This window comes from Serratia sp. TSO36, assembly GCF_057808395.1.
Genome location: NZ_JBJZOU010000023.1, coordinates 114821 through 207502, shown reverse-complemented (window position 1 = coordinate 207502; position 92682 = coordinate 114821). Strand labels below are relative to the sequence as shown.

Annotated in this window: 86 protein-coding genes, 1 tRNA gene and 1 pseudogene (1 of these 88 running past the window's edge); 67 read left to right on the top strand and 21 right to left on the bottom strand. The window is 59.0% G+C overall.

The window, feature by feature from the left end; all coding sequences use genetic code 11:
- The 7 genes from ACK3CV_RS20765 to ACK3CV_RS20735 all read left to right on the top strand — a co-directional run.
- Nucleotides 1–578: M24 family metallopeptidase (locus ACK3CV_RS20765; RefSeq protein ID WP_489009898.1), on the top strand; the 578-nt coding region annotated here is incomplete at its 5' end.
- Between the two features lies 1 nt (nt 579).
- Nucleotides 580–1758, top strand: a complete 1179-nt coding sequence (gene ubiH / locus ACK3CV_RS20760; protein WP_033635859.1) for a 2-octaprenyl-6-methoxyphenyl hydroxylase — start codon at nt 580–582, stop codon at nt 1756–1758.
- Between the two features lie 80 nt (nt 1759–1838).
- On the top strand, nt 1839–3041 hold the full coding sequence (ubiI, locus tag ACK3CV_RS20755; RefSeq protein ID WP_164039795.1) for an FAD-dependent 2-octaprenylphenol hydroxylase: 1203 nt from the start codon (nt 1839–1841) through the stop codon (nt 3039–3041).
- Between the two features lie 507 nt (nt 3042–3548).
- Complete coding sequence (gene gcvT / locus ACK3CV_RS20750; protein ID WP_164039798.1) at nt 3549–4646, top strand: glycine cleavage system aminomethyltransferase GcvT; 1098 nt, start codon at nt 3549–3551, stop codon at nt 4644–4646.
- Nucleotides 4647–4692: 46 nt separating this feature from the next.
- The gene (gene gcvH / locus ACK3CV_RS20745) at nt 4693–5079 is read left to right on the top strand and encodes a glycine cleavage system protein GcvH (RefSeq protein WP_033635856.1); all 387 of its coding nucleotides are present in this window, start codon (nt 4693–4695) and stop codon (nt 5077–5079) included.
- Between the two features lie 92 nt (nt 5080–5171).
- Complete coding sequence (gene gcvP / locus ACK3CV_RS20740; protein ID WP_164039801.1) at nt 5172–8051, top strand: aminomethyl-transferring glycine dehydrogenase; 2880 nt, start codon at nt 5172–5174, stop codon at nt 8049–8051.
- 108 nt (nt 8052–8159) lie between these two features.
- Nucleotides 8160–9125, top strand: coding sequence for a quinone oxidoreductase family protein (locus ACK3CV_RS20735; RefSeq protein WP_047570626.1), 966 nt, complete (start codon nt 8160–8162; stop codon nt 9123–9125).
- 10 nt (nt 9126–9135) lie between these two features.
- Here the strand turns inward: ACK3CV_RS20735 and ACK3CV_RS20730 are convergent, their stop codons facing one another.
- From ACK3CV_RS20730 to ACK3CV_RS20720, 3 genes are read right to left on the bottom strand one after another with little or no spacing between them, the layout of a single operon-like run.
- The gene (locus ACK3CV_RS20730; protein WP_033649436.1) at nt 9136–9666 is read right to left on the bottom strand and encodes a GNAT family N-acetyltransferase; all 531 of its coding nucleotides are present in this window, start codon (nt 9664–9666) and stop codon (nt 9136–9138) included.
- Complete coding sequence (locus ACK3CV_RS20725) at nt 9663–11081, bottom strand: ATP-binding protein (protein ID WP_033635852.1); 1419 nt, start codon at nt 11079–11081, stop codon at nt 9663–9665. The genes ACK3CV_RS20730 and ACK3CV_RS20725 overlap by 4 nt, the downstream gene beginning before the upstream one ends.
- A gap of 4 nt (nt 11082–11085) precedes the next feature.
- Complete coding sequence (locus ACK3CV_RS20720; protein WP_033635851.1) at nt 11086–11745, bottom strand: response regulator; 660 nt, start codon at nt 11743–11745, stop codon at nt 11086–11088.
- A gap of 189 nt (nt 11746–11934) precedes the next feature.
- On the opposite strand from ACK3CV_RS20720, the gene ACK3CV_RS20715 reads away from it, so the two are divergent.
- From ACK3CV_RS20715 to ACK3CV_RS20700, 4 genes and pseudogenes are all read left to right on the top strand, one after another.
- On the top strand, nt 11935–12168 hold the full coding sequence (locus ACK3CV_RS20715; protein WP_033635850.1) for a hypothetical protein: 234 nt from the start codon (nt 11935–11937) through the stop codon (nt 12166–12168).
- A 96-nt stretch (nt 12169–12264) separates the two neighbouring features.
- On the top strand, nt 12265–13011 hold the full coding sequence (locus ACK3CV_RS20710; protein ID WP_033635849.1) for an SDR family oxidoreductase: 747 nt from the start codon (nt 12265–12267) through the stop codon (nt 13009–13011).
- Between the two features lie 76 nt (nt 13012–13087).
- Nucleotides 13088–13401: pseudogene (locus ACK3CV_RS20705) on the top strand (BrnT family toxin).
- Entirely contained in the window at nt 13364–13681 is a 318-nt protein-coding gene (locus ACK3CV_RS20700) for a BrnA antitoxin family protein (RefSeq protein ID WP_033635847.1), read from the top strand. Before ACK3CV_RS20705 ends, ACK3CV_RS20700 begins: the two are co-directional and overlap by 38 nt.
- 223 nt (nt 13682–13904) lie before the next feature.
- Here ACK3CV_RS20700 and ACK3CV_RS20695 read toward each other — a convergent pair whose 3' ends face one another.
- Entirely contained in the window at nt 13905–14549 is a 645-nt protein-coding gene (locus tag ACK3CV_RS20695) for a GntR family transcriptional regulator (RefSeq protein WP_170929847.1), read from the bottom strand.
- A 162-nt stretch (nt 14550–14711) separates the two neighbouring features.
- On the opposite strand from ACK3CV_RS20695, the gene ACK3CV_RS20690 reads away from it, so the two are divergent.
- The 13 genes from ACK3CV_RS20690 (at nt 14712) to ACK3CV_RS20630 (ending at nt 27249) form a co-directional block, all read left to right on the top strand.
- Nucleotides 14712–15425 (top strand): DUF2848 domain-containing protein, encoded by a 714-nt coding sequence (locus ACK3CV_RS20690; RefSeq protein WP_033635845.1) that lies wholly within the window; start codon nt 14712–14714, stop codon nt 15423–15425.
- Nucleotides 15425–16771, top strand: coding sequence for an amidase (locus ACK3CV_RS20685; RefSeq protein WP_164141213.1), 1347 nt, complete (start codon nt 15425–15427; stop codon nt 16769–16771). The genes ACK3CV_RS20690 and ACK3CV_RS20685 overlap by 1 nt, the downstream gene beginning before the upstream one ends.
- A 49-nt stretch (nt 16772–16820) precedes the next feature.
- On the top strand, nt 16821–17474 hold the full coding sequence (locus tag ACK3CV_RS20680; protein WP_164141215.1) for a DUF4286 family protein: 654 nt from the start codon (nt 16821–16823) through the stop codon (nt 17472–17474).
- The gene (locus ACK3CV_RS20675; protein ID WP_033635842.1) at nt 17471–18796 is read left to right on the top strand and encodes an MFS transporter; all 1326 of its coding nucleotides are present in this window, start codon (nt 17471–17473) and stop codon (nt 18794–18796) included. The genes ACK3CV_RS20680 and ACK3CV_RS20675 overlap by 4 nt, the downstream gene beginning before the upstream one ends.
- A 311-nt stretch (nt 18797–19107) precedes the next feature.
- Nucleotides 19108–19926, top strand: coding sequence for a DeoR/GlpR family DNA-binding transcription regulator (locus ACK3CV_RS20670; RefSeq protein WP_164141216.1), 819 nt, complete (start codon nt 19108–19110; stop codon nt 19924–19926).
- 49 nt (nt 19927–19975) lie between these two features.
- The gene (locus ACK3CV_RS20665; RefSeq protein WP_164141218.1) at nt 19976–20959 is read left to right on the top strand and encodes a substrate-binding domain-containing protein; all 984 of its coding nucleotides are present in this window, start codon (nt 19976–19978) and stop codon (nt 20957–20959) included.
- A 2-nt stretch (nt 20960–20961) separates the two neighbouring features.
- Complete coding sequence (locus tag ACK3CV_RS20660) at nt 20962–22479, top strand: sugar ABC transporter ATP-binding protein (protein WP_033635840.1); 1518 nt, start codon at nt 20962–20964, stop codon at nt 22477–22479.
- Nucleotides 22472–23458 carry an ABC transporter permease gene (locus ACK3CV_RS20655; RefSeq protein WP_033635839.1) on the top strand — a complete coding sequence of 329 codons (987 nt, stop codon included), beginning with the start codon at nt 22472–22474 and terminating at the stop codon, nt 23456–23458. Before ACK3CV_RS20660 ends, ACK3CV_RS20655 begins: the two co-directional genes overlap by 8 nt.
- Nucleotides 23459–23468: 10 nt before the next feature.
- Nucleotides 23469–24503: an ABC transporter permease gene (locus tag ACK3CV_RS20650; protein ID WP_147823256.1), complete on the top strand. Its 1035-nt coding sequence runs from the start codon at nt 23469–23471 to the stop codon at nt 24501–24503.
- Between the two features lie 31 nt (nt 24504–24534).
- Nucleotides 24535–25206 (top strand): D-allulose 6-phosphate 3-epimerase, encoded by a 672-nt coding sequence (gene alsE / locus ACK3CV_RS20645; protein ID WP_033639463.1) that lies wholly within the window; start codon nt 24535–24537, stop codon nt 25204–25206.
- 11 nt (nt 25207–25217) lie between these two features.
- Entirely contained in the window at nt 25218–26126 is a 909-nt protein-coding gene (gene alsK / locus ACK3CV_RS20640; protein ID WP_164039809.1) for an allose kinase, read from the top strand.
- Entirely contained in the window at nt 26123–27049 is a 927-nt protein-coding gene (gene rbsK, locus ACK3CV_RS20635) for a ribokinase (RefSeq protein WP_033635835.1), read from the top strand. The genes alsK and rbsK overlap by 4 nt, the downstream gene beginning before the upstream one ends.
- On the top strand, nt 27046–27249 hold the full coding sequence (locus ACK3CV_RS20630; protein ID WP_049212596.1) for a hypothetical protein: 204 nt from the start codon (nt 27046–27048) through the stop codon (nt 27247–27249). The genes rbsK and ACK3CV_RS20630 overlap by 4 nt, the downstream gene beginning before the upstream one ends.
- A gap of 55 nt (nt 27250–27304) precedes the next feature.
- On the opposite strand, the gene ACK3CV_RS20625 is transcribed toward ACK3CV_RS20630, so the two are convergent.
- Both ACK3CV_RS20625 and ACK3CV_RS20620 read right to left on the bottom strand, forming a co-directional pair.
- Complete coding sequence (locus ACK3CV_RS20625) at nt 27305–30457, bottom strand: DUF4214 domain-containing protein (RefSeq protein ID WP_049212597.1); 3153 nt, start codon at nt 30455–30457, stop codon at nt 27305–27307.
- A gap of 195 nt (nt 30458–30652) precedes the next feature.
- Entirely contained in the window at nt 30653–31261 is a 609-nt protein-coding gene (locus tag ACK3CV_RS20620; protein WP_025304127.1) for an HD domain-containing protein, read from the bottom strand.
- A gap of 183 nt (nt 31262–31444) precedes the next feature.
- Between ACK3CV_RS20620 and trhA the strand changes: the two genes are divergently transcribed.
- Together trhA and ACK3CV_RS20610 are read left to right on the top strand one after the other, a co-directional pair.
- Nucleotides 31445–32119, top strand: coding sequence for a PAQR family membrane homeostasis protein TrhA (trhA, locus tag ACK3CV_RS20615; RefSeq protein ID WP_038871224.1), 675 nt, complete (start codon nt 31445–31447; stop codon nt 32117–32119).
- Nucleotides 32120–32269: 150 nt separating this feature from the next.
- Nucleotides 32270–32767, top strand: coding sequence for a DUF2165 family protein (locus tag ACK3CV_RS20610; RefSeq protein WP_033649451.1), 498 nt, complete (start codon nt 32270–32272; stop codon nt 32765–32767).
- A gap of 38 nt (nt 32768–32805) precedes the next feature.
- On the opposite strand, the gene ygfZ is transcribed toward ACK3CV_RS20610, so the two are convergent.
- Nucleotides 32806–33798 (bottom strand): tRNA-modifying protein YgfZ, encoded by a 993-nt coding sequence (ygfZ, locus tag ACK3CV_RS20605; RefSeq protein ID WP_033654068.1) that lies wholly within the window; start codon nt 33796–33798, stop codon nt 32806–32808.
- 320 nt (nt 33799–34118) lie between these two features.
- Between ygfZ and sdhE the strand changes: the two genes are divergently transcribed.
- From sdhE to creD, 5 genes are all read left to right on the top strand, one after another.
- A complete protein-coding gene (gene sdhE / locus ACK3CV_RS20600) occupies nt 34119–34385 on the top strand; it encodes an FAD assembly factor SdhE (RefSeq protein WP_004931679.1) in 267 nt (88 codons plus the stop codon).
- Complete coding sequence (locus tag ACK3CV_RS20595) at nt 34366–34788, top strand: protein YgfX (RefSeq protein WP_033649453.1); 423 nt, start codon at nt 34366–34368, stop codon at nt 34786–34788. The genes sdhE and ACK3CV_RS20595 overlap by 20 nt, the downstream gene beginning before the upstream one ends.
- A complete protein-coding gene (gene creB, locus ACK3CV_RS20590; protein WP_047570655.1) occupies nt 34788–35483 on the top strand; it encodes a two-component system response regulator CreB in 696 nt (231 codons plus the stop codon). Before ACK3CV_RS20595 ends, creB begins: the two co-directional genes overlap by 1 nt.
- Nucleotides 35480–36898, top strand: a complete 1419-nt coding sequence (creC, locus tag ACK3CV_RS20585; protein WP_164141220.1) for a two-component system sensor histidine kinase CreC — start codon at nt 35480–35482, stop codon at nt 36896–36898. Before creB ends, creC begins: the two co-directional genes overlap by 4 nt.
- Nucleotides 36899–36978: 80 nt before the next feature.
- Complete coding sequence (gene creD, locus ACK3CV_RS20580) at nt 36979–38343, top strand: cell envelope integrity protein CreD (RefSeq protein WP_164141222.1); 1365 nt, start codon at nt 36979–36981, stop codon at nt 38341–38343.
- Nucleotides 38344–38380: 37 nt separating this feature from the next.
- Here creD and fldB read toward each other — a convergent pair whose 3' ends face one another.
- Nucleotides 38381–38899: a flavodoxin FldB gene (gene fldB / locus ACK3CV_RS20575; RefSeq protein WP_164141224.1), complete on the bottom strand. Its 519-nt coding sequence runs from the start codon at nt 38897–38899 to the stop codon at nt 38381–38383.
- Nucleotides 38900–39005: 106 nt separating this feature from the next.
- Here fldB and xerD point away from each other — a divergent pair, with 106 nt between their 5' ends.
- The 6 genes from xerD (at nt 39006) to ACK3CV_RS20545 (ending at nt 45401) form a co-directional block, all read left to right on the top strand.
- Nucleotides 39006–39905 (top strand): site-specific tyrosine recombinase XerD, encoded by a 900-nt coding sequence (xerD, locus tag ACK3CV_RS20570; RefSeq protein WP_033638574.1) that lies wholly within the window; start codon nt 39006–39008, stop codon nt 39903–39905.
- 26 nt (nt 39906–39931) lie between these two features.
- Nucleotides 39932–40648 carry a bifunctional protein-disulfide isomerase/oxidoreductase DsbC gene (gene dsbC, locus ACK3CV_RS20565; protein WP_033654072.1) on the top strand — a complete coding sequence of 239 codons (717 nt, stop codon included), beginning with the start codon at nt 39932–39934 and terminating at the stop codon, nt 40646–40648.
- Nucleotides 40649–40654: 6 nt separating this feature from the next.
- Nucleotides 40655–42388 (top strand): single-stranded-DNA-specific exonuclease RecJ, encoded by a 1734-nt coding sequence (recJ, locus tag ACK3CV_RS20560; RefSeq protein ID WP_164039819.1) that lies wholly within the window; start codon nt 40655–40657, stop codon nt 42386–42388.
- Nucleotides 42389–42554: 166 nt separating this feature from the next.
- Nucleotides 42555–43653 (top strand): peptide chain release factor 2 gene (prfB, locus tag ACK3CV_RS20555; protein ID WP_096242572.1). Its coding sequence is split into 2 segments (ribosomal slippage): nt 42555–42629 and nt 42631–43653, totalling 1098 coding nucleotides; the frame shifts between segments, so codons are not numbered across the junction.
- Between the two features lie 9 nt (nt 43654–43662).
- Entirely contained in the window at nt 43663–45180 is a 1518-nt protein-coding gene (gene lysS / locus ACK3CV_RS20550; RefSeq protein WP_033649459.1) for a lysine--tRNA ligase, read from the top strand.
- A gap of 147 nt (nt 45181–45327) precedes the next feature.
- Nucleotides 45328–45401 (top strand) — tRNA-Gly (locus ACK3CV_RS20545).
- 166 nt (nt 45402–45567) lie between these two features.
- Here the strand turns inward: ACK3CV_RS20545 and ACK3CV_RS20540 are convergent.
- The 4 genes from ACK3CV_RS20540 to ACK3CV_RS20525 all read right to left on the bottom strand — a co-directional run bounded on the left by ACK3CV_RS20540 (nt 45568) and on the right by ACK3CV_RS20525 (nt 50072).
- Nucleotides 45568–47565, bottom strand: coding sequence for a BCCT family transporter (locus ACK3CV_RS20540; RefSeq protein ID WP_033635821.1), 1998 nt, complete (start codon nt 47563–47565; stop codon nt 45568–45570).
- Between the two features lie 155 nt (nt 47566–47720).
- Nucleotides 47721–48068 (bottom strand): hypothetical protein, encoded by a 348-nt coding sequence (locus tag ACK3CV_RS20535; protein ID WP_489009897.1) that lies wholly within the window; start codon nt 48066–48068, stop codon nt 47721–47723.
- Nucleotides 48069–48228: 160 nt separating this feature from the next.
- Entirely contained in the window at nt 48229–49461 is a 1233-nt protein-coding gene (locus ACK3CV_RS20530; protein ID WP_164039821.1) for a cysteine desulfurase-like protein, read from the bottom strand.
- Nucleotides 49458–50072 (bottom strand): 2OG-Fe dioxygenase family protein, encoded by a 615-nt coding sequence (locus tag ACK3CV_RS20525; RefSeq protein WP_230203789.1) that lies wholly within the window; start codon nt 50070–50072, stop codon nt 49458–49460. The genes ACK3CV_RS20530 and ACK3CV_RS20525 overlap by 4 nt, the downstream gene beginning before the upstream one ends.
- Nucleotides 50073–50679: 607 nt before the next feature.
- Here ACK3CV_RS20525 and ACK3CV_RS20520 point away from each other — a divergent pair.
- Together ACK3CV_RS20520 and ACK3CV_RS20515 are read left to right on the top strand one after the other, a co-directional pair.
- On the top strand, nt 50680–51405 hold the full coding sequence (locus ACK3CV_RS20520) for a hypothetical protein (protein ID WP_489009896.1): 726 nt from the start codon (nt 50680–50682) through the stop codon (nt 51403–51405).
- A gap of 73 nt (nt 51406–51478) precedes the next feature.
- Entirely contained in the window at nt 51479–52738 is a 1260-nt protein-coding gene (locus ACK3CV_RS20515) for a glycoside hydrolase family 75 protein (RefSeq protein ID WP_164039824.1), read from the top strand.
- 58 nt (nt 52739–52796) lie between these two features.
- On the opposite strand, the gene ACK3CV_RS20510 is transcribed toward ACK3CV_RS20515, so the two are convergent.
- Entirely contained in the window at nt 52797–53366 is a 570-nt protein-coding gene (locus tag ACK3CV_RS20510) for an HdeD family acid-resistance protein (RefSeq protein ID WP_033649463.1), read from the bottom strand.
- Nucleotides 53367–53515: 149 nt separating this feature from the next.
- Between ACK3CV_RS20510 and actS the strand changes: the two genes are divergently transcribed.
- Nucleotides 53516–54268: an amidase activator ActS gene (gene actS / locus ACK3CV_RS20505; RefSeq protein ID WP_033635813.1), complete on the top strand. Its 753-nt coding sequence runs from the start codon at nt 53516–53518 to the stop codon at nt 54266–54268.
- 34 nt (nt 54269–54302) lie between these two features.
- Here the strand turns inward: actS and ACK3CV_RS20500 are convergent, their stop codons facing one another.
- The gene (locus tag ACK3CV_RS20500; protein WP_033635812.1) at nt 54303–55160 is read right to left on the bottom strand and encodes an AraC family transcriptional regulator; all 858 of its coding nucleotides are present in this window, start codon (nt 55158–55160) and stop codon (nt 54303–54305) included.
- A 181-nt stretch (nt 55161–55341) separates the two neighbouring features.
- Here ACK3CV_RS20500 and ACK3CV_RS20495 point away from each other — a divergent pair, with 181 nt between their 5' ends.
- Nucleotides 55342–57111 (top strand): ABCB family ABC transporter ATP-binding protein/permease, encoded by a 1770-nt coding sequence (locus ACK3CV_RS20495; protein WP_164039874.1) that lies wholly within the window; start codon nt 55342–55344, stop codon nt 57109–57111.
- Between the two features lie 9 nt (nt 57112–57120).
- Here ACK3CV_RS20495 and betI read toward each other — a convergent pair whose 3' ends face one another.
- On the bottom strand, nt 57121–57717 hold the full coding sequence (gene betI, locus ACK3CV_RS20490; RefSeq protein WP_033649464.1) for a transcriptional regulator BetI: 597 nt from the start codon (nt 57715–57717) through the stop codon (nt 57121–57123).
- Nucleotides 57718–57875: 158 nt separating this feature from the next.
- Here betI and ACK3CV_RS20485 point away from each other — a divergent pair, with 158 nt between their 5' ends.
- Nucleotides 57876–59420: a BCCT family transporter gene (locus tag ACK3CV_RS20485; RefSeq protein WP_164039825.1), complete on the top strand. Its 1545-nt coding sequence runs from the start codon at nt 57876–57878 to the stop codon at nt 59418–59420.
- 6 nt (nt 59421–59426) lie between these two features.
- Here ACK3CV_RS20485 and ACK3CV_RS20480 read toward each other — a convergent pair whose 3' ends face one another.
- Nucleotides 59427–59858 carry a VOC family protein gene (locus ACK3CV_RS20480; RefSeq protein ID WP_033649466.1) on the bottom strand — a complete coding sequence of 144 codons (432 nt, stop codon included), beginning with the start codon at nt 59856–59858 and terminating at the stop codon, nt 59427–59429.
- A 654-nt stretch (nt 59859–60512) separates the two neighbouring features.
- Here ACK3CV_RS20480 and ACK3CV_RS20475 point away from each other — a divergent pair.
- The 3 genes from ACK3CV_RS20475 to ACK3CV_RS20465 are packed head-to-tail and all read left to right on the top strand — an operon-like array spanning nt 60513 to nt 62623.
- Nucleotides 60513–61268 carry an MFS transporter gene (locus ACK3CV_RS20475; RefSeq protein WP_489009895.1) on the top strand — a complete coding sequence of 252 codons (756 nt, stop codon included), beginning with the start codon at nt 60513–60515 and terminating at the stop codon, nt 61266–61268.
- A complete protein-coding gene (locus tag ACK3CV_RS20470; protein ID WP_489009894.1) occupies nt 61265–61777 on the top strand; it encodes an MFS transporter in 513 nt (170 codons plus the stop codon). The genes ACK3CV_RS20475 and ACK3CV_RS20470 overlap by 4 nt, the downstream gene beginning before the upstream one ends.
- Nucleotides 61778–61813: 36 nt before the next feature.
- Nucleotides 61814–62623: a MoaF C-terminal domain-containing protein gene (locus ACK3CV_RS20465; protein WP_164039829.1), complete on the top strand. Its 810-nt coding sequence runs from the start codon at nt 61814–61816 to the stop codon at nt 62621–62623.
- Between the two features lies 1 nt (nt 62624).
- Here the strand turns inward: ACK3CV_RS20465 and lldD are convergent, their stop codons facing one another.
- From lldD to ACK3CV_RS20450, 3 genes are all read right to left on the bottom strand, one after another.
- The gene (lldD, locus tag ACK3CV_RS20460) at nt 62625–63764 is read right to left on the bottom strand and encodes an FMN-dependent L-lactate dehydrogenase LldD (RefSeq protein WP_033649469.1); all 1140 of its coding nucleotides are present in this window, start codon (nt 63762–63764) and stop codon (nt 62625–62627) included.
- Nucleotides 63765–63806: 42 nt separating this feature from the next.
- Nucleotides 63807–65390 (bottom strand): L-lactate permease, encoded by a 1584-nt coding sequence (locus ACK3CV_RS20455; protein ID WP_060424027.1) that lies wholly within the window; start codon nt 65388–65390, stop codon nt 63807–63809.
- 323 nt (nt 65391–65713) lie between these two features.
- Nucleotides 65714–66634 carry a LysR family transcriptional regulator gene (locus ACK3CV_RS20450; RefSeq protein ID WP_033654085.1) on the bottom strand — a complete coding sequence of 307 codons (921 nt, stop codon included), beginning with the start codon at nt 66632–66634 and terminating at the stop codon, nt 65714–65716.
- A 427-nt stretch (nt 66635–67061) separates the two neighbouring features.
- Here ACK3CV_RS20450 and ACK3CV_RS20445 point away from each other — a divergent pair, with 427 nt between their 5' ends.
- The 17 genes from ACK3CV_RS20445 (at nt 67062) to ACK3CV_RS20365 (ending at nt 85854) form a co-directional block, all read left to right on the top strand.
- A complete protein-coding gene (locus ACK3CV_RS20445; RefSeq protein WP_033635804.1) occupies nt 67062–67265 on the top strand; it encodes a DUF4762 family protein in 204 nt (67 codons plus the stop codon).
- 175 nt (nt 67266–67440) lie between these two features.
- Complete coding sequence (locus ACK3CV_RS20440) at nt 67441–68106, top strand: DsbA family protein (protein WP_033635803.1); 666 nt, start codon at nt 67441–67443, stop codon at nt 68104–68106.
- Nucleotides 68106–69050 (top strand): lysophospholipid acyltransferase family protein, encoded by a 945-nt coding sequence (locus ACK3CV_RS20435; protein WP_033635802.1) that lies wholly within the window; start codon nt 68106–68108, stop codon nt 69048–69050. Before ACK3CV_RS20440 ends, ACK3CV_RS20435 begins: the two co-directional genes overlap by 1 nt.
- A 19-nt stretch (nt 69051–69069) precedes the next feature.
- Nucleotides 69070–71193, top strand: coding sequence for a peptidase domain-containing ABC transporter (locus ACK3CV_RS20430; RefSeq protein WP_164039831.1), 2124 nt, complete (start codon nt 69070–69072; stop codon nt 71191–71193).
- 40 nt (nt 71194–71233) lie between these two features.
- A complete protein-coding gene (locus tag ACK3CV_RS20425) occupies nt 71234–72361 on the top strand; it encodes an efflux RND transporter periplasmic adaptor subunit (RefSeq protein ID WP_424540209.1) in 1128 nt (375 codons plus the stop codon).
- Nucleotides 72351–74303, top strand: a complete 1953-nt coding sequence (locus ACK3CV_RS20420) for an ABC transporter permease (protein WP_164039833.1) — start codon at nt 72351–72353, stop codon at nt 74301–74303. Before ACK3CV_RS20425 ends, ACK3CV_RS20420 begins: the two co-directional genes overlap by 11 nt.
- Complete coding sequence (locus ACK3CV_RS20415; RefSeq protein WP_306768617.1) at nt 74300–75679, top strand: efflux transporter outer membrane subunit; 1380 nt, start codon at nt 74300–74302, stop codon at nt 75677–75679. Before ACK3CV_RS20420 ends, ACK3CV_RS20415 begins: the two co-directional genes overlap by 4 nt.
- A gap of 2 nt (nt 75680–75681) precedes the next feature.
- A complete protein-coding gene (locus tag ACK3CV_RS20410) occupies nt 75682–76935 on the top strand; it encodes a beta-ketoacyl-[acyl-carrier-protein] synthase family protein (protein WP_033654091.1) in 1254 nt (417 codons plus the stop codon).
- An 11-nt stretch (nt 76936–76946) separates the two neighbouring features.
- Nucleotides 76947–77189: an acyl carrier protein gene (locus ACK3CV_RS20405; RefSeq protein WP_033649480.1), complete on the top strand. Its 243-nt coding sequence runs from the start codon at nt 76947–76949 to the stop codon at nt 77187–77189.
- Between the two features lie 554 nt (nt 77190–77743).
- Nucleotides 77744–78292 carry a tyrosine-type DNA invertase gene (locus ACK3CV_RS20400; protein WP_033635795.1) on the top strand — a complete coding sequence of 183 codons (549 nt, stop codon included), beginning with the start codon at nt 77744–77746 and terminating at the stop codon, nt 78290–78292.
- 481 nt (nt 78293–78773) lie between these two features.
- Entirely contained in the window at nt 78774–79295 is a 522-nt protein-coding gene (locus tag ACK3CV_RS20395) for a fimbrial protein (protein ID WP_164039834.1), read from the top strand.
- A 97-nt stretch (nt 79296–79392) separates the two neighbouring features.
- Nucleotides 79393–80070 carry a fimbrial biogenesis chaperone gene (locus ACK3CV_RS20390; protein ID WP_033635793.1) on the top strand — a complete coding sequence of 226 codons (678 nt, stop codon included), beginning with the start codon at nt 79393–79395 and terminating at the stop codon, nt 80068–80070.
- 105 nt (nt 80071–80175) lie between these two features.
- A complete protein-coding gene (locus tag ACK3CV_RS20385) occupies nt 80176–82725 on the top strand; it encodes a fimbria/pilus outer membrane usher protein (RefSeq protein ID WP_164039836.1) in 2550 nt (849 codons plus the stop codon).
- A 10-nt stretch (nt 82726–82735) separates the two neighbouring features.
- On the top strand, nt 82736–83794 hold the full coding sequence (locus ACK3CV_RS20380) for a fimbrial protein (RefSeq protein ID WP_489009893.1): 1059 nt from the start codon (nt 82736–82738) through the stop codon (nt 83792–83794).
- A 57-nt stretch (nt 83795–83851) separates the two neighbouring features.
- Nucleotides 83852–84379 (top strand): fimbrial protein, encoded by a 528-nt coding sequence (locus ACK3CV_RS20375; protein WP_033635791.1) that lies wholly within the window; start codon nt 83852–83854, stop codon nt 84377–84379.
- A gap of 50 nt (nt 84380–84429) precedes the next feature.
- Entirely contained in the window at nt 84430–85125 is a 696-nt protein-coding gene (locus ACK3CV_RS20370) for a LuxR C-terminal-related transcriptional regulator (protein WP_033649483.1), read from the top strand.
- A 45-nt stretch (nt 85126–85170) separates the two neighbouring features.
- A complete protein-coding gene (locus ACK3CV_RS20365) occupies nt 85171–85854 on the top strand; it encodes a response regulator transcription factor (RefSeq protein ID WP_164141263.1) in 684 nt (227 codons plus the stop codon).
- A gap of 228 nt (nt 85855–86082) precedes the next feature.
- On the opposite strand, the gene ACK3CV_RS20360 is transcribed toward ACK3CV_RS20365, so the two are convergent.
- Complete coding sequence (locus ACK3CV_RS20360; RefSeq protein WP_033649485.1) at nt 86083–86634, bottom strand: tyrosine-type DNA invertase; 552 nt, start codon at nt 86632–86634, stop codon at nt 86083–86085.
- Between the two features lie 367 nt (nt 86635–87001).
- Here ACK3CV_RS20360 and ACK3CV_RS20355 point away from each other — a divergent pair, with 367 nt between their 5' ends.
- From ACK3CV_RS20355 to ACK3CV_RS20345, 3 genes are all read left to right on the top strand, one after another.
- Nucleotides 87002–88654 (top strand): multidrug ABC transporter permease/ATP-binding protein, encoded by a 1653-nt coding sequence (locus ACK3CV_RS20355; RefSeq protein WP_033649486.1) that lies wholly within the window; start codon nt 87002–87004, stop codon nt 88652–88654.
- A 388-nt stretch (nt 88655–89042) separates the two neighbouring features.
- Entirely contained in the window at nt 89043–89156 is a 114-nt protein-coding gene (locus ACK3CV_RS20350) for a YmiA family putative membrane protein (RefSeq protein WP_049232362.1), read from the top strand.
- Between the two features lie 23 nt (nt 89157–89179).
- The gene (locus ACK3CV_RS20345) at nt 89180–89347 is read left to right on the top strand and encodes a hypothetical protein (protein ID WP_436331042.1); all 168 of its coding nucleotides are present in this window, start codon (nt 89180–89182) and stop codon (nt 89345–89347) included.
- Here ACK3CV_RS20345 and ACK3CV_RS20340 read toward each other — a convergent pair.
- Entirely contained in the window at nt 89340–90560 is a 1221-nt protein-coding gene (locus ACK3CV_RS20340; RefSeq protein WP_489009892.1) for a CynX/NimT family MFS transporter, read from the bottom strand. The two genes, ACK3CV_RS20345 and ACK3CV_RS20340, sit on opposite strands and share 8 nt — an antisense overlap.
- A 503-nt stretch (nt 90561–91063) precedes the next feature.
- Here ACK3CV_RS20340 and agaR point away from each other — a divergent pair.
- On the top strand, nt 91064–91837 hold the full coding sequence (agaR, locus tag ACK3CV_RS20335; protein ID WP_033649488.1) for a transcriptional repressor AgaR: 774 nt from the start codon (nt 91064–91066) through the stop codon (nt 91835–91837).
- 23 nt (nt 91838–91860) lie between these two features.
- A protein-coding gene (locus ACK3CV_RS20330; protein ID WP_060419399.1) for a D-tagatose-bisphosphate aldolase, class II, non-catalytic subunit crosses the window boundary here: on the top strand, nt 91861–92682 show its 5' portion. The gene runs 462 nt beyond the window's last position; only the first 822 of its 1284 coding nucleotides appear in the window; its start codon is at nt 91861–91863; its stop codon lies beyond the right edge, outside the window.

The following is a 92682-nucleotide window of genomic DNA, read 5'->3' as shown; positions in this document are numbered from 1 at the left end:
GCCAGATGCGCGACGGCGATCTGGTGCTGATCGACGCCGGTTGTGAGTACCAGGGGTACGCCGGCGACATCACCCGCACCTTCCCGGTCAACGGCAAGTTCAGCAAGCCGCAGCGCGCGGTGTACGACATCGTGCTGGCGTCGCTGCTGCGCGCTTTGGAACTGTTTAAACCCGGCACCAGCATCCGCGAAGTCAACGACGAAGTGGTGGGCATCATGGTGGTCGGGCTGGTGGAACTGGGCGTATTGAAAGGTGAAGTCGATCAGTTGATCGCTGAGCAGGCGCACCGGCAGTTCTTCATGCACGGGCTGAGCCACTGGCTGGGCCTCGACGTGCACGACGTCGGCCACTACGGCACGCCGAGCCGCGATCGGCTGCTGGAGCCGGGCATGGTGCTGACTGTGGAACCGGGGTTGTACATTGCGCCGGATGCGGACGTGCCGGCGGAATACCGCGGCATCGGCATCCGCATCGAGGACGACATCGTGATCACCGCCGACGGCAATGAAAACCTGACCGCCACCGTGGTGAAAGACGCCGATGCCATCGAAGCGTTGATGGCGGCGGCAAGGTCATAAAATGAGCGTAATTATCGTTGGTGGCGGTATGGCGGGCGCGACGCTGGCGCTGGCTATCTCGTCGCTTACTCAGGGAAGAATGGCGGTGGATCTGGTCGAGGCGACTCGGCCGGATGACCGCAGCCATCCGGGCTTTGACGCCCGCGCCATCGCACTGGCGCAGGGCACCTGCCAACAGCTGGCGCGCATCGGCGTTTGGCCGGCGCTGCGCGACTGCGCTACGCCGATCGCTCAGGTGCACGTCAGCGATCGCGGCCACGCCGGTTTCGTGAATCTGCAGGCGCAGGATTATCAGGTCGATGCGCTCGGCCAGGTGATCGAGTTGCACGACGCCGGGCAGCGGCTGTTCGCGCTGCTGGCGAAGGCGCCGGGCGTTACGCTGCACTGCCCCGCGAGGGTGGTGGACGTGATTCGCACCGCCGAGCGGGCGGAAGTACAACTGGATACCGGTCTGCGCCTGTGCGGGCAACTGCTGGTGGCGGCCGACGGTTCGCGTTCGGCGCTGGCGCAGGCCTGCAACGTGCAGTGGCGGCAGGAGGACTATCCGCAGTTCGCCACCATCGCCAACGTCACCACGGCGGAAGATCCGCAGGGGCGCGCCTTCGAGCGTTTTACCCGCTACGGGCCGCTGGCGCTGCTGCCGATGTCGCAGGGGCGCAGTTCTTTGGTGTGGTGCCATGCGCGCGAAGATCGCGCCCGGGTGGATGCCTGGGACGACGAACGTTTTATCGCCGAGCTGCAACAGGCCTTCGGCTGGCGGCTGGGGCGCATCCTCAAGGCCGGTAAACGGCACAGTTATCCGCTCAGCCTGCTGACCGCCGATCGCCATGTCAGCCATCGTCTGGCGCTGGTGGGCAACGCGGCGCAGACGCTGCACCCGATCGCCGGGCAGGGGTTCAACCTCGGCCTGCGCGACGTGATGTCGCTGGCGGAAACGCTAGCGGAAGCGGTAGACAGCGGCGAAGACGCCGGTGGTTATGCGCTGCTGAGCCGCTATCAGCAGCGGCGGCAAAACGATCAGCAGGCGACGATCGGCGTGACCGACGGATTGATCCGTTTGTTCGCCAACCGTTATGCCCCGCTGGTGGTCGGCCGTAACCTGGGGCTGATGGCGATGGAGCGTTTGCCGGCGGTGCGCGACGCCTTCGCCAAGCGCACGCTGGGCTGGGTGGAACGTTAGACACAGAATCGGGCGCCCTGTGGCGCGCCCAAAACGCGGCGCGGCAAGGCGTCGTGCGTTATTTAAGGAAATCGAGCAGCATGCAATCATTTGACGTGATTATCGCCGGTGGCGGTATGGTGGGGCTGGCGTTGGCCTGCGGCCTGCAGGGCAGCGGGCTGCGCGTGGCGGTGCTGGAACAGCGCCAGCCGGACATGGCGCCGCCGTCGGAGCAGCCTGCGCTGCGCGTCTCCGCCATCAATGCCGCCAGCGAGCGTTTGCTGCAGCATATCGGCGTGTGGGATGACATTCTCCAGCTGCGCGCCAGCGCTTATAACGCGATGGAAGTGTGGGATCGCGACAGCTTCGGCAAAATCGCCTTCCGCGGCGACGAGTGCGGCTTCAGCCATCTCGGCCACATCATCGAAAACTCGGTGATCCAGCAGGCGCTGTGGAAACGCGCCGAAAGCCTGTCGGACATCACGCTGATTACCCCGGCCGCGCTCAAGCAGGTGGCGTGGGGCGAGAACGACGCTTTCGTCACGCTGGAGGATGGCCGCATGCTGACCGCCCGCCTAATGATCGGCGCCGACGGCGCCCAGTCGTGGCTGCGCCAGCACGCCGACATTCCGCTTACCTTCTGGGATTACCGCCACCATGCGCTGGTCGCCACCATTCGCACCGAAGAGCCGCATCAGGCGACGGCGCGGCAAATTTTCCACGGCGACGGCATTCTGGCGTTCCTGCCGTTCAGCGATCCGCATTTGAGCTCCATCGTCTGGTCGGTGACGCCGGAAGAGGCCGAGCGGCTCAAGCAGCTGGAACCGGCGCAGTTCAACCGCGAACTGGCGATGGCTTTCGACATGCGCCTGGGGGCTTGCAGCCTGGAAAGCGAACGGCTGGCGTTCCCGCTGACCGGCCGCTATGCGCGCAGTTTCGCCGCGCACCGCCTGGCGCTGGTGGGCGATGCGGCGCATACCGTGCATCCGTTGGCCGGGCAGGGCGTGAATCTGGGCTTTATGGACGCCGCCGAGCTGATTGCCGAACTGCGCCGCCTGCAGCGGCAGGGCAAGGATATCGGCCAGCACCTCTATCTGCGCCGCTATGAGCGCCGCCGCAAACATGGCGCGGCGGTAATGCTGGCCAGCATGCAGGGGTTCCGCGAACTGTTCGACGGCAATCACCCGGCCAAAAAGCTGCTGCGCGACGTGGGCCTGCGGCTGGCGGACAGCCTGCCGGGCGTCAAGCCGAAGCTGGTGCGTCAGGCGATGGGCCTGAACGATCTGCCCGAGTGGCTTGCCTGACATCCTGCCTTCTGCGAGCCCTCCGCGGGCTCGCGCTTCTTGCCTTATGCCATCGTCTTTCCTTATATAACCCTTCATTTGAAATAATCTAATTTCAGCCGCTTTTTATCATTACTTTTTCTAATTCCATGCTCGGTTATCAAAAGTCGGAATCTCATGTGCGGCCGTCGGTTTGTTATATAACTTCGGAGTTTTGCCGCTTTAATTGTTAATTTTGTGCCTTAAAGCGCATTTTTCCAGTGAAAAACTCTGCACACTAGCCCGGCATTTTACCGCCCCGGAACGGCGATGAGCCTATTTTAACTTATGGTTAATGTGGTCGTTCGGTGATAAGTTCGAGGGAAAGGTATCGTTTGCGTCACGGCGGTTGCACGCAGTTTTCGCCCGTCCCGGCGCAGCATTTGTGTTGAGCAGTCAGTGCGCCATGGCGATCGGGCCGCGAGCCAGGCTCCGCCGCATTGCGTGGCAGCACCCTAACTTCTAGCGACGAGTGGAAAGAGGGAAAAGATGGCAAAGCAAACCCCACTGTACGACCAGCACGTGGCGTGCGGTGCGCGCATGGTAGACTTTCACGGCTGGATGATGCCGCTGCACTACGGCTCGCAGCTTGATGAGCACCACGCGGTGCGTCAGGATGCCGGCATGTTCGACGTGTCCCACATGACCATTGTGGATCTGCACGGCGCCCGCACCCGCGAGTTTCTGCGTTACCTGCTGGCGAACGACGTCGCCAAACTGACCCAACCCGGCAAAGCGCTGTACACCGGCATGCTGAATGCCTCCGGCGGCGTGATTGACGACCTGATCGTTTATTTCCTCACTGAAGACTATTTCCGCCTGGTGGTGAACTCCGCCACCCGCGACAAAGACCTGGCCTGGATCGAACAGCACGCTGCGCCGTATGGCGTCGCGCTGACGGTGCGCGACGATCTGGCGCTGATCGCGGTGCAGGGCCCGCAGGCCAAAGAGCGCGCCGGCACGTTGTTCACCCCGGAACAAAAAAGCGCGGTTGAAGGCATGAAGCCATTCTTCGGCGTGCAGGCCGGCGAGCTGTTCATCGCCACCACCGGTTACACCGGCGAGGCCGGCTATGAGATCGCGCTGCCGAAAGCGCAGGCGGCGGATTTCTGGCAAAAATTGCTGGCCGCGGGCGTCAAGCCGGCCGGTCTGGGCGCGCGCGACACGCTGCGTCTGGAAGCGGGCATGAACCTCTACGGGCAAGAGATGGACGAAGGCGTTTCGCCGCTGGCCGCCAACATGGGCTGGACCATCGCCTGGCAGCCGGAAGATCGCCGTTTCATCGGCCGCGAAGCGCTGGAACAACAGCGCGAGCAGGGCACCGAGCAACTGGTCGGCTTGATCATGACGGAAAAAGGCGTATTACGTAATGAGCTGCCGGTGCGTTTCACCGACGCGGCGGGGCAAACCCACGAAGGCGTGATCACCAGCGGTTCGTTCTCTCCGACGCTGGGCTTCAGCATCGCGCTGGCGCGCGTGCCGGCGGGCATCGGCGAGCAGGCCATCGTGCAGATCCGCAACCGTGAAATGCCGGTCAAAGTGACCAAGCCCGGTTTCGTCCGCGCCGGCAAACCGCTGACAAATTGATTTTTTATTGATTGATTCTTTTATTTCTTCGAAGGAGTAACCGGCGATGAGCAATGTGCCAACAGAATTGAAATACGCATCCTCCCACGAGTGGGTTCGTGCAGAAGGTAACGGCGTTTACACCGTAGGCATCACCGAACACGCGCAGGAACTGCTGGGCGATATGGTGTTTGTCGATCTGCCGGAAGTGGGCCGCCGCGTCGCCGCCGGTGAAGATTGCGCCGTGGCGGAGTCCGTCAAGGCGGCGTCGGACATTTACGCGCCAATCAGCGGCGAAATCGTGGCGGTGAACGGCGAGCTGGAAAGCTCCCCGGAACTGGTCAACAGCGAACCTTACGGTGACGGCTTCCTGTTCCAGATTAAAGCCGCCGACGAAGGCGAGCTGGCGAACCTGCTGGACGCCGCGGCTTATCAGGCCTCGATCGACGAGTAATCGTGACCACGCCCCAGGCCTTTTGGCCGGGGCGTTTTAGTTACCGCTCAAGCTATATCCCGTATCACGCAAGCATTCAGGAATTTGTAGCAATGACCCAGACACTCAGCCAACTCGAACACAGCGAAGCGTTCATCGAACGCCACATCGGCTCTTCTGCGGAACAACGCCAGGAGTTGCTGGCAGCGGTGGGCGCTCGCTCGCTCAGCGCGCTGATCCAACAGATCGTGCCGGCGGACATTCAGCTGCCGGGGCCGCCGCCGGTCGGCGACGCGGCGACCGAACACCAGGCGCTGGCTGAGCTGAAGGCAATCGCCTCGCAGAATCAGCGCTACAAATCCTATATCGGCATGGGCTACAGTGCCGTGCTGACGCCGCCGGTGATCCTGCGCAACATGCTGGAAAATCCAGGCTGGTACACCGCTTACACCCCTTATCAGCCGGAAGTGTCGCAGGGCCGTCTGGAAGCGCTGCTGAACTTCCAGACCGTGACCCTCGATCTGACCGGCCTGGATCTGGCTTCCGCTTCGCTGCTGGATGAAGCCACCGCCGCCGCCGAAGCGATGGCCTTGGCCAAACGCGCCAGCAAGCTGAAAGACGCCAACCGCTTCTTCGTGGCTGACGACGTGCATCCGCAGACGCTGGACGTGGTGCGCACCCGCGCCGAAACCTTCGGCTTCGACGTCATCGTCGATAAAGCGGAAAAAGTGCTGGAGCTGGACGGCGTGTTCGGCGTGCTGCTGCAACAGGTGGGCACCACCGGCGAGCTGCACGACTACAGCGCGCTGCTGGCCGAACTGAAATCGCGCAAAATCATCACCAGCGTGGCCGCCGACATCATGGCCCTGGTGCTGCTGACCGCGCCGGGCAAGCAGGGCGCCGACGTGGTGTTCGGCTCCGCGCAGCGCTTCGGCGTGCCGATGGGCTACGGCGGCCCGCACGCAGCCTTCTTCGCCTGCCGCGACGAGTTCAAGCGCTCGATGCCGGGCCGCATCATCGGCGTTTCCCGCGATGCCGCCGGCAACACCGCGCTGCGCATGGCGATGCAGACCCGCGAGCAGCATATCCGCCGCGAAAAGGCCAACTCGAATATCTGTACCTCGCAGGTGCTGCTGGCCAACATCGCCAGCCTGTACGCGGTGTACCATGGCCCACAGGGGCTGCAGCGCATCGCCGGGCGTATCCATCGCCTGACCGACATTCTGGCCGCCGGGCTGCAGAAGGCCGGCCTGATGCTGCGTCACAACACCTGGTTCGACACCCTGACCGTTGAGGTGAAAGACAAAGCGGCGGTGCTGGAACGCGCGCTGAGCTTCGGCATCAACCTGCGTACCGATATCCACGGCGCCGTAGGCATCACGCTGGACGAAGCCACCTCGCGCGAAGACGTGCAGACGCTGTTCGCACTGCTGGCCGGCGACAACCACGGCCTGGACATCGACGCGCTGGACGCGGCGGTGAGCAAGAGCAGTCAATCGATCCCGGCCGCCATGTTGCGCCAGGATCCGATCCTGACCCACCCGGTATTCAACCGCTATCACAGCGAAACCGAGATGATGCGTTACATGCATCGCCTGGAACGTAAGGATCTGGCGCTGAACCAGGCGATGATCCCGCTGGGCTCTTGCACCATGAAATTGAACGCCGCGGCGGAAATGATCCCGATCACCTGGCCTGAATTCTCCGAGCTGCACCCGTTCTGCCCGCCGGAGCAGGCTGCCGGCTACCAGCAGATGATCGGCCAACTGTCTCAGTGGCTGGTGCAGCTGACCGGCTATGACGCGGTGTGCATGCAGCCGAACTCCGGCGCGCAGGGCGAATACGCCGGCCTGCTGGCGATCCGACGCTACCACGAAAGCCGCAACGAAGCGGGCCGTCACGTCTGCCTGATCCCGAGCTCCGCGCACGGCACCAACCCAGCATCCGCCCAGATGGCGGGCATGAGCGTGGTGGTGGTCGCCTGCGACAAAAACGGCAACATCGATCTGCACGATCTGCGCGTCAAGGCGGAGCAGGCGGGCGAAGAGCTCTCTTGCATCATGGTGACCTACCCGTCGACCCACGGCGTGTATGAAGAAACCATCCGCGAAGTGTGCCAGATCGTGCATCAGTTCGGCGGCCAGGTGTATCTGGACGGCGCCAACATGAACGCCCAGGTGGGCATCACCACGCCAGGCTACATCGGCGCGGACGTTTCGCACCTCAACCTGCATAAAACCTTCTGCATCCCGCACGGCGGTGGCGGCCCGGGCATGGGCCCGATCGGCGTGAAAGCGCATCTGGCGCCGTTCGTGCCTGGCCACAGCGTCGTGCAGATCGACGGCGTAACCACCCAGCAGGGCGCGGTTTCCGCGGCGCCGTTCGGCAGCGCCTCCATCCTGCCTATCAGCTGGATGTACATCCGCATGATGGGCGCGGAAGGCCTGAAGCAGGCCAGCCAGATGGCGATCCTGAACGCCAACTACATCGCTACCCGCCTGAAAGACGCATACCCGATTCTGTATACCGGCCGCGATCACCGCGTGGCGCACGAATGTATTCTCGATATTCGTCCGCTGAAGGAAGAGACCGGCATCAGCGAAATGGACATCGCCAAGCGCCTGATCGACTTCGGCTTCCACGCGCCGACCATGTCGTTCCCGGTGGCGGGCACGCTGATGGTCGAGCCGACCGAGTCGGAAAGCAAAGTGGAGCTGGATCGCTTTATCGATGCGATGCTGGCGATCCGCAGTGAGATTGATCGCGTCGCCAAAGGCGAATGGCCGCTGGAAGACAACCCGCTGGTGAATGCGCCGCACGTGCAGGCTGAGCTGGTTAACGACTGGCAGCATCCGTACAGCCGTGAGCTGGCGGTGTTCCCGGTGGCCGGTGTGCGCGAGAACAAGTACTGGCCGAGCGTTAAGCGTCTGGATGACGTGTACGGCGACCGTAACCTGTTCTGCTCTTGCGTGCCGATGAGCGACTACGAATAACACGTTCGGCAAAGTTTGTGTTCGGGGGACACCGCATCATGCGGTGTCCCTTTTTATTTTATTGCGGCCTATTCTTTCCCGTACCTTCCCACGATTTGAGGAGTCACCATGCAAGCGGCAATCGTAACAGCGCTGGGGCAAGCCCCGGTTTTCGGCACCTTTGAGGAGCCTCAGGCGCAGGCGAATGAAGTGCCGATCGACGTTCTGGCGGCCGGCATCAAACAGCTGGATCGCGCCACCGTCGCCGGCACCCATTACTCCAGCCCGAAGCAGTTGCCGATCGTACCCGGCACCGACGGCGTGGGCCGGACGGCCGACGGGCAACGGGTGTATTTCGCCTCCTTCCGCCGCCCTTACGGCGCGATGGCTGAGCGCAGCGTCGCGTCATGGACGGTGCCGGTGCCGGAAGCGGTGGACGACGCCACGGCGGCGGCGCTGATCAACCCGGCCTTCGCCGCCTGGCTGCCGCTGCGCTGGCGGGCGGATCTGCAGCCCGGTGAAACGGTGCTGATCATCGGCGCTACCGGCACCTCGGGCAAACTGGCGGTCGCCGCGGCGCGTCAGGCGGGAGCCGGGCGCATCGTTGCCGCCGGCCGTCGGCTGAGCGTGCTGGAAGCGTTGGGCGTGGATGCCACGGTGGATCTGAGCCTGCAGGGCGAGGCGCTGACGCAGGCCTTCGCGGCGGCGGCGGGGCCGGGCGGTTATCAGGTGATCGTCGATTATATCTGGGGCCCGGCGACCGAAGCGCTGCTCGCGACGCTCAATAATCACGATCTCTCGTCTTACGCCGGCGGGCGCGGCATTCGCCTGGTCAACGTCGGCTCGATGGCCGCGCCGGACATCCGGCTGCCGGCGGCGGTGCTGCGCAGCAATCAGCTGCAGATCCTCGGCAGCGGCACCGGCAACTTCCCGCCGATCCCGGAGATGCAGCGCTATGCGACCGAAATTCTGGCGCTGGCGGCAACGGGCGCGCTCACTATCGAGACGCAGGAGCACGCGCTGGCGGAGATCGCCGAGGTATGGGATCTGAACAAGAAAAGCGACGTGCGTTCGGTGATACGCATCGCCCGCTAAGTTCCTGCCGCTAGCGGCAAGGGCAGACCAGGTGAATATCCTCCGGCTCGCGGGCGAACAGCTCGGCATCCGGGCGCTCGATGAGCCGGCACCCTTGCGCCAGATAGAAGTCTACAGTGCTTTTGTTGGGGATGGAGGAGACGTACAGCCCGGCGGCGCCTTCTTGCGCCGCCTGACGCAGGCAGAGCTGGAACAGCTGCTTGCCTAACCCCTGGCCGCGTTGGTGCGCGCTGACGTAAAAGAACAGCAGCTGGCGCAGATCCCGCTGCGGGCCGCGCGGCTCGGTATCCAGCGCCGCCGCCGCCACGATCTCCTCGCCTTCGAACCGCGCGAAGAACGCGCCGCCGCGATCGAAGCAGGCTTCGTGGATCGGCGTATAGGTTTCCCGGTCATGCGGATCCCAACCGCGCACGTCGTAGTAGTCCGGGTAGGCTTGCAGTTTACCGTCCTGCAGGCGATACAGGGTGTCGATAATTTCGCTGCGGTCAATATCCCATAGTCGGTCGAGTTGCTGCCGTTGCAGCAGGACAGGGGCGCTCATGATCGTTGTTCACTCTCAGTCTGTGGCCGGTAACTTTCCGGCAAATCGATAATAAAACCGATGCCGCGATCGTCGAGGCCTTCGGTGACGCGCAGCTGCGCGCCGATCTTGTCGGCCAGGTTCCGGGCGATGGCCAATCCCAGTCCGCTGCCGGTCTGCTGCGTGCCGGGCACGCGGTAAAAGCGTTCAAACAGGCGCGGAAGGTGCTCTTCGCTCACTCCGGGGCCGTTGTCGCGCAACGTAATATAGCAGCCGAGCGGTGCCAGTGAACGGATATGGGCTTCGATGCGGCTGCCGGGCGGCGCGTACTTGAGTGCGTTGTCCAGCAGGTTGGTGAAGATGGCGATCAGCGCATGGCGATCGGTGGTTACCACCACGTCCTCGCTGCCGTCGAGCGAGAGTTCCACATCCTTTTCCAGCGCATAGGGGACGTGCTGCGCGATGCATTTTCCGATCTCTGCGTAGATGTCCACCGCCTCGATTTTCAGCGGAAAATCTTCCGCCTCCAGCTTGGCCAGGTTGATCAGCTGGCGTGACAGCGACGCCGCGCGATCCAGCCCCTGCTGCATGTCGCCGATGATCTCCCGGCGCTCCTGCTGCTCGCTGACCTGGGTCAGCAGATGCAGCTGCGCCAGCACGGCGGCGATCGGCGTGCGCAGTTCGTGCGCCGCATCGGCCATAAAGCGTTTCTCGCGCTGATTGGCGGCGTCGATGCGTGCCATCAGTTTGTTGACCTCCACCACCACCGGCCGGATTTCCTGATACTGCTCGCTGACATTGATCGGCGATAGGTTGCCCGGCTGGCGATCGGAGATGGTGCGGGCGATCTGGCGCAGCGGCCGCAGGCTGAAATAGGCGGTAAATAACAAGGTGACGATGATGGCTGCCAGAATGCCCAGCAGCGGTACGGCGGTGCTTTCCGCCGGATTGCCGAACTGCGTGGTGCGATCGTTGAACGATTCGCCGACGATGACCCGATACTGACGCTTTTCGCTCCAACTGCCGGCGAGATGCCAGTTGGCGCCGGCGTATTTAACTGAGCCGGACAGCACCGAAGGCGGCAGGCGCAGCGGTTCTCCCTGCGTCAGCGAACTGTAAAGCATCCGGTTGTCCCGATCATAAACCACGAACAGCGGGTGATAGTCGATTTGATCCTGCATGCCATTATTGATGGAATCAATGTACATGCCTTCAATGGTCTTGATGATGCCGAGATAATCGATATTGTCAGTGCCGGTTTCATCGAGAATATTGGCGATGCCTGCGGCGACGATACGTTGCTGATTATCGAAATATTTCTCCATGTCGGGGTAATACCAATATTTCACCCAGGCGACGAGGAGCCCCCACAATAATAAAATGGCCAGCACCTGGAAAATAATGGTGCGCATAAAGAAGGATTTAAAACCGATCATGCCGCTACTCTTTCTTCAGCAAATAACCAATGCCGCGTACGGTAATAATCCTTTCTTTACCGATCTTGCGCCGTAAATTATGCATGTGCACTTCCAGCGAGTTGCTTTCCACACTGTCGCCGTGGCCGAACAGCCGCTGCTCCAACACCGCTTTGCGCACCACGGTGCCGGCGCAGCGCATCAGTTCGTGCAACAGGTGATACTCTTTTTTCGACAGCATCAGCAGCTCGTTATCCAGCGTCACCTGATGGTTGACCGGATCGAGATACAGCGTGCCGAGGCTCCAGGTTTGCGAAGCAAAGCCGGCCATACGCCGGTTGACCGCCTTGACGCGCGAGATGAGTTCGGGCAGCGCAAAGGGTTTGGCCAGAAAGTCGTCCGCGCCGGAGTCCAGGCTGTTCACCAGGCTTTCGATGCGGTCGCGAGCGGTCAGGATGATGATCGGGATATTTTGCCCGGCGGCCCGCCAGGCGATCAACTTCTGCAAACCGTCGCCGTCCGGCAGCGTGAGATCCAACAGCATCAAATCGAACCCGCCGGATGAAAGTTTATTTTCCGCGTCGGCGAGCAGGCGCACCCAGCATAAATTAAAGCCGGCCAGCTCCAGTGCGCGGCACAGCGCCTTGCCTAATTGCAGGTCGTCTTCCACCAACAGTATGTTCACGTTTTTTCCGCGGAGATCTTTGAGTCGCGCTTATCTAACTATAACGTTGACGGGAAGACAACGGGGAAACCTGCACTGCCTGCACGTTCTTAAGCAAACCTTAATCTGGCTTTAATCTCGCGTTAAGGGAGCAAGAGGGAATTTCAGTTATTTTGCAGCCATTCGAAATCATGACAGAGGGCGCGAAACATGCAGACTGACGGTTCCCCGCTCGCGGGCACCTCGCGGCGGCTGATATATACAGGCGTGGCGACGCTGCTCGTTCTGTTGACGCTGTCTTTTCGCGGCGATGCGCAGAGCCATAGCGACAATGGCCCGCATGCTGCCGGCTTGCAACGGGGGCATCAGGCAGCGACGTCGGACGCCTACGGCTGCGTCAAAGCGCGGATTAAAAAGCAGCTGCGCCGCCTGGCTCAGCTTTGAAGCGCTTTTTTGGGCGCAGCTCTATACTCTGACGGGCAAACGGGGCGTCTGCGCGCAGGCCGCTATGTTGACATCGCTAACCAGAGAAAAAACAGTATGACGAAAGTGGCATTGGTGACCGGCGCGAGCCGGGGAATTGGCCGTGCGGCCGCGTTATTGCTGGCCCGGCAGGGTTATGCAGTGGGCGTGAATTACCTGCGCGACGCAAGCGCGGCGCGGCAGGTGGTGGCGGAAATCGAGGCGCAGGGCGGCAAGGCGCTGGCGCTGCAGGCCGATGTGGCCGACGAAGCGCAGGTGATGGCGATGTTCGCCGCGCTGGACGCCGGGCTGGGCATGCTCAGTGCGCTGGTCAACAATGCCGGCATTCTGTTCCGGCAGGCGAACATTGAGCAGTTGACCGCCGAGCGCATCAATCAGGTGCTCGGCACCAACGTTACCGGTTACTTCCTGTGTTGCCGCGAGGCGGTGAAGCGCATGGCGCTGCGCCATGGCGGCCAGGGCGGCGCCATCGTCAACGTTTCTTCCGCTGCTTCTCGTTTAGGCGCTGCGGGGGAATACGTCGATTACGCCGCCTCGAAAGGCGCCGTCGATACCCTGACCACCGGGTTATCGCGCGAGGTGGCGGCGCAGGGTATCCGCGTCAACGGCGTGCGGCCCGGATTCATCTATACCGAGATGCACGCCAGCGGCGGCGAGCCCGGCCGGGTGGATCGCGTGAAGGACAGTTTGCCGATGCAGCGCGGCGGCCAGCCGCAGGAAGTGGCGGAGGCGATCGCCTGGTTGCTGTCTGACGCCGCGTCTTACGTGACCGGCACCTTTATCGAGGCCGCCGGCGGGCGTTGAACGCATGAGGGGGTTTTGACATCCCGCCGTGTGGAGTGTATTTTGATTAAACAACAATCAAAATGTAGTTACAAAAATGTATGTTTATTTTGAATGGAATCAGGATAAAAATCACAGCAACCAGCGCAAACACCGCGTCAGTTTTGAGATTGCGCAACGGGTTTTTCTGGATCCCAACCATTTGGCCGTGCTGGAGAGGATCGAGGGCGGAGAAGAACGATCGGTATGGTCGGCTCCTGTTTGTTGCTGCTGGTGGCACATACGACGACTGAAACGGATGTCGAAGGCGATGCCGTAGAGATCGTGCGCATCATTTCAGCACGCAAGGCCGATGCCAAAGAGAGGGGAAGATATGAAGCGCAAAAATTCAGCCAAAAATCTGGCGCATAGCGTACTCCCTCCGTTGACGGAGGAGCAGAAAGCGCAAATTGCTTCACTGAGCGCGCTGCCGGATGAGGATATCGATTATACCGATGCCCCGGCCCTGGGTGAGGAGAAGTGGCAGGCTGCGGTTCAGGGGCGTTTTTATAAACCGATGAAAGTATCGAAAACCATCCGAATCGATGCGGATGTGTTGGCCTGGCTTCAGCGGCCAGGCAAGGGCTATCAGAAACGCCTGAACGCTGTGCTGCGTGAGGCGATGTTGAAAGAGCATGAGCACGAGGAATAATTTGTGTCAGGTGGCTAACGGTCCGGTGAGATTCTCACCGGATTTTTTTGCTGTTTTTTAAGGCAACGTCTACCAACGTCGGCCACCTCTCGACGGAGCTCGGTCAAAACTATAAAACGGTCATTCCGTGGAACGTGAAATGTGACCGTTTACCGTTTATCTCCTGCTCATCGGCAGAACAGGGTCATCATAACTATTCCCGGTAATATCCTGCGCCGCGGGGTTACCCGTCGTGCAGCAGCGCGCTGCGGAATGACAGGATATGCGCCTGCGCGGCCTCGGCGGCGGCGGCGCTGTCTTGTGCGGCCAGCGCGGCGATAATTGCCCGGTGTTCGTCGATCACTTCGCGCATATGCCCTTCCCGCGACAGGGTGCTGGCCCAAAAACGCTGCGCCCTGGCGTGCAGCACACTCAGGATATCCGCCAGCATGTTATTGCCGGCTATCTGCGCCAGCTCCTGGTGAAACTCATGATCGAGTGTCATCATTCGCACTCTATCTCGCTCCTGGCTCGCGGCTTCGATTTGCCGATTGAGTTCGGTCAGCGTCGCGATTTGCCTCTCGGTAATCCTCTGGCTCGCCAGCTGCATGCACAGCATCTCGTTAGCCAGCCTTACTTCGATCAATTCCAACGCATCGTCCATCGACAACGGTGAAACCATCACGCCTTTGCGCGGGATGACCTGCAGTAACCCCTCGTTGGCCAAGCGGTGGATTGCCTGATTGATCGGCGTTCTGCCCATATCCAGATCGTTCATCACCTGCGCGGTATTGAGATATTCGCCCGGCTTGTAGCTGAGTGTGACCAGCGCCTGTTTGAAGCGCCGGTAGGCCAGCTCGTTCAGTGAGACGCCGGCTTCTTCCGTCATCGGGCGCTGCGGGCTTTCTGCGTCAACAGTCTTCACGTTTTGCTCCTGCAAGAAGAAAGTTTTTAGACATAGTACACAAAAACATGGCATGAAAATCGCTTATTTGGTAACTAAAGATATAGTGAAATTTCACAGTGTTTTAACAAGAGGGGCGAAACTGCCATGAGACTGACCTTCACTTTACCTGAATCCCGCGGCGCGGCGACGTTGAATGTTGAGATTGATCATCTGGTGATCGCCGGTTGGACCGGACGCGATCGCGAAGCGATCTTGCACCATATTCGTGAATTGGCCGAGCTGGGCGTGCCCCAGCCCAGTGCAATCCCCCTGTTTTACCGCGTTGCCGCCAATCAGTTGAGCCAGCAAGAGACCATTGAAGTCATTGGCAACGCGACGTCCGGCGAAGCGGAGCCGCTGATTTTTGCCCATCGCGGCGAGTTGTTCGTGTCATTGGCGTCCGATCACACCGATCGTCAACTCGAAGCGCACAGCGTGGCGCTGTCGAAACAGATTTGCGTTAAACCGGTGGCGCGAGCCGCCTGGCCGCTGCAGGAGGTGTTGGAACATTGGGACAGTTTGATCTTGCGTTCGTGGATCAAGGAAGAGGGCGAATGGCGATTGTATCAACAGGGCAGCCTTGCCGCGCTGCGTACGCCCGGTGATTTGCTGGAGCGTTACTTCACCGGTATGCAGCCGCCGGAGTGCGGGCTGGCGCAACCGCAAACGCCCGACGGGTTAGCGATGACTTGCGGCACGGTGGCGGCGATCGGCGGCATTCGACCGGCCGGCGAATTTCGCATGGAACTGGTGGACGATGTGCTTGGGCGCACCATCAGTCACGGTTATCGCAGCATTGAACTGCCGGTGGTGGCGTGATGAAAAAGCTGACGTTGATGCAGGCCAGCGCCGGCCTGGCTAGCGGTGAATTCACCGCAGCGCAGCTGACCGCCGCCGCTTTGGCGCAGATCGCCGATGAGCGGGGGGAGGGCGCGCGCGCGTTTACGCGAACCTACGCCGAGTGGGCGCAACGGCAAGCGCAGGCCTCCGATCGGCGGCGCGCCGCCGGCTCGCCGCTGTCGGCGCTGGATGGCGTGCCTGTCTCAATCAAGGATCTGTTTGACGTGGCCGGTGAGGCGACCACGGCGGGCTCGCGCGTGTTAGCCGACGCGCCGCCCGCGGAAAAGCACGCTGCGGTAGTGGAACGGCTGTTGCAAGCCGGCGCGGTGGTGGTGGGCAAAACGACGATGACGGAATTCGCCTATTCCGGGCTGGGCATCAACCCGCATTACGGGACGCCGGCCAATCCCTGGGAGCGCCAGGCGGCGCGCATTCCCGGCGGCTCCTCTTCCGGTGCGGCGGTGGCGGTGGCCGACGGCATGTGCCTGGGCGCGATTGGCAGCGATACCGGCGGGTCGGTACGCATTCCCGCCGCGCTGTGCGGGTTGACCGGGTATAAACCCACTGCACGGCGCATCAATGACGCTGGCTTATTGCCGCTGTCGCCTTCGCTGGATTCGATCGGCGTGATTGCTCATGACGTCGCCAGCTGTATTGCGCTGGACGCACTGATTGCCGACAGCCCGCTGCGGGTGCCGCAAAAAAGCTTGGCGCAGGCGCATTTTGCCGTGCCGCAAACGGTGGTGCTGGATGAACTGCAGCCGGCGGTTGCCGAGGCATTTCAGCGCAGCCTGCAATGCCTGTCTCAGGCGGGGGCGCAGATTGAATTCATTCCCGCTACGGCGTTCGCCGAACTGGCCGCATTCAATGCCAACGGTGGTTTCACCGCGTTGGAGTCCTGGCGCTGGCATCAAGCGTTGATCGCTGAACGGGCCGAGGGCTATGACCCGCGGGTGCTGTCGCGCATTCGCCGCGGCGCATCCCTGGGCGACGCCGATCTGCAGCTGTTGCAGCGGCAACGCGCCGACTGGCAGCGGCGGGTTACGGCGGAGCTGCAGAGGTTTGACGCTCTGCTGATGCCGACCGTGCCGATGATTGCGCCAACTATCGGCGAGCTGGCGGCGGATGATGCCTACTTCCGTTGCAACGGACTGATGCTGCGCAATCCCGCGATCGTCAATTTCCTCGACGGCTGCGCGCTGTCCTTGCCCTGCCAGCGGCCGGGCGCCGCGCCGATCGGCCTGATGCTGGCGGGCTTGCCGATGTGTGATGAGGCGCTGCTGGGATGGGCGCTGGCGATCGAACGCCGTCTTGCCGAGGCGTGATTTTCCGGTGGGCGCAGGCCTGCCTTTTGAGATGACCAGGAGAATATCCATGAACGATTCCCCGAACGGAATGCTGTTTGTCGCGACGGATGTCGCCACGCAGGATGATGCGGATTTCAATCGCTGGTATGACCGCGAACACGTGGAGGAGCGGGTGCGGGTGCCCGGCTTTTTATCCGGCACACGCTATCGGGCATTGCAGGGCGGGCGTCAATATTTGGGGCTGTATAAAACCGAATCGTTGGCCAGTTTTACCTCCGAAGCCTATCGCGCCGCGTTTCAACACCAAACGCCTTGGTCGGTGGCCAGTCTGGAGAAAATGCGTGATCCAATGCGCCGGGTGTGTGCGGTGGAGGCGGTCACCGGCCAAGGGTGCGGCAGTCATCTCTGTATCTTCGTGCTGCCGTCGGCGGCATCGGAAGCGCTGCATGCCCGCATCTTGCAACTGGGCGCGCGGCTGGCTGAACAGCCTGGCTTTGTGCGCAGCAGCCTGTTGACGCCGGATGCCGAACTCAGTTCCCCGCTGCCGAAAGAATCGCGAGAAAACCGCCGAATGCTGCCGATGCTATTGATCGAAAGCAGCGACGCCGAAGCCGGCCTGCGTTTAAGCAAGCAGGCCGCTGAAGCGCTGAACATGCCCGCCGCCGATGCCTGGCACTATGCCCTTGGCTGGCAACTGACCGCACAGGAGCTGACATTATGAACGCATACACCACTGAAACGGCACAGGCTGCCGCGCCGGCCGCAGAAAGTGCCGCCGCACCGCCCAATACCGGCAAGCTGGCGGCGGCCAGCTCGATTGGCACGGCGTTGGAATGGTACGATTTCACCGTCTACAACATCATGGCCGCGTTGATTTTCAACCATGTATTCTTCCCATCGTTCGATCCGCTGGTGGGCACGATTCTGGCGTTCTCCACTTACGCGGTGGGTTATGTTTCCCGGCCGATCGGTGGCATCGTGTTCGGCCACCTTGGTGATGTGTTGGGGCGGCGTTTTGTGCTGGTCACCACGCTGGTGATCATGGGCGTGACCACGGCGCTGATGGGGTTGCTGCCCGGCTATGCCAGCTGGGGGATTTGGAGCCCGTTGCTGCTGGTGACGCTGCGCTTTATTCAGGGCATTGCGCTGGGCGGAGAATGGGCGGGGGCGGTGCTGTTGTCGATGGAACACGGTAAGCCGCATCAGCGCGGGCGCAACGCGTCCTTTGCTCAGGTAGGGCCGTCCTGCGGTTCGCTGATCGGCACCGGCCTGATTACGCTGGTGACGTTGGCGATGTCGGCGGACGATTTCCAGCAATGGGGCTGGCGGATCCCGTTCCTGCTGAGCCTGGTGCTGGTCATCTTCGGTTTGTGGCTGCGTCGGGGGGTGGGTGAGACGCCGGCATTTTTGCAACTGGAGGCGTCGAAAGATGTTACGCAGTCGCCGATACGCGAAGTCTTCACGCAGCACATGCGCCCACTGCTGATCGCCGGCGGATCGCGTATCGGCTCTGACGTGCTCTATGCGTTGGTGGTCGTGTTCACATTGACCTACGTCACCACCGTGCTGAATCTGCCGCGCCCGCTGGCGCTGGGCGCCACCATGCTGGGGGCGATAGGCAACGCCGTCGCGGTACCGCTGTTTGGCGCCTTGTCGGATCGCTTCGGCCGTCGTCCGGTGTATATCGGCGGTGCATTGGCGGCGATCGCGTGGGCGTTTGCATTCTTCGTCCTGCTCGACAGCAGTCAACCGGTGTTGATCTGCACGGCAGTAGTGATCGGGCTGTTGATCCATGCGGCGATGTATGGGCCACAGGCGGCCTTCATCACGGAACAGTTCCCGACACGGGTGCGTTATGCCGGATCGTCGTTAGCCTATACCTTGGCGGGGATTATCGGTGGCGGCTTTGCCCCGCTGATCATCACTTCGTTGTTTAAATCTTACGACAGCACGCTGGCGATTTCCGCCTATGTCGCGTTGGCTCTGCTTATCACGCTTTGGGCGGTATGGGCGGCGCGGGAAACGGCGCATAAGCCGCTGTAAATAGAATGCCGGGCTACTTTAGGCCCGGCGTTCGGTCAAAACCACAAAAACGGTCATTAACGGTCATGTTGCGGAACGTGGAATTGTGACCGTTTACCGTTTCTCTCCTGTCTGCCTAAGACGCACGCGCATCATAACTGCCTGTTACTCCACACTTTCATAATTATTCATTTCATTTTCCTCCCGATTTTTTTGACAACTATCACACCGCCATCGTTGACCGATCGCGGGGCGATGCGCTTTGCGTCTGCGCGCAAAACGCGGCGCGGCAAATCGATATCGTAATCAACGTCGTGGAGGAGAAAAGAAACATGCTGCCTGTAGAACGTCATCGTTTTATCACCGAAGTCTTGAGCCAGCGCGGCCGCGTGATGGTGCAGGAGGTGGCGCAGCTGTGCCACATCTCTATCGAGACGGCGCGGCGTGATCTGGCCTTGCTGGAACGGCGCGGCCTGCTGCTGCGCAGCCACGGCGGCGCGGTGTTCGTCGAGCCGCCGGCGGTGGAGAAAACCTATGTGCCCGCCGAGATAGGCCAGGGGGAATCTTTCCGCCAGCGCAGCAATGAGGCGCCGGAGCAGAAGACGCGCATCGCCAAACGCGCGCTGGAGTTTATCGCGCCGGGGGATTGCCTGCTGCTGGACAGCAGCTCCACCAGCTGGTTTTTGGCGCGCCAACTGCCGGATATCTCGCTGGTGGTGTTGACCAACTCGCTGCACATCATCCAGACGCTGGCCTGCAAGGCCAACGTACGCACCATCGGACTGGGGGGCGAGTATTCCGCCAAGTATGAGGATTTTATCGGCGTGCTGGCGGAGCAGATGCTGAAAGAGTTCGTGATCAACAAGCTGTTTTTCTCCTGCCACGGCATCTGCCAGGACGGCGGCATCCGCGAAAGCAACGAGCACCATGCGCGGCTGAAGCAGCAGATGCTGCTGGCGTCGGAACGCAAGTTCCTGCTGGTGGACAGCAACAAGTTCGGCCGCCGCTCGTTCGCGCGCATCTGCCACTACCGGGAGATAGATACCTTAATCACCGATCGGCTCAGCGACGACGAATTTCGTCAGGAACTGGCCTGGAACAACGTCGACGTGATTGAAGTTTCACCCGCCGCGAAAAGGGCGGCGCGATAACAACAACGAAACCCCCTTATTTACAGCCAACACTTGTGGAGAGAGAACAATGAAAAAATCCGTACTGGTCGGTCTGTTTGCCTCGCTGCTGCTGTCGCTATCCGCGCAGGCGGCGGACAAGCTGAAAATGGGCGTGGTGGTGAAGATCGGCGGCATTCCGTGGTTCAACGCCATGGAGGCCGGCATCAAAAACGAAGGCGCCAAACGCGGCATCGACGCCTGGATGGTCGGGCCGACGGCGGCGGATCCGGCGCTGCAGGTGCGAGCCATCGAAGATCTGATCGCGCAGAAGGTGGACATCATCGGCGTGGTGCCGAACGACGCCCGGGTACTGGAGCCGGTGCTCAAGCGCGCGCAGGAGGCGGGCATCAAGGTGATCGTGCACGAATCCCCGGGCCAGAAGTACGCCGACTGGGACTTTGAGCTGGTGGATGCCTCGCAGCACGGGGTCAACCACATGAAAGCGCTGGCCGCCTGCATGAAAGAGCAGGGCAAGTACGCGGTGTACGTCGGCAGCCTGACGGTGCCGCTGCATATCACCTGGTCGGACTCGGCCATCAACTACCAGAAGCAGCACTACCCGAACATGCAGCTGGTGGGCGACAAGTTCGGCGTGGGGGAATCGCTGGATGACAGCGTGCGCACCACCAACGATCTGATGGCCAAATATCCCGATCTGAAAGGCGTGCTGGCGTTCGGATCGCAGGGGCCGATCGGCGCCGGTCGCGCGGTGCTCAACCGCGGCAAAAGCAACGATATCTGCGTCATCGGGCCGTTCAGCCCGGGCCAGGGCGCTTCGCTGGTCAATCGCGGCGCCATCAAGGGCGGTTACATCTGGAACCCGATGGTGGCGGGCGAAGTGTTCGTGCGCATCGCTGACATGATGCACAAGGGAGAAAAGATCACCGACGGCATGACCATCGAAGGCATGGGCAAGGTGCAGGTGGATGCGCAGCAGCACACCATTCTCGGCAACACCACCGAAAGCCTGGATAAGCAAAACCTGCCGAAGCTGGTGAAGATGGGGCTGTAATCATGGCGATTTCCGGCAATACGGCAACCCAGGGCGTGCCGCTGATCGCGCTGCAACAGCTGTCGATGACCTTTGGCGGGCAGCGTGCGCTGAACGCTATCTCGCTGGCGCTGATGCCGGGGGAAGTGCACTGCCTGGCCGGCACCAACGGCTGCGGCAAGAGTACGTTGATCAAGGCGATCGCCGGCGTGTATCAACCGGACGACGGCAGCCGCATCACCATCGACGGGCACACCTTCGACCGGCTGTCGCCGGATCAGGCGCGCGCCTTCGGCATTCAGGTGATCTACCAGGATCTGTCGCTGTTTCCCAACCTGACGGTGGCGGAAAACATCGCCTTCGAGCACAACCTGCATGGGCTGCTGGGATGGTACCGCCCGGCACGGCTGCGGCGCACCGCCGAGCGCCTGCTGCAAGAGCTGAGTTTCCATCTGGATCTCGACAAACGGGTGGCGGAGCTGCCGATCGCCCAGCGCCAGCAGGTGGCGATCTGCCGCGCGCTGGTGGCGGAGGCGCGGCTGGTGATCATGGATGAACCGACCGCCTCGCTGACCCGCACCGAGGTCAATCAGCTGCTGCGCACGGTGGATTACCTGAAAGCGAAAGGCATCTGCGTGGTGTTCGTCAGCCACCGGCTGGACGAGGTGCTGGAGATTTCGGATCGCGTCACGGTGATCCGCGACGGCAACAAGATCGGCACCTGGCCGGCGGCGGAGATCACCGGCGATCGTCTGACCGAGTTGATGACCGGTCTGAAGCTGGACTATCGCCTGAAGTCACCGAGCATGAATAAGGATCGGGTGATGTTGGAGGCGGATCGCCTCAGCCGCACCGGGCAGTATCAGGACGTGAGCTTCCGGCTGCATCAGGGCGAGGTGCTCGGTCTATGCGGCCTGCTCGGCTCCGGGCGCACCGAGCTGGCGCTGAGCCTGTTCGGCATGACTCGGCCGGACAGCGGCAAGCTCTACCTCGACAGCAAACCGGTGCGCTTTCGCGGCCATGAGGACGCGATCAAGGCCGGCATCGGCTACGTCTCGGAGGATCGCCTGACGCTCGGCCTGGTGCAGCAACAGTCGGTGGCGGACAACGCGGTGCTGACCATTCTCGATAAGCTGCGCGGGCGTTTTCGCCTGATTGACGACTACCGCAAGAATCGCATCGTCGCGGAGTGGATCGCCAAACTCGGCGTGCGGGTGGCGGATCCGGAGCAGGCGGTTTCGACGCTGTCCGGCGGCAATCAGCAAAAGATCGTGTTGGCCAAGTGGGTGCTGACCCAGCCGCGGATCCTGATCCTCGACTCGCCGACCGTCGGCGTCGACGTCGGCGCCAAGGCCAGCATCTACCAACTGATCCATCTGCTGGCGCAGGAGGGGATCGCCATTTTGCTGATCTCCGACGAAGTGCCGGAGGTGTATTACAACTGCGATCGGGTGCTGCACTTCAGCGGCGGCAGCGTGATCGGCGAGTACCTGCCGGGGCAGGTGAGCCAGCAACAGCTGGCGGAGGCGGTCAATGCGTAGATTCAGCCTGAAACCGCGCGGCAACGAAGGCTACCTGGCCTGGGTGCTGCTGCTGACGGTCATCGTCTTTTCGCTGCTCAGCGAGCAGTTTTTAACGGTGCAAAACCTGCTCGATCTCTGCGAAAGCTATGCGGTGAGCGGCATTTTCGCCCTCGGCCTGTTCGTGGTGCTGGTGACCGGCGGCATCGATATCTCCTTCGCTGCGGTGGCCTCGGTGGTGCAGTACCTGATCGCCACGCTGGCGACCCATTACGGCCTGGCCAGCCCGGCGGGCAGCATTCTGCTGGCGTTGGCGATCGGCGCCGCGCTGGGCATGGTCAACGCGCTGTTGATCTACTGTCTGCGCATCGTCTCGATCATCGTCACCATCAGCATGCAGGCGTTGTTGTTCGGCATGCTGATGTGGCTGACCAACGGCCGCAGCCTGTACGCATTGCCGGACTGGTGGACGCTGCCACGCAGCGTGCTGCCGTTCCAGTTGGGTGAACAGAGCTATCAGCTCGGTTTGCCGACGCTGGTGATGCTGGCGGTGGCGCTGCTGACCTGGCTGCTGCTGAACAAGACGCACCTCGGGCGCCAGCTGTTTGCCGTCGGCGGCGATGCGGAATCGGCGCGGCGCATCGGCATTCGCGTCGGCCTGCTGCACCTGTTCGCCTACGGCTATCTGGGCGTGATGGCGGCGATCGGCGGCCTGGTGCAGGTGTACCGCATGGGCGAAGTGGTGCCCAACGCGTTGGTGGGCGGTGAGCTCGACGTACTGGCGGCGGCGGTGCTGGGCGGCGCCAGCCTGAACGGCGGCAAGGGCAGCGTGATCGGCACGCTGATGGGCGTATTCCTGATCGGCGTGCTGAAAAACGGCCTCAACCTGATCGGCGTGTCCAGCTACTTCATGAACGTGGTGATCGGCCTGGTGATCGTCGCGGCGATCACCGTCACTCACTACAAGAAACGCAAAGAAACCGACGTCGGTTTCGCCTGAGGAGCGCCTGATGGGCAACTACCTGAAATTTCGTCCGGACGGCACCGCCGTCGGCCTGTTGGCGCTGTTGCTGGCGGTGGTGCTGGCCTTCAGCATGCTGATGCCGGGGCGCTTCTTCAGCGGCGCCACCTTCACCAGCGTGGCGTTCCAGCTGCCGGAGCTGGGCCTGCTGACCCTGGCGATGTTCATCCCGATCCTCAGCGGCGGCCTGAACCTGTGCATTATCGCCAGCGCCAACCTGACCAGCCTGCTGATGGCCTGGCTGTTCATCAGCTATCTGCCGGCGGACGCCGGGCTGGGATTGCAGACGGTGTGGCTGGTGTTGGCGCTGGTGGCGGCGATGCTGCTGGCCGGGCTTATCGGCGCGGCGACCGGCGCATTGGTGGCGTACGTCGGCGCGCATCCGATTCTGGTGACGCTGGCGACCATGACCACGGTCAACGGCATCGGCATCTACCTGACGCGCGGCGCGGCCCTGAGCGGCATGCCGGATATCGTGCGGTTTATCGGCGCTGAGAGCGTGCTGGGCGTGCCGGTACCGCTGTGGATCTTCCTGGCGGTCGCCGCGTTGCTGGCGCTGTTCTTGCAGAAAACCCGGCTCGGCAAATGCATCTACATGAGCGGCAGCAACATCAACGCTACCCACTTCAGCGGCGTGAATACCCATCGGGTGCTGATCGCCATTTACACCCTCTCCAGCCTGCTGTGCGTCATTGCCGGGCTGGTGATGATGGCGCGCTTCAACTCGGCGCGCATGGGCTACGGCGACTCTTACCTGCTGCTGACGGTGCTGGCGATCATTCTGGGTGGCACCGATCCATTCGGCGGTTTTGGTCGGGTCAGCGGCGTGGTATTGGCGCTGATCGTGCTGCAGGTGATCGCGACCGGTTTGAACCTGATGAACGTCAGCCCGCATTTCAGTCTGGCGATGTGGGGCGCGGTGCTGATCGCGGTGCTGGCGATGAAGTTTTTCCGGCATCGCTATCGGCAGCGGCGGGCGATGCGCCGCAGCGCGGCCCAGGCCAGAACCGCGGCGGGCCACTGATCCCTTTTCCCTTTTGCGCAGGATAACGCTAATGAAATACCAGATTTCACCTTCACTGATGTGCATGAACCTGATGGATATCCGCCAGCAATTGGCGGTGCTGAATCGCCGCGCCGATATGCTGCATATCGACATCATGGACGGGCACTACGTTAAAAACATCACGCTGTCGCCGTTCTTTATCGAACAGATCCGCCCGCACACCTCGTTGTTGCTGGATGTGCATTTGATGGTGGAGAACCCGACCGATTTCATCGACCCGATCGCCCGCGCCGGGGCGGATTTTATCTGCCCGCACGCCGAAACCATCAACCGCGACGCGTTTCGGGTGATCAATCAAATCCGCGCGCTGGGCAAAAAAGTGGGGGTGGTGCTGAACCCGGCCACGCCGGTGGAGTTTATCCGCCACTACCTTCACCTGCTGGACAAGGTCACCGTGATGACCGTCGATCCGGGCTATGCCGGGCAACCGTTCATTCCCGAAATGCTGGAAAAGATCCGCCAGTTGCGCGATCTGAAACGCCAGCAAAATCTGCGCTATCTGATCGAGATCGACGGATCCTGCAATCAGCGGACCTACCGCGATCTGATGGGCGCCGGCGCGGAAGTGTTGATCGTCGGCAGCTCCGGGCTGTTCAACCTCGATCCGGATCTGGAGACGGCATGGGAAAAAATGCTGGATCAGATGCGGCAGGCGGCTTGAGGCGGGGGGACATGATGCGGCATTTTCTTGGCGTTGACGTCGGCGGCACCAATACCCGCCTGCTGTTGATGGATGATGACGGCGAGTTTAGCGGGTACCGCAAGATAGCGACCGCCGATTGGGCACGGCAGGCCGATCCGTTGGTGGCGTTGGGCCGCCTGATCGCCGGGCATTGCCAGGATCGTCAGGTGGCGCAGGTGATGCTGGGGCTGCCGGGTATCCTCAGCCGCGATCGCTCGCGGGTGCTGTCGCTGCCGTTCATTCCGGCGTTGGATGCTCAGCCGGTGGCGGCGCTGTTGGCCGATTTGCTGGCGCTGCCGGTGCGGATGGATAAAGACGTCAATCACCTGCTGTGGTGGGACTTGCAGCAGCTGCCGGCGCTGCCGCAGGTGGCGGTGGGGCTGTATTTGGGCACCGGCATGGGCAATAGCCTGTGGCTGAACGGCGATTTTTACCACGGGGCGCACGGCGCCGCCGGCGAGCTGGGGCACATTCCCTGGCCGGGCCTTCAGGGCGAGTGCCCGTGCGGTAAACGGGGCTGCGTCGAGAGCCTGACCTCCGGTCACTGGCTGACCGGCTGGGCGCATGCCAACGCGGCGCAAACGCCGTTCGAACGGCTGTTCGAACGCCACGGCGAACATCCGGATCTGCGGCGCTTCGTCGAACGATTGGCGCAGACCATCGCCATCGAAATGAACGTGCTCGATCCAGAGCGGCTGATCCTGGGGGGCGGCGTGATCGCCATGAGCGGTTTTCCGTTGGCGCAGCTGGAGCAAGAGATCCGCCGCCATCTGCGCGGGCCGCAGCCGGCGCAGGGGCTGGCGATCTCCATCAGCCGCCTTAGCGATGAAACCGGCAGCAAAGGCGCCTGCCTGGCCGCCCGGCGCCATTTCCAATTGAGCAGGGAGTACCCGCAATGAAAGGCAAAGTCTGCGTGTTCGGTTCGTTCAACCTGGATATCGTCGCCGGCATGGCGCGCTTTCCGCAGCCCGGCGAATCGCTGATCGCCCGCAACAGCATGATGGGCGCGGGCGGCAAGGGCGCCAATCAGGCCACCGCCGCGCTGCGCGCCGGGGCGCGGGTGCATTACATCGGCAAGGTGGGGCGCGACGACTTCGGCACCTTCGCCCGGCGCCACCTCGCCGCCGCTGGTTTCGATGCGGTGACACTGTTCTCGACCGGCGATTGCCCGACCGGCAATGCGCTTATCTATGTTGCCGGCGAGGAGGCGGAGAACATGATCGCCGTCGATCCCGGCGCCAACCTGACGGTCAGCGAAGATGAGGTGCGCCAGTGCCGGCCGGCGATCGCCGCGGCGGACATTCTGTTGACCCAGCTGGAGAACAATCTGCCGGCGATTGAGCAGGTGATCGCCATCGCCCGCGAGGCGCAGACGTTCATCATTCTCAACCCGGCGCCGTTTCAGCCGGTGCCGGACAGCCTGCTGGCGCAGGTTGATATGTTGACGCCCAACGCCACCGAGTGTACGTTGCTGACCGGCGTGCCGGTGCGGGATGCGGCTTCGGCGCGCCAGGCGGCGCAGGTGCTGCACGCCAAGGGCATTCGCTTGCTGATCGTGACCTTGGGGACGCAGGGAGCGTTGTTCTCGGACGGGGAAAACAGCGAGCTGATCCCGGCGTTTCCGGCGCAGCCGAAAGACACCACCGGCGCGGGCGATGCGTTTAATGGCGCCCTGGCGGCGCAGCTGGCGAATCAGGTGCCGTTAGCCGATGCGGTGCGCTTCGCCGCCGCCTACGCGGCTGTCTGCGTGGAGCGCGCCGGGGCGGCGGGATCGATGCCGAGCTATGAGGAGGCGTTGGAACGCCAACGGGCGTTCGCGTGACGATAACGGCCTGCGGCGGCGGCCTGGTTCACTTACTTCAACCAGCCTTTGCGCTGCGCATCCCGCAGGCGGCACTCATCACCGAACCGTTTCTGACCCGGGTACGTTATGCCGGGCCGTTGTTGGACTGCATGCTGGGGGCGTTACTGAGCGCGCTGGGGGCAGTGATTGCCGCGAAGGGGAGGGCGCACAAACCGTAGTAACTTTCACACCGGGTCAAAGCCCGGCGTGAAAGTTGTGCATGATAAATAGCAGCTATGCAGCGAGGGCATCATGGGTAAAACTGCCAATGCCATTAATTTCCAGAACGGGTGAATCGTAATGGGCCATGTTGAAGGCATTGTCGTTTGTGAGACCAAAAATAATGTCATCGTTGTCCAAACTGTGATTCAGATTCTTATCCACCATCACAAAATAGAATCCATTCAACGATAAGGCGCTGACTTCGCTCAATGCACTCTGACTGTGGCCTTGAGTGACTGTAGATACCAGTTCAATGAACAATTGTTGCGGAGTCGTATTCGTCTGGACATTCATTCCGGAGAGTAGCACTGTCAGCTCATTCAGGGATAAGCTGCCGACGAGATCGATAGTCTTGCTGCCACCCGCGGAAAAGAGCCACTGCCGGTCGATATCACCGACGGCAATGTTGTCGCCTTCAACCCATGATGCATTTTGCGTACTGCTGTTTTCGTAATCGTTAAAGGTGACCATGTTATCAATGGTACTGTGGTTGAATACCACCGTATCCGCGCCTTTGCCGGTTGCCAGACTCGTATTGCCCATTACGTTGTAGATATGATTAGCCTGGATGCCGCTGGTCGTAGGGGCATCGTTGGCGATCGACAGTTGGTAACCGGCCAATTGGGACATGATGGCATCGTATCCCGTCAGTCCGTCTAATTGTTTTAGCAGCTGATAGAACTGCCCGCCGCCGGTCCCCCCTTGTTCCACGGTCAAATGCAGTGGTGTGCTATTAGCCATGTGACTGGTGATGGATTTCAATTCTTCGCTGAAATTGTTTTTGATGGTGAGGTTAAGCGCCTTATCACCGGTAATGTTAATTTCACTGATATGGTTGTCATGGCCCTCAAGGCGTAGGGTGTTTTCCGCATCTCCCTTGGATGATATTTCCAAAAACTCTCTGACCTCCGGAATACCAGAGTCAATATAGACCGTATCGGTTTTGAACGATAAAGTGCCGGCATCAGCGTGAACTATATTTTTCGCATCAAAACTAATTGTCATCACGGGTGAAAAATTTTTATAACGGTAATCGGGGGCGTACTCGAAGGTAATATGGCTGTTTTCACCGGCATTACCGGTGATTTCCAGAGCGCGTTGGCTAAAAGGGGCATCCATAAATGAATCTACCGGCACATTAATCACCGTAACGTTATCGGCAAAGCCAGACAGCGCAAAACCGTATGAACCCGTAAAACCGTTTGGCATTCCCCACGCAGGATCCCAAAGCTCGGGGGCTTTCAGGTCGGTGATATGCTTATAATCCTTGTTGTGTATGTTAGCGATAGAGGGATCGGCCAAGAGGCCGATATCAAATACGTGCCTGCCCTCGTTGCCGACTAATTGTCCGTCAAGGTAGATAGAACCCGTACCGCGATAGCCCGCCAAATCGATCTGGGGGAAAAGCGTAAAGTTACCTACATTGGTGGCAATCGTGCCGGAAAGCGTACCTTCGCTACCTGTGGTGAGATACACATTCTTGGTGATGAGATTAGCCGTTAATACCGAACCTTGGTCATACCCCTTAATTTTGAAAGTATTGCTAACGCTATTGGCGCCGTCATTGATGCTATTGCCTTGCCACTGTACATTGATATTTTTTGCAAAATTGAATCGAAGCTCGCCGGTGGCATGCGCCATATCCGCATCTGCCGTGATGATAACGTTTTGATTGTTCCCAGTAATAGGGTTTGCCAAGGTGACATTCGGGTTTTTCAGGAATATATTAATATTATTGAGCGCTTGCGTGAACAACTTCAGTAAAACATTCTCAGTACCGTCAATGGTAAGGGTATGCCACCCATTCAATTGACTAATGTCGACAGTGCCTGATTTCATGACGTTCAACGTAATGTCATTCAGCATGAGTAACTCAGCATTGGAAATAACATGTTCGACGCCATGATTATTTATTGTTCCCGTTAATGCTCCGTTTTCATCACTTTTTGTCAGCACCCCCTGTTTGACATAGTTTAAATTGACTCCGATCTTTTTTTCGAATTGTTGGACCGCATAACTGCCCGGAGCTCCGCCATTGCCTGAAATAATACTCTCATTAGCACGAAAGTGCGCCAATACCGCCAGTGTTGCCTTCAGTGCATCATTACCACTTTCGTTCATAATTGCGACAGACTCGGCTGTCGTCATGGGTCTTCCCCATAAATTACTGAATATTATCTGATATGAGGCGGCTTTGGCGAATGCAGGCTGCTTAGCGAACATGGCGAGGATATCACTCTCAGAGCGCCCTGCGGCTAATTGCTTACTGTAGGTATCCAATGCATTGGCATCAATATAATAACCGGCAATGCTCAAGTATATTGCAGTTATGGCCTCTTGATACACCGGTGCCGGTAACTCTCCGGCGGTATAAACATGCGTGTTAGCCAAAAAAATCGCTTTGGCATCAGCATGTTCGCTGGTGTCATCATTGCGGATGTCATTAATCATTCGTACTATAACATCGCCACGGTTTTCCGTATTGATAGTTAACCCGGCAGTATATTTTTGTAGTTGGTTGTTATCGGGGGCTGATCCAAAAATATTTTCATAAATTTTGATGACGAAATCATTGTCGCTAAGGTTCGACAACGTTTTTTTACCATCGACAAATTTTTGTGCAATCAGATTTAACTGTTCAGGGTGCTTATTTATCACGTTGCCCCAATAGTTTATACCATCGGATGTCATCGTTGATTTCACTGCATAATAAAAACCCTGCACCCATTCGGCTCCGTCTGATACTGAGCCGTTAAAAGAGGGGAATAGCGTTTGATTGACGGTTTCAATCAACGCGGCTTGTTGTTCTTTTAAAATGACTTCTTGCCCGGAGTAGTGCAAAAGTTCGTTGTTCATGTAAGCCGCAAGACTTCCGAGATCGCCACTTTTTTCCAATTGGCTGAGAAGGTAAGCGAGTATTTCCTCCGATGCGTCGGCACCATGAAGATTATGGTAAATAAACTGTATTTTTTCACTGTTATTTAATTGCGACAGGCGTGATTGACCTAATTCAGAATTGATTAATTTATTTGTTAATGCAGCAAGGGAGAGGTTTTCTTGTGCCAATTTTTTTGAAAAATAATCGATATCTTTAATGTCGGCTTTTTTTCCTATGACGGCATAAAATAATGCGGCGACATCGCGTTGAACGAGAAGTGAGCTCATGACTTTCCCCAAAGAAATGGATGCGAAAAAGGTAAGTAAAGGAGAGAACCTGGGGTTAAGCAAGTATGAGACACATGTCTCGTGCCGGGGCTGGGTTTGCTTGAACTGACCGCTACGATGACGTCTAAAAGCAAGTATGGAGCCGCCGTCGGGTGAAATAAACAGGCTGCAGTGTATTCACTGCAGCAGATACTATTACTTCAACCAGCCTTTGCGCTGCGCATCCCGCAGGTGTTGCTCCATGTGGTGCCACAGCTCGGGGTGCACGTCGGCGATCGATGCATTGCGCGCCAGCACCTGCTCCAGGCTGATGCCGTTTTCCACCCAGCTCTGGCCTTCATTGTGCAGGTTCATCAGCATCGGCATGGTGCGATCCAGCAGCAAGGCGAAGCGTGCATCGGCGCTTTCGCCATCTTCATATTCCTGCCATAAAGCGGTGAAATACTCGCGCTGAGCCTCCGGCAACATGCCGAACAGGCGGCGCGCCGCTGCCACTTCCTGATCGTGGATCGCCGCGCGGGCCGCCAGATCGTAGACCAGCACGTCGCCGGCGTCGATTTCCACAATGTCATGCAGCAGCGCCATCTGGATCACGCGCTGAATGTCTACGTCATCACCGGCGTAGGGCGCCAGGCTCATGGCGGCGATGGCGAAGTGCCAACTGTGTTCGGCGGAGTTTTCCTGGCGCTGGGTGCCCAGCACTTTGGTGCGGCGTTGCACGCCTTTCAACTTATCGATTTCCATCAGGAACTGGATGACCTGGGTCATTGAGCCGAAATCTAACGCGGGTACAGCGGATGACATGGTGTAAACCTCAAGGTGGGTGGGTTGAAGCCTGACGATTGTAGACCACCGGGCGGGCGATTTCGATGGTTACACGCGTTCACATTTTTATTTTAGCGTACACGTGTACACTGGAATTATTCTCAGTTAAGCTGCTTTGCGTTAATTTCGCACAAAGCAGGGCATTTTGAGGGGTTGCGCGTTATGGGGAAAACGGACGTAGTGAAAGCCGGGAACAATAAGATTGTCGCCGCAGCTTATCCGTGGGCGGAAGAGATCGCCAACAGCATCAGCCACGGCATCGGGCTGGTGTTCGGTATCGTCGGCCTGGTGTTGCTGCTGGTGCAGGCGGTGAATACCGGCGCCGATGCGACGGCCATCACCAGTTACAGCCTGTACGGCGGCAGCATGATCCTGCTGTTTCTCGCTTCCACGCTGTACCATGCGATCCCGCATCAGAAGGCCAAGCATTGGCTGAAAAAATTTGACCACTGCGCCATTTATCTCCTGATTGCCGGGACTTACACCCCGTTTCTGCTGGTGGGGCTGGATTCGCCGCTGGCGAAGGGCCTGATGGCGGTAATCTGGGGATTGGCGCTGCTGGGGGTGCTGTTCAAGCTGGCCTTCGCTCACCGTTTTGAAGCCCTGTCGCTGGTAACCTACCTGACGATGGGCTGGCTGTCGCTGATCGTGATTTATCAGCTGGTTACGCGGCTGGAGGCCGGCGGCGTCACGCTGCTGGCGATAGGCGGGGTGGTCTATACCCTCGGCGTGATTTTCTACGCCTCCAAGCGCATTCGCTTTGGCCACGCCATCTGGCACGCCTTCGTGCTCGGCGGCAGCGCCTGCCATTTCATGGCGATCTACCTCTACGTCTAAACGTTATCGCTACGTCTGAATGCGTATTGAACAGGCGCCTCTTTTGTTTTAAAAAAGAGGCGCTTGCTTCTTTCGGGTATCCAGCAAGCCCGTTCTTTCATTTCTGAGCCCGCATACTCTTTCTCTAAACTTTGTTCAGGACTCATCACAATGATCGTTCGCTTATCCAAAGCGCTGCTGGTCTGCGCTATCGCTTTGTTCGCTTCGCTAGTGGCCTTCGGCAATATCACCGATTACGGCTCCAACTTCGCCTTCGTGCGCCACGTCTTTATGATGGACACCATTTTCCCCGACGCCACCATCGGCTACCGTTCGATACAAACGCCGTGGCTGCATCACGCCGGCTATATCTTCATCATTGCGCTGGAGAGCCTGACCGCGCTGCTGTGCTGGATCGGCGGCCTGCGCTTGCTGTGCGGCCTGAAACTGCCCGCTAAAGCTTTCAACGGCCGGAAAAAGCTGGCGGTAGTGGGGCTGACGCTGGGCTTCCTCACCTGGCAGGTCGGCTTTATGTCGATTGGGGGCGAGTGGTTTGGCATGTGGATGTCGAAACAGTGGAACGGCGTGCCCGATGCGTTTCGCTTCTTCGTCACCATCATTCTGGTGCTGATTTATCTGGTGCAGCGCGACGGGGAGTTGGACGAGTAACGAAGACGGCCGCAGGCAGGGCGCCTGCGGCCGACAGATTATTTCTCTTCGGCCAGCGAATACGGCAGCGGTTTGATCGCCAGCTGGCTGGCGGCATCCTCGCGCACCCGCAGCTTGCTGTCGGCGTCCAAATCGTTGTTCATCACCACCTGCACCCACAGCCTGCCGTCGGCCAGTTGGCTCGACGCCAATACGGTGCCGGTGCGGCGCCAGTTTTCACCCAGCTGCAGCTCCAGGTCTTCCGCCGCCTGCGGGGCGCGGGCCGCCTTACCTTCCAGCCAGTAGAGCGCACGCTTGTTGGCGCCGCGGAATTTGGCGCGCGCCACCATCTCCTGACCGGTATAGCAGCCTTTGCTGAAGCTGATGCCTTCCAGCGCCTGCAGGTTGGTGGCCTGCGGGATCAGCTGCGCGCTGTTGGCGGCGTCGATAACCGGATAACCGGCCTCGATCTCCAGCGCCAGCCACTGGCTGCTGTCATTCAGTTCCGCCTGGTCATGCAGTTTGCCGATCAGCTGTTCGGCCACGGCGGGGCGGGTCACCAGCAGAAAACGTTCCGCCGGCGCATTGAAGTGCAGGATCGTGGTCTCGCCGTCCTGCACTACCGGGTGCTCGGCGCTCGGCAGCGTGGCGAACAGATCCGCCAGCGCGGCGCGCGCCTGGAAACCGGCGACGCCCAGCAACACCGCGTCGTTATCGGCGGCGATGGTGACTTTGGAGAACACCGCGTATTTTTTGATTTCCGCCAGCTGGCTGTCCAGCACGCTGCGGCGTTCCAGATAGGCGAAGCCTTCGCCACGGTGGAACAGACGCAGGTTGCTCCACATTTTGCCCTTGGCGTCGCAGTGGGCGCACAGCACGTGTTGATCGGCCGCCAGCGCGTCGATGTCCGCCGTCACCTGGCCCTGGAGATATTTCACCGTGTCCGGCCCGTTCAACGTCACCAGCGCCCAATCTTCCAGCGAGATCAGCGTCAGGGGCAGATGGGTGGAAGCGGAGGGCTGACGGGGTGGGAATGGAATGTTATGCGCCATAGTAAGTTCCTGCTCAACGTTTAGCTTACCTGAAGGGTATTGAACCCATGGTAAAAGAGGCGGCGGGCTTTGCAAACTGTTATTCGCGCCGCGGCGCCGGGGTGCGCTTTTTTTGGCATTTTGCGCTTTATTACGCTTTCCGCAGCAAAGCGCCTTCCCGGCGTGTATGTCAAATTGTTACTCTATAGGCTTGCGGCCAGGGCACCCTTGCAGACAGATCCCCGGCTGATGGAATTATATTGCGACGGCGTTGCCATACAGTGTGTCATTTGAACCCTGCGCTGGCGCTGCCGCGCTGAAAAGAGGTGAGTCATAACAACATGGATATTAACAACAAAGCACGTATTCACTGGGCTTGCCGCCGTGGCATGCGCGAGCTGGACATCTCCATCATGCCGTTCTTCGAATACGAATACGACAGCCTGAATGACGCGGACAAGGCGCTGTTTATCCGCCTGCTGGAGTGCGACGATCCCGATTTGTTCAACTGGCTGATGAATCATGGCGCGCCGCAGGACGGCGAGCTGCAGAGAATGGTGACCCTGATCCAAACGCGAAATAAAGACCGTGGCCCAGTGGCGATGTGATATCCGCATTTCCTGGCGCACCCAGCTGTTTTCACTGTTGACCCACGGCGTGTTGATCCTGCTGATCCTGATTTCGCCCTGGCCGGAAGGTTTTGGCCCGCTCTGGCTGGTGCTGCTGACGCTGGTGGTGTTTCAGTGCATTCGCAGCCAGAAGCGCATCGCCGCGGCGCAGGGCGAGCTGCGGCTGCTGGCGGACCGGCGCTTCAGCTGGCACGGCCGCGAGTGGCGGCTGGCGAAAAAACCGTGGATGCCGGGTTACGGCATGCTGCTGACGCTGCTGCCGATGGAGGGCAAAAAGCGCCGCCGGCTGTGGCTGGCTTCCGACTGCATGAGCAAAGAGGAGTGGCGCCACCTGCGGCAGCTGTTGCTGTATCCGCCGGCGGGTGACGGCGAGGATCCCTGATGAAACCCGTACTCTGGTTGGTGGAGGATGAACCCAGCATTGCCGATACGCTGGTTTACACGCTGGAGAGCGAAGGCTTCGAGGTGCGCTGGTTCGAACGCGCGGAACCAGCGTTGCAGGCGCTGGCGCAAGGCGCGCCCGCGCTCGCTATCCTCGATGTCGGTTTGCCGGATATCAACGGCTTTGAATTGTGTCGCCGCCTGCTGGCTCAGGCGGCCGACCTGCCGATTCTGTTTCTCACCGCCCGCAGTGATGAAGTGGATCGCCTGATCGGGCTGGAAATCGGCGCCGACGACTATGTCGCCAAGCCGTTCTCCCCTCGCGAGGTCAGCGCGCGGGTGCGCACCATTTTGCGTCGCCTGCACAAGCAGCAGCGCCTGCAGCAGAGCGCGCCCTACCATTTCGGCGCTTTCGCGCTCGACGAAGACGCGGCCACCATTTCCTACCATCAGCGGCCGCTGTCGCTGACCCGTTACGAATACCTGCTGCTGAAAACGCTGCTGTTGGCGCCTGGACGGGTGTTCTCGCGGCAGCAACTGATGGAAAGCGTTTGGGCGCAGGCGGAAGAAAGCCTGGATCGCACCGTCGATACCCACATCAAAACGCTGCGCGCCAAGCTGCGTGCGGTTGAACCCGGTGAACCGCCGATCCACACCCACCGCGGATTGGGCTACAGCGTGAGCCGCCAGCCATGAAAATTGGCCTGCGCCTGCTGCTGGGGTACTTTCTGATCGTAGCGGTGGCCGGGTACTTCGTGCTGAGCATTTTCGTCCAGGAAGTGAAGCCCGGCGTGCGGCGCGCTACCGAAGGCACGCTGGTGGACACCGCCAACCTGCTGGCGCAGATCGCCCGTCAGGACATGCAGCGCGGCGATGCGGCGCATGGCCAACTGGCGCAGGCGTTTACGCAGCTGAATCAGCGGCCGATCGGCGCCAACATTTCCGGCATCCGCAAGGACCGCAGTGAATACCACGTCTATCTTACCGATGCCCAGGGCCGGGTCATCTTCGATTCCGCCGGCCGCGCGCAGGGGCAGGACTATTCGCGCTGGAATGACGTTTATCGAACGCTGCGCGGCCAGTACGGCGCCCGCAGCACCCTTAGCGACCCGCAGGATGAAAACAGTTCGGTGATGTATGTGGCCGCGCCGGTGATAGAACAAGGGCGTATTATCGGCGTACTCACCGTGGGCAAACCCAACAGCACCATGGCGCCGGTGATCAAACGCAGCGAACGGCGCATTCTGTGGGCCGGCGCGTTGCTGCTGGGGATCGCGCTGCTGATCGGGGCGGTGTTCGTCTGGTGGATCACCCGTTCGATAGGCCGGCTGGTGCGTTATGCCGACGGGGTGGCGCAGGGCGAAAATGCGCCATTGCCCAAAGTGGGCGGCCGGGAACTGACCCAACTGGCGCAGGCGCTGGAGAGCATGCGCCTGAAGCTGGAAGGCAAAGCCTATATCGAACAATATGCGCATGCCCTGACGCATGAGCTGAAAAGCCCGCTGGCGGCGATTAGAGGCGCGGCGGAGCTATTGCAGGAGTTGCCACCGCCGGAAACCGCCCGGCGTTTTCTCACCAACATCGAGCAGCAAAGCGCGCGCATCCAGCAACTGGTGGATAAACTGCTGGTGCAGGCGCGGCTGGAGAGCCGGCCAGAAATGGAGACGGCGCCCATCGCGATCGCGGCGTTGATCGACCAGACGGTGGCGGGTAAAGAGGCGCAGGCGACGCAGCGCGGCGTCAGGTTGCGGCTGGAGGCGCTGGCGGAGGTGACGCTGAACGGCGATGCGTTGCTGATCAGCCAGGCGCTGACCAACCTGCTGGACAACGCGATCGACTTTACCCCGCCGGGCGGTTGCGTCAGCGTGCGAGGCGAACGGCGGGAACAGCATTACTGCATCAGCGTTTGCGACGACGGCAGCGGCATTCCTGACTATGCGTTCGATAAGGTGTTCGAGCGCTTTTATTCGTTGCCGCGCGCCGAACGGCCGAAAAGCAGCGGGCTGGGGCTGAACTTCGTGCAGGAGGTCGCCCGTCTGCATCATGGCGGCATTCACCTGCGCAACCGCCGGCCGCACGGGGTGGAAGCGACGTTCATGTTATCGCTGTGACTTCACCTTCCCTTCACATAACCACATTCTGATTTCACCTGCGGGTTTTATCGTGGCCTCATTACCTACGAGGAGCGAGCATGATGAAATCGGTACTTTTCTGGAAAATAACCACGCTGCTGGGATTGATGGTGGTGATGTTGATCCCCATCGCCCAACTGATGAGCGTGATCGACGAACGCAGCGGCTATCGGCAAAGCGTGGTCGGGCAGGTGAGCGAAAGCACCAGCGGGGCGCAGCGCGTGCTCGGTCCGTTGATTGTCATTCCCTACGTCGAACGAGAAGAGAAGAAAGACGAGAAAGGACAAACGGTAGTGCAGCGGGTGCAGCATTACCGCTATTTGCTGCCGGAGTCGCTTCAGGTGCAGGGGGCGCCGAAAGTAGAGGTGCGCAAGTTGGGCATTTATCAGACGCAGGTTTACCAGGGGCCGCTGAACTTCAAGGTGCGTTTCGGCCAGCCGGAGCTGGCGGATTTGCAACGCGCCAACGTGACCGTCGGTCAGCCGTTCCTGCTGGTGGCGCTGAGCGATTCTCGCGGCATCAAGAGCATTTCCCCGCTGGCAACGCCGCAGCCGGTGGCGTTTGAGCCGGGCACCGGCGTGGGATCGTTGCGCCAGGGGATCCACGCCCCGCTGACGCTGGCGGCGCTGCAACAAAAAGCGGGGCTGAGCGCCGACTTCACCCTGACGCTGGCGGGCACCAGCAGCCTGTCACTGGTGCCGCTGGGGCGCAGCAGCGAGCTGCAGCTGCAAAGCAACTGGCCGCACCCGAATTTCCTCGGCAACTTCCTGCCGGACGAACGCAAGGTGACGGAGCAAGGGTTTAGCGCTCGCTGGCGCAGCACCTGGTTCGCCAACAACATCAACAGTGCGTTCCATTACGACGATGGCATTATCGACGAGGACAAGCTGCCGGCCTTCAGCGCCAGCCTGGTCGAACCGGTCGATCACTATCAGTTGACCGAGCGCGCGGTCAAATACGCGCTGCTGTTTATCGGGCTGACATTTATGGCGTTTTTCCTGTTCGAAACCCTGACCGGGCTGCGGGTGCACCCAATTCAGTACCTGCTGGTCGGCGCGGCGCTGGTGTTGTTCTACCTGATTCTGCTGGCCTTCTCCGAACACCTGGGATTCGCTCTCGCTTACCTGGCGGCCAGCATCGCCTGCAGCGGACTGATCGGCTTCTACCTGAGCGCCGTGCTGCGCGGCAAGCTGCGTGGTGCGCTGTTCGCCGCGAGCCTGTTGCTGTTGTACGGCGTGCTCTATTTGCTGCTGCAGTCGGAGGACAATGCGTTGGTGCTGGGGGCGGGGCTGCTGTTCGCCATTCTGGCGGGCATTATGCTGTTGACGCGCAAGTTGGACTGGTATCAGGTGGCCGATCCGGCGCGTCTGGCAAAGGAGACGCCGGCCGGCGAAGACGAACCACGCTTTCGTCTGTGGAAATAAGCGGGGGAAATCGGGCGCGTTGAGCGCCCGATAGCGGCTACAGCAGCGGCTCCATCTCCAACAGGATCTGCTCGCACCATTGCTGCAGGCGCTCTTCGCTCAGATCGTATTGATTGACCTCATCGAGCGCCAGGCCGACGAAGTGTTTGCCGTCGGCGCTCAGCGGTTTGGGGCTGGTGAACTCGAAGCCCTCGGTTGGCCAGAAGCCGATGAACTGCACGCCCAGCGGCGCGATGTGATCGTGCAGCATGCCCAGCGCGTCAAGGAACCACTCACCGTACCCGAGCTGATCGCCCATGCCGTACATGGCGACGATTTTGCCTTTCAGATCCAGCGTCGGCAGCTGCGGCCAGATCGCTTCCCAGTCTTCCTGCAGTTCGCCGAAATCCCAGGTCGGGATGCCGAGGATCAGTATGGAATAGTCCTCCATCAGCTTGGGAGAGACGTCTTTCAGGTTGTGCAGGTCGACCAGGTCTTCACCCAGAATCTCACGGATTTTTTCTGCCGCCATCTCGGTGTAGCAGGTGCTGGAGCCGTAAAACAGACCAATCTTCATGTGTAAACCGTTACGTTGCCGTTTAGAGAATTGCAGCGAGTATACCTGATTTGCGTCGGCTTAAGGCATAATGGCGCGGGTGGAAATGCAACAAAGAGAGGACCGCGTGCAACAGCAAGACCATGCGCTGATTGAACAATTCCTGGATGCGCTGTGGCTTGAGCGCAATCTGGCGGAAAATACGCTGGCCTCCTACCGGCTGGATTTGCAGGCGCTGGGCACCTGGCTTGGCCAGCAAAACACCGCCTTGCTGCAGGCGCAGGCGTTGGATCTGCAGGCGTTTCTCGCCGAGCGGGTGGACGGCGGCTACAAGGCCACCAGCTCCGCGCGTTTGCTGAGCGCCATGCGCCGCCTGTTTCAGTACCTGTACCGCGAAAAGCTGCGCGCCGACGATCCCACCGCGCAGCTGGCGTCTCCCAAGCTGCCGCAGCGTTTGCCGAAGGATCTGAGCGAGGCGCAGGTCGATGCGCTGCTGCAGGCGCCCTGCGTCGATCAGCCGCTGGAACTGCGCGACAAGGCGATGCTCGAAGTGTTGTACGCCACCGGGCTGCGGGTTTCCGAACTGGTGGGGCTGAGCATCAGCGACGTCAGCCTGCGCCAGGGCGTGGTGCGGGTGATCGGCAAGGGCAACAAGGAGCGGCTGGTGCCGCTGGGCGAAGAGGCGGTCTACTGGATCGAAAATTATCTGGAGCACGGCCGCCCGTGGCTGGTCAACGGCCAGACGCTGGATGTGCTGTTCCCTAGCACCCGCTGCCAGCAAATGACCCGACAGACGTTCTGGCATCGCATCAAACACTATGCCATCCTTGCGGGCATCGACAGCGAGCGTCTGTCGCCGCACGTGTTGCGGCACGCGTTCGCCACCCATTTGCTGAACCATGGGGCCGATCTCCGTGTCGTACAGATGTTGTTAGGGCACAGCGATCTCTCTACCACGCAAATTTATACTCATGTAGCGACCGAACGACTGAAACAGCTACATCAACAGCATCACCCGCGCGCCTGAGCGGCGGGTTCGAAAGGATTGGAACAATGAAAAAAGGTTTAATGCTGCTCTCACTGCTGGTGGCTTCGGTGACCGGCGCCGCCCATGCCGATGACGCGGCGATCAAAAAAGCGCTCGCCAGCCTGGGCATCCAGCAGGCGGACGTGCAGCCTTCACCGGTCAATGGACTGAAAACCGTGCTGACCGACAGCGGCGTGCTGTACGCCTCCGAAGACGGCAAGCATATCCTGCAGGGCCCGTTGTTCGACGTCAGCGGCAAAGAGCCGGTCAACGTGACCAACCAACTGCTGGGCAGCAAGATGGACGCGCTGAAAGATCAGATGATCGTCTACAAGGCGCCGAAAGAGAAACACGTGATCACCGTGTTCACCGACATCACCTGCGGTTACTGCCACAAGCTGCACCAGCAGATGAAAGAGTACAACGATCTGGGCATCACCGTGCGCTACCTGGCGTTCCCGCGCCAGGGGCTGGCCTCCCAGGCTGAGAAAGACATGCAGTCGATCTGGTGCACCGCCGACAAGGCCAAGGCGTTCGACGCCGCCATGAAGGGCGACGCCGTTTCTCCGGCCACCTGCAAAACCGACATCAGCAAGCATTACGAGCTGGGCGTGCAGTTCGGCATTCAGGGCACGCCGGCGATCATCCTGGAAAACGGCATGATGATCCCGGGCTATCAGGGGCCGAAAGAGATGGCCGCCATGCTGGATGCGCACCAGGCCGCCACCAAAGCCGGTGGTTAATCGCCGGTGAGTATCAAAACGCAACTACGTCGCCGCCCGGCGGCGGACGACACGCATCTGCCCGCCAGTTTGCCGCCGCTGCTGCGCCGGCTTTACGCCCTGCGCGGCGTGCAGGCTGAGCAAGAGCTGGAACGCGGCGTCAAGGGCATGCTGCCCTGGCAACAGCTGGACGGCATCGACGACGCCGTCAGCCTGCTGCAACAGGCGCTGGCCGACGGCCGCCGCATCATGGTGGTGGGCGATTTCGACGCCGACGGCGCCACCAGCACCGCACTGACGGTGCTGGCGCTGCGCAGCATGGGCGGCGCCAGCGTCGACTACCTGGTGCCGAACCGCTTCGAAGACGGCTACGGCCTGAGCCCCGAAGTGGTGGAGCAGGCGGCGGCGCGCGGCGCGGAGCTGATCGTCACCGTCGATAACGGCATCTCCTCCCACGCCGGCGTCGATGTGGCGCACGCCAAGGGCATGCAGGTGCTGGTGACCGATCACCACCTGCCGGGCGAGACCCTGCCGGCGGCCGAAGCGATCGTCAATCCCAACCTGCGCGGCTGCGCCTTCCCGTCCAAATCGCTGGCCGGGGTGGGCGTCGCGTTTTACCTGATGCTGGCGCTGCGCGCCCGGCTGCGGGACAGCGGCTGGTTCGAACAGCGCGCGCTGGCGATGCCCAATCTGGCGGAACTGCTGGATCTGGTGGCGCTCGGCACCGTGGCCGACGTGGTGCCGCTGGACGCCAACAACCGCATTCTGGTGTATCAGGGGTTAAACCGCATCCGTGCCGGCAAATGCCGTCCGGGCATCCGTGCGCTGCTTGAGGTGGCCAACCGCGATGCCCGCCAACTGGCGGCCAACGATCTCGGTTTCGCTCTCGGCCCGCGTCTTAACGCCGCCGGCAGGCTGGACGACATGTCTATTGGCGTGGCGCTGCTGCTGAGCGACGATATTGCGCAGGCGCGTATGCTGGCCAACGATCTCGACGCGCTGAACCAGACGCGACGCGAGATAGAGCAGGGCATGCAGGTGGAAGCCCTGCAGCTGTGCGACCAGCTGGAGCGCACCAGCATCGAGCTGCCTTACGGGCTGGCGATGTATCACCCGGAATGGCACCAGGGCGTGGTGGGCATCCTCGCCTCACGTATCAAGGAGCGTTTCCACCGCCCGGTGATCGCGTTCGCGCCGGCGGGCGACGGCATCCTGAAAGGCTCCGGCCGTTCGGTGCCTGGCCTGCACATGCGCGACGCGCTGGAGCGGCTGGATATGCTGAACCCCGGGCTGATGATGAAGTTCGGCGGCCACGCGATGGCGGCCGGGCTGTCGCTGGAAGAGGCCAGGTTCGACGAGTTCCGCCAGCGCTTCGGCGAGCTGGTGGGGGAATGGCTCGATCCGGCGATGCTGGAAGGGGTGATCTGGTCTGACGGCGAGCTGGCGATGCAGGAGCTGTCGCTGACGACGGCGGAGCTGCTGCGCGAGGGCGGCCCGTGGGGCCAGGCGTTCCCGGAACCGACCTTCGACGGCAAGTTCCGCATCCTGCAGCAGCGGCTGGTGGGCGAGAAACACCTGAAGCTGATGGTGGAGCCGCTCGGCGGCGGCCCGCTGCTCGACGGCATCGCGTTCAACGTGGACACCACGCTGTGGCCGGACAGCAGCGTGCGCGAGGTCGAACTGGCCTACAAGCTCGACGTCAACGAGTTTCGCGGCAACCGCAACGTGCAGCTGCTGATCCAGCATCTTTGGCCGCGCTGAGGCGAAATTGAACACAATTCGGGGATTGGGCTCTCCAATCCCCTGCATCCTTTCCGATCGCCACAAAAACTGACCAACTCGCTATAAACTGCCGCCCGGATCCGTTAGAATTAGCGGTTCCAATGGCATTCCGCCATCGACGACATCAACGTAAAAGAACGAAACCATGTTTGAAATTAACCCGGTAAAAAACCGAATTCAGGACCTGTCCGAGCGGACTGCGGTTCTTAGGGGGTATCTTTGACTATGATGCCAAGAAGGAACGCCTAGAAGAAGTCAACGCCGAGCTGGAGCAGCCGGACGTTTGGAACGAGCCGGAGCGCGCGCAGGCGCTCGGCAAAGAGCGCGCCGCGCTGGAAGCCATCGTTGAAACCATCGATCAGCTGGAGCAGGGCGGCGAAGACGTCGGCGGGCTGCTGGAGCTGGCGGTGGAAGCCGACGATGAAGAGACCTTCAACGAAGCGGTCGCCGAGCTGGATCAACTGATGAGCAAGCTGGATCAGTTGGAATTCCGCCGCATGTTCTCCGGCGAATACGACAGCGCCGACTGCTACCTGGATATCCAGGCCGGCTCCGGCGGCACCGAAGCGCAGGACTGGGCCAGCATGCTGCTGCGTATGTACCTGCGCTGGGCCGAAGCCAAGGGCTTCAAGACCGAAGTGATCGAAGAGTCCGACGGCGACGTCGCGGGCCTGAAATCCGCCACCATCAAGATCATCGGCGATTACGCGTTCGGCTGGTTGCGCACTGAAACCGGCGTTCACCGCCTGGTGCGCAAGAGCCCGTTCGACTCCGGCGGCCGTCGCCACACCTCGTTCAGCTCGGTGTTCATCTACCCGGAAGTCGACGACGATATCGATATCGAAATCAACCCGGCGGATCTGCGTATCGACGTGTACCGCGCCTCCGGTGCGGGCGGTCAGCACGTCAACAAAACCGAATCCGCCGTACGTATTACTCACCTGCCAACCAACATCGTGGTGCAGTGCCAGAACGATCGTTCTCAGCATAAGAACAAGGATCAAGCGTTTAAACAGCTGCGAGCCAAGCTGTACGAGTTTGAGATGCAAAAGAAAAATGCTGATAAGCAGACGATGGAAGACAATAAGTCCGACATCGGCTGGGGCAGCCAAATCCGTTCTTACGTGCTGGATGACTCCCGCATCAAGGATTTGCGCACCAACGTCGAAACGCGTAACACGCAGGCCGTACTGGATGGCGACCTGGATAAATTCATTGAGGCAAGTTTGAAAGCCGGGTTATGAGGAATAGAAATGTCTGAACAACAAGTACAGGGCGCCGATCAGGCGCTGGATCTCAATAACGAACTGCAGTCCCGCCGCGAGAAACTGGCCGGCCTGCGCGAGAACGGCATTGCGTTCCCGAATGACTTCCGTCGCGACTCCACCTCCGACAAACTGCACGCCGCGTACGGCGATAAAGACAACGAAGAGCTGGAAGCGCTGGGCGTAGAGGTGACCGTCGCCGGCCGCATGATGACCCGTCGCATTATGGGCAAGGCATCCTTCGTCACGCTGCAGGACGTGGGCGGCCGCATTCAGCTGTACGTCGCGCGCGACGATCTGGCTGAAGGCGTGTACAACGACCAGTTCAAGAAGTGGGATCTGGGCGATATCCTCGGCGCACGCGGCAAGCTGTTCAAAACCAAGACCGGCGAACTGTCGATCCACTGCACCGAGCTGCGTCTGCTGACCAAAGCGCTGCGCCCGCTGCCGGACAAATTCCACGGCCTGGCGGATCAGGAAACCCGTTACCGCCAGCGTTACCTGGATCTGATCGCCAACGAAGAATCGCGCAACACCTTCAAGGTGCGTTCGCAGGTGATGTCGGCTATCCGCAACTTCATGGTGGAACGCGGCTTCATGGAAGTCGAAACCCCGATGATGCAGGTGATCCCGGGCGGTGCGTCCGCGCGTCCGTTCATCACGCACCACAATGCGCTGGATATCGATATGTACCTGCGCATCGCGCCGGAACTGTATCTGAAGCGTCTGGTGGTTGGTGGCTTTGAGCGCGTGTTCGAAATCAACCGTAACTTCCGTAACGAAGGCGTTTCTCCGCGTCACAACCCAGAGTTCACCATGATGGAACTCTACATGGCTTACGCGGATTACAAAGACCTGATCGAGCTGACCGAGACGCTGTTCCGCACCCTGACCGAGAAGGTGCTGGGTACCTCTCAGGTGCAGTACGGCGACGAAGTGTTCGACTTCGGCAAGCCGTTCGAAAAGCTGACCATGACCGAGGCGATCAAGAAATACCGCCCGGAAACCGATCTGGCTGACCTGGCCGACATGGGTAAAGCGGTGGCCATCGCCGAATCCATCGGCATCAAGGTTGAGAAGAGCTGGGGTCTGGGCCGCGTCGTGACCGAGATCTTCGAAGAAGTGGCGGAAAGCCATCTGATTCAGCCGACCTTCATCACCGAGTACCCGGCTGAAGTGTCGCCGCTGGCGCGCCGCAACGACGTTAACCCGGAAATCACCGACCGCTTCGAGTTCTTCATCGGCGGCCGTGAAATCGGCAACGGCTTCTCCGAGCTGAACGACGCCGAAGACCAGGCGCAGCGCTTCGCCGATCAGGTGAACGCCAAAGACGCCGGCGACGACGAAGCGATGTTCTACGACGAAGACTACGTCACCGCGCTGGAGCACGGCCTGCCGCCGACCGCCGGTCTGGGCATCGGTATCGACCGCATGGTGATGCTGTTCACCAACAGCCACACCATCCGCGACGTGATTCTGTTCCCGGCGATGCGCCCACAGAAATAATTCCGTTTAGCGTGAAACCACCGGTGCAGGCAACTGCGCCGGTTTTTTTTTGCCCACCGGACTTAACCGCTTAAAACATCGACAGTTACGCGCCATCTCCGCTTGCCCGCCGCCGATAACCGGTTATAATGCCTGTCGCACACCGATGCGGGTGTAGTTCAATGGTAGAACGGCAGCTTCCCAAGCTGCATACGAGGGTTCGATTCCCTTCACCCGCTCCAGCACTCCCTCTTGAAAACATCCTGATTCTTCGAAACGTTATCCCGAACCAATCCTTTGCTCATAAAGCGCTGTTTCTGTTGGTCCGCCATTCCAACCGCATCATCAGCACTGTGGTGAAGAAAGCGGGGCAAAAAAATGCCGCCCCTGGGGGCGGCATGTCGCTCTTTAGCGCACCAGATGCAAGAAATGCAGGTGTTTTTCGTACTGGTCGAGAATATCGTTGATCAACTGCTCCTGATTCCAGCCCATGACATCGTAGTTTTGGCCGCCTTCTTTCAGGTAGATCTCCGCGCGATAATACTTGTGCTGCTCGGCTTGCTGTTCATCGTTATCCAGCCCGGCCAGGGCGAACGTCGGCGAACTGTAGCCGCGCAGTCTGACTTCATAGATAAAGTTAAGCTCATCGCCCAAATCGACCTCGAAACGAATGCGGTCTTCCGCAGTGGCGTTGATGCTGCTGAGCGTGTTTTGTTTACTCAGCTCTTCCTGCACCAGCGTCATGGCAGGCTGGATGACCTCATCCATAAAGCGCTTAACCAGCGAGCGTTTTGGCAGATAGGCGATATTGCGCAGCCTGCGCTGCCAAGGAATGGGGTTGCGGGCGGCGGTGGGGGCGATGGTGGCCATATTTTGGCTGTCGCGCTTGGTCAGATCGCGCCGCAGCGCCTTAAGCAAGCCGTAAATGGAGACCAGCAAGATGGCCGAGAAAGGCAATGCGCTGGCGATGGTGACGGTTTGCAGCGCGCTGAGCCCCCCGGCGATCAGCAAGGCGATGGCGACGATGCCCATCAGCGACGCCCAGAAAATGCGTTGCCAGACCGGTGTGTTGCTGGAGCCGCCCGAAGCCAGCGTATCCACGACCATGGCGCCGGAATCGGCGGAGGTGACGAAAAAGACGATAACCATCGCCATGGCGATAAACGAAAGCACGCTGGAGAACGGGAAATGCTCCAGGAAGTTAAACAACGCCAGCGCCACGTCTTGTTGTACCGTAGCGGCGAGGTCTGTCGCGCCCTTTTCCATGATGAGGTAAATGGCGCTGTTGCCGAACACCGTCATCCACATGAGGGTGAAGCCGGCCGGGACGAACAGCACGCCCGTGACAAATTCGCGGATGGTTCGGCCGCGGGAAACTCGTGCGATGAACATACCGACGAAAGGCGACCAGGAGAGCCACCACCCCCAATAGAGCAGCGTCCATCCGCCTAACCAGTTGCTGGATTTCGGCTCATAGGCATACAGGTTGAACGTCTTGCTGACCAGCTCGGACAGATAGCCGCCGGTATTTTCCACAAAGGATTTCAACAGCAGAACGGTTGGCCCCAACAGCAAGACCAAGGCCAGGAGCAACAGCGCCAGGCCAAGGTTCAGCTCCGACAGAAAGCGTATGCCTTTCTCCAGCCCTGAAACCACGGAAATGGTGGCCAGCCCGGTAATCACCACGATCAATATCACCTGAACGGTTTCGTTGATCGGCACGCCAAACAGGTGGTTAAGCCCGGCGTTGACCTGCAACACGCCATAACCCAGCGAGGTCGCGACCCCGAATACGGTGCCGATGACCGCGAAGATATCGACGGCGTGGCCGATAGGGCCATAAATGCGGTCGCCGATGATCGGATAAAGCGCAGAGCGCAGGGTCAACGGCAGGCCATGCCGATAGCTGAAGAAGGCCAGAATCAACGCCACGATGGCGTAGATCGCCCAGGCGTGCAGCCCCCAGTGGAAAAAGGTCAGGCGCATGGCCTGTTTGGCCGCCTCGACGCTCTCGGGCGTGCCGACCGGCGGCGAAAGATAGTGCATAACCGGTTCTGCCACGCCGAAGAACATCAGGCCGATGCCCATCCCCGCTGAAAACAGCATGGCAAACCATGAGTGGTAGCGAAAATCGGGTTGCGCATGATCGGGGCCGAGTTTGATGTCGCCGTAGCGGGAAAGCCCCAGAAACGTCACGCTGAGCAAAATCAGCGCTACGGCCAAAATATAAAACCAGCTGGCGTTGGTGAAGATTTGTTGCTGCAGAAGTTTGAAGTTCTTGTCAGCGACGTCGGGGAAAAAGGCGGCGAACGCGACCAGAAGAAAAATGAGGACTGCAGAGGTGAAGAATACCGCTTTGTTGATATGGCTTTGCGGATTTTTTAGGGGGGTGTCTTTCTCACTCATAAATTGATTTATTCCATTTGTTTGATTATCGCCCTGAATGGAGGAGAGGTGTAACCTGTTATATCGTAGCAAAATAGTCAGGCTGTCGGTGTCGGTCAATAGGGCGGAATTACCGCTGCCTGAGTGCGGTAATTCCGAGTTATTCCGTGTTGCCGTTAGTTAAATAAAAATGCCAATAACCCCGTCACCTTATTTTTATTTTCCCATCCTTCCAATTTCATGCAGGCATTAACGTGTTCTGTTCTGCGCATTGCATTGCTGTCCGAGGGAAAGGCGCCGCCACCGGCGTTGGGGATCTCCGTGCCGTTGATCGTCATGGAGGAGAAGGCCGGTGAGCTGGTGTGCAAAGACAGGCTGACGGGATAGCGCTGTTCGGCTGCTTGCCGGCAGTGGGTTCTGGCCGCTTCGAGGGGCGTTGGGGTTGCCGTTTGCGCTTCCCATTTCTCCGGCGTGGCGCAGGAAGACATCATCAACGCGGCGGCGATAACTGCATATTTTCGCAAAGTAAAAATCCATTTCTAAAATAAAATCCTCTGTATTCTACCCCCGGCGTTGCGCGATGGGCAGCGTTGGTGAAGGCGTCTGTTGTTTGACCGATATGGCCTGCGAAATATGTGGCGCTGTGCGGCCCGCTCAATAAGGTGAGCGGGCCGATGTGGCGAGTTAACTGAGGATATCTTCGGCGATCACTTTAAACAGCGTGTCTATTTCACTCTGGGTGTTGTAGTGCATCATGCCGATGCGCAGCACGCCGCCGTCCTGTAACCCCAACTGCTGGATCAGGCCCAGCGCATAGAAATGCCCGCTGCCGGCGCAGATGTTGTGCTGCCCGAGATGACGGGCGATTGCGTCAGGCGTCTGGCCACTGAAGGTCAGGGCGAAGGTTGGCGTGCGGCGCGCGCTGTCCGCCTGTGAATGGCCGTAGAGCCGCACGCCGTCGAGTTGCTGCAGCCGTTGCAAAAAGTGACGGCACAGCGCCTCTTCATGCTGGTGGTAGGCGGCGAAACTCTCCTGCAAGCGCTGCCTTAACGGCGCGCCGGGCGTGCCCCACTGCGCCAGATAGTCGATCGCCGCCGCGACGCCGGCCAGCGCCTCGAAGCTTTGCGTGCCGGTCTCGAAACGGCCGGGGCCGACGTCGGTGGCCGGCTCGACTTTATATGGCCGCAGGCGTTGCAGCCACTGCGGCGCAAGGTAGGCCATGCCGACGTGCGGACCAAAGAACTTGTAGGCGGAGCACACCAGGAAATCACAGCCCAGCGCCTGCACGTCGATCAGGTTGTGCGGCGCATAGTGCACGGCGTCGACATACACCTGCGCGCCGACCCGATGCGCGGCTTCGACGATGGTTTTGATATCGACGATGCTGCCGGTGACGTTGGAGGCATAGCTGACCGCCACCAGGCGAGTGTTGGCGTTGATGCGTTCACACACCTTTGCGGCGTCGAGAGAACAGTCTGCGCTCTCCAGCGGTATCTGATGCACCACGGCTCCTTTGTCGGCGGCGGCCTGCTGCCAGCTGGAGACGTTGGCGTAGTGATCGAGCGCGGTGACGATGACCTCATCGCCGGCCTGCCAGTCGCGGCTGATGATGCGGCTGAGATGGAAAGTCAGCGTGGTCATGTTCATGCCGAAGACAATGTTGTCGGGTGACGGCGCATTTAACAAGGCGCGCATCGATTCTCGCGCCTGGCCCATCACCTCGCCGGTGACCCGGCTGGAGAAGTAGTGGCCACCCAGGTTGGCGTTGTATTTCCCCAGGTAGTCCGTCATTTTTTCCAGCACGCCCCGTGAAACCTGTGCGCCGCCGGGGCCGTCGAAAAAGATCGCCGGTTTGCCGTCGATTTGCTGGGACAGGGCGCTGAACTGGCGTCGGGCGAGCTCGGGCGTAAAGGTCATGCTTTCTCTCCCCGCGCGGTGAGGACGAAGAGATCCAAATGCCCTTCCTCAGTTGGGTTCACGGCGTTGATCGGCGTGGCGTTGTGCCACAGTTTGCTGTCCGCCAGCAGCACGGCCTCACCGTCCGCCAGCGCTTTTTTAAAGAAGGGATCGTGGTGGCTGTCGTCGTACAGCATGATTTCACCGCCGACGATGTTGTGCCGGTGAATGGCGATCATCGCGATATGGTCGAAACCGTCCTGGTGAATGCCTTCCGGCGCCACCTGGGTGTCTTTCTCGATGGCGACCACGCGCATCTGATGGATCTCAATCTCGGCGCCTTCCGGCAGCTCGTTGCTTTCTGCAAACAGGTTGCACATCTCCGCCATGCCGGCGCTCTGCAGCACATTGCTGTCGATAGGCTCGAAGCGGCGCACCACGTTGCCCTGGAAGTGGTTGATCTGATCGGACTGCATGAAGGTGCGTGGCCCCACTTCCGCGACGTTGGGGTTGAGGTATTTAACGACCGAATAACGGCGCAGGCGATATTTGCCGTCGGCGTGTTGCGTGTGGGGCAAGGAGGAAAACGAAGGCATCAGTTGTTGGGTGGCTTGCGGGCTTAGTACAGTCATACTTATTACGTTTTCGTGTTTCTGTAACATAATCACCTCTAATAATAATAATTTCTGATGTTGTAGGGGGTAATTCGATTGAATTGTAGACGACTCTATAACCAACGCAATTTGGCGGTGGCGAGGTGTGACGGCGGTCGTAAAGTGGGGTGAACGCGGAGAGGGAACGGTTGCATCAACGCGTTTTTCGGTGGCAATGAGAGGTAAACGTCATTCTTACAAGAGCATCCCAATCAAGCTTGGTTTACACCTGGCTAAGGAGTGGGGGCATGATAGAACACTGCCCGTCAGATGAGGGGGTAGGGATAAGAGGACAAATTATCGAATGGTGTGCACAAGACTTTCATATCTATTGGCGATTTTCTGTCAGGGCAGAGGTCTGCTTTATTATATTGAATATTTTAACTTTAATGAAAAAGAGCGGAGGTTAAAGATATTTTATCCAAGATTTTTATGCATAGGTAAACCATTGTGAAGAACAAAATATCATGCGGGTATTGATTTTTTAGATTTAAATTTCAAAGTAAAAGTCTATAACTAGAAAAGTGGAGGAAAAAAAGTGCTGAGCTATTTTTATAAATAAGTGTCTGTATTGTGAGCTTGGAATATGAATAATCTATTAGCCTCATTATCATTAGCGTGGATGCTTTCTGGCTGTGCCAGCCCTTATCCGATCCCGGTAGAAAAACCTCGGCCCGCACCGTGGCCGGTCGCGGAAGAAAAAAAACCTAAGATTGATAACATTAAAAAAATCGCTTTGGTTTATCGAGAATTATGGCAAGGGAAATACATAAGTCTTTATCGGAAAACCTATGGGTATAATGAGGTGGGTTTTTTTGGTACTCTCGTTGCTGTAATTTCTGCCGCAAGTGGTTCAGTAACGACTGCGATGTACAGTGGCGGCATTGCTGTTGGCGATAATATTTTTTCTGGTCATTATAATTATGCAGCGCAAATCTATAATTACAAGACGGCTGCGGCATCGGCTAATTACATGTATGAAGTTATCAACCTTTTAGACCAGGATGTTGCGTTAATTATTGATAATAAAAAGGCATACTATACTGATGTGGGAAATTATCTTTACCAAAATCTGGGGGATTTGGCATATGAATTGGAAAGCAGGCTGGTGGGTGTTGAAATAATCACGCCTAATCTTGATGCAATGGCGGAGGCTATTAAAAAAGAACAACAAAACAAAGCAAGGTTGTTGGGTGTCGCAACGATTCAGGAGTATAAGTTTTACAGTAAAGAAGACAAAGAGTTAGCTGTCGCTTCTGTGAAGTTGAAAATAAAACTCTGCCGAATTAATATGACCGACAAACCGTCATAATTTATTATGTATGTCTTTATGCTTGTCGGTAATATATATCATTTGGCGCCATGCTTTCACCGAGGGTAACATTATGTCAAATGTCATCACCCACTCATGGAAAAATAGCCGGACTTCTCCAGGTGAGCCGGTCATGCCAGATCCTGTTGTTATGATTAAAGATGATGGCCATATTTTAATTATTGCCGATGCAGATACGGATGCTGATGGTAGTCCTGATGCGGAGGAAATCGATCCGACAGGTCAAAAGGAAACCAGCTTAAGAAGAGGGAATGGTTGGCGAGGTGAGGGAGATTATGTCAATGCGCGAATTATTCCTTATTTTGTTATTCCAGGTAATTGGAAGAAGATCACCGGAGTCGCTGTAAATATGGGGGATATGGCTAAAATAAATTATAAAGATAGTCATATCTATGCAATCTGTGCAGACGTCGGTGGAAAAGAGTCTATCGGAGAGGCTTCCATTGCCGCAGTTGAAGCGCTTGGCGTTAACCCATGGAGTAAAAATAAGAAAAAAATAATCAGAGGGATCGGGTATGGAGTGACCTATGAGATCATTGCAGGCTCTGCAAGCTTGGGGGCAACGGTGAGTTTTGAAACGATCCAGGCATATGGTCGAGAGTTGTTCAAGGAAAATTTGCCTTTTAGTTTGCCGATGAAAATCGAAGATATCTCAGGTGTTATGTTAGGTAGTAATGGAAAGGGAACGCCGACGGTAGTTATCTCGTCGAAATCGGGAGAAAGTCATGTTAAAGAATATAGTGATACTCAGGAACTTGCTCTGATATTGCAACTGCTGCCCAAAACAAAGGTCACGATAGATGCACCGTTTGTCGCGCAACTGGCTGATGCCGTGGTGTGGGATGATCAATTTTACAGCAACGCTGAGCGATTTGTCGGGATGTTTAAAGAAGATTACCGTTCAATCCGGGAAGCGGTAGAAGACTGGTTTGTGCCGGAATACAGCCCTACCGCGACAAGCAATGCCTGCGTTGCACACCAGGTTAGTTGCCTTAAGCTCTGTGGCTTGCCTTATCCGAAACTTGGCAGCATGCAGTCTATCAATGTTGATTACTTCGTTGAATGGGCTCTAGAGCAGGGATGGCATAAGATAACCCACCGTGCGAGTCTGGCGCCGGGAGATATTTGTGTCTCCGGGCCGATTGGCCACCCCAAGGAATTTGACCACGTTTATTGCTTTGTCTCGTTTTCTACCGAGCAGGTTGGTTATGCAGTTATTTTTGATAATCAATACTTTGGCATCCATACACGTTCTCTCGACGGTATAGGTTCAAAGATAGGGGAATGGCGTTACGCAATAAGAATGCCTTAGGGAATTTTTATTGGCGTGATATCCAAAGCCGCCGCTCAAGAGAGCGGCGGCTACCGAGTTAGCTTTTTTTAAACAGATTCGCCGCCTGGAACAACGCAAAGGAGCTGACCAGCATCTCGATGCCGACGATCGCCGTCACCAGCGTGACCGACGCCGCCGGGCCTGAGCCAATCAGCATCCAGGCGATGATCAAATCGAGCACGCCGATAACGAACTGCAGCCAGTTGCCCGGCAGCCCGCGGCGCATGTAGCCCGCCGCCAGGCGCGCGATGCCGCCGAGCGCGAACAGCACGGCGAGGTACACCGCCAGCGCCAGAATGCCCGCCAGCGGGCTGGTGATGAACACATAGCCGATAATCAGGTAGGCCACACCCAGCAAAATGCCGCCGATCATCGGCCAGGTATTCTGCGCCCGGTTGGCGATCATGGCGATAATCAGCCCGGCGCCGCTCAACAGCAGCAGGATGCCGACTACGATGCTCAGCGCCGCGCCGGAAGCGAAAGGATTGACCAGGCACAGTATGCCGCCCGCCAGCAGCAGGAAGGCGATGATCAAAAGGGTGGTACGTTGCTTTTTGAGCAGTTCTTCGCTCAGGAGGGGCAGATTATTGCGGTCGAGGTTCAACATGACAGTACTCCATTTCGTCGTTGGGTAATTAATCAGTCATCCTTACCTGTTTAGCATAGACCGTCTGGGGGTTTTTGACTGACCCGGCGCAAATGTTACACTGTGCGGCTGACGCGTATCAGAACCGAAACGACGACTGGGGACAGGATTTGAGCACAGGAAGCAAACTGGCAGGGTGGCGCCGCGTGGCGGTGTGTTTGGCATTGGGGCTGCTGTTGGCCGGGTGTTCGGGCAAAAACACCTATAACCGCGACTATGACAAACTGCCGAAGGGCAGTTATTCCGGCAAAACCTATACCGTCAAACGGGGCGATACGCTGTACTACATCGCCTGGATCACCGACAGCGAAGTCAGCGAGCTGGCCAGAATCAACAAGATTCGTCCGCCTTATAGCCTCGAGGTGGGGCAGAAACTGCGGCTGAGCGGCAGCGCGCCGGCCAAAACCGCCGCTACGCGCCGTAAAAAGTCGTCTTCCGCCGCAATCGTCAAACAAACGCCGCCGCCGGGCGCTTCCCGCTGCTGGCGCTGGCCGACCAGCGGTCGGATCGTGCAGGCGTACTCCAATTCCGACGGCGGCAACAAGGGCATCGATATCGCCGGCAAGCGCGGCCAGCCGATCTACGCTTCCGCCAAGGGCAAAGTGGTGTACGTCGGCAATCAGCTGCGCGGCTACGGCAATCTGATCATGATTAAGCACGGTGAGGACTTCATTACCGCCTATGCGCACAACGACACCACGCTGGTGCGCAACGGTCAGGATGTGAAAGCGGGGCAGAAGATCGGCACCATGGGCAGCACCGGCACCGATTCGGTATTCCTGCACTTCCAGATCCGCTACCGCGCCACCGCGCTCGATCCGCAGCGTTATCTGCCGCCGCAGGGATCGTCGCCGTCCTGTTGACGTCAGTCAGGCTCCGTGAGGAGCCTGACTTTTGTTACTTCAGCGGCAGGTAAAGATCGGTCACCAGTTCATATTCCGCCACCTCGTGCACAAAGTTGTGGTAGTGGAAATAGAGCGGAAAATCGCGCGGTTCCTCGCCGCTGTTCGGCAACCACTCGCTGTAGAGATAACGAGCGCTTTCAGACAGCCCATCCAGCGAGCCGTGATGGCGCAGCACCGCGCAGCGTCCGGCCGGCAGCGTGCTGTTCACCACGCCGAAGGCGTTGTCTTCGGGGATCGGCGCAGTGACCTCGCCGCAAATGAAGAAGCGGAAGTCCTGCGCTTCGGTGGTGGCCGGATCGTGCGGTGCGATGCCGTAAGTGCGGCTGCTTCTGACCGGCGACAGGCCGCTGGTTTTGCGCCACTCGATAAAGCGTGCGGCGGTTTCGTTGACCAGCGCGGACGGGCCGCGATGTTCGATCATCGCCACCGGCGTGGCCGGGAAGTCGACAATGTCTACCTTCATGGGTTGTTTCCTTGTGTGTTTCGGCTCGGGAAAGCGCTGCTGCCAATCGATCCAGGCCGGCCGTTTGCGAAACTGGCTTGGCGTTTGGCTGAACGCCTGTTTGAAGGCGCGGCTGAAGGACTCCGGGTTTTGAAAACCGGCGTCCAGCGCGATGTCAATCACCGGCTCCAGCGGGTTATACGCCAGGCGGTACGAGGCGCGTTTGAGCCTCATCCACTGGATATAACGCCACACCGAGATGCCGCAATACGCGCTAAACTGGCGTTGAAAGTGAAAGCGCGAAAAGTGGGCCACTTCGCTCAGTTTTTCGACGGTGAGCGCCTCGTCCAGGTGGCGGTCGATATAGTCAAAGACCTGCGCAAAGCGCTTTGCATACGTCTGGGTCATGTGATTGTCTCCTCCATGCCTGAACTTTGCCCGAGCCGCCGCTGCTTCTCCTGACGGATGATGCTGAGTTGCCGCCGCAGGAAAACGGGATGGCTGCGGCGTTCGCCGCCGGCCAGGCCAAACTCATAACCCCCACGCGGCCGTGCGCCGCGATCCCGACCGAGAAGATGAATATTACATGATGGATCGTTCCCGTTTGCTGAAATTCCTGCTGCCCTACCTGTGGCCGAAAGACAACCCGCGGCTGCGCGGGTATCTGGTGGTGGCCTTCGTGTTCATGGTGGCGGCCAAAGTTAGCACCACGCTGGTGCCGCTGGCCTACAAAGCGATGGTCGATGCGCTGAGCGGCGAGACGGCGAAAATGCTGGCGGTGCCGCTGGGGCTGATCGTCGCCTATGGCGTAGCGCGGGTGGGCGGCGCGCTGTTTGAGGAACTGCGCAACGTGATGTTCATTCACGTCAGCCAGAACGCCACGCGCCTGCTGGGCGTGCGGGTGTTTCGCCAGCTGCATGCGCTGAGCCTGCGCTTCCATCTGGAGCGCCAGACTGGCGGGCTGTCGTTGTCCATCGAGCGCGGCACCCAGGCGGTGTCCACGGTGCTGTCGCGGCTGCTGTTCTCCATCCTGCCGATCCTGTTCGAGCTCTCGCTGGTCACGGCGATCATGTGGCACATGCTGAACGGCTGGTTCGCGCTGGCGATCCTGACGACGGTCGGCTGCTACATTCTGTTCACCGTGCTGGCGGTCAGCTGGCGCACCCGCTTTCGCCGCGAGCTCAACAAGGCCAACGCCGACGCCAACAGCAAATCCATCGACAGCCTGCTGAACTATGAGACCGTAAAGTACTTCGGCAATGAAGAGTTCGAGGCCGAGCGCTTCGACCTGTCGCGCCGGCTGTACGAATACGCCGCCATCAAGAACCAATTCAGTTTTACGGCGATCAACCTGGGGCAAACCGCCATTATTTCGATCGGGCTGATCGTGATGATGGCCATGGCGGCGCAGGGCATTACCCAGGGGAGGATGACGGTCGGCGACTTCGTGCTGGTCAACGCCTATCTGCTGCAGCTGTATCAGCCACTGAACTTCTTCGGCTTTATTTATTCCGAGGTGCGTCAGGCGCTGATCGACATGGAGAACATGTTCGATCTGCTGCAGGAAGAGCGTGAGATCGTCGATAGCCCGGATGCGCAGCCGCTGCGTCTCGATCGCGGCGAAGTGCGGTTCGACGCGGTCAGCTTCGGTTACGACACGCGGCGGCCGATCCTCAAGCAGGTGAGTTTTACCATTCCGGCGGGCCACACGGTGGCGGTGGTTGGCGCCTCCGGCGCGGGTAAGTCCACGCTGTCGCGCCTGCTGTTTCGTTTCTACGACGTGCAGGGCGGCGCCATTACCCTCGACGGCCAGGACATTCGCCAACTGACCCAGGCCAGCCTGCGGCAGGCGATCGGCATCGTGCCGCAGGATACGGTGCTGTTCAACGATACGCTGCGCTACAACATCGGCTACGGCAAAACCGGCTCCAGCGATGAAGAAATCGAGCGGGCGGCGCGGCTGGCGCATATCCATGATTTTATCGTCGGTTTGCCCGACGGTTACGACACCCGGGTGGGCGAGCGCGGGCTGAAGCTGTCGGGCGGTGAAAAGCAGCGGGTGGCGATCGCGCGCACCATTCTGAAAAATCCGGCCATCCTGGTGTTCGACGAGGCGACCAGCGCGCTGGATACCCAGACCGAGCGCGAAATCCAGGGGCACCTGCGCGAGGTAAGCCGCAACCATACCACGCTGGTGATCGCCCACCGGCTCTCCACCGTGGTGGACGCCGATGAAATCATCGTGCTGGAGGCGGGGGAGATCGTCGAGCGCGGGGGGCACGAGGCGCTGCTGGCGGCGAACGGCCGCTACGCCGCGATGTGGCAAACCCAGTACAGCGAAGAGCAGGAGCCACACTGACGGAGGCGGTCACGCCGCCGATGGCGCGGCCTTGAGCCGTTGTATCACGTAGTCGCAGGCGATGCGGCAGTCCTGCTTCAGGTCAGTCTCGTCGCCGGCCAGGCTGCCGCGCAGCCAGAGCCCATCGATCATCGCCGCCAGCCCGCGCGCCGCGTCGCGCGCCTGCGGCAGCGGCAGCTCGCGGCGGAACTGGCTGCAAATATTGGAATAGAGCCGCCGATCGTTGGCGCGCTGCAGGCGGCGCAGCACCGGCTGATGCATGCTGGCGGCCCAGAAGTCGAGCCAGGCGCGCATGGACACGGCATTGGTTTGGCTGGGGTGGAAGTTGCCCTGGATAATGGCGAACAGCTGTGACTGGCTGTCGCTTGCCGCCTGCGCGCGGCACTCGGCCACTGCATCGCGCAGGTCGCGCAGGATTTTGCGCATGGTGGCGCTCAGCAGCCCCTCTTTATCGCCAAAATAGTGGCTGACGATGCCGGTCGACAGCCCGGCTTCTTTCGCCACCTGAGACAGGGTGACGCCGGCCAGCCCGACGACGTTAATGGTCTCGAAGGCGGCGTTAATCAACTGCTCCTTACGCTGTTCCGGAATGTCTCTTCGGTACATATTTTCCTCAACTGATAGGCCAATCACACTTTGGATTTGATTGATTGAACGGTCAATCAATACTCTATATGCTGCGAAAATGTCAAATAAATGGCGATAATATGTTAACTAAAAGTTGCATTGAAATCGTCTGTCTTTCGCATCATGGAAGCCTGCCAATGACAACAAAAACTCCCCCATCGCTTGACGAAGAACCTGTCAGATTGAATGTTCCGGTATTTTTCGGCTCGGCGGCGGTGATCCTGCTGCTGGGAACGCTGGTCGTTCTGTTCCCCTCCGCCAGCAAACTGTGGCTGAACGCCGCGCAAAGCTGGGTCGCCGACGTATTCGGCTGGTACTACATGTTATTGATGGTCGCCTGCATGGCATTCGTGTTCTGGCTGGCGCTGTCGCGCTTCGGCCATATTCGCCTCAGCCAGGATGACGAGCCGCCGCAGTTCAGCTATCCCTCGTGGGTGGCGATGCTGTTCTCGTCTGGCATCGGCATTGCGCTGGTGTACTACGGCGCCTATGAGCCGCTGGATCACTTCCTGTCGCCACCGGAAGGCAGCGGCGGCACCGTGCAGGCGGCGCGACAGGCGATGGCACTGACCTTTTTGCACTGGGGGCTGCACGGCTGGGCGCTGTATGCGCTGATCGCCACCGCGCTGGCCTATTTCGCCTATTGCCGCGGCCTGCCGCTGGCGCTGCGTTCTGCGCTATACCCGATCTTCGGCGAGCGCACCCACGGTTGTGTCGGTCATCTGGTGGACAGCTTCGGCATTCTGGTGACGGTGATTTCGATGGTGACCAACCTGGGGATCGGCGCGCTGCTGGTGAACTCCGGGCTGTTTTATCTGTTCGACATCCCGCAAAGCACCGGCGTGCTGCTGGCGCTGATCGTGGTGATGATGGTGGTGGCCACGCTGGCGGCGGTCACCGGCGTCGAGAAGGGCATCGCCATGCTGTCGAACATCAACGTCGGCTTCCTGTGCCTGCTGCTGCTGTTCGTGTTTTTGGCCGGGCCGACGCTGAACCTGCTGAACGGCATGTTGCAGAACCTCGGCGATTATCTCACCTCGCTGGTCAGCCGCAGCTTCGATATGTATCTGTACGGCAAGGCGCGCCAGTGGCAGGGCGCCTGGACGCTGTTCTACTGGGCCTGGTGGGTGGCGTGGGCGCCGTTCGTTGGGCTGTTCATCGCGCGCATTTCCAAAGGGCGCACCATTCGCGAACTGATTTTCGGCGTGCTGCTGATCCCGCTGGGCTTCACGCTGGCGTGGCTGTCGATCTTCGGCAATACCGCCATCAGCCTGGTGCTGGAAGGCGGGCAGGCGATCCTGGGGCAGGTGGCGCAAAGCGATCCGCCGATGGCGGTGTTCAAGCTGTTCGAATACCTGCCCTATACCCAGCTGACCGCCGGCTTTGTGGTGGTGATCAGTTTCGTGTTGTTCCTGACACCGGTCGATTCCGGCACGTTGATGATAGCGAACCTTTCCTGCCAGGGCGGTTCCGCCCATGATGACGCGCCGGCCTGGCTGCGGGTATTCTGGGCAGCGGTCACCACGTTGGTATGCGCCGGCTTGCTGTACGCCGGCAGTTTCAGCGCGATGCAGACCGCGGTGGTACTGTGCGGCCTGCCGTTCTCGGCGGTGATCGTGCTGTACATGGTCAGCCTGCGCAAGGATCTGTGCCGTTACGTCATGAAGCCGGTGCTGCCCTGAGGCGGTTTATTCGCCCGCGCGCGGCCGGTGATGCACGTACTCGACAATCGTGCCGTCCGGCAGGCGCGCATTGAAACAGGCGCCGGTGGGCACCTCCACCGGGCCGAAGAAAATCTCGGCGCCGGCGGCCAGCAGCCGCTGGTGGTAGGGATAAATGTCATCGACCAGCAGCGTGCCGACGGTGCTGCGGAAAGGGCGCAACTGCTCTTCCGCCCCTTCCAGGATCAGAAACGGCCCCACCGCCGCCAATACCAGCCGATGTTCGGGAAAATCGAAGCGCATGTCCGCCGTTACGCCGTGCAACTGCTCGTAAAAGGCGATGGCGCGGTCGATTTCGCCTTCGCCAACGTAGACCCGAATCAGCACGCGCGGCTCACGCAGCGATGAAGAGTCGGCGGTTTTGCGCCAGAAACCGGCTTTTGTCAATGCTGTCGTCATATTCATCTCCTTGCTCGTTGCCTGCCGCTTATCATGCCGTTGTTTTTCCATCCGGGGTTGGATCGAGTTGGCATAAGCTAGCCGCGCCGGTAATAACCCGCTACCAGGGCGTTAAGGGGCGGTCTGTTTGTGATTCCTGTCACGGCCTGCGCTTTTATTATTATTCAGCATTGATAATGTCATAGCGTGATTATTGATTAACACAATAGAGTTAATCGTTCGCGCCATAACCGCGATAAAGCAAATAGATTCAGATAATAAAGAGGGTAAGATAATACGGCTGATGAAAAGGGAAATGTCGTCCATTTATAAGAAGGAATTAAGTTTTATTTATTAACCTGTTTATAAATCAGCGCGTTTTGGCTTTTTCGATAAAAGTAAAAAGTGCCGCTTAATTTTATTTAAATCAGTAAAAACAGAATATTGATTTATTTTCATGTCATTCGCGTTCTGTGAAAAATACCTGAATTGCCTCTCCGCCGCCGTTTTCAACGGCCGTTTGACATGCCCGTAGCTTGAGATAAGTTTATATCATTAATATGTTAATGAGTTGTTATCGTGACCGATGGCCAATATCTCTCTTGGCCGAGCGCTTAACCGACTTATGCCATGGCCGCTCGCCATTTATAAGTTAACTTATGGACCAATGACGCTATGAATAATTCGCCAGGACAGCGCTCGCGATTGAGCGAAGAGAATCGATTGCTGATCATTTTGTTTTTCGTTTTCGGCTGCGTGTTCGTCGATCGTCTGACCATCTCTTTTCTGTTTCCGATGATTGCCGCCGATTTGAAGCTGAGCAACGTGCATCTTGGCACGCTGTCGGCGGTGCTGGCATTGACCTGGGCGCTATCTGGCGCGGGGCTGGGGGCGATTGCCGATCGCTTTAATATCCGCAAACCGATGCTGATCCTGTCGATCCTGGTGTTTTCACTGTTCTCCGCGCTGTCGGGGCTGGTCAGCGGCTTTGCCATGTTATTGATCTTCCGCGCGCTGATGGGGATCGCCGAAGGGCCGGTGCTGCCGATCGCGCAATCGCTGATGGTGGAAAAATCGCAGCCGCAGCGCCGTGGCTTCAATATGGGGCTGATCCAGGGGGCGGCGCCGGGATTGTTGGGCGGTATTATCGCGCCGCCGCTGATCATCTATCTGGCACAGAAGTGGGGCTGGAGCATGGCGTTCCACCTGACCGCCGTGCCGGGCATCATTCTGGCGTGGCTGATCTATCGCTATGTGAACGGCAAGAAGGATCCCGCTTTCAGCGCTGCGCCGGCGACCGGCAAGGCGGCGAACAAAGGCGCTTACGACGAGCTGTTTAAAATCAAGAACGTAGCGCTGTGCATTCTGATCTCCTGCGTGTTCGTCACCTGGTTCATGATCATCATTACCTTCACCCCAACTTTTTGGTGACCGACCGTGGCTTCGGTGAAGGCACGATGGGCGGCATCATGAGCGCCATCGGCGCCGCCTGGGTATTCTGGGGCGTGGCGGTGCCGTCGATTTCCGATCGCCTCGGCCGCAAGCCGACGCTGATCTTCTTTTCGCTGCTGGCGGTATGCTGCCCACTCTTTCTGAGCTACGTCGATAACCCGTGGCTGCTGGGCATACTGGTGTTCCTGTCTTATACCGGCCTTGGCTGCTTCACGCTGTTTATGGCCACCATCCCGTCTGAAACGGTGTCGCCGGCCCGCATCGCGACCGCGCTGGGGCTGGTGATGGGGATTGGCGAGGTGATTGGCGGCTGTCTGGCGCCGTTTATCGCCGGGCTGATCGCCGATCGCTACGGGCTGGTCAGCGTGATGTGGCTGGCGGCCGCCGGCGCCGTGTGTGCCGGCGTACTGAGTTGTTTTCTCGATGAAACCGCCCCCGCGGTGGTGAGCCGCAGAGCGGTGAAACCGGCGGGCGTCGCCGACGTTTGAGGCGGTTTTCATCCCATTCAATCAAGGAGAGCGAAGATGTCAGCAGAACAATCCGTACTGAATCAAAATGCCGAGCTGGACTGGAAGAATTACGACGATTTCGCGCGCGGTATCGATACTAACCGCCTGCCGGGCACCCAGGACTGGCGGGGCAAAACGCTGCAGATCGCCTTTGACAACGACGGGGAAATCACGCTGCGCTTCAGCGCCGATCGGCAGCGGGTGCTGTGGGCCTGGGGCGGGGAGAGCGGCGAGGACGCTTACGAAGAGGTGCAAACCTCCGCCGCGCGCTATTTCTTCAATATTCCGCTGCAGTCGCCGGGCAACGAGTGCCTGACGCTGGTACTCAATCGTGACAGCGGCCGGGCGCTGCTGGTGCGCAGCACGCTGTTGCCGGAACAGGCGGTGGAAAAGGGATCCCGCCTCAAGCAAAGCTTCCACGTCGGCCGGATTGTCGGCGCCACGCCGGGTGGCGTCGCGCCGCATCTGACCCGCGAGCTTATCGGCTATCGCACGCTGAACGTCTACAGCCCCAACCACTATTACGAACATTTCTATGTCAACACCGAGCGCTACGCCTGGCAAAATCTGCGCGGCGAACAATTCGGTCACGGCGACATGGACTACGCCACCTACTACAAGTTTGAGGACGAGATGTTCCTGTTCACCTTCCGGGAAAAGATCATCCCGGTGTGCTCGGTGTTCTTCTTCGACTTTATTTCCGGGCGCTGCACCGGCACCTTCCTCGGGCTGGACGCCGCCGGCCGGGTGTTGGTGTCACCGGCTGGGGCCTTCATCAGCAAGATGAGCTATAACGCCTACCCGGAAGGCGTGCAGCCGCTTTGATTCAGGCGTTTCTGACCAGCGATCCGGCGTTGATTTCCGCAATGGTTTTCGCGCCGGTGAGCGTCATGGCGACGCGCATTTCCTTGTCGATCAGATCCAGCAAGTTAGCCACCCCGGCTTCACCGGCCGCCGCCAGCGCATAGACGAAGGCGCGCCCCAGCAGCACGCTGTCGGCGCCCAGCGCGATCATGCGCACTACGTCCAGGCCGCTGCGGATGCCGGAGTCGGCCAGCAGGGTAATGTCGCCTTTCACCGCGTCGGCGATCGCCGGCATGGCGCGCGCGGTCGACAGCACGCCGTCCAGCTGGCGGCCGCCGTGGTTGGAGACGATGATGCCGTCGGCGCCGAAGCGCACCGCGTCTTTGGCGTCTTCCGGATCGAGAATGCCTTTGATGATCATCGGGCCGTCCCAGAATTCACGGATCCACTCCAGATCTTTCCAGGAAATCGACGGATCGAAGTTGGCGCCCAGCCAGCCGATGTAGTCTTCCAGGCTGGTCGGTTTGCCGCGGTAGGCCGAGACGTTGCCCAGATCGTGCGGCTTGCCGAGCAGGCCGACATCCCAGGCCCACTGCGGATGCGCAAACGCCTGCAGTACGCGGCGCAGGGCGGCATTAGGGCCGCTCATCCCCGAGTGGGCGTCGCGATAACGGGCGCCGGGCACCGGCATGTCGACGGTGAACACCAGCGTTTTCACGCCGGCGGCCTTGGCGCGCTCCAGCGCATTGCGCATAAAGCCGCGATCTTTCAGCACGTAGAGCTGGAACCACATCGGCCGATCGATCGCCGGCGCCACCTCTTCGATCGGGCAGACCGACACGGTGGACAGCGTGAACGGAATGCCTTTTTTAGCCGCGGCGCGCGCGGCCTGTACTTCGCCGCGGCGGGCGTACATGCCGGTCAGCCCCACCGGCCCCAGCGCCACCGGCATCGCCAGCTGCTCGCCGAACAGCGTGGTCTGCAGGCTGAGTTCGGACATATTGCGCAGCACGCGCTGGCGCAGGGCAATATCGGCCAGATCCGCGGTATTGCGCTTCAGCGTATGCTCCGCGTAGGCCCCGCCGTCGATGTAGTGAAACAGAAACGGCGGCAGTTTGGCCTGGGCGGCGGCCCGGTAGTCGGTTGACGCGGAGATGATCATAGTGTTTACCTTCTTGTCTTGCTTGCGATAACGAGTGGTCAGTCAGAGCGTGAGGATCGCCGCCATACCGGCTGCAATCCCGCCGTACGCCAGCATCGGCAGTACGGTCTTTCTGATGATTTTGCCTTCGGCGTTACCGATCCCGAGGATCGAACAGACCGCGATAATGTTGTTCAGGCACACCATGTTGCCCATGGCGCCGCCGACGGACTGCAAGGCCAGCGTCAGGTTGACGTCAAGGCCGCTGCTCTGGGCGATCGATTGCTGAATGCCGCCGAACGTCAGGTTCGAAACGGTATTGGAACCGGAGAAGAACGATCCCAGCGCGCCGAGGAACGAAGAGAACAGCAGCCAGCTCTCGCCGGTCAGCGCCGCCAGCGCTTTACCGATCAGGATCACCGGCGCGTTGTCGCCGCCCTGCATCATCAGGTTGACCATCACCAGCGCGCCGAACAGGGCGATAAAGGGCCGCGCGATGCGCCCGCCGGTTTCGCTGAACATTTGCCGCACCTGGCCGCCATTCAGACGGAACAGCGGAATGCACAGCAGCACCACCAGCAGGAACGGGATCAGCGCCGGGACATACAGCGTTTTGTAGCCGGCGGCGGCGGAGGTGCCCAGCACCTGCTGCAGTTCGACGATCAGCGCCCGGCTGATGCGCAGCTCCCCGAGCCAGCCGAGGTTTTCCTGCCACAGCAGCGCGGTGTTGTTGAGCAAGGCTTTAAGGCCCAGCTGGTGGACGCGCGTCACTATCAGGATAGCAATCAGCAGCAGGGTCGGGGTCATGGCCTTGACCACCTGCATGAACGGCACCGCCTGCCCGGCGCTCTGCGGTTTGTCGCTGCGGGCGAGGCCGATGCCACCGCGCGCCAGCAGCACCGACAGCGCCAGGCCGATGGCGCCGCCGACCAGCGCCGGAAACTCATAGTTCACCTGGGCCAGCAGCAGATAGGGCAGGGTGCAGCTCAGCACGCTGAGCAGGATAAACGGCAGGTTGCGGCGGATATCCTGCCAGGAAACGATAAAGCGCAGCGCCAGCAGAGGAATGACGAAGCCGGCGACAAAATGGATCAGCGCGGTCTGCCGGCCGATCTCCAGCAGGCTGGCGTCCGACAGGCCGAGGTTGGCAAAGCCGAACCAGGTGGGGGTGCCCACGGCGCCGAAGGAGACCGGCACCGAGTTCATCACCAGCGTCAGCAGGGCGACGCGCAGCGGGTTGAAGCCCAGCCCGACCAGAATCGGCGCGGCGATGGCGGCCGGGGTGCCGAAGCCGCTGGCGCCCTCAATCATAAAGGCGAACGCCCAGCCGATAATCATCAGCTGGGCCACGGGATTGGGGCTGATGGTTTCCAGCCAGCGGCGCACTACGTTCTCCGCGCCGCTTACCTGCATCAGTTTGTTGAGCAGGATGGCGCCGGCGATGATGGTGATCGGCGTCAGCGTCGATACCAGCGCGGTGATGATATTGGCATGCAGCAGCCGCAGCGAGGCATCGAACCACAGGAGCTGTACGGCGTAGACCACGGCGGCCGTCAGCGGCAGGGCGAGATAAGAGGGCACGCCATTCCTTTTGGTCATCATCCAAATCAGCAGGACGATGGGCGCAATACTGAAAAACAGGGGCATAAGATCCTCAGGGTTATTATTTTTATGGGCAGAGATATGTAGCTGAAAGGTTAATTAGCGCAACATTTTCATTCTAATCGCAACGTCGACGACGATGCCATGCGGTATTTTTTTAACATCGGCGAACGGCGCCGGCGGTGGGAAATTGGCCGGTAGAAGGGGATGAATTAACTGCTTAAAAATCATGTTGATAGAAAGTATTATTGTGTGATGAATGCGCAGGCTCACATTAATTAAGCGGTAATGTTCAATAGATTATGTCCAAAAATGCCGTAATCTCCGCGGCCTTTTGCGGCCGCGGGGAAATAATCAGCGAGGAAAATTCAAAAATAGTGGCTGATATTTTGGTAGGAACCGATGATATGCTCGATCAGCAGACGGGTTTTTAACGGCAGATTGCGGGTGTAAGGATAGACGGCATAAATGCCCAATACCTTGCCGCAGTGGCCGGCCAGGATCTCCGTCAGTTTGCCGTCCTGCAAATCTTCATACACCATGCAGCGTGGCACCATGGCGATGCCGTGGCCGCCGATCACCGCTTTGCGGATCGCCCGCGCATTGTTGGCCGACAGGTTGCCGTTCACCTGCAGCTCGTAGATGTCGTTGCGCCCCGGCCGCTTCATCAGCCAGTTGGCGGTGCCGCTCTCCTGATAGGTGTAGGTCAGGCAGTTGTGGCCGAGCAGGTCTTCGGCGCAACGCGGTTCCGGGTGGCTTTCCAAATACCCCGGCGAGCAGACGATCACCCAGCGGGAATCGAAGATCGGCCGGGCAATCAGGCTTGAATCCGGCATGGTGCCGGTGCGGATCGCCAGATCGATGCCTTCTTCCACCAGATCGGCAAAGCGGTTTTCCAGCCGCATCTCGACTTTCAGGCTGGGATGCAGAGCGCAAAATTCCGCCACGCTCTCGCTCAGCAGCAGCTCGCCCGAAATGGTCGGCACCGACATGCGAATGGTGCCGGTCAACTCTTCGCTCTTTTCGCTGACGGCGTACAGTGCTTCCTGCACTTTGGCGCCAATCTCTTTGGCCTGCTGGTAGAGCGCCTGGCCGCTTTCGGTCAGCGTCAGGCTGCGCGTGGTGCGGTACAGCAGACGGGCGCCCAGCGATTTTTCCAGCCGCCCGATGCGTTTACTGACCACCGAGCTGGTGATGCCGGCGCTCTCCGCGGCCTTGCTGAACGAGCCGCAGTCGACGATCAGGGCGAACAGAATCAGGTCGTTGGCGTATTCGTGGGTGGCGAGCATGGGCATCCTGTAGAGTGAGAGTCCTTTTGTCCCAGTGTAAATCCGGCGCGCCAGGAAGCAATCTTTTCAGCGTGTCGCACGTCGTCACCAACTGGTCGGATCTGAATTTTTCTTATTTGTTTTTTCATTTTACTGAGAATTATCCTTTTTTATTTTTCTTGCTGTAACCGGTTTTAGTCTACTTTTCTTGTTTTTAGTCTTATTTAAATTGGAATAGTCCTGTAATCGAGCGTTACTTATTCGATTAACTTTAACTTGCAGTGTAAATAATTGTATTGATCTGCTCGTTTGGGATGGCTATGCTTTTTCCCGAAGCGCTCTCATTGTTATTGGTTAAATAGTTTTGAAACGTATTGAAGGATTGCTCTGTCTGCCGACAGGGTAATGGGTAGTGTGTTTATGTTTTAATATAAATAAGGATATTGTAATGAAGAAAATCAATCTGTCAGAAGCGGAAAACATCGTCGGCGGTACTTTTGTTTGTACCAAGGAATTTGCCTGGGTGGGCAGCGGCAACAACCGCACCTGCCAGCTGGTGAAAACCTGTGCGAACAAATTCGGTGGCGTACAGAAGTCTTATTACCCGGCGCCGGTAGCAAGCTGCCCGTCTAACCCAACCACGCCAAGCTGATGCGGGTTGACCCCCTGCATTTAGATTAGCGGTGGGCAGGCGGGCAGCGTTCGCGCTGTCCCGCCTGATACCGGCGAAAAAGTCGTCTTACGTTCTCATTATTTACGGCATTAACTCTTTTTCATGTATTCACTCTGCCGGGTGAATATTAATATATGCGCAGGATGCGTCCGTTATGTATAAACGTCCCTTGCTTTTTATCGGCTACACGCTCGTTATTATTTTTGCCTCTTCTTTTTTGACCGCATTTTATTTTCAACATTACGTCATGCAACCGGCGGAGGCGGAAAGCCTGAGTTTTATCTCCCCGGAAAAAATCGAACAAAGCCCGTTGCAAGACGATAATACCATTGTCGAAGTCTTCTCTTACGCCTGCCACTATTGTGAAGTCAACGAAAGCGGCGTGGCAGAGCTGGAAAAACGTTTGCCGGCGGGCGCCAAATTGGTGCGCTTGCACCTCAGCGACGACAGTCAAGCCGGCATGGCGGCCTTTGCGCCCCTGTTCGCCACGCTGACGATCATGGGGATCGAAGCACAGCATCGCCCCGCCGCTTATCGCGCCATTATCAAAGAAAACCTCAACCTGGCGGACGACAAGCAGCTCAGCGCCTGGCTGACGGCCAACGGTATCGATGAGGCTGCCTATCGGCAGGCCAGAGAGTCAGAGCGGGTCAAGGCGTTGTTGGCGCATATGACGGCGGTAAGCCGCTATTACCAGATCAACGCGACCCCCAGTTTTATCGTCAATCGTAAATGGCTGGCGCTGCAAGATCGCGAGTTTTCCGCTTTCAGCCGGCAGCTGCTGTCGCTGTTGCAACACGATAAACCGCTGGCCTCCTGATGCGCCTGCTCGCGGTTCGGGGGTATTTGGCCTGGCGCAACGGCCTGGACGCGATGGCCCGCTTATCGGCTGCCGGTGCCGGGATGGGCAACCGCCTGACGTGTGCCTTGCTGCGGCGCGTGGACTATCGCCTGTGGCTGGCGGTGCGCCGGCGGTTGAGGGGAAGCAGGCCGCAGCGCCGCTTTCGCCACCGGCATGCGGTAGCGCTGGCGAACCGCCAAAGCCTGTTGGGTGAAGGCAAGCTGGACTTCGCCTGGCTGATGCAGCGGCGGCAGTGGCTGGACATGGCGGCGGTCTCTGCCCGCAATGCGGCGTTGATGAGCCATTTGGCGCACTGTTCCGCGCAGCTTGATCAGGTCGTGGAACCGCTGCATCGCGCGGGCGTGCCGGTGCTGCTGGCGCCGATGCATACGGTCTCCGACGTGTTGGCGACGCTGGTCGGCGCGGGCGTTTATCCCGGGCGGGCCACGGTGATCGTTTCCGGCGATGTGCAGGCGTTTGCGCGGCGATCGCCGGAAGACGAATGGCGGCAGCGGCTCGACTATTGCTCGATTCACGACGATCCGCGGCACATCGCCGGCACCTTGTCGCAGGCGATGCTGGAAGCGGCGGAACATCGGCGCAACATCATCCTCTTCCCCGATATCACGCCGGATTACACCCTGCACAGCAATCAGGATGTGGCGGCTAAATTGGCCTGCCATCTGTTCGGCCGGCCGGCGCATTTGCACAGCGGCATCGTTCGGCTGTCCCGGGCGTTGCGGGCTCAGGTGGTGTTCTATTCGCTTTATTTCGATCGCGGCATCCGCATTCACATTGAAGAACCTGTCGCCGCAGATCGGGTCGGCCGCGTCATGCCGGCGATCGTCGAGCGAACCCTCCGGCGGCATGCGGATGATTGGCTGCTATGGCATTCGCACTCTTTATTTTTTATTAACGAATAAGTCAGGGATATCACAACGTATGGAAAACACCCTTCCTACGCCGGTCTTGCAGAGCGAAATCAATGAGTGCGGGCTGGCCTGCATCGCCATGCTGGCGGAAACTCAGGGCATTCGCGCACCGTTGACGGAGCTGCGGGAGCGTTATCCCGCTTCTCAGCACGGCACTTCGCTGGCGACGCTGTGCGCCATTTTGGGAGAGCTGGCGCTACCGGCTTATCCGGTGGCGTTTGAGCATCAGGATCTGGCGGCGTTGCCGTTACCGGCTATTTTGCATTACGGCGCGGGCCACTATGTGTTGCTGGCGTATCGCCAGGGGGGGTACGTGTGCGTAATGAACCCGGCGTTGGGGCAGCAGTTGCTGCCGTACGCCGCCCTGAAAGCGGAAATCAGCGGTTATGCGTTGGTGCTGGATCGCGATGATTTGCCGGCCACCGTCCCGGCCCGGCGCAGCGGCCGCCGCAGCGCTTTCGCCAGCTTAAGCCTGAAGGATACCGCCGGCATCGCCGGCATCTATCGCCTGGCGGCGATGACGTTTTTTATCTCACTGACGCTGTTCATCATGCCGATGATGGTCGCCAGCGCGATCAATCAGGTGTTCGCCATGGCCGGCGAGGTCGCGTTCCCCTACGCCTATTATCTGCTGGCGTTTGTGGCGTCCACGGCGTTGGCGCTGATTGCGCGCACCCTCACCGAACGCTTCATCAAAAATTTCGTGTTGTTGCACGGCGCCGCCGGTTTTTCTCGCCTGCTGGAAAACTCACTCAATTTCTTCAGCAAGCGCGCCCCCGGCGAGATCTTCAGCCGTTTCACCAGCTGGCAGATGGCCGCCGGCCAGAAAATCGAACTGGACAACGGCCTGCGCACCGACTGGATCATCGGCGCCATCGCGCTGGCGGTGATGTGCTACCTGAGCCCGCTGCTGGCGCTGGTGCCGGTTGTCGGCGTGCTGCTGATGGGGGCGGTCAGCGTATGGGCTATCTACCGCGATCGGCATTACACCCAGCAACTGCAGGTGCGAGGCGCGGTGCAAAATGACTTCATCCTGGAAACCATCCAGGGGTTTTCGACCATCAAATCAGCCGGCCTGGCCGGCCAGCGGCAGGAAGGGTTCGCCGAACATGCCCGCTCGCTGTTCAATTGCCTGCAGCAGCAAAAGATCTATGAACAGATAAAAGGCAGCATTTACCAGCTGATCGGCAGTCTGGAGATGGTGTTGTTCATGCTGCTGGCGTTGCCGCTGCTCAAGGAGGGCGAGCTCAGTCTGGGGGCATTCTTCGCCTACAGCTTTCTGCGCGAAATCTTTACTTCGTACAGCAGCAAGATCTTTTTTGCCGTTTTGCAGAAAAACCAGCTACACGTCATCGATGAACGTGCGCGGGATCTGTTTCCTGCGGTATCCGCTCGGGCCCAGTCTGCGGACGAAAGCGTGAGCCATTTTGACGCGCGGTTGGCATATCGGGGGGTGGCCTTCGCTTACGACGCTGGTCAACCGGTGTTGCGCGATTTGTCGCTGACGCTGGAGCGGGGCGAGTGCATCGCCATTTGCGGTGGTTCCGGCGCGGGCAAGAGCACGTTGCTGAAGGTGCTCGCCTGCCTGCTGACGCCGCAGCAGGGGGAGCTGACGCTGGATGGGCGCGTACTGGCAAGTGCCGCCGTGCAGCGGCTGTTCTTCCTGCAAAGCCAGGAGGACATTCTGTTCAACGCCTCGGTGTTGCAGAACATCACGCTGTTCGCGCCGTCGGCGCCGGGCCAGCAACGGCAGGTGGAACAGGCGTTGCGCAGTTTGGGGCTGGCGGACGCGGTGGCGCAGCTGCCGGGGGGCGTGAACGCCCTGGTGCGGGAGAGCCATGCCGGGCTGTCGCTGGGGCAGCGGCAGCGTCTGTTGCTGGCGCGCGCCATGTACAGCCGTTGCCCGGTGTTGGTGCTGGACGAACCGACGGCGAATCTGGATGAAAAGACTGCGGCGGCGGTGATGTCGGCTCTGGTGGCGCATTGCCGTGAAAACCGTAAAACCCTGGTGACGGTCACCCATAATCCGCGGCTGTTGCCGTTATTCGATCGGGTCTTGCGCATGTCGCAGGGGCGGCTGGTGCCTGAATCCACCGACGACGCCAGGATGAATGATTGTGCAGAGGTGGAGTGAGGTGCCCGGAAAGAGACGCTGGCGGCGAGTGGCGTTGGCGATGGTCGTTTTGGCGGCGGTGGTTGGCGGGCTGTCGTTGCTGAATCGGCCCCCTGAAACGCAACCACCGCAAACGGCGCGCGTCGAGCGCGGGGACATCGAAAAAAGCGTGTTGGCGACCGGGATTCTGAAACCGCTTCGGCAGGTGAACGTGGGCGCACAGGTCAACGGGCAGTTGAAAAAACTGTATGTCAAACAGGGTGACAGGGTGATCCAGGGGCAGCTGTTGGCCGAGATCGATCCGACGCTGCAGCTTAACGAACTGCGCAAGTCACAGGCCGAATTACGTAGCGCGCAGGCACAGAAACTGGCGAGCCAGGCACAGCTGAAGCAGTACCAGCTGGAGCTGAAGCGGCAAAGAGCGCTGGCGCGAGACCGCGCCGGCGTGGCCAGCGATTTGGAAAAAGCGCAGGCACAGCACGACGCGCAACTGGCGCAGCTGAAAGTGAACGAGTCGCAGATCGTCCAGGCCGAAGTGGCGCAGGAAACCGCCAGGGCCAATCTGGCTTTTACCCGTATTACCGCCCCTATCGACGGCGAAGTGCTGGGCATCGTTACCCAGGAAGGGCAAACCATCGTCTCGTCGCAAAGTGCGCCGACCATTTTGGTGATGGCAGACGTGGATACGATGATGGTGCATACCCGCATATCGGAAAATGACATCTTGCAGGTGAAGACGGGGCAGCCGCTGTGGTTTTACGTCGCCGCCGATCCCAGCCGCCGCTATGAGGGGGCCATGGGGGCGATACAGCAGGCGCCGGCGGAGGCGCTGGAAACCGATCCGCTGGGCAGGAATTCAAGCCAGCAAACGGCGGCGGTGTATTACAACGGCGTGTTTGCCGTCGCCAACGGCGAGCGTCGATTGCGCACCTCGATGACGGCGCAGGTATTCATCATGACCGAACGCGCACAGGGGGTGGTGCGGGTACCGATGGCTGCGCTGGGCGCGGCATTGGATGAAGGAAGCTATCAGGTCAAGGTGCTGGAAGGCGGGCAAACGGTGGTGCGCCGCGTGCGTATCGGCACCCGCGATCGCCGCTATGCCGAAGTGTTGGAAGGGCTGAACGCAGGAGAGCAGGTGCTGCTGGAGCAACAGCCTGATGTGGAGGAGGGCGCTGATGTCAGTTAACACCGCTCCCATCATTGCGTTGGATAACGTCTCGCGCGAGTTTCAGGCGGGGGAGCAGAAAATTGCGGTCCTCAAGCGCATTTCCCTGAGCATTCAACGGGGGGAAATGGTCGCTATCGTCGGCGCCTCCGGTTCCGGGAAATCGACGTTGATGAACATTATCGGCTGTCTGGACAAACCTTCTCAGGGCGACGTGCACATCAACGGGGTGGCTATTGGGCAAGCCGACGCCGATCGCCTGGCGCAGCTTCGCAGCCGGCATATCGGCTTTATCTTCCAGCGCTATCACCTGATGCCCTATCTGACCGCCGGTGAGAATGTGGCGATCCCGGCGTTGTATACCGCCATGCCGGCCGCCGAACGCCGCCTGCGGGCAGCGCATTTGCTGGCCCGGCTCGGGTTGGCGCAGCGCGGCGGTCATCGCCCGGCGCAGCTTTCCGGTGGGCAACAGCAGCGGGTCAGTATTGCTCGCGCCCTGATGAACGGCGCGGAAATTATTTTGGCCGACGAACCGACAGGTGCGCTGGATAGCGCCAGCGGTCAGGCGTTGATGACCATTTTGCACGAGCTGAACGCTATCGGGCATACCGTCGTCATCGTGACACACGATCGGCGGATCGCCGAACAGGCGCGGCGGATCATTGAGATCGGCGACGGCGAGATCGTGGCGGATCGTCGCCATGAAGCCTCTCGACATCTCTCTACGTTCGAACGACCGCTGGCGGCGCCGCTGAAACGCATGGCGCCGGGCGCGGCGTTGAAAGAGGCCGTCGGCATGGCCTGGCGGGCATTGCTGGGGCACCGGGTTCGGGCATTGCTATCGATGCTCGGCATCATTATCGGCATTGCGGCGGTGGTCTCCGCCATCGCCATCGGAGAAGGCACGCGGCGTAATATTCTCAAGGAAATCAGCCAGCTTGGCACCAGCACGCTGGAGATTCGCCCAGGCCTCGGGTGGGAGAAACCGCGGCCCGACCTTGCGCGCTCACTGAGCGAGCGGGATGCCGCATTATTGGCGGCGCTGCCTTACGTCGACAGCGTTTCGCCGGTGATCGGCACCCAACTGCTGGCCGTTCGCGAAGGCAAACAGGTGCCGCTTGCCGTGATGGGCGTCGGCGAAGGGTATTTCCGCACGCAGGGCATTCGCCTGCTTTCCGGCGGCCTGTTTACCGCGCAGGATCTGAGTGAGCGCGCACCGGTAGCGGTGATTGATCCCTTGCTGAAACAGGCGCTGTTTGCTTCCCGGCAAGATCCGTTGGGCGCGGTAGTGCTGATCGCGGGCGTGCCTTATCGGGTGATCGGCGTCGCGCAGCGCCGCGGCGCTCAATACGCCGGCTCTCAACCGCTTGCCTGGCTGCCCTATACCTCCCTGACCGGCCGCATCGCCGGCGATATGCCGCTGGAATCCATTGTGATGCGAGTGAATGAAAAACTGACGCTGGAAGAGGCGGGGCGGGATGCGACCCGGCGTTTGATCGTAGAACACGGGCGGCGTGATTTCTTCACGATGACCGACGATCAACTGACGCAATCCATTCAGCGCGCCTCAGGCTCCATGCAACTGTTGATTACCGCGATTGCCGCCATCTCGCTGCTGGTGGGCGGTGTGGGGGTGATGAACATCATGCTGGTCTCGGTGACGGAACGGACCCATGAGATCGGTATTCGATTGGCGGTGGGCGCCGCCGAGAAGGACATTATGCGGCAATTTTTGATTGAGGCGGTGGTGATCTGCAGCCTGGGAGGCGTGTTGGGGATCGCCTGCGCCGCGCTGGTCAAAGGGGTTCTGAGCGGATTGGCGCCGCAGGTGACGATGATCTTTACCTGGCCGCCGTTGCTGCTGGCCTGCGGATTTTCGGCGTTGATCGGTGTCGGGTTCGGGTTCTTTCCCGCTCGCACCGCCGCGCGCCTGCAGCCGGTGGAGGCGCTGGCGCGAGAATGAGACGACTTTGGGTTTGTGGGCTGGTGATGCTGTCGCTGAGCGCCTGCGGAGGGCGGCCGATCGACGCCACGGCGCCACCGTCGTTGCCGCCGCAGTGGCGCGTGGTCGATGAGCGTTCCGGTTCGCTGCGGGCGGGTGTCGCCTGGTGGGAAAACTTCAATGATCCGCAACTCTCCTCGCTGATCGATGGCGTGCTGATCGCGAATCAGGATTTGGCGCTGGCCGGATTGCAGTGGCGCGAGGCCATGTTGGAGGCCGGATTAACGGAGGGCAACTTGACGCCGGATTTCACCGCCAGCCTGAGCGGCCGCAATACCCGAGCGTTGCGGGGCGCGTCTACGCCGCAGGAAAGCTACCGTGCAGGGCTTTCTCTGAGCTATGAACTGGATTTATGGGGCAAGCTGGCGCGCATTCGCGAACAGGCCGAATGGCTGGCCGTCGCCTCGGAGTTGGAACGGCGCAATACCGCGTTGACCTTGATCGGTGCTACCGCGCGCGGGTACTGGCAGATTGCCGACTTGAATCAGCAAGTCCTCCATCAGCAACAGGCGCTGGCGATCGCGCGTGAAACTTTGCGGCTGGTGGCGGCACGTCACACCGCTGGCGACGTTGGCCGATTCGAGCTGTTGCAGGCGGAGCAAAGCTTGTTGGCGCGAAAGAATCAGCTGCATGAGCTGGAGCGGCAGCGGGAAGATGCGCGTAACTCGTTGGCACTGTTGTTCGGGCGATCGCCGCTGCTGCGCTATAGCGAACGGCGTTCGTTGCCGCTTGACGAGGTAGCTGTCGCGCAGCGTCAGCCGGCGTGGGTGATTGCGCGCCGGCCGGATGTTCAGGCGGCAGAACGCCGTCTGAGAGCGGCGCTGGCCGGTGCCGAGGCGGCAAGATTGAGTTTTTATCCGGCGCTGAGCCTGGAGGCCGGGTTGGATGCCGGCAGCGGACTTTTCCGCCAGTGGTTCAGTGAACCTTCTCGCTCGCTGGGCGCCACGTTGACGCTGCCGTTTATCGAATGGCGCAAGATGCGCTTGTCCAGCGACAAAGCGGCGTTGCAGGCGCAGCGGGCGGAGATTCAATTTCGCGATGCGGTCTACCGTGCGCTGGCCGATGTGGACAACGCCATGAGACAACGCCTGGAAGCACAGCGGCAAATCGGCAATCAGCGGTGGCATCTGGCGATGAGTCGACAAGCCGTGGCGTTGGCGCGACATCAATATCAGGCTGGTTCCGTTGCGCTGCAAACGCTGCTGGATGCGCAAGAGGCGGTGTTGGCCAGCGAGAATTCGCTGTCGGCACTGCAATTCCGCTATCTGAACGCCACGATGCAACTCTGGCTGGCGCTGGGCGGCAACGAGGCTTTCGCATCCGGGCAAGGAGAATAAGCATGGAGAAAACAAGACGCGTAGTGGTTACCGGTTACGGTGCCGTCACCGCGCTGGGGGGCAACGCGCAGCAAAGCTGGCAGGCTATCATGGCCAGCCGTCTGGCCTATCGTTATCACGATAAATCGGCGGCGGGGATCCACGCGCGCTTTTTTGCTTTGCTGGAGGCCGAACCGCCGCTGGAGGGCGTTGCCGCACGGGTAAGCCGCCGCTTGCCCAGATTCGCCAGACTGGCGCTTGCCGCCGCCGCGGAGGCGATCGAAATGGCGTTTTCATCCAGTTTTGTGGGGCCCGCGCACTTTTATTCGTCGTTGGAGTGCGGAGCGATTATCGGCAGCGGCTGGGGCGGCCAGGATGAGATCATGCAAAACAATGCGGACTATCTGCAATCCGGGCTGGGGCAGCTGTTTGGCTGTTTTCACGCGATGCCCAATATCGCGACCGCCATATGCGGCCAGCATTGGTTGCTACGGGGCTATCAAGGCTCGCCGGCGGCGGCCTGCGCGACCGGCGGCATCGCGATTGGCGATGCGTTTGAGGTGATACGCAGCGGCCGCGCTTCAATGATGCTGGCCGGTGCCTCGGAGTCGCTGCGCGGCAACGGCGCGATCTGGAATATGGATGCGTTGCGTTTGTTGAGCCGGGAGCAAAAGGATATCACCAAAGCCAGTTGCCCGTTTAGCCGGGAACGCAACGGTTTCGTCCTGGCGGAAGGGGCCGCCGTATTATGCCTTGAGGAACGGGAAGCGGCTTTAGCGCGCGGTGCGACGATTTTGGGCGAAATCAAAGGATACGGCAACTTTTCAGACGCTTTTGATCTTACCGCGCCGTCGAAGGATCCTCAGGCCAAGGTGAAAACCCTACGACGGGCCTTGGAGCAGGCGGGGCTCGGCAGCCATGAAATCGACTATATCAATGCGCATGGCACGTCTACGTTGCAAAACGACGTGAACGAAACCGAGGCGATCAAGGCGGCGCTGGGGCGCGATGCCTATCGCACACCGATTTCCAGCACGAAATCTTATACCGGGCACCTGCTTGGCGCATCCGGCAGCTTTGAGGCGATCGTCTGCCTGCAAGCGTTACAGCAGCAAATGATGCCAGCGACCTGCCATTTGCACGAAACCGATCCCGCATGCGATCTCGATTATATTCGCGAAGGACATCGGCATGGTCGTCTGCGTAATGTCATGAGCCTCAGTTTCGGTTTCGGCGGCGCCAATGCGGCGCTGGTATTTGGCAATCACTATGAATAACGGTAGAACGCATGGAAAAATATCATCGGTTATATGAGACGATTTGCGGCATGTTGCATGAAGCCCGAGGGCTGGAGAGAACGCTGCTGTCGGCGGATATGCCGCTACAGCAGCTTGGGTTGGACAGCCTGGATTATATGGAGCTGATGTTGTTGGTTCGGCGAGAATTCGGCATTACGCTCACTGCGGAAATGCTTATCGAGCATCCTGAATTGACCCTCGGCGAATTGTGCCACCTGATAACCCGTCAATAATTTCATCCCCCCAGGCGATCGCTTGCTAGGGTCTGGCCTGGGTTTTTCGTCTGTTGTAACGTCCATTCCATTCTTTTCGCATCCTGCTTCACTCAGTTATCGATATCCATAAATATTAATGCTTATCTGTCAGGTTAATATGAGCCAGTGATGGCGTTTTTTTATTCAACCCTTGGCGGCGTTATGAATGATGAGTGTTAATTATGTGGCGATATTTTTTAGGAATATTCTTTGTTTTGCCGGTTAATTTATCAATCTCACTCTACATCGCGCTTGTAAGTGATAATGTAAGCTAAAGAAAATAGGGGCAGTGCGGCCTCATTATTTATGATACGGCCGGAAAGCTGCGCAGATTATTCATGATAGCGATTCTCAGGGGCGATTGATGGCCGCGAGAATAACGGTTGTCGCGCTGTTCGCATTCGGCAAATCCGCTATACTCCGCGCTGGATGCAGGAACCTATCCATATGTCAGGGGCAGCCCTGAGTGTCCATTGTGGTGATGTAAAAGGAAAATGACAGCCACATTTTTCCTATCAAAGTAATGAGGTTGTATGTCTAATCGTAAACATCTGACGCCTTCTGAAGTGGAGAGACTGCTTGAGGTCACGCTGCATGGAAAGAATCCAGAACGCGATTATTGTTTGATTTATATGTGTTTTATTCATGGGTGCCGCGCCAGTGAAATAGGGGGATGGCGTTTGTCGGATATCGATCTGGAAGGCGGTAATATCTATGTGCATCGGTTGAAAAATGGTTTTTCCACCGTGCATCCGCTTTATCTGCGCGAAAGACAATGTTTGCGGCGCTGGTTGGATAAACGTCAGCGGCACCGCTGGGCCGATCAGGAGTGGCTGTTTCTTTCCAATCGCGGCGGCCGCCTGTCGCGTCAACGTATTTACGGGTTGATTCGCCATTACAGCAAGGTGGCTAAATTGGAGGTCAATGCGCACCCGCACATGCTGCGGCATGGCTGCGGATTTGCATTGGCGGATCGCGGTGTCGACACCCGTTTAATTCAGGATTACCTCGGGCACCGAAATATCCAGAATACGGTGATTTATACCGCCAGCAATGCGCAGCGCTTCAAGGAAATTTGGTAAGTGTGATTTAAGTTAATAACGTTAAGGAGTCACTTTGAACTAAACTGAAACATACTGTAAGGACGCGTAAAAACAATGTCAATATTCCCATGCCTTCTTTCCAGGATAAAGATAAATATCATTTAAAAACAATGTGTTGTGTTTTTTGTGCATGCTGTGTCATCCCTGAAAATCTAAGTAAAATCCTACTCAAAACCCCACGAGTTTAAATCACTGCGTTATCACCTCGGTTTTTTAGTCTGATTTATCAGTTATTCATCAATTGGTTGGTTTTAAATTCTGACAAATGTCTGTTTATTGGTTTAAAAATCCAAAGGAGTCACTTTAGTTCAAAATGAATCGTTTGGGTGAATAAGCCAGAATCCATCAATCAACTTGGCTTAAGACGTTTCCCATTCATGGAACTAAATAAAAGGAATGACATTAAGGATATGTCGGAAATAAACCCATGCACATTTTGCATAATTTTAAGGAAAGTAGGATGAAAAAGAATCTGTTGGCTGTAGCTATATTGACCGCGTCCGCATTTACCACTTCTGGATTTGCCGCCGACGGCGCGCTGAATATTACTGGCACCATCACCGATCAGTCTTGCACCGTCGATGCGGATTCCAAAAACAAGCAGGTCGCTCTGGGCAAGATCGCCAAAGATGCGTTCACCCTGTCCAAAACCGCCGGCGCCAAGGCGTTCAATCTGGTGCTGAAAAATTGCCCGGCCACCGTCACCGGCGCCACCGTGCGTTTTGACGGCACTCAGGTGCAGGGGCAGTCCGGGCTGCTGCAACTGACCGGCGCCGGCACCGCCGGGGTCGCGGGCGGCATTGGCGTGCAACTGCTGGACGACGGCAGCAACGTGTTAAATATCGGCAACGATTCCCGCGTCTATACCCTGGCCGAGAACAAAGACAACGTTCTGGGCTTTGTTGCGCGCTATTTCGCTTATGACAACGTTTCCGTCGGTAGCGCCAACGCTACGGCCAACTTCACCATCGTTTATCAGTAAGGCCATGCCGTTACGGCGGCGGAACAGTTAGAAAAATGAGCCAGAGAGCGTGTTCTCTGGCTCTTATTCATCGGTGATGGAAACGGGAAGAAAGAGAATGAAAGCGGGATACTTTGTGCTGACGGCGGCGTTGCTGATGACGCTTTGGACTCCGGTACGGGCCGGTGTAGTCGTGGGGGGAACGCGCCTGATCTACGACGGCGGCAAAAAAGAGTCTGCTCTGAATATCAGTAATCCGGATGCGATGCCTTATCTGATCCAATCCTGGGTTGATGCGCAAGAAGGCGATAGCGCGAAAGCGCCTTTTATCATTACACCGCCGCTATTTCGCTTGGATGGCGGCCAAAATAACCTGCTGCGCGTGGTACGTGCGGGCGGCAATTTACCGACGGACAGAGAGTCGCTGTATTGGCTGAATGTGAAGGCGATCCCCTCGGTGGAAAAGAAAGAAAATACCCTGCAAATCGCCATCAAGACCCGTATCAAGTTGATTTACCGCCCGCAGGGGCTCACCGGCAATCTGGAGGAGGCGGCCGGTAAAGTGACGTGGCGGCGCAGTGGCGATCGTCTGCAGGTGACCAACCCTTCACCCTACTACCTCACCTTTTTCAATTTGAAGCTGAATGGCCGCGCCATTACCGGCAACACCATGGTAGCACCGCAGGCAAGCGCCAGTTTCCCGTTGCCGACGGCGAATGGCGCAGGAGGCGGTCTGAGCTGGCAAATCATCAATGACTATGGCGGCACCGGCCAGACCTTCACCAGCACATTATAACCGGGCTGCAGTACGTGTTTTTTGCTCCGGAATAACGCTGGAGCAGGTGTTCGGCTTACCTGGCTTTTCGTCGGGCCGAGCCAATCGGGACAGGGAGTTAAAAGGATGAATAACCCGAATTGCATTGGTTTACCAGGGGCGCGATCGGTTCTTGCCGGCCTGATATCTTGCCAGGTGGTGCTGCTGAGCCCGATCGGCACGGCTTATGCGCGCGATTATTTCAACCCGGCGTTGCTGGAAATCGATAATCCGGCGCTGCGCGGCGCCGATCTCTCCGTATTTGAGGAGAACAGCAGCCAGGCGCCCGGGAACTATCGGGTCGACCTTTACCTGAACGGCGAACAGATAGACAGCCTTGACGTCGAGTTCCGGCTTATGCCGGGAGCCGGCGGTAAACAAACGCTGCAACCTTGTTTCAGCACTGAAAAATTGGCTGAATTGGGCGTGAGGGTTGCCATGTTTCCTGCGATGGTGCCTGGGGAGAGTTGCGTCAATTTGGCGCAGGCCATTCCACAAGCCTCTTCGACATTCCTGTTCAATCAGTTGAGGCTGAATTTGAGCATCCCGCAGGCGGCGCTGCGCTTGAATGCGCGCGACTACGTTTCCCCGGATAAATGGGATTCCGGCATACCGGCGCTGTTGGTCAATTACAATTTCAGCGGCGCCAATAGCCAGATGCGCGCCAGCGAACGGCAAAACAACAATAACTATTACCTCAATCTGCGCTCGGGCATCAACTGGGGGGCCTGGCGCCTGCGTAACTATTCGATCTGGAATCATTACTCCGGTGGTTCTTCTTCCTGGCGCTCAATCAATACCTACCTGCAGCGCGATATCGTTGCGTTGCAAAGCCGCCTGACCCTGGGTGACAGCACAACATCCAGCGATGTGTTCGATAGCGTGCAGTTCCGCGGCGGGCAGTTGGCCTCTGAGGACGATATCCTGCCGGACAGCATGAAAGGGTACTCGCCGGTAGTGCGCGGGATCGCACGCACGAATGCGCAAATCATAATCCGGCAAAACGGCTACGTGATTTATCAAAGCTATGTGCCGCCGGGGGCGTTTGAAATTTCCGATCTGTATCCCACGGGTGGCAGCGGCGACCTGAATGTAAACGTGCGTGAGGCAGACGGCCAGGAGCAGCATTTTGTGGTGCCGTACGCCGTGGTGCCGGTATTGCAGCGCGAAGGGCGGTTTAAATACAGCCTGACCAGCGGGAAATACCGGTCATACAGCGGCGGCGTTGATGAACGCCCGTTCAGCCAGGCAACCGGGATCTACGGTTTGCCTTGGGGGGCCACGTTGTATGGCGGCGTGCAGGCGGCCAGTAAATATCAGTCTTTGGCGCTGGGATGGGGGCAGAACATGGGGGCGGTAGGCGCGCTGTCTGCCGATGTCACCCAAGCCTGGACCAAGCAGGAAACCCGGCCGAAGGAACAGGGGCAATCATGGCGTCTGCGTTACGGTAAAAACTTCATTGAAACCGGCACCAACTTTAGTTTGGCCAGTTACCGCTACTCCACGCGCGGCTTTTATAGCCTGCAGGAGGCGCTGGAGAGCTATGGCGGCAACAGCGCCGTCTATAGCGATCACAAGAAGAGCCGCGCCGAGCTGACGATGAGCCAAAGCCTGTGGGAGCGGGGAGGAACGCTGTCGCTCAGCCTGTTTAACGAAGACTACTGGGATAACAATCGCCGTTCGCAGTCTGTCAGCCTCAGCTACAACAACAGCTGGGAAGCGGTCAGTTACGGGCTGAATTACACGTTCAACCAGAACGGTTACGACAGTAACGGCAATCGCAGCAGTATTCGTGACCATATCGTGGCTTTCAACGTCAGCGTACCGCTCAGCAAATGGCTGCCGGGCAGCTATGCCACCTACAGTATGAACGCCAGTCGCAATGGTGCCACCAGCAACAACCTTGGGTTGAGCGGTACGGCGTTGCCGGGAAACAACCTGAACTACAGCATCAGCCAGGGCTATACCGGCAGGGATGTGGGGGCGAACGGCAATATTCAGGCGGATTATAAAGGCTCTCTCGCCGAGTTGAACCTGGGGTACGGCTACGATCGCCATCGCCGGCAGGTGAACTACGGCGTGCAGGGCGGCGTTCTGGTGCACCAAAACGGCATCACGCTTTCCCAACCGCTGGGCGATACGGTGGCGTTGGTGCAGGCGCCTGGTGCTTCAGGGGTGAATGTCCTGAACCAGACCGGAGTCAGCACCGACTGGCGCGGCTATGCGGTTGTGCCTTACCTGACGCCTTACCGGCGCAACATCGTCGGATTGGACGGTGAATCTTTCGCAGAGGACGTTGACATGACGCTGAGTAGCCAAACGGTGATCCCAACTCGCGGCGCCGTGGTGCGCGCCCGCTTTAATCCGGACGTCGGTGCCCGTGTGTTGCTGACCTTGCTGACGCGCAGCGGCGCTCCGGTGCCGTTCGGCGCCACCGTCAGCACTCTCAACAGCCCCTCTGACAATGCAGCCATCGTCGGTGATGGCGGCCAGGTTTATCTGGCTGGCCTGGCGGATAGCGGGCGGTTGCGGGTTAAGTGGGGCAATGACGCGGCTCAGCAATGTCAGGCCAACTATCAATTGGCTAATCAGCCCGAGAGCGGTGGGATTCGCCTCGTTAACGGGCAGTGTTTATAAGGTGCATATGATGGCGACAGGAATATCGATTCAACGAGGGATCATTGTCGGTGGGCTATTGGCGTGCGCAACGTTGGGCGCACCACAGGTGCAGGCGGCTTTCGGGCAGTGTGTTCCTATTTCGGGGACCCATGGGTTTTCATTCCTTTTTTCCCCGGTTTTAACCGACCCGTCACAAAACGTGGTGGGGCGGATTATTAAGAATGCTGACGGCGGCAACTGGAATTTGCCCGGTTCTTATCGGGTGAAGTGCGAATGTCAGACGCGTACGGCGTCTTATGTCACCGCCAAAATGCTGCTGAGCGAGCCGGTATTCAGCAGCGGGGGATTAACGTATTACGCGTTGAATGAATACCTGGGCGTGGCCAGCGAAGTTTTCGTTGCGGGGTATCGCAACGCGTTTATTGCCGCACCGTTCACCAATGAGTCTAACTTTAAGACCGATATGGATGGTGATGACGAATCCTGTGCCAGCACGCCCTACAACAGCGGTGCTCACGGGCGAATTCATCTGTATTTCCGCCGCCCTTTCGTTGGCGTGACCACAATCCCCAGCACCCGCTTGGTAGACACCTACGTCTCCGTGGTGAACGGGGTGAAAAGCGATGTGCCGGTCTCCACTATCTCCATGAGCGGCACCGTCACCGTGCCGCAGAGCTGTGAAATCAGTCCGCAAACGGTCACGATCGATTTTGGCGATATCTTGACGTCGAATATTCAAACCAAGGGGGCGATGGCGTCCGGCGTCACGCCAGAAGAGAGAACGCTGACGCTGGCTTGCCGCAATATTTCCGCCGGCGTCAAGGTCAGCCTGTCATTTCGCGGTGAGGCGGACGGCAGCATGCCCGAGGCTCTGAAGACCAGCAATCGCGACATTGGCGTGATGATTAAGGATATGCAGGGCAATGTTATTCGGCCTCAGAGCGGGCGCTTGCCGATCGATAACTTCCAATATCCCAACCAGAGTGGCAGCTCACGGATCAGCGTATATCCGATCAACACCACCGGCCGACCTCCTGCCGTGGGGCAGTTCAATGCAACGGCGACCATTCAGGCAGAAATTCAATAACGGATATTTCAACGGTAGCACGCCGGGGGCCCGGCGTTTAACGAGAAGGAGCAGATTATGGGGAAGGTTTTTAGCGGTATTGGCTGCAAATTGGCGCTGGCGGGCCTGTTTCTCCTGGCGATGCCGTCGGCGTATGCCGTATCAAAAATAGTGATTACCGGCAACATCAAAGCGGCACCCTGTGAAATCGACGGCGCGAACGGCACGGTTTCGGTCAATCTGGGGGACGATATTTCTGCCGCCGTACTGGCGACCTCCGGTGCCTTTAGCCCGTGGGTGGAGTTCCCTTTGACGCTAAAAAACTGCCCAAGCACCACCACGTCGGTCGTCGCAACCTTCAGCGGAACGGCTGCGGATGAAGGTGCCAGCTTGTACAAAAGCACCGGCAGTTCTCGCCGAGTGCAAATTGAATTGCAAAATAGCCAGGGGGCAAACCTGGGCAATGGCAAGAGTATGGCCCAGTTAGTTAATCGGGCGACGAATGAAGCCAAATTCAATTTGCGGGCGCGGGCATTCAGCGTCAATGGCGGTTCAACGCCCGGTTCGATAGAAGGGGCTCTGCAGGTCACTTTCGTCTATCAGTAGACAAAGGGCTGCCCTAGATGGAAGGTTAACGACAGATTTAAGGTGATGATATGAATATTAATTATCCCTATGGAACAACCTTGGCGGCCGGCAATGCGGCGACGGGGGCCGTGGCTATCATGGAACCTTGCCCCCTCACGGCGTTGGGGATGAGAAACCGATTGATTGAGTCCTGCGGTCTACAGCCCGACAACGTTCGACAGGTGACGAACCTGGTGGCGCTGAGAGCCTTATTCACTCAGCACACGCATCGTTTACTGGTGATGGATTTGTGCGGCAAATCAGAATTGGTATTGGACGGCTTCAGGCTGATTGCCGATGTGCGTGAAAGCTCGCCGGACACCGCGATAATTATTTGTACGGCATTGGATGAGCCTAGGCTGCTGCGGCAACTGATCGCATCCGGCATCCGCGGCCTGATGTTGAAGCAAGAGCCGGCCATTGCGTTGACTCATTGCGTCCAACAGGTCTTGGCGGGCTGCAGCAGTTTCAGCCATCGGGTGCGTCAGCGTCAATTGCATGAGGCGACAGCCGACAAGCCTCTGACGGCGAAGGAACTGGATGTGCTGACCCAGTTGTTTTCCGGCAAAAGCGTGACCAGCGTGGCGTTAACGATGTGCCGTGATATTCGCACCGTCAGCACGCATAAACGCAATGCGATGTTGAAGTTGGGATTTCACAGCGATGGGGAATTGTATCTTCAGGGGAAATGGATGGCTGCGCAAGGTTCGTCTTTTGTTCGCTAGGCAAGCGTGCGATGCCTCTGGGGTAAGCAAGCATAGGAGCAGATTATGCATTCATGGCGTCAGCAGCCGCTGAACATAGCATTAATGGACAGATGCCCATTAACGCTGGAGGGGTTGACGAGTTTTTTAAAAACGCTGCCAACCCAGGCAAAAGTCGTCGTAAAGGAAACCAGCGTCCGCGCGGTGGCGGATAGCGTGGTCTATCAGCAGGCTGACGTGCTGATTAGCGAGATGGATGGTGAAGATGAAACGGTCGCTCAGGGCAGGGAAACGTTGCTTGCCTTGTGCACGCAGTTGCCCGAATTGCGGGTGATCGTCTATACCCGCTGCCAGAATGCAGAAGAGGTGGGGCGTCTGTTGAACCAGCCCAATATCAGCATCGTAGCCAGAGATGACGCTTTGCCGCTGGTGGCGGAGTTTTTTAATCGCGTGCTGCTTGGGGAACGCGTGTTGAGCCCGCAGATAGGCGCTTTTCTGGCGCCCTCCGTTAGCGGAGAGGAGGCGGCAACGCGAAAGTTGACCCGCTGTGAGAGCGACGTCTTGGCCTTTTTGTTCAACGGAATGAGCCTGCGGCAAATCGCCGAGTTGCAACGGCGCAGCATCAAGACGATCAGCGCGCATAAATGCAGCGCCATGCGTAAACTGCAGGTGAAGAATGACAGCGAACTGTTTTCTCTGCACGGCAATATTACGCGGCAATTGGGGGGGAAATGGTCAAAGGGCACCTAACCTTTAATGAAACGGTATGGGCTATGATTTATCGGCAGGCTTGCCGTTAAAAGCTTACCCAGTATGGCCTATCCCTGGCGCCGATGCATGAAAAGCAGCTCGGCGTTAAAATATTGCTGAGTAGGCCGTTGATGACGTGCCGGGCTGCCTCTCCCATCTGAATATTGCATAGCACTCGATGTGTTGTTTAACGGAGGACGGGGCTGCGTAATTATTCTCGTCGTGAGGTTAAATGTTGATCGTGCGGAATCGCTCTACGTTGGTCGCGGTGTAAATCACCGTATTCTGGATATTTTTGTGCCCTAAATAATCCTGAATCAAACGCGTATCGATCCCTTTATCCGCAAGGGCGTAACCGCAGGAATGTCGCAACATGTGAGGATGGACCTGAACGCTAATGCCGGCCATCTCGCCATACATTCTCATCAACCGATAGAGCTGCTGACGTGATATCTGCCCGCCGTGGCGCGACAGGAATAGCCATGGCGCTTCAGCGTCAGGATAGTTCGCCCGTTGGGCCAGCCAGTTTAACAGCGCCTGCCGTTCTCGCGGTTGAATGGGGTGCTGAACGGAAAACCCATTTTTCAACCGGGATATATGGATCCTATTGGAGGTAAGGTCAATATCCTGAAGGCGCAATGCACGCAGTTCGCTAACCCGCAAGCCGTGAATAAAGCACATTAATAGTAAACAACGATCTCGAATGCTATTTTTTCCTTCATTCACAGCGGCAATCAGTTGCTCAATTTCAACCTGACTAAGAAATTTCCTTTTTTTCATTTTCCTTTCCTGCGTCTTAGATGTTGGCGATTTCTATTATGACGCTTTATTAAAGCATTGGAACATAATAGGCGGCAAAGAAAATAAATAATTTCATTTGTGAATGCATGGGTTTTTATTGTTTTATTTTTTAAGTGAATGGCTTTTTGATTAATATATGTTTATTTAATTTATTTCGGGAAGCTATTTAATCAGCGAATATTGAGCGTCCTGTAAGAGCCGTATGGAAATTTTGCCACCGTCAGATGACCACGGGGATACCGCCTCTCTCAGAACGGTGCTTGATAAACTGTGTTGAGAATTCGTCTTGATCTCATTCTCACGCCGCTTACAATGCCTGCCAGATCGCGACTTCAGAGGTTTTTTCATGGAACTGCTACGGGTGGTTTATCACCAGTATCGTTGGCCATTTCTGGCTGTCATGGCGTTGACCATGGCCAGCGCCGGCTTAGGTATCGGTATCATTGCTTTTATCAATCAATACCTGATGGATGCCGGCGGCGATGCCTTGGCCGTGCTGCCGGTGTTTCTCGCCCTGTTGGCATTGTTGATAGCGGTCACCTTGGGTTCGCAATTGGCGCTGACGACATTGGGCCATTACTTCGTCTATCGCCTGCGTGGGCAGTTAGTGAAGCGCATTTTGGATACCGATATTGAACGCCTCGAACAATTGGGCAGCGCCTCATTGTTGGCCAGCCTGTCCAGCGATATCCGCAATATCACCGTCGCCTTCGTGCGCCTGCCTGAACTGGTACAAGGGGTGATTTTAACCCTGGGGGCAGCGGCCTATCTGGGGTGGCTATCGCCGAAAATGCTGGCGGTCACGGCAGTCTGGGTGGCGGTGACCGTCGTGGGCAGCGGCTGCCTGGTATCACGGGTTTATCGTCATATGGCCAGTTTGCGTGAGTCGGAAGAACGTCTCTATCATCGTTATGAATCGGTGATTGACGGCCGCAAGGAACTGACGTTGAACCGCAAGCGGGCGCAGGCGCTGTACGAACAGGCCTATCAGCCCGATGCGCAAGCTTATCGCCACCACATCATTCGCGCCGATACCTTCCATTTGAGCGCGCTCAACTGGTCAAACATCATGATGTTGGGCGCGATTGGGCTGGTGTTCTTTATGGCCAACAGTCTGGGATGGGCGGACTCGGCGGTGGCCGCCACCTATTCACTGACGCTGCTGTTTTTGCGCACGCCATTACTGCAAGCGGTCGGAGCGTTTCCGACGCTGGTCAGCGCCGAAGTGGCCTTTAACAAGCTGAAGACGCTGCGCCTGGCCGAGTATCAACCGGCGTTTCCTGCCGCCGTTGGTCGCCCCTGGCAGACGCTGGAGCTGCGCGACGTGGTTTTTCACTATGCAGATACCGAACAGCAGCCCGGTTTTGCCGTCGGGCCGCTCAATCTGACGCTGCGGCGTGGTGAGCTGGTCTTTCTGATCGGCGGCAACGGCAGCGGCAAGTCAACGCTGGCGATGTTGTTGACCGGGTTGTACCGGCCGGTAAGCGGCCATATCGTTCTGGATGGCGTCGCACAGAGCGCAGCGGATATGCCGGACTACCGGCGGCTGTTTTCGGCGATTTTCACCGATTTTCATCAGTTCGATCGCTTGCAAGGGCCGGAAGGCGGTGAACCCGATGCGGATCTGGTCGCCATCTGGCTCGAGCGGTTGAATATGAAAAGCAAACTGCAGTTTGACGGCACCAGGGTGACCAATCCGCAGCTGTCGCAGGGGCAACGCAAACGTCTGGCTTTGCTGCTGGCGGTGGCGGAACAGCGCGATATCTTGCTGTTGGATGAATGGGCCGCGGATCAGGATCCGCAATTTCGGCGCACTTTCTATCGTGAACTATTGCCGGAGCTGCGCGCGATGGGCAAAACGGTGTTTGCCATCAGCCATGACGATCACTATTTCGAACACGCCGATCGGTTGCTTGAGATGCGCTCAGGCCATTTACGTGAGCTGACCGGCAGCGAACGTGAACACGCCAGCCGGGATTCCGTCAGCAGAATCGGTTAACTCACGCCGGCCCGAGCGAGACCAAAACGGGCCGGTGCTTCTCTCCGCATGATCCCAGTACATCGCTTCATTTTCTCCCCCGTCTCCAGCGCTGCCTGTTGCCGATTTGGCTTACGGCCAGTCAAATAATTGATAGTTGAATTATTTACCAGTGGTTTAATTTCGACCTTCCAAGGTATGGCACACTGCACCTTCGTTCGCCTATCAATACAAGTTATCGCCTGCCGATAACAGTGATATCCACGGTGCCGTTCTTACTGAGGCGGTGATGCAGGCCTATGGCTGGCAGCTGTTTTTTAAATTTCCATAGGAAAAAGCTACTTTATTGATCGTTAAAATAGATCAATAATCATAATTTGAATGGTTTAATCTATTGGTTGAGGGCGCTGTGGTGAGCAAGGATGGATCAGATATCAAACGTAGAGCATGGCTGTGTGTATTTATCGGTAGCGGGCTGTTCTGGCTGTTAACCGCCGCCGTGATTTACTGGTTACTGAGTTAGCAGGTTAAGCAGGAAGGCGATTAGTGAACAAGAAGCAGGCTAAAAACCGTGAGGGCGCTGAGCGTCGCGCACAGTCCAAAATTCCGCCGTCATGGGTGCTGAGCGATGAGCAGCGCGCCTTTATTGAAGACTTATGGCAGGATACCGACTCTGAGCCGCCGCGGCCCCCATCGCGCAGCCGCGTTAGCTGATCACGCGGCGGCGGCCGGCCAGCGCGCCGAACAGCATTTGCAAGACGGTCAGGCACAGCAGGGCGATCAACGGCAAACGCCAACCTGCCGTCAGATCGTGCAGCAGGCCGAATAGGGTGGGCCCCAGCGCCGCCAACAGATAACCGACGGATTGCGCCATACCCGACAGCAGCGTCGCCTGATGATGATGCTGGCTGCGCAATCCAAAGAACGACAGCGCCAGCACCAGCGAACTCCCCGCCCCCAATCCGGCAAACGTCAGCCACACCAGTGAACTGGCGGGTTGCACCAATAATCCCCCGACGCCGATAAAGATCAGCAGCGAGCTGCCCAGCGCTATCGCCCGTTGATCGTGTGCGCGCGGCAAAATCACCACCATGACAAAGTTGGCGACGATGGCCACCACCTGGTAAACGAACAGCTCGAAACCTGCCTGCTGAGCTGAGGTGCCGTAGCTGGCGGCAAAGGCGCTGAACCAGCCGATGATGGTGTAGAAGGCGATCGATTGCAGCCCCATGAACATCGCCACTTGCCAACCCAGCGGGCTGCCCCAGGGAGAGCGATAGCGCTGTGGCTCCGTCGGCTGCGGCGCTTTGGCGGCGGGAGTGGCTGAGCGTCGCAGCTGCGGCAGCCACACCAGCAGCGCCAGCAACGCGGGCAACCCCCAGCACAGTAAGGAGAACCGCCAGCCGAGGTCGGCCAGGGCAGCCAGCGGCACCGCCAGGCCGGAGGCGATGGCGGCAACCAGCGACATCACCGCCGCATAGGCCGCGATCATCGCGGCGGCGCGATGCGGGAAATCTCTTTTCACCAGCGTCGGCAGCACCACGTTGGCGAAGGCGATGGCGGCGCCGATCAGGATGCTGCCCGGCCAGAGCATGGCGTCTTGCGGCAGGGAACGCAGCGCGATGCCGCAGACCAGCAGCGCGAGGGCGAGACCCAGGGTGCGCTCGATGCCGATGCGTTTCGCCAGCGCCGGAGTCAATGGCGAGAGGATGGCGAACAGGATCAGCGGCAGCGAGTTGATCAGGCCGGCGGCGGTGGCGGACAACGCCAGCTGCTGCTGGATCTGTTCCAGCAGCGGGCCGACGCTGGTCAGGGCGGCGCGCAGGTTGGCCGCGATCAGCATAATGCCGACGATCAGCAGAGAGGGGCGGTGTAATCGGCGACGCGGGGTCGCGGTGGACGCTGGGGGTGAAGCGGGTTGCGGCATGGGTTCCTCGCACCAGGGCATGCAGTCAATCAGTGCTGCATGGCATGATGCGTTGATTGACGTTAACGCTTACGTACCGACAAATTGGCGGTATCCGATTGCAAGTGTAGGGAAGATGGCGCGCGCTGACAAGGGGATGGCCCGGCGGGATGGCGGCGGTTAACCCCCGCCGGCTGCAGGATAATTGCCATTATGTGATCCTGGTCACTGAGTGAACTAAAAGTCAGGGCGCGGGGCGCGCTAGGCGCCGCTTTCGCTTTCCTCGCAGCCCACACCTCGGCGCTCCGGGCCTCTCGCCCATCCTGGCATTTCACTTTTTCTCCCTTCCGCTTTTGGGCTTTTCGATCCGTTTCGATTCGAAAGGTTTTTTGGCGGTTTTTTTGCTAAAACCGGGCTGTAAGCCCGATCACAATTTCATTGCTTTCGCTTTGCTGTAATGCCTGCGCAGTAGAGCGAAAGCCATCTTCTCCCCGGCGATGCCGGAAACCTGAGGACCGCAGCTCATGCCAGTGAATACCGCAAAGCGACGTGAACACATTATCGATCTGTTATGCGAGCACGGCAGCGTGCGCGTGGAGCAGCTCAGCAAACAGTTTGCGGTATCCACGGTGACGATCCGCAACGATCTGCGCTTTCTGGAACGAAAAGGGTGTGCGCTGCGCGCTTACGGCGGCGCGATGCTCAATCAGCAATTCGCTTTCGATCGGCCGCTGCGGGACAAGGGGCGGTTGAATCGCGACGTCAAAACGCTGATCGCCAACGCGGCGGCCGGCTATGTGCGCGACGGCGATGCGCTGATCCTCGATTCCGGCTCCACCACCACGCAGATCGTGCCGTTCCTGAAGGGGCGGCGCGATCTGGTGGTGATGACCAATGCGCTGAACATTGCCTACGAGCTTTCGGGAAACGACGGGGTGGAGGTTATGGTGCTGGGGGGCAGCGTGCGCCGCAACTCTTACTCGCTCTACGGTCCGGCCGCCGAGCAGCAATTGCGTCAGTACCGCTTCGACAAGCTGTTTTTGGGCGTCGACGGGTTCGATCTGAGCGCCGGCATTACCACGCCTCACCCCGGTGAGGCGCACCTCAATCGCGTGATGTGCGAGGTGGCGCGCGAGATTATCGCGGTGGCGGATGCCAGCAAATTCGGTCGCAAGAGCTTTTGCATGATTCGCGAAGCCGGACAAATCCATCGGCTGATCACCGACAGCCGTCTTCCGGACGATTACGAGCGGGCGTTAACCGAGCTGGGCGTAGAGGTCATCATCGCCGATCGGTAGCAGGGCGCCTGCATGGGGGCTTCATGCAGCAGTTGTTACAGCTTGTCGAGCAGCACAAGGCCGGTATGCCGGTCGGGATCTTTTCCGTCTGTTCCGCCCATCCCTGGGTTCTGAAGGCCGCGCTGCGGCAGGCCAAAGCGCGCGGCACGCCGGTATTGGTGGAGGCGACGTCCAACCAGGTCAATCAGTTCGGCGGCTATACCGGCCAAACGGCGGCCCAGTTCCGCGATGCGCTGTGGCATCTGGCGGATGAGGTTGGCCTGGCGCGCGATCGCGTGTGGCTGGGCGGCGATCACCTGGGGCCCAACGCCTGGCAAGATCGCCCGGCTCAGGAGGCGATGGCGCTGGCGGAAACCTTGATCGACGATTACGTTCGCGCCGGATTTCGCAAGATTCACCTCGATTGTTCCATGTCGTGCGCCGGCGATCCCTCGCCCCTGGGGGATGCCACGGTCGCCGAGCGTGCGGCGCGCTTGTGCGCGGTGGCGGAGCGGGCCTGGATGCAGAGCGGCGGCGAAGCGCCGGTCTATGTGATTGGCACCGAAGTGCCGGTGCCGGGCGGCGCGCAGGAGGCGCTGGCGAGCCTGCAGGTCACCACGCCGCAGGCGGTGGCGCAAACGCTGGAAACGCACCGTATCGCCTGGCAACAGGCCGAGCTGAACGATGCCTGGCAGAGAACCATCGCGCTGGTGGTGCAGCCGGGCGTCGAGTTCGATCACCACCGCGTCGAACGCTATCAGCCGCAGCGCGCCGACGCCTTGAGCCATTTCATCGAACGCCAGCCGGGCATGATCTATGAAGCGCACTCCACGGACTATCAGCCGCCGCAGGCCTACCGCCAACTG

What these genes read in the sequence shown, in the direction of transcription:
- ubiH (WP_033635859.1), top strand. Translation starts at nt 580, where the DNA reads ATGAGCGTAATTATCGTTGGTGGCGGTATGGCGGGCGCGACGCTGGCG.
- ubiI (WP_164039795.1), top strand. Translation starts at nt 1,839, where the DNA reads ATGCAATCATTTGACGTGATTATCGCCGGTGGCGGTATGGTGGGGCTG.
- gcvT (WP_164039798.1), top strand. Translation starts at nt 3,549, where the DNA reads ATGGCAAAGCAAACCCCACTGTACGACCAGCACGTGGCGTGCGGTGCG.
- gcvH (WP_033635856.1), top strand. Translation starts at nt 4,693, where the DNA reads ATGAGCAATGTGCCAACAGAATTGAAATACGCATCCTCCCACGAGTGG.
- gcvP (WP_164039801.1), top strand. Translation starts at nt 5,172, where the DNA reads ATGACCCAGACACTCAGCCAACTCGAACACAGCGAAGCGTTCATCGAA.
- ACK3CV_RS20735 (WP_047570626.1), top strand. Translation starts at nt 8,160, where the DNA reads ATGCAAGCGGCAATCGTAACAGCGCTGGGGCAAGCCCCGGTTTTCGGC.
- ACK3CV_RS20730 (WP_033649436.1), bottom strand. Translation starts at nt 9,666, where the DNA reads ATGAGCGCCCCTGTCCTGCTGCAACGGCAGCAACTCGACCGACTATGG.
- ACK3CV_RS20725 (WP_033635852.1), bottom strand. Translation starts at nt 11,081, where the DNA reads ATGATCGGTTTTAAATCCTTCTTTATGCGCACCATTATTTTCCAGGTG.
- ACK3CV_RS20715 (WP_033635850.1), top strand. Translation starts at nt 11,935, where the DNA reads ATGCAGACTGACGGTTCCCCGCTCGCGGGCACCTCGCGGCGGCTGATA.
- ACK3CV_RS20710 (WP_033635849.1), top strand. Translation starts at nt 12,265, where the DNA reads ATGACGAAAGTGGCATTGGTGACCGGCGCGAGCCGGGGAATTGGCCGT.
- ACK3CV_RS20700 (WP_033635847.1), top strand. Translation starts at nt 13,364, where the DNA reads ATGAAGCGCAAAAATTCAGCCAAAAATCTGGCGCATAGCGTACTCCCT.
- ACK3CV_RS20695 (WP_170929847.1), bottom strand. Translation starts at nt 14,549, where the DNA reads ATGACGGAAGAAGCCGGCGTCTCACTGAACGAGCTGGCCTACCGGCGC.
- ACK3CV_RS20690 (WP_033635845.1), top strand. Translation starts at nt 14,712, where the DNA reads ATGAGACTGACCTTCACTTTACCTGAATCCCGCGGCGCGGCGACGTTG.
- ACK3CV_RS20685 (WP_164141213.1), top strand. Translation starts at nt 15,425, where the DNA reads ATGAAAAAGCTGACGTTGATGCAGGCCAGCGCCGGCCTGGCTAGCGGT.
- ACK3CV_RS20680 (WP_164141215.1), top strand. Translation starts at nt 16,821, where the DNA reads ATGAACGATTCCCCGAACGGAATGCTGTTTGTCGCGACGGATGTCGCC.
- ACK3CV_RS20675 (WP_033635842.1), top strand. Translation starts at nt 17,471, where the DNA reads ATGAACGCATACACCACTGAAACGGCACAGGCTGCCGCGCCGGCCGCA.
- ACK3CV_RS20670 (WP_164141216.1), top strand. Translation starts at nt 19,108, where the DNA reads ATGCTGCCTGTAGAACGTCATCGTTTTATCACCGAAGTCTTGAGCCAG.
- ACK3CV_RS20665 (WP_164141218.1), top strand. Translation starts at nt 19,976, where the DNA reads ATGAAAAAATCCGTACTGGTCGGTCTGTTTGCCTCGCTGCTGCTGTCG.
- ACK3CV_RS20660 (WP_033635840.1), top strand. Translation starts at nt 20,962, where the DNA reads ATGGCGATTTCCGGCAATACGGCAACCCAGGGCGTGCCGCTGATCGCG.
- ACK3CV_RS20655 (WP_033635839.1), top strand. Translation starts at nt 22,472, where the DNA reads ATGCGTAGATTCAGCCTGAAACCGCGCGGCAACGAAGGCTACCTGGCC.
- ACK3CV_RS20650 (WP_147823256.1), top strand. Translation starts at nt 23,469, where the DNA reads ATGGGCAACTACCTGAAATTTCGTCCGGACGGCACCGCCGTCGGCCTG.
- alsE (WP_033639463.1), top strand. Translation starts at nt 24,535, where the DNA reads ATGAAATACCAGATTTCACCTTCACTGATGTGCATGAACCTGATGGAT.
- alsK (WP_164039809.1), top strand. Translation starts at nt 25,218, where the DNA reads ATGATGCGGCATTTTCTTGGCGTTGACGTCGGCGGCACCAATACCCGC.
- rbsK (WP_033635835.1), top strand. Translation starts at nt 26,123, where the DNA reads ATGAAAGGCAAAGTCTGCGTGTTCGGTTCGTTCAACCTGGATATCGTC.
- ACK3CV_RS20625 (WP_049212597.1), bottom strand. Translation starts at nt 30,457, where the DNA reads ATGAGCTCACTTCTCGTTCAACGCGATGTCGCCGCATTATTTTATGCC.
- ACK3CV_RS20620 (WP_025304127.1), bottom strand. Translation starts at nt 31,261, where the DNA reads ATGTCATCCGCTGTACCCGCGTTAGATTTCGGCTCAATGACCCAGGTC.
- trhA (WP_038871224.1), top strand. Translation starts at nt 31,445, where the DNA reads ATGGGGAAAACGGACGTAGTGAAAGCCGGGAACAATAAGATTGTCGCC.
- ACK3CV_RS20610 (WP_033649451.1), top strand. Translation starts at nt 32,270, where the DNA reads ATGATCGTTCGCTTATCCAAAGCGCTGCTGGTCTGCGCTATCGCTTTG.
- ygfZ (WP_033654068.1), bottom strand. Translation starts at nt 33,798, where the DNA reads ATGGCGCATAACATTCCATTCCCACCCCGTCAGCCCTCCGCTTCCACC.
- sdhE (WP_004931679.1), top strand. Translation starts at nt 34,119, where the DNA reads ATGGATATTAACAACAAAGCACGTATTCACTGGGCTTGCCGCCGTGGC.
- creB (WP_047570655.1), top strand. Translation starts at nt 34,788, where the DNA reads ATGAAACCCGTACTCTGGTTGGTGGAGGATGAACCCAGCATTGCCGAT.
- creC (WP_164141220.1), top strand. Translation starts at nt 35,480, where the DNA reads ATGAAAATTGGCCTGCGCCTGCTGCTGGGGTACTTTCTGATCGTAGCG.
- creD (WP_164141222.1), top strand. Translation starts at nt 36,979, where the DNA reads ATGATGAAATCGGTACTTTTCTGGAAAATAACCACGCTGCTGGGATTG.
- fldB (WP_164141224.1), bottom strand. Translation starts at nt 38,899, where the DNA reads ATGAAGATTGGTCTGTTTTACGGCTCCAGCACCTGCTACACCGAGATG.
- dsbC (WP_033654072.1), top strand. Translation starts at nt 39,932, where the DNA reads ATGAAAAAAGGTTTAATGCTGCTCTCACTGCTGGTGGCTTCGGTGACC.
- lysS (WP_033649459.1), top strand. Translation starts at nt 43,663, where the DNA reads ATGTCTGAACAACAAGTACAGGGCGCCGATCAGGCGCTGGATCTCAAT.
- ACK3CV_RS20540 (WP_033635821.1), bottom strand. Translation starts at nt 47,565, where the DNA reads ATGAGTGAGAAAGACACCCCCCTAAAAAATCCGCAAAGCCATATCAAC.
- ACK3CV_RS20530 (WP_164039821.1), bottom strand. Translation starts at nt 49,461, where the DNA reads ATGACCTTTACGCCCGAGCTCGCCCGACGCCAGTTCAGCGCCCTGTCC.
- ACK3CV_RS20525 (WP_230203789.1), bottom strand. Translation starts at nt 50,072, where the DNA reads ATGACTGTACTAAGCCCGCAAGCCACCCAACAACTGATGCCTTCGTTT.
- ACK3CV_RS20520 (WP_489009896.1), top strand. Translation starts at nt 50,680, where the DNA reads ATGAATAATCTATTAGCCTCATTATCATTAGCGTGGATGCTTTCTGGC.
- ACK3CV_RS20515 (WP_164039824.1), top strand. Translation starts at nt 51,479, where the DNA reads ATGTCAAATGTCATCACCCACTCATGGAAAAATAGCCGGACTTCTCCA.
- ACK3CV_RS20510 (WP_033649463.1), bottom strand. Translation starts at nt 53,366, where the DNA reads ATGTTGAACCTCGACCGCAATAATCTGCCCCTCCTGAGCGAAGAACTG.
- ACK3CV_RS20500 (WP_033635812.1), bottom strand. Translation starts at nt 55,160, where the DNA reads ATGACCCAGACGTATGCAAAGCGCTTTGCGCAGGTCTTTGACTATATC.
- ACK3CV_RS20495 (WP_164039874.1), top strand. Translation starts at nt 55,342, where the DNA reads ATGGATCGTTCCCGTTTGCTGAAATTCCTGCTGCCCTACCTGTGGCCG.
- betI (WP_033649464.1), bottom strand. Translation starts at nt 57,717, where the DNA reads ATGTACCGAAGAGACATTCCGGAACAGCGTAAGGAGCAGTTGATTAAC.
- ACK3CV_RS20485 (WP_164039825.1), top strand. Translation starts at nt 57,876, where the DNA reads ATGACAACAAAAACTCCCCCATCGCTTGACGAAGAACCTGTCAGATTG.
- ACK3CV_RS20480 (WP_033649466.1), bottom strand. Translation starts at nt 59,858, where the DNA reads ATGACGACAGCATTGACAAAAGCCGGTTTCTGGCGCAAAACCGCCGAC.
- ACK3CV_RS20475 (WP_489009895.1), top strand. Translation starts at nt 60,513, where the DNA reads ATGAATAATTCGCCAGGACAGCGCTCGCGATTGAGCGAAGAGAATCGA.
- ACK3CV_RS20465 (WP_164039829.1), top strand. Translation starts at nt 61,814, where the DNA reads ATGTCAGCAGAACAATCCGTACTGAATCAAAATGCCGAGCTGGACTGG.
- lldD (WP_033649469.1), bottom strand. Translation starts at nt 63,764, where the DNA reads ATGATCATCTCCGCGTCAACCGACTACCGGGCCGCCGCCCAGGCCAAA.
- ACK3CV_RS20455 (WP_060424027.1), bottom strand. Translation starts at nt 65,390, where the DNA reads ATGCCCCTGTTTTTCAGTATTGCGCCCATCGTCCTGCTGATTTGGATG.
- ACK3CV_RS20450 (WP_033654085.1), bottom strand. Translation starts at nt 66,634, where the DNA reads ATGCTCGCCACCCACGAATACGCCAACGACCTGATTCTGTTCGCCCTG.
- ACK3CV_RS20445 (WP_033635804.1), top strand. Translation starts at nt 67,062, where the DNA reads ATGAAGAAAATCAATCTGTCAGAAGCGGAAAACATCGTCGGCGGTACT.
- ACK3CV_RS20440 (WP_033635803.1), top strand. Translation starts at nt 67,441, where the DNA reads ATGTATAAACGTCCCTTGCTTTTTATCGGCTACACGCTCGTTATTATT.
- ACK3CV_RS20435 (WP_033635802.1), top strand. Translation starts at nt 68,106, where the DNA reads ATGCGCCTGCTCGCGGTTCGGGGGTATTTGGCCTGGCGCAACGGCCTG.
- ACK3CV_RS20430 (WP_164039831.1), top strand. Translation starts at nt 69,070, where the DNA reads ATGGAAAACACCCTTCCTACGCCGGTCTTGCAGAGCGAAATCAATGAG.
- ACK3CV_RS20425 (WP_424540209.1), top strand. Translation starts at nt 71,234, where the DNA reads ATGGTCGTTTTGGCGGCGGTGGTTGGCGGGCTGTCGTTGCTGAATCGG.
- ACK3CV_RS20420 (WP_164039833.1), top strand. Translation starts at nt 72,351, where the DNA reads ATGTCAGTTAACACCGCTCCCATCATTGCGTTGGATAACGTCTCGCGC.
- ACK3CV_RS20415 (WP_306768617.1), top strand. Translation starts at nt 74,300, where the DNA reads ATGAGACGACTTTGGGTTTGTGGGCTGGTGATGCTGTCGCTGAGCGCC.
- ACK3CV_RS20410 (WP_033654091.1), top strand. Translation starts at nt 75,682, where the DNA reads ATGGAGAAAACAAGACGCGTAGTGGTTACCGGTTACGGTGCCGTCACC.
- ACK3CV_RS20405 (WP_033649480.1), top strand. Translation starts at nt 76,947, where the DNA reads ATGGAAAAATATCATCGGTTATATGAGACGATTTGCGGCATGTTGCAT.
- ACK3CV_RS20400 (WP_033635795.1), top strand. Translation starts at nt 77,744, where the DNA reads ATGTCTAATCGTAAACATCTGACGCCTTCTGAAGTGGAGAGACTGCTT.
- ACK3CV_RS20395 (WP_164039834.1), top strand. Translation starts at nt 78,774, where the DNA reads ATGAAAAAGAATCTGTTGGCTGTAGCTATATTGACCGCGTCCGCATTT.
- ACK3CV_RS20390 (WP_033635793.1), top strand. Translation starts at nt 79,393, where the DNA reads ATGAAAGCGGGATACTTTGTGCTGACGGCGGCGTTGCTGATGACGCTT.
- ACK3CV_RS20385 (WP_164039836.1), top strand. Translation starts at nt 80,176, where the DNA reads ATGAATAACCCGAATTGCATTGGTTTACCAGGGGCGCGATCGGTTCTT.
- ACK3CV_RS20380 (WP_489009893.1), top strand. Translation starts at nt 82,736, where the DNA reads ATGGCGACAGGAATATCGATTCAACGAGGGATCATTGTCGGTGGGCTA.
- ACK3CV_RS20375 (WP_033635791.1), top strand. Translation starts at nt 83,852, where the DNA reads ATGGGGAAGGTTTTTAGCGGTATTGGCTGCAAATTGGCGCTGGCGGGC.
- ACK3CV_RS20370 (WP_033649483.1), top strand. Translation starts at nt 84,430, where the DNA reads ATGAATATTAATTATCCCTATGGAACAACCTTGGCGGCCGGCAATGCG.
- ACK3CV_RS20365 (WP_164141263.1), top strand. Translation starts at nt 85,171, where the DNA reads ATGCATTCATGGCGTCAGCAGCCGCTGAACATAGCATTAATGGACAGA.
- ACK3CV_RS20360 (WP_033649485.1), bottom strand. Translation starts at nt 86,634, where the DNA reads ATGAAAAAAAGGAAATTTCTTAGTCAGGTTGAAATTGAGCAACTGATT.
- ACK3CV_RS20355 (WP_033649486.1), top strand. Translation starts at nt 87,002, where the DNA reads ATGGAACTGCTACGGGTGGTTTATCACCAGTATCGTTGGCCATTTCTG.
- ACK3CV_RS20340 (WP_489009892.1), bottom strand. Translation starts at nt 90,560, where the DNA reads ATGCCGCAACCCGCTTCACCCCCAGCGTCCACCGCGACCCCGCGTCGC.
- agaR (WP_033649488.1), top strand. Translation starts at nt 91,064, where the DNA reads ATGCCAGTGAATACCGCAAAGCGACGTGAACACATTATCGATCTGTTA.